Below are 104,759 nucleotides of genomic sequence, written 5' to 3'. Positions count from 1 at the left end.
TCTGTGCTGCCGTTCGACTTGCATGTGTTAGGCCTACCGCCAGCGTTCACTCTGAGCCAGGATCAAACTCTTCACTTAAAACTACATGATCCGAAGATCAAAATTTAAAGCTGCAGATGATTGATGCTGGCAACGTATCGCTTGCTTTAAAACAATTAATAGTTGCTTGATCAAACGTCTGCAAGATGGACAATCATCCTTCCTGCAGGCGCCTTCACAAGATACCTGCGCATACTTTCAAAGATCTTGGGAAGTGGCCTCAGCGCCATTCCCGTGTGCTGCGAAGCTTCCTTCGTAGCGAGCCGCCCATTATGCCAGACTTTTTCAGTCCGTCAACACCTTCGTTCGATCATCTCGTTCGGCGGTGGTGGGCGCCCTGTTGTCGCTGAAGCCCCTTGGTGGCGACCCCTGCGACGGGGGAGGAGAAGTATGTCCCCATCTGGATCATTTGTGAAGGGGGTGTGGCGATTTTTTTCAACGGATGTTGCATCCATTCATCCATCACGCCCGCGGACGCATGCCGCGAAGAGCAGAAGCAAAGGAAGGGCCGGCTGGCGCCGGCCCTTCCTTCCTGTCAGGCAGTGACCAGGCGCACGCGGGCGAAGGTGCGCTTGCCGACCTGCAGGAGGCCTTCAAAGCCCGGCAGCAGCACCTGCTGGCCGTCTTCCACCACGTCACCATCCACCTTGACCGCGCGCTCCTTGAGCTTGCGGTTGGCTTCGGAGTTACTCGGGGTCAGCCCGGCCGCCGTCAGCAGCGCGGCGATACGCAGGCCCTCGGCCGGGATCACCACGTCCTGCAGCGGCAGCTGAGTGATGTCGCCCTGCCCGGTCACCGCCGCTTCCCAGCCGGCAATGGCCTGCTCGGCGGCCGCAGCGTCGTGGAAGCGGGTCGCCAGTTCACGCGCCAGGCGCAGCTTGACCACGCGCGGATTCAGCCCGCCGGAGGCCACCTGCTCGCGCAGCTGCACGGCTTCGGCCTGGCTGATATCAAACGACAGCAGCTCGATCCAGCGCCACATCAGGGTGTCGTCCACCTTCATGGTCTTGGTGACGATGTCGATGGCCGGTTCGCTGATACCGATGTAGTTGCCCAGCGACTTGGACATCTTGTTGACGCCGTCCAGGCCTTCCAGCAGCGGCATGGTCAGCACCACCTGCGGCTTCTGGCCATGGTGCTCCTGCAGGCCGCGGCCCATCAGCAGGTTGAACTTCTGGTCGGTACCGCCCAGTTCGACGTCGGCCTCCAGGGCCACCGAGTCGTAGCCCTGCACCAGCGGGTACAGGAACTCGTGGATGGCGATGGACTGCTGGGCGGCGTAGCGCTTGGCGAAGTCGTCGCGCTCGAGCATGCGCGCCACAGTGTGCTGGCCGGCCAGGCGGATCATGTCGGCCGCGCCCATCTTGCCGAACCACTCCGAATTGAAGCGGACTTCGGTACGGCTGCGGTCGAGCACCTTGAACACCTGCTCCTCATAGGTGCGGGCGTTGGCCAGCACGTCCTCGCGGCTGAGCGGCTTGCGGGTCAGGCTCTTGCCCGACGGGTCGCCGATCATGCCGGTGAAGTCGCCGATCAGGAAGATGACCTGGTGACCGAGGTCCTGGAACTGGCGCATCTTGTTCAGCAGCACCGTATGGCCCAGGTGCAGGTCGGGCGCGGTGGGGTCGAAGCCAGCCTTGATCCGCAGCGGACGGCCTTCCTGCAGGCGCGCACGCAGATCCTCGAGCTTGAGGATCTCGTCGGCACCACGGCCGATCAGGGCAAGGGCTTCTTCAATCGAGGACACGTGACTACTCCCGGCAACGCCGATTCTTGTGTGGGGTGTTAAAGCAAAGTTAACCCGATTGGCTTCACAAAAGCCAATGGGCACAAGGGTTTGACGCGGTTTTCTCAGGTGTCTATGGTAACCGGCGTTTAGGCCCGCGCTCCCGGGCCGTCAGGAAAAATCGCCGATGCACAACTCCGAACAAGGGCGCGCACGCAAGCAGCGCTTCCAGGAACGCCTCCACGTCCTGCACGACAACGCCCTGCATCGGAAGCTCAGGCAACACCTCCCCGCCGCATTCAATGAACGCTGGACCCGGCGCCATTGGATGCATGCCAGCCTGTTTGCGACCATCGGCGCCCTGGTGGCGACGATCGTCCCCGGCTTCTCGCACACCATCGACGCGCCGTTCGCCGACAGCCACACCAGCCTGGCACTGCCGTTGCCGCCGCTGAGCATGGCCCGCCAGCAGCAGGTGCCGGGCGACAGCTGGCAGGTGCTGCGGGTGCAGCGCGGCCAGACCCTGAGCGACCTGTTCGACCAGGCCGGCATTCCGGCCAGCACCCTGCACCGCGTGCTGGACCATCCCGGCGCCCGCGAATCGCTGACCAAGCTGCGCCCCGGTACCGAAATCGCCTTCGACATGCCGCTCTCGGGCGACCTGCGCAGCATCCGCTTCGACCGTGATGGCGACAACCGGGTCGAGTTGAGCCTGGCCGGCGATGACATCAAGGAGAAGGTGACCAAGCGCGAGACCTCCACGCGCACGGTGGTCACCAGCGGCGAGATCACCAGCTCGCTGTATGCCGCCGCCCGCCGGGCCGGGCTGTCGCCGTCGGCGATCGCGACGATGACCGACGACATCTTCAAGTACGACATCGACTTCTCGAAGGACCTGCAGCCGGGCGACCGCTTCAGCGTGGTGATGGATGAAACCTGGCGCGAAGGCGAGAAGGTGGACACCAGCAAGATCCTGGCGGCGACCTTCACCACCGGTGGCAAGACCTATTCCGGCTTCCGCTTCGACCGCAACGGCAAGTCCGAGTACTACGACATCAACGGGCGTTCGCTGAAGAAGAGCTTCATCCGCATGCCGATCCCGTTCGCGCGGCTGAGCTCGACCTTCGGCGCGCGCAAGCACCCGGTGCTGGGCAAGATGCGCATGCACAAGGGCGTGGACTACGCCGCGCGCACCGGCACCCCGATCATGGCCGCCGGCGATGCCCGCGTGCAGTTCGCCGGCGTGCAGCGCGGCTACGGCAACGTGGTGATCCTCGACCACGGCCGCGGCCACACCACCCTGTACGGGCACATGTCGCGCTTTGCGAACATCAAGACCGGCCAGCGCGTGGCCCAGGGCACGGTGATCGGCTATGTCGGCTCGACCGGCCTGGCCACCGGCCCACACCTGCACTACGAATTCCGCGTCAACGGTGAGCACCGCAACCCGCTGACGGTGACCATGCCGCCGCCGGAACCGTTGAAGGGCGCCGAGCTGGTGGCCTTCCGTGCGCAGACCGCGCCAGCGATGGCACGCATCCAGGGCATGGAGAAGCTGATCTACGCCGACGCCAGCCCGGCCCCGACCAGCCGCGACGAGGCCGCACCCGAGGTGGCCAGCGCCAAGGACAAGAGCAGCGCCGGCCGCAAGCGCGGCTGAGCCCCTGCGTTGACGAAGAAGGACGCGGCAGCCCAAGCTTGCCGCGTCCTTTTTTTATGCCTGCCATGAACACCACTGCCGACGCTGACGCCCCCCTGTACCTTGGCCTGATGTCGGGCACCAGCGCCGATGGCATCGACGCTGCCCTGGTGCAGTTCCCCACCACTGGCGGCTGCCGCTTCGTGCACGGGCTGACCACCCGCTGGGAGCCGGTGCTGCGCGCACGACTGGTAGCACTGGGCGAAGGCGGTCCACTGGACTCGCTGGAGGAACTGGGCGAGCTGGATGCGCGGATCGCGATCAGCTTCGCCGACGCCGCCAACCAGCTGCTGGCCGAGGCGGGCGTGGACCCGGCGCAGGTGCGGGCGATCGGCTCGCATGGGCAGACCGTGCGCCATCGGCCGCTGGCCGACCCTGCGTTCACCGTGCAGCTGGGCGACGGCAACCGCATCGCTGAACTGACCGGGATCACCACGGTGTCCGACTTCCGCCGCCGCGACGTAGCGGCCGGAGGCCATGGCGCACCGCTGATGCCGGCCTTCCACCTGGGCATGCTCGGCACCGCCGATGAAGACCGCGCGGTACTCAACCTGGGCGGCATCGCCAACCTGACCCTGATCCCGCGCGAAGGCGCGGTGCGTGGCTTCGATACCGGCCCGGCCAATGCGCTGATGGACGCCTGGTGCCAGCGCCACACCGGCCGCACCTTCGATGCCGATGGAGCCTATGCCGCCAGTGGTGCGGTGGACGAAGGCCTGCTGGCCGGCTGGCGTTCGGAGCCCTGGTTTGACCTGCCGCCACCGAAGAGTACCGGCCGCGAACAGTTCCACCTGGCCTGGGCCGAGGCGCACATGGGCGAAGGCGAATACGCCGCCGCCGACGTGCAGGCGACCCTGTTGGAGCTGACCGTGGCGACGGTGGCCGATGCACTGCTGGCGCAGCAGCCGCAGACCCGGCGCCTGCTGGTCTGTGGCGGCGGCGTGCGCAACCGGCAGCTGATGAAGCGGCTGGCGGCACGGCTGCCAGAGGTGCAGGTGGAGTCCAGTGCGATGCACGGGCTGGACCCGGAGTACGTAGAGGCGATGGGGTTTGCGTGGCTGGCGCAGCGGACGATGGACGGGCTGGCCGGCAACCTGCCGAGCGTGACCGGGGCGAACGGGCCGCGGATTCTCGGGGCGATCCATCTGGCGTGAGCAGAAGCAGTCGAGCAAGGCTCGACGCTACAAAGGCGCTAATCAAACCCCTGCCCTGCGGGCAGGGCCTGCAGGGCGGCGATGGCGTCGGACAGGGCGTCCACTTCGGGGTCACCGAAGCCGGAACGGACCTCCAGTTCACTGCTGAACAGCCCCTGCTCCAGCAGGGCCGCGCAGGTCTGTTCGTGGGTCCAGCCGCGGGCAACCGCGACTCGACGGATACGGTCCAGCAGCAGCGGGTCCAGGTCCCGCAGCACAACGTCGGCCATGCTCACTTCCCCGTTCGCAAGGCACCGCCCCCTCGGCGCGTCGGGGCGATGATCCCGCAGACCGGACGTACAGGCAATCAGGCGACCGGCGGGGGCCCGCGATCCACGATCCGCGGCCACAACCAGGCCAGCAGCAGCAGGGTCGGCACCACGGTGACCGAGCTGAGGATGAAGAACGTGCTGTAGGAGGTGGCTTCAACGATATAGCCGGAAACGCCACCGACGAACTTGCCGGGCAGGTTGGCCAGCGAGACCAGCAGCGCGTACTGGGTGGCAGTGAAGTTGCGGTCGGTCAGCGACGACATGAAGGCCACCAGCACGGTGCCGGCAAAGCCCTGGAACAGGTTGTCGGCGCTGAGCGCGGCATAGAACGCCCACAGCTTGCCCGGGTTGTGCGCCATCAGCAGGAACGCAAGGTTGGACAGCGCCACGCCCAGCGCGGCCACCAGCAGCATGCGGCGGAAACCGAACGCGGCCACCGCGATGCCGCCCAGGAAGGCGCCACCGATGCCCATCCACACACCGAACAGCTTGGAGACGGTCGCGATGTCGGCCTTGTCGAACCCGGAGTCGAGGTAGAACGGCCCGGCCATCACGCCGATGACCTGGTCCGGGAACTTGAACAGCCCGACGAAGGCCAGCAGCACCAGCGCCAGCGCCACGCCGTTGCGGCTGAAGAAGCTGGTGATGGGCTGGACGAACGCCTCGGCGACATCGATGCGGCGCTGCACGGTCGTGGCCGGACGTTCCGGTTCGGCGCACAGCAGCGTGGTGACGATCGGCAGCAGCATCAGCGCCGCCATGGCCAGATAGGCCACGATCCAGCCTTCGAACTGGGCCAGGTACAGCGCGCCGGCACCGGCCAGGATCAGGCCGATCCGGTAACCCAGCGTATAGGTGGCCGCCAGCGCGGCCTGCGCCGCCTGCGGTGCGATCTCGATGCGGTAGGCGTCGACGGCCGAGTCCTGGGTGGCGCCGGCGAACGAGGCCACCAGCACCCAGGCCACCAGCGGCCAGACGCCCTGCTCGGGGCGCACGAAGGCCAGCGCGACCAGGCCGACCAGGACCAGCGCCTGCGACACCAGCAGCCACGAGCGGCGGCGGCCAAGCCCACCGAGCAGCGGGAAGGCATAGCGATCCAGCAGGGGCGCCCACAGGAACTTCAGCAGGTAGAAGAAGCTGGCCAGGCTGATCAGGCCGATGCTGCCCAGGTCCAGGCCGACGTCGCGCAGGCGCGTAGACAGGGTCTGCGAGGCGATCAGCAGGAACGGCAGGCCGCTGCCGAAGCCGAGCATGGCCATGGTCAGCGCCGACGGAGTGCCGAAGGCGCGCTTGATGCCTGCCCAGCCCTTGTAGCTGACCGGCGTGGCGGCCTCGGTCACAGGTCGTAGTCCACGATGAACGGCGCGTGGTCGGAGAAGCGCTCGTCGCGATAGATCGAGCAGCTGCGCAGGCGGTCACGCAGGCCCGGGGTGATGAACTGGTAGTCGATGCGCCAGCCGACGTTGTTGGCGCGGGCGGCGCCGCGGTTGCTCCACCAGGTGTAGTCCTCGCCGGTGGGGTTGAGCAGGCGGTAGGCATCGGCCCAGCCGCGGCCGGCGGCGACATCTGTGGCCTGGCCGTGGTCGGCGCACAGGGCGTTGAGCCAGTCGCGCTCTTCCGGCAGGCAGCCGGAGTTCTTCTGGTTGGACTTCCAGTTCTTGATGTCCAGCGCCGAACGCACGATGTTCCAGTCGCCGCACAGCACGTAGTCGCGGCCGCTGCGCGCCCATTCCTCGAGGATCGGCCGCAGCCATTCCATCACTTCGAACTTGAAACCCTGGCGCAGGTCGCCCGAGCTGCCGGACGGGATATAGAAGGAGACCACGCTGAGGTTGCCGTAGCGCGCCTCGATGTAGCGGCCTTCGTCGTCGAACGGGGCCCAGCCCAGCGAGGTGATGACCTGGTCCGGCTCGCGCTTGCTGTAGATCGCCACGCCGCTGTAGCCCTTCTTGGTGATGGCGTCGCGGTAGAAGCAGTGGTGGCCGTCCGGGCGGAACATCGGGTCGGTCAGCTGGTCTTCTTGGGCCTTGGTCTCCTGGATGCACAGGACGTCGGCGTCCTGGGCCCGGAACCAATCGAGGAAGCCCTTGGTTGCGGCGGAACGGATGCCATTGGCATTGAAACTGATGATGCGCATGCGGGGGACCTGCGGCGGGAAACCGGGCAAGCATACCGGTTGCCCGCAGGGCTGCGCAGTCCGCCAGAGGGGGGCGCAACGGCCCTCACCCAGGGCCGGACGAGCGCGAAACGCCCAGCTGGATTAGGATTTGTGCTCCAAATGAAGATGAATCGAGTTTTGATGAGCGACCACCGCCACCGTTTCCTGCAGCTGGCCCTGACCGCCGACGCCCTGCGCTTCGGCCAGTTCACCCTCAAGTCCGGCCGGCTGAGCCCCTATTTCTTCAACGCCGGTCGTTTCGACTCCGGTTCGCTGCTGTCGCAGCTCGGCGCCTGCTACGCCGATGCCATCGACGCCACCGGGATCAAGTACGACGTGGTGTTCGGCCCGGCCTACAAGGGCATTCCGCTGGCCACCGCGATGGCCTGCGAGCTGGCCCAGCGCGGCCGCGACCTGCCGCTGTCGTTCAACCGCAAGGAAGCCAAGGACCATGGTGAAGGCGGCCAGCTGATCGGCGCCGACATGAATGGCAAGCGCGTGCTGATCGTCGACGACGTGATCACCGCCGGTACCGCGATCCGCGAAGCACTGGGCATCATCCGCGCCGCCGGTGGCACGCCGGCCGGCATCGTGGTGGCGCTGGACCGCCAGGAGATCGCCTCGGAATCCGACCGCCGCTCCGCCGCGCAGTCGGTGGCCGAAGAGGCCGGCATTCCGGTGATCGCCGTGGCGTCGCTGGCTGACCTGCTTGATTTCGCCTCCGGCAACCCGGAACTTGTGGGTTACCGGCAGCCGCTGGAAGCCTACCGGGCCCAGTACGGCGTCCGTTCGACCCGCTGACCGACCCAGGGGAAAGGTCATGTCCCGAGTTCCTGCTGTGCTCTTTGCCGGCCTGCTGCTGGCCGTGCCGTTCTCCGTTCCGGCGCAACCGCGGGGCGGTGGCAAGGTGGAGAAGAAGCTGTACTGCTGGAACGAGGGCAAGGAGCGGATCTGCAGCGATTCGCTGCCGGCCGACGCGGTCAACCATGCCCGCGACGAGTTCAACGCAAAGAGTGGCCTGCGCAATGCGCAGGTCCAGCGCGCGTTGACCGACGAGGAACGCGCCGCCGCCAGCACGGAAGCGGCGCAGCGGCAGCTGGACCTGATGGCCGCACAGACCCGCCAGCGCACCGAGCAGGCGATGCTGACCACCTATGGCAGCGAGGACGACCTGCGCCGGGTGTTCGCCGAACGCCAGGAAGTGCTGGACAACAACCTCAAGACGGCCGAGTACAACGTCACCAGCCTGCGTGAATCGCTGGTGGCGCTGCTGGCGGCTGCCGGCGATCGCGAACTGGCCGGCGGCAAGGTGGCCGGCAAGCAGGCCGAAGCGATCCGCCAGCGGCACGTGCAGCTGCAGGCGCAGCAGCGGCTGCAGGCCGGGTTCGTGCAACAGCAGCAGGCCCTGAAGGCCGAGATCGACAGCAGCCTGCAGCGCTATCGCGAGCTGAAGGGGCTGGCGCCGGCGGCAACACCGGCCGGCTGACGAGGCTCCCACTACCGGGCGTGGCCCGGCGCTACCCGGGGCCTGGTTACGGGTTGGCCCAGCGAATTTATGCACTCTTTACGCGTCGGCCCGGTCCGGCGCGTAGTGCGTTTATGGGGGGCAGGACGACGATGGCGGCCTGAGGTGGAGGGGTTCCACCAGGACGCTATTGCAATGTCCCCCTGGCTGTCGTTGTTGTGTGGCGTGCTGGTGCTGGTCGCCGCCGCCTATCTTCTCTATGTCGTGCTTCGGCCCGAGTCGTTCTGACGGAGCCGGCCATGACTGAGATGCTTGTCATTATTGCTGCCAGCCTGCTGCTGGCGTGGCCGCTGGGCCTGTACCTGGCGCGCGTGATGCGCGGTGCGCCGATGAAGGTCGACGTGCTGTTCCACTGGATCGAAAAGCCGCTGTACAAGGTATTCGGCGTCGATCCGTCGCGTTCGATGTCCTGGCGCGGCTATGCGCTGGCCTTCGTGCTGAGCAACGTGGTGGTCGCGGTGCTGACCCAGGCGGTGTTCATGACCCAGGCCTGGTTGCCGTTGAACCCGGACCAGATCCCGAACATGCGCTGGGACACCGCGCTGCACACGATGATCTCGTTCCTGACCAACACCAACCAGCAGCACTACTCGGGCCAGGCGCAGCTGTCCTATCTCTCGCAGATGACCGGCATCACCGGCCTGCAGGTGGTGACGCCGATGATGGGGCTGGCGTTGGCCGTGGCGACGCTGCGCGCGTTGTTCTCGCGTGCGCCGCAGGCTGCGGCGGCGACCGGTACCGGCGATGACCGCCAGGTGGCGGTGGGCAACTACTATGTGGACGTGGTGCGCCTGTGCGTGCGCTTCCTGCTGCCGCTGTGCCTGGTCTGGACCCTGCTGCTGACCAGCCAGGGCGTACCGTCGACCCTGGCCGGCGGCCCGCAGGCCACGCCGATCGATGCCAGCGCCGGCATGGCCGGGCAGAAACTGCCGCTGGGCCCGGTCGCGGCGATGGTCGCGGCCAAGCAGCTGGGCGCCAACGGTGGCGGCTGGTATGGCCCGAACAGCAGCTTCCCGCTGGAGAACCCGACCCCGCTGTCGAACGCGCTGGAGGTCGTCGGCATCCTGCTGATACCGATGGCGGTGATCTTCATGATCGGTGCCTTCACCGGCCGCCGCCGCTTCGGCGCCCTGGTGTTCAGCTGCATGCTCGGCATGTCGCTGCTGTCGACCGGCGCGATGATGTGGAGCGAAGGCCATAGCGCCAGCGCCGCCACCCCGCTGCTGATGGAAGGCAAGGAGGTGCGCTTCGGCGCCGATGGCACCGCGCTGTGGGCGGCGGTGACCACCCAGGTCTCCAACGGCTCGGTGAACGGCATGCACGATTCGCTGGCGCCGCTGAGCGGTGGCATCGCGATGGTCAACATGCTGGTCAGCGCGATCTGGGGCGGCATCGGCTGCGGCCTGCAGCAGTTCATCGTCTACCTGCTGCTGGGCGTGTTCCTGGCCGGGTTGATGACCGGGCGTACGCCGGAACTGTTCGGCCGCAAGCTGGAGACACCGCAGGTGCGCCTGCTGGCCCTGCTGGTGCTGCTGCAGCCGATCACCCTGCTGGTGTTCACCGCGATCACCATGGCCGTGCCCGGCCTGGCCGGCACCTCCAACCCCGGCTTCCATGGCATCAGCCAGGTCTTCTACGAGTATGTCTCGGCCTATGCCAACAACGGTTCGGGCTTCGAAGGCCTGGGTGACGCCACGCTGTGGTGGAACCTGAGCTGCTCGCTGGTACTGCTGCTGGGCCGCTTCCCGCTGCTGATCATTCCGCTGGTGGTGGCCGCACAGCTGGCTGCCAAGCGCCAGGCGCCGGAATCTGCCGGCAGCCTGCAGATCGAAACCCCGACCTTCGCCCTGACCCTGGTCTCGGTGATCGTCATCCTGACCGTGCTGCAGTTCATGCCGGCGCTGGTACTCGGCCCGATCGCCGACCACCTGAGCCTGGGACTGCACTGAGGACACCCCCATGAGTAGTCATGCAAGTTCAACCCGTAGTACCCATGCATCGCGCCCTGCCCTGCTTGATGGCGCCGGCCTGCGCCGTGCACTGGTCGAAGCGGTGCGCAAGCTGTCGCCGATGCATCTGGTACGCAGCCCGGTGATGGCGGTGGTGATGGCCGGCACGATCGTCGCCGCCATCGTCACCCTGACCGGCAATGCGCCGCTGGGCTTCGGCCTGGCGGTGACCGCGATCCTGCTGGTGACCGTGCTGTTCGGCAATTTCGCCGAAGCCGTGGCCGAGGCACGTGGCCGCGGCCAGGCCGCCTCGCTGCGCCGGGCCCGCCAGGACCTGGTGGCGCGTCGGCTGGTGGCGCCGCAGCCGGGCGCCGCAGAAGCCCAGGTGCCGGCCGCCGAGCTGCGCCCGGGCGACCATGTGATCGTCAGTGCCGGTGAACTGGTGCCGGCCGATGGCGAGATCGTGCAGGGCCTGGCCACCATCAACGAAGCGGCGGTGACCGGCGAATCGGCACCGGTACTGCGCGAGGCCGGCACCGACCGTTCCGGCGTGATCGGCGGCACCAAGGTGCTGTCCGACCAGATCATCGTGCGGGTGACCGCCGAACCGGGCCACAGCTTCCTGGACCGGATGATCGCGCTGGTGGAAGGCGCCAACCGGCAGAAGACCCCGAACGAGGTTGCGCTGACCCTGCTGCTGGCGGCGATGACGCTCACCTTCCTGGTAGTGGTGGCGACGCTGCCGGCGATCGGTGCTGCGGTCGGCGTCAAGGTCGATCCGCTGCTGCTGATCGCGCTGCTGGTGTGCCTGATCCCGACCACCATCGGCGGCCTCCTGCCGGCCATTGGTATTGCCGGCATGAACCGTGCACTGGCCGCCAACGTGCTGGCCAAGTCGGGCAAGGCGGTGGAAGTGGCCGGCGACGTCGACGTGCTGCTGCTGGACAAGACCGGCACCATCACCTACGGCGACCGCCAGGCCAGCCACTTCCATCCGTTGGCCGGCATCGACGCCAGCCAGCTGCGTGAAGCGGCACTGCTGTCCTCGCTGGCCGACCCGACGCCGGAAGGCAAGTCGATCGTGCGCCTGGCCCGCGAGCAGGGTTGCGCCACCGCCGAGCCGGACCATGCCGACTATCTGGCCTTCAGTGCGCAGACCCGCATGTCCGGCGTGGACCTGGAACATGGCCGGCAGATCCGCAAGGGCGCACTGGATGCGATCCGCAACCATGTGCAGGCGCTGGGTGGCACGGTGCCGGCCGAGCTGGCCGGTCGTGTCGAACAGGTGGCGCGCAATGGTGCCACCCCGCTGGTGGTGGCCGAGGGCCGCCACGTACTGGGCGTGATCGAGCTGTCGGACGTGGTCAAGCACGGCATGCGCGAGAAGTTCGCGCAGCTGCGCGCGATGGGCATCCGCACGGTGATGATCACCGGCGACAACCCGCTGACCGCCGCCGCCATTGCTGCCGAGGCCGGCGTCGACGATTACATCGCCGAGGCACGCCCGGAAGACAAGCTGGCGCGCATCCGCCAGGAGCAGGCCGGCGGCCGCCTGGTGGCGATGGTGGGCGATGGCACCAATGACGCCCCCGCGCTGGCGCAGGCCGACATCGGCCTGGCGATGAACTCCGGCACGCAGGCGGCGAAGGAGGCCGGCAACATGGTCGACCTCGATTCGGACCCGGCCAAGCTGCTGGCGGTGGTGGAAGTGGGCAAGCAGCAGCTGATCACCCGCGGCGCGCTGACCACCTTCTCGCTGGCCAACGACGTCTCCAAGTACTTCGCGATCCTGCCGGCGCTGTTCGCCGCTGCGGTGCCGACCATGGCCGCCTTGAACGTGATGCAGCTGTCGAGCCCGCGCAACGCGGTGCTGGCGGCGCTGATCTTCAACGCGCTGGTGATTCCCGCACTGATCCCGCTCGCCCTGCGCGGCGTGCGCTTCCGCCCGGCCACGGCCACCGCGCTGCTGCGCCGGAACATGCTGGTGTACGGCCTCGGCGGCGTGCTGCTGCCGTTCGCGGCGATCAAGCTGATCGACCTCCTTCTTGTCCTGGTATTCGGCGCATGAACCGTTCTGCTTCCACCTCATCTTCCCTGTCCCGCGAAGCCAAGGCCGAGGCCCGCGTAGCCGGCTTGCAGGATGGCGCCAGCTGGCGCCCGGCCATCGGCCTGGGCCTGGCCACGCTGTTGCTGGCCGGCGCGGTCTACGCCGGCATCGCCACCGGTTTCGCCGGCCTGGCCTACCCGACCCAGGCCGAAGGCAGCCTGCTGCGTGATGGCAGCGGCCAGGTACGCGGCTCGGCATGGCTGTCGCAGCCGTTCACCGGCGACGGCTACTTCCAGGCCCGCCCGTCGGCCGCCAACTACGATCCGATGGCTGCAGCGGGCTCCAACATGGCGCGCAGCAACCCGGCGCTGGCCGAACGCGTAGCCGCCAGCACCGCGGCGGTGGCCGCACGCGAAGGCGTAGCGCCGGCGCAGGTACCGGCGGACCTGGTCACCCAGTCTGCAGGCGGCCTGGATCCGCAGCTGTCGCCAGAGGCGGCGCAGCTGCAGGTGGCGCGCGTGGCACGTGCCCGTGGCCTGCCGGTGGAACGCGTGCAGGCGCTGGTGCAAGCGCATACCGAAGGTCGCCAGTGGGGCCTGTTCGGCCAGCCACGGGTGAACGTGGTGACGCTGAACTTCGCGCTGGACCACGCCGCCAAGGCGCCGTGATGCCGGCCTGCACCCGCTGCGCGCACAATGGCGGCCATGACAGCGGCACCCATGACTGATGCACGTACCCGCCAGGCCGATGCCCTGGTCGAAGGCCTGCAACGCGAAGCCGGCGGCAAGCTGACGGTGTTCCTCGGCGCGGCGCCGGGCGTGGGCAAGACCTACACCATGCTGGCCCGCGCGCAGGAACAGCTGCGTCGCGGCGTCGACCTGGTGGTGGGCCTGGTGGAAACCCATGGCCGCGCCGATACCCAGGCGTTGCTGGAAGGCCTGCCGCAGCTGCCGCTGAAGGAAGTGGCCTACCACGGCCACACCCTGCAGGAGATGGACCTGGACGCCGTGCTGGCCCGGCATCCAGCACTGGTGCTGGTAGACGAACTGGCCCATCGCAACGCGCCGGGCAGCCGCCACGAGCGGCGCTGGCAGGATGTGATGGAACTGCTGGACGCCGGCATCGATGTCTGGACCACGGTCAACATCCAGCACCTGGAAAGCCTCAACGATGTGGTGATGCGCATCACCGGCGTGCGTGTGAGCGAGACCGTGCCGGACGGCGTGCTCGACCGCCTGCATGACATCGTGCTGGTCGACCTGCCGCCGCGCGAACTGATCGCGCGCCTGCAGCAGGGCAAGGTCTATGTGCCCGAGCAGGCCACGCAGGCGCTGCAGGCGTTCTTCTCGCCGGCCAACCTGACCGCCCTGCGCGAACTGGCAATGCAGGAAGCCGCCGACCGCGTCGACAGCAGCCTGCGCGAAACCCGCGCCGCACGTGGTGAAGGCAACCTGCCACTGCGCCGCGGCGTGCTGGTGGCCATCGATGGCGGTGGCCAGAGCGAGTACCTGGTGCGGGTGGCACGGCGCATCGCCGAGCGCCGCGATGCGCCGTGGACGGTGGTGACCGTGCAGGGACGCCGCCAGGATGACGCGACCCGCCGCGAGATCGATGCGGCCTTCGCACTGGCGCGGCGCCTGGGCGGTGATGCTGAACTGCTGCATGGATCGAGCATCGCCGATGCCCTGCTCGACCATGCCGCGCACAATGGCGTGTCGACCCTGGTGCTGGGCCGCACCCGCGAGCGACCGCTGGCGCGGATGTTCAACCGCACCCTGACCCAGCAGTTGATCCAGCGCGGCGCGCATTACGAGATCACCATCATCAGCACGCCGCAGGCACGTGCACGCTCGCGCCGCGAGGGGCTGATGGCACCGGTGCGTGGCTTCAGCCACGAGCCGGTGCAGGCACTGATCGCCACGGCGCTGGCCTGCGTGGTGGCCTGGCTGGCCGAGCGTTGGGTGGGCATGGCCGACCTGTCGATGGTGTTCATCGTCGCGGTGGTGCTGGTGGCCGCACGCACGCGTGCCAGCGTGGCGGTGATGGCGGCGATCCTGTGCTTCCTCGCCTACAACTTCCTGTTCATCGCGCCGCGCTTCACCTTTGCCATCGGTGCGCGCCAGGGTGTGATCACCGTCTTCCTGTTCCTGGCCGCCGCCCTGGTGGCCGGACGCCTGGCCTCGCGGCTGCGCATGCAGGTGATCGCGCTGCGCGCGGCCAACCGCCATGCGCGCGCGCGCCAGCAGCTGGGCCGGCAGCTGGCCAGCGCCGCCGGCAACGGCGAGGTGGCACAGGCCGGCCGGCATGCGCTGGAACAGGCCATGGATGTGCCGGCGTGGCTGCGGATCGGCACCGATACCGCGGCCGGGGGCCGCAGCCAGCCCGGCGACACCGATCTGGCCGCCGCCGACTGGGCGCTGCGCCACGGCCAGCCCAGTGGACGCTTCACCGACACCCTCGCAGGGGCGCAATGGTGGTTCCTGCCGCTGCTGGATGGCGAAGACCATGCGATCGGCGTGGCCGGCCTGTACCTGCCAGGCGCGCAGGCACGCCTGCTGCCCGAGCAGCGGCAGCTGGCCGAAGCGATGGTCGACGACATCGCCCAGGCCGCGCTGCGCACGCGATTGGTGGCAGAGCTGGAGCAGGCCCATGTGAGCAACGAGACCGAACGGTTGCGCTCGGCCCTGCTCTCTTCGGTGTCGCATGACCTGCGCTCGCCACTGGCGGCGATGATCGGTTCGGCCGACAGCCTGGCCAGCTATGGCGCGGCGATGGACACGACCGATCGCCGTGCCCTGCTCGATACCATCCTGGTCGAAGGCGAGCGCCTGGACCGCTACATCCAGAACCTGCTGGACATGACCCGGCTCGGCCACGAAGGGCTGAAGATCAACCGCGACTGGATCGGCGTGGATGAACTGATCGGCTCGGCGGCGCGGCGCCTGCAGCGCTACCAGCCCAAGGTGCGGCTGGAGCTGGACATTCCGTCCACGCTGGCACCGATCTGGGTGCACCCGGCGCTGGTGGAACAGGCCGTGTTCAACGTGATGGAGAACGCCGCCAAGTTCTCGCCGCCGGATGCCGCCGTGCAGGTGCAGGCGCGCGAGCTGGATGGCCAGCTGCGCATCGACGTGATCGATGCCGGCCCCGGCATTCCCGACGACGAGCGCGCGCGCATCTTCGACATGTTCTACAGCGTCGAGCGCGGCGACCGTGGCCGCCACGGCACCGGCCTGGGCCTGACCATCTGCCAGGGCATGATCGGCGCGCATGGCGGCAGCGTGCAGGCGCTGCCCGGACGCGACGGTCGCGGTACCCTGATCCGCATCACCCTGCCCCTGCTCAAGCCAGCCTCCCACGATGAGCCCGACCCCGATTGATGCCAGCGTGCCGGCCGCGCGCGTGCTGGTGATCGACGATGAAACCCAGATCCGCCGGTTCCTGGACATCAGCCTGCGCGCGCAGGGCTACCAGGTGCGGCAAGCGGCCACCGGCCAGGAAGGCCTGCAGCTGGCCGCCAGCGAGGACATGGACCTGGTGATCCTGGATATCGGCCTGCCGGACATGGAAGGCCACGAGGTGCTTGAACAGCTGCGGCAGTGGAGCCAGGTGCCGGTGATCATGCTGACCGTGCGCGCCGGCGAGGCCGAGAAGGTGCGGGCGCTGGATACCGGCGCCAATGACTATGTCACCAAGCCGTTCGGCACGCAGGAACTGATGGCGCGGGTACGGGCGCTGCTACGCACCCGCAGCGTGCCCAGTGATGGCACGCCACCGGTGTTCGATGACGGCCACCTGCACGTGGATCTGGTGCGCCGTGAAGTGGCGCTGGATGGCGAGCCGGTGGCGCTGACCCGCAAGGAATATGCACTGCTCTCGCTGCTGCTGCGCAATGCCGGGCGGGTGGTGACCCAGCCGCAGATCCTGCAGGAGATCTGGGGGCCGACTCACCAGCAGGACACCCATTACCTGCGCATCCTGGTCGGCAAGCTGCGGCACAAGCTGGGCGATTCGGCACTGGATTCGCGCTACCTGTTCACCGAACCGGGCGTGGGCCTGCGGTTCAAGGGGTAGTGCCGGCCGCTGGCCGGCAACCTCATGAACCCCTGATCCATCCTGTGGTTGCCGGCCAGCGGCCGGCACTACCCGATCGATCCAATCCCGATCAATCAGAACCCCAGCGGGGTATCGCCCAGCACCGGTTGCAGCTGACTGCGGAACAACGCCTGGATGCGTTCCAGTGCGGCCTCGTCGCTGCCCTCGAAACGCAGCACCAGCACCGGCGTGGTGTTGGAGGCACGCACCAGGCCCCAGCCATCGGGGAAGTCCACGCGCAGGCCGTCGATGGTCGACAGTCGGCCGCCCACATAGGGGTTGTCCGGCGATTGCGCCGCTGCCACCAGCATCGCCACCAGCGCGTGCGGCGTGCCCTCGGCCACCGGTACTTTCAGTTCGGGCGTGGCCACCAACTGCGGCAGCTCGCCCAGCACCTCGTCCGGCGATTCCTCGCGCTGGGCCAGGATTTCCAGCAGGCGCGCGGCGGCGTACAGACCATCGTCGAACCCGAACCAGCGCTCCTTGAAGAAGAAATGCCCGCTCATCTCGCCGGCCAGTTCGGCATCGGTCTCGCGCATCTTCGCCTTCATCAGCGAATGCCCGGTCTTCCACATCAGCGGGCTGCCGCCGTTGCGCAGCACGTGGTCGGACAGCTTGCCGGTGCACTTCACGTCGTAGATCACCATCGCGCCCGGGTTGCGCATCAGCACGTCGGCCGCGAACAGCATCAGCAGGTGATCGGCATAGATGATCCTGCCTTCGCCGGTGACCACGCCCAGCCGGTCGCCATCGCCATCGAATGCAACGCCGAGATCGGCACCAAAGCGCTTGACCGTCTGCACCAGGTCTTCCAGGTTGGCCGGTTCGCTGGGGTCGGGATGATGGTTGGGGAAGCTGCCGTCGACATCGCAGTACAGCGGAATCACTTCGGCGCCGATCGCTTCCAGCAGCTGCGGTGCGAGCGCGCCGGCGACGCCGTTGCCGGCGTCGGCCACCACCTTCAACGGGCGGTCCAGCTGCACGTCATCGGCGATGCGCTGGATGTAGTCGGCGCTGACATCGCGCTGCTGGTAATCGCCAGGTTCGGCGGCCTGCACCAGGCGGCCCTCGATGATGCGCTGGTAGAGATCGGTGATGGCCTCGCCGGACAGCGTCTCGCCGCCGATGACCACCTTGAACCCGTTGTACTCGGGCGGGTTGTGGCTGCCGGTGACCGCCACGCAGGTGCCGGTACGCAGATGGAAGGCGGCGTAGTACACCAGCGGGGTCGGTGCCAGGCCGATGTCGATCACCGCGCAGCCGGCACGGCGCAGGCCTTCGGCCAGGCCGGCGGCCAGCTCCGGCCCGGACAGGCGGCCGTCGCGACCGATCACCACCTCGCGCAGACCCTGCTCCAGTGCCGCGGTGCCGATGGCCTGGCCGATCAGCGCCGCGGTCTTCGGCGTCAGCTCGCTGCCGACCACGCCACGAATGTCGTAGGCGCGGAAGATGCCGGCCGCCAGTTCCTCGGCCGGTACCGGTGGCGGGGGTGGGGGCGCGCCTTCCTCGCTGGCGGCGGCGGTGGCCACCGGCGGCGGTGCCATCTGCAGGCTCTCGCTCAGCGTCGGACCATGATCGGCGTCCGCCGCCGCGGCGCGGCGCGGCAGCGGCAGTGCCTTCGGCAGGCGGCCACGACCGACCACCAGCAGCACCGCGATGAAGGCCAGCAGCAGCGCAACGATGGCACTGGCCAGCGCCCCCAGTCCCAGCGGACCCGGTTCGACATTGGGCACCGCAGCCACCAGCCGCAGCGGAGTGCCGGCCACCGGCCGCGCCAGCGCCTCGGCGCTCTCAGCCAGATGCGCATTGCCCTGGGTCACCAGATCGTGCGAGCCCTGGCGCAGGCCGAGGAAGCCGGCGGACGGCGCACTCACCTGGTCCAGCGGCGAGGTCAGGCGCAGCAACGGTTGGCGCACATAGAGCACGGCCGGGCCCAGGTTGCCCAGCTCGACCGGTGCCGCCAGGCCAAGGCGGTTGCCACCGCCGTCGCGGACCACGCGCAGGCGCGGCTTGCCGTCGGCCAGTGCGGCTTCCAGCAGTGCCAATCGGGCATAGCCGAAGGTGGCCGGGTCGGCGTAGGCGTTGGCCAGATCCGCGGCCAGCACGTCCACCTGCTCCACGCCGGTCCAGCTCTCGCGCACGGCCAGTGCTGCCGCGGCGGCATCGCCGGCCTGCAGGGCCTGCTGCACGCGTTCATTCTTCAACTGCTGCTGCAGCTGCTTCAGCTGGCCGGCGGCGGCCTCCTGCAGCCCCTGCACGGCCTGGTCACGCGCGTGTTCCAGCGCCTGGCCGTTGGCCTCCTGCCGCCATTGCTGCACCGCACTCCATCCGAACCAGCCGGCCAGCAGGACCAGCAGCACCCCCAGTAGTGGCGCGCTGCGTCCCAACGACCGTCCCCGCTGTCCTTCCCCGATGCCGCTCATCGATGTCCCCTGTCAACGCACCCCGGTATGGCCGAATCCACCCGTTCCCCGCACGCTGTCGGTGAAAGTATCCACCACCTGCAGGCTGACGCGGGCAATCGGCACCACCACCAGCTGAGCGATGCGATCGCCCGGCTCGATGGTGAAGGTCTCGCGGCCACGGTTCCAGACGCTGATCAGCAGCGGCCCCTGGTAGTCGGCGTCGATCAGGCCGGTACCGTTGCCGAGCACGATGCCGTGGCGGTGGCCCAGCCCCGAACGCGGCAGGATCACCGCGCACAGGTTCGGATCGGCGATGTGGATGGCCAGGCCGCTGGGGACCAGCGCGGTATCGCCGGGCTGCAGGGTCAGCGCGGTATCCAGCGCCGCGCGCAGGTCCATGCCGGCGCTGGCTTCGGTGGCATAGGCCGGCAGCGGCCAGCTGTCGCCGAAGCGCGGATCGAGCAGCTTGACCTGCAGCGGTTGGGAAGTGAAAGCCTGGTTCATGCCTGGAGTCTCCGCGCGATCAGCGCCAGCAGTTGTTCGGCCAGCTCGCGCTTGGAGGTGGCCGGGAATACCTGTTCACCGTCCTGCCAGAAGGCAGTGGCGGCATTGTTGTCGCTCTCGAAGCCGCCGCCGCTGATGCCGACCTGGTTGGCGATCACCAGGTCCAGGCGCTTGTCGACCAGCTTGCCGCGCGCGTATTTCTCCACGTCGTGGGTCTCGGCGGCAAAGCCGACCACCAGCTTCAGCGCCTGCGTCTGCGCGGCGACCTCGGCCAGGATGTCCGGCGTGCGCACCAGCTCGATCACCAGCGACTGGCTGTCGGCAGTCTTCTTCAGCTTCTGCGCGGCCACCTGGCGCGGCGTGTAATCGGACACCGCGGCGGCACCGATATAGATGTCGGCCGGCAGCGATTTCAGCACGGCATCGCGCATCTGCGCGGCCGAGCGCACATCGACACGCTGCACGCCGGGCGGCGTCGGCAGCTGCACCGGGCCGCTGACCAGCACCACCTGCGCACCCATCGCCGCCGCTGCGGCGGCCAGGGCGAAGCCCATCTTGCCGCTGCTGCGGTTGCCCACGTAGCGCACCGGATCGATGTCCTCATAGGTGGGGCCGGCACTGATCAGCAGGCGCAGGCCCTGCAGCGCGCGGGTCTCCGGCGGCGCCACGGGGGCCGCTGCGCCGCCGTTGGCGGCCAGCGCGGCGACGATGTCGCCCGGCTCGGCCAGCCGGCCGGGGCCGGATTCGCCTTCGGCCAGCGGACCGTCGACCGGGCCGATCACCTGCGCACCGCGCTGGCGCAGCAGGGCGATGTTGGCCTGGGTCGCCGGATGCAGCCACATGCGGTGATTCATGGCCGGGCAGATCGTCAGCGGCGCGGTGCTGGCCAGGCACAGGGTGCTGACCAGGTCATCGGCGTGGCCCTGGGCCAGCCGTGCCAGCAGATCGGCGGTACCGGGCGCGACCACGATGCGGTCGGCCCAGCGGGCCAGTTCGATGTGGCCCATGGCCTGTTCGGCGGCGCTGTCCCACAGCGTGGTGCGGGTCGGCTGCCCGGACAGCGCCTGGAAGCTGAGCGGCGTGACGAACTGCTGGGCACCGGCGGTCATTGCCACCTGCACCTGGGCCCCCGCGTCGCGCAGGCGCCGCACCAGTTCCAGGGCCTTGTAGGCTGCGATCCCGCCTCCCACGCACAACAGCAGTTTCTGACCTTCCAGCGCGCGGGCCGGCGCGGGGGAAGCGTTGGGGGAGTCAGCCACCTGGAATTCCTGTGCAAACGAGGGCATTAGCTTACCCGATGGCCGGTAATGTCCCGGTGCATGGCGCACATAGCGCACAGCTATGAGCAGATGGAGTCCTCCCGCATCGACCCGGGGTTCACCGGCAACGCTTTCGGACCTTTCCTATACCTCTGTGGCCCTGCCCTTTTGCAGAATCAGGCGTTGGCCGCTGCGCGCAGGGGTCTGTTCGATCTCCGAGGAGCCGCGTGCATCCGCGCATCATCATCGCCGACGACCATCCCGTGGTCCTGCACGGCATCCGCATCGTGCTGCAGGCCCACCTGATGCAGGTCGTCGGCAGTGCCTGCGACGGCGCCGGGCTGCTGCAGCTGCTGGCCCGCCACGACTGCGACGTGGTGCTGACCGACCTGTCGATGCCGGGGGACGGCCCGGATGGTCCGGAACTGATCGATGCGCTGCGCGCTCGCCATCCCGGCCTGCCGGTGGTGGTGCTGACCGGCGCACGCCATCCCGGGCTGCTCGACGGCCTGCTGCGCGAAGGCATCAGCGGCCTGGTCGACAAATGCGCCGATTTCACCGAACTGCCGCAGGCGCTGAACGCGGCACTGGCCGGGCAGGTGTTCGTCTCCCAGCAGCTGCGCCACCACCTGCAGGCCCGTGACCTGCTGTTCCCACGCGAGCCGGCGCCGCTGTCGGCACGCGAGCAGGAAGTGCTGGATCTGCTCGCGGCCGGCCTCAACGTGAACGCCGTCGCCGAGCGTTGCGGGCGCAGCCCGAAGACGATCAGCCGGCAGAAGGCCGAAGCCAAGCGCAAGCTGGGCCTGCAGAACAACCAGGAGCTGTTCGACTACCTGAAGACCCGGCGCGAGTGAGGCATCGGCCGACCCGGGTCCGCGGCGTGGCCTGATGGGAGCCGGCGGCTGGGCCCGCGATGATGCGCGCATGCCCATCCACGACTGGCCCGAACAGGAACGTCCCCGCGAGAAGCTGATCGCCCGCGGGCCTGCGGCACTTTCCGATGCCGAACTGCTGGCACTGTTCCTCGGCTCCGGATTCGGTGGCCGCGATGCCGTGCAGACCGCGCGCGACCTGCTGCAGGCCCATGGTCCGTTGCGGACGCTGCTCGCCCGCCCCGCCCGCGAGTTGGCCCGCCTGCCCGGGCTTGGGCCGGCGCGCAGCTGTACGCTGGCGGCCGGGCTGGAACTGGCCCACCGCTACCTTGCCGCCGAACTGGAGCACGGCGAGGCGGTCGGCAACAACCCCGCCGCGGTCGGCCGCTACCTGCAGCACCGCCTGCGCGGACAGGCACGCGAGATCTTCATGGCCCTGTTCCTGGACAATCGCCACCGCCTGATCGCCTGCGAGGAACTGTTCCACGGCACCATAAACGCCGCCCCGGTCTACCCGCGTGAAGTGGTGCGGCGTGCCCTGCTGCACAACGCGGCGGCGGTGATCCTGAGCCACAACCATCCCTCGGGCGATCCTGAGCCCTCCGGGGCCGACACCCGTATCACCGATGAGCTGCAGCAGGCGCTGGCGCTGGTGGACGTACGCCTGCTGGACCACTTCGTAGTGGGCGAGGGCCGCCCCGTTTCGTTTGCTGAACGAGGCCTGCTGTCCCCGCCCCAGCCCCGCTTGTTCGGCTGAGCGCACGCCCACCCGGGGCCACCGGCCGTCCCCGCAGGCATGTCCTGGTCAGCGTGGTCACTGGTATCTGCGCTAAAATGGGCGATTCCGCCGCTCATTCTCACAGCAGGCCTCGTGAAAAATCTCCTCCGCGCCCTGATCAGCCAAGGCATCGAAGCCTTGCGCGCCAATGGCACCCTGCCCGCCGACTCCCTGCCGCCGGACTTCGTGGTCGAGCGCCCGAAGACCCGCGACCACGGCGACTTCGCCACCAACGCCGCCATGCTGCTGGCCAAGGCCGCGCGCAGCAATCCGCGCGCACTGGCACAGGCGCTGGTCGAGGCGCTGCCGCGCAGCGAGGACGTGAGCAAGGTCGAGATCGCCGGCCCCGGCTTCATCAACTTCCACCTGGCCCCGGCCGCGTACCAGCGCGAAGCCGCGTCGGTGATCAAGGAAGGCCATGACTACGGCCGCAACCTGTCCGGCAATGGCCGCACGGTAGGCGTGGAATACGTGTCGGCCAACCCGACCGGCCCGCTGCATGTCGGCCATGGCCGCGCCGCAGCGATCGGCGACTGCGTGGCCCGCGTGCTCGATGCCAATGGCTGGAACGCCAAGCGCGAGTTCTACTACAACGATGCCGGCGTGCAGATCGAGAACCTGGCGCTGTCCACCCAGGCCCGGATCAAGGGCATCGCGCCGGACCAGGACGGCTGGCCGGAAGGTGGCTATCGCGGTGAATACATCGCCGACGTGGCCCGCGCCTACATGGCCGGCGCCAGCGTCGATCTGGAAGGCAGCACCGTGGTCGGTGCCAAGGACCCGGATGACATGCAGGCGATCCGCCGCTTCGCCGTGGCCTACCTGCGCAACGAGCAGAACCTGGACCTGGCCGCGTTCGGCGTCGACTTCGACATCTACTTCCTGGAAAGCTCGCTGTATGCCGACGGCAAGGTAGCCGAAGCGGTAGCCAAGCTGCAGGCCTCCGGCCACACCTATGAGGAAGGCGGCGCGCTGTGGCTGCGCAGCACCGACTTCGGTGACGACAAGGACCGCGTGATGCGCAAGTCCGACGGCACCTTCACCTACTTCGTGCCGGACGTGGCCTACCACCTGTCCAAGTGGCAGCGCGGCTACGAGCGTGCGATCACCGAACTGGGCGCCGACCACCACGGCTCGCTGGCGCGCGTGCGCGCTGGCCTGCAGGCGATGGAAGTGGGCATCCCGCAAGGCTGGCCGGAGTACGTGCTGCACCAGATGGTCACCGTGATGCGCGGCGGCGAGGAAGTGAAGCTGTCCAAGCGTGCGGGCAGCTACTTCACCCTGCGCGACCTGATCGAAGAAGCCGGCCGCGACGCGACCCGCTGGTTCCTGATTGCGCGCAAGCCCGATTCGCAGCTGACCTTCGACATCGACCTGGCCCGCCAGCAGAGCAACGACAACCCGGTGTTCTACGTGCAGTACGCGCATGCCCGCGTCTGCAGCCTGCTGCGCCAGGCACAGGAAAAGGGCCTGGTGTACGAGCAGGGCAACGGCCTGGCCAATCTCGGCCGCCTGGCCGACGATGCCTCGCTGCTGCTGATGAACGAAATCTCGCGGTATCCGGAAGTGGTGGAAGCGGCCGGCGTGGCGCTGGAACCGCATCTGGTAGCGCAATACCTGCGTGAATTGGCGCATGCGTTCCACACGTGGTATCACGGGACGCCGGTACTGGTGGATGACGCCGCCGATCGCAATGCCAAGCTGACCCTGGCCTGCGCGGCACGCCAGGTGCTGGCCAACGGCCTCGACCTCCTGGGCGTCAGCGCCCCGGAAAAAATGTAAGCATCAGGAGACGCAGTACTCATGGCAGCACGACGCGGCAAAAGCCAGGCACGACGCAACAGCGGCAGCCAGGGCACACCCGGATGGGTGTGGCTGGTCGCCGGTGTGGCCATTGCTGCGGTGGTGTTCCTGGCGGCGCCGAACCTGTTCAAGGGCGAAGGCGATGGTTTCCTTCGCGCCGGCCCACAGCCGAACCCGAACGCACAGCCGGCCCCGGTCGCCGATGCCGACAGCGATGTCGGTACCCAGCCGGCCGCGCAGCCCGCCACGCCGAAGCCGGCCGAAGCGGAAAAGCCGGCCGCCACCCAGTACGACTTCTACACCCTGCTGCCGGGCAAGGAAGTTGAAATGTCCGACGCCGAACTGGCCGCCAGCGCGCGCGCCGAGGACCAGCGCCGGGCCAAGGCCGAGGCGCAGCGCGCGCAGGCCGCACTGGAAGGCAAGCCGGTACCGCCGGCTGCGGCCACCACAGCTGCACCGGCAACGACCGCCAGCGTCGCCAGCACCGCGCAGGTGACCGCCACCAACCGTCCACTGTCGGCTCCGCTGAGCGAGCGTCCGGCTGCGGCAACGCCGCCGGCCAGCACGCCGCCGGCATCGACCAGCACCGCCGCTGCCACGCCGGCCGCGCGCGCGGAAACCGCACCGGCAGCAACCAGCACTCCGGCCGCTGCCGCACCGGCCGCCGTGGACAATGCCCGCTACATCCTGCAGGCCGGCGCGTTCGGTGCTTCCGGCGATGCCGAAGCCACCAAGGCCAAGCTGGCGATGATGGGCCTGGCCGCACGCGTGGAGTCGGCGCAGATCAACGGCAAGACCGTGTACCGCGTGCGCATGGGGCCGTATGGCAGCGCCGGCGAGCTGTCCGAGGCCAAGCAGAAGCTGGATGGCACCGGTCTGCAGGCGATGGCGATCAAGGCACAGTGACCCTTCTCGGCTGAACGGAAAAAGCCGGGCATTGCCCGGCTTTTTTTTGCTCCCGTAGAGTCGAGCCGTGCTCGACTGCCGTTCAAAAACAGAAGAGCAGTCGAGCAAGCTCGACTCTACAAGGGCTTCAGCCTTCGCGGGCCACCTGGAAGCCGGCGAACGACTGGCTGACCGGCATCAGTTCCAGGCGATTGATGTTCAGGTGCGGCGGCAGCGTGGCCACCCAGAAGATCTGTTCGGCGATGTCCTCGGCGGTCATCGGGTTGGCGCCGCTGTACAGCTTGTCCGACGCGTTCTGGTCGCCATGGGTACGCACCACGGTGAACTCGGTTTCGGCCATGCCCGGTTCGATCGTAGTCACCCGCACGCCGGTGCCGTGCAGGTCCGAACGCAGGCCCAGCGAGAACTGGCTGACGAAGGCCTTGGTACCGCCGTAGGCATTGCCACCGGGATACGGATAGACGCCGGCCACCGACGAGATGTTGATGATCGCGCCCTTGCGCTCCACCAGCTGCGGCAGCAGGCGATGGGTCAGGGTCACCAGTGCGGTGATGTTGGTGTCGATCATCGTGGTCCAGTCCGACAGCTTGGCGCCCTGCGCCGGCGCGGTGCCCTGCGCCAGGCCGGCGTTGTTGACCAGCAGATCGATCTCGCCGAACGCGGGCGGCAACGCCAGCAGGGCCGCTTCCATCGCCACCGGATCGCGGATGTCGAAGGCGGCGGCATGCACCACGTCCTTGCCATAGCGCTCGACCAGCGGCTGCAGGCGCTCGCTGCGACGGCCGGTGGCGATCACCTTCCAGCCAGCCTGCGCGAAGCGGTGGACGGCGGCGGCGCCGAAGCCGGAGGTGGCGCCGGTAATCAGGACGGTGCGGGTCATGCAGGCAACTCCGTGGGGAACCAGACCCCCATTCTGGCACCGTCGGCCGGGGCTTGCGTTGCCGGATCGGCCAGATCCGGCCCCACCTGTCGGGGTGACCGGTACAATTGCGCCATGATCAACAACGATGTCCTGCGCAGCGTGCGCTACTCCCTGGACCTGGGCGACCACCACGTGGTGACCCTGTGCCAGATGGCCGATCCGGCGTTCGCCGTGGATACCGAGCAGGTCAAGGCCTGGTTGCGCCGTGAGGACGAAGCCGGCTTCGAAGCAATGAGCGACAGCGCGCTGGCGCACTTCCTCGATGGCCTGATCGTGCACCTGCGCGGCCGCGACGAGAGCCAGCCGCAGCGTGCGGTGGAAACCCGCATCGACAACAACCTGGTGCTGAAGAAGCTGCGGGTGGCCTTCCAGCTGCGTGACGTGGACCTGATGGAGATCTTCGCCAGCGCCGGTTTCAAGGCATCCAAGTCGGAAGTCGGCGCACTGTTCCGCCAGCCCGGCCATGCCAACTACCGGCGCTGCCTGGACCAGATGCTGCGCAATTTCCTCAAGGGCCTGAGCCTGCGCCTGCGCGGCTGAGCACGGCCTCGACGAACGCGCGCGCCGCCGGCGTCGGCACCCGCTGCCAGACCAGGTGCACGCGGCGGGTCGGGGTGGGTTGCAGCGGAATCTGCACCACGCCCTCGAAACCGTCGGCGATCAACGCCGGCACGATGCCGACCGCCAACCCGTGGCGGACGAAACGCTCGACCAGTTCCATCAGGTTGACCTCGAAGCGCACCGTGTGCGGCAGTCCCGCAGCAGCGAACGCCTCATCGGTCTGACGGCGCGCGCCGGTACCGCGCGGGAAGTCGACCAGTGCCTCATCCTGCAGTTCGGCCAGGGGCAGCCGCTTGCGCCTGGCCAACCGGTGCGACGGCGCCAGCACCGCCACCAGATCCTCCTCCTGCAGCATGCGGTGGCAGACGCCGTCCAGCGCCGCCGACGGCGCCAACCCGACCAGTGCCACATCCAGCTCGCGCGACTGCACCTGCGCGATCAGCACTTCACTTTTCTCTACCCGCAGCTGGAACTCCACCTGCGGGTGCGCCTGCTGGAAGGCAGCCAGCATCGCCACCACGTCGATGTCGGTGAGCGACGAAATCTGACCGATCGCCAGCAGCCCGCGTACTTCACCACTGACGGCGGCCACGTCGGCGCGCAGGTGGCGCAGGCTGGCCAGCACCTGGCGCGCATGCACCAGCAGCGCCTCACCCGCGGCGGTCGGGCGTACCTGGCGCGGCAGGCGCTCGAACAGCGGCGTGCCCAGTTCCTGCTCCAGGTAGGCAATCTGGTGGCTGAGCGCGGACTGCACCACGTGGCAGCGCTCGGCGGCACGGGTGAAGTTGCCCTCCTCGGCCAGGGCCACGGCGAATTCGAGCTGCTTGAGATTCACGCAACCATCTCAATTCCAGATGACAGGGATGATGATGATTCATTTCCATCATGACTGCAGCAGGCGGACACTGTGCACCCCGCTTTCTGGAACATCGCGTGAGCCCCACTCTCCCCCCACTGCATCGCTGGCAGGTGCTGCTGATGTCGGTCGCCACCGGTGTCGCGGTGGCCAGCAACTACTACGCGCAGCCACTGCTGCACACCATCGCCGATGCCTTCGGCGTGCCGTTCGGCCAGGTCGGCATGGTGGTCACCGCTGCGCAGCTGAGTTATGCCGCCGGGCTGATCCTGCTGGTGCCGCTGGGAGACCTGTTCGAACGCCGCCGCCTGATCGTGGTGATGAGCCTGCTGTCGGCGGGCGGCCTGGTGATCAGCGCCTGCGCACCGTCGCTGACCTGGCTGCTGGTGGGCACCGCGATCACCGGCCTGTTCTCGGTGGTGGCGCAGGTGCTGGTGCCGTTCGCCGCCACGCTGGCCGCGCCGGAGCATCGGGGCAGGGTGGTCGGCACGCTGATGAGTGGCCTGCTGCTGGGCATCCTGCTGGCACGCACCGTGGCCGGCCTGCTTTCCAGCCTGGGCGACTGGCGCCTGGTGTATGCGATCGCCGCCGGCACGCTGGTGCTGACCGCGCTGGCGCTGCAGCGCGGGCTGCCGCGTTTCCATCACAGCGCCGGCCTGGGCTACTTCGCGCTGCTGCGCTCGATCGGCGTGCTGTTCGTACAGGAACCGGTGCTGCGCCAGCGCACCCTGCTCGGTGCCTGCAGCTTCGCCATGTTCGCGATCTTCTGGACCCCGCTCGCCTTCCTGCTGGCACAACCGCCGTATGAATACAGCGATGCCACCATCGGCCTGTTCGGACTGGTCGGTGCCGCCGGTACGCTGGCCGCGGGCCTGGCCGGGCGCATGTCCGATCGCGGGCAGACTGGCCGCGCCACCGCCATCGCACTGGTGCTGTTGCTGCTGTCATGGCTGCCGCTGGGGCTGTCTGCACATTCGCTGCTGGCGCTGCTGGTCGGCGTGGTGGTGCTGGACCTGGCCGCGCAGTTGCTGCACGTCAGCAACCAGAACCTGATCTATGCATTGCAGCCTGCCGCACGCAACCGGCTCAATGCCGGCTACATGACCGGCTACTTCATCGGCGGTTCGCTGGGCTCGCTGCTGTCGGCGCAGGTCTACCAGCGCTTCGGCTGGACCGGCGTGTGCGTGGCCGGTGCCGCGGTGGCGGTGCTGGCCCTGCTGCTGTGGCTGCCCGGCGCGCTGCGCGCGCGCCAGGCTGCGGCGTCGAACTAGAAGCTGCCCTGCAGCGCCAGCTCCCAGCGTCCACCGGCATTGCCCGGGAACAGGCGCTTGGCCGCACTGTCGGTGTCGTGCACGGTGGCGCGCAGTTCCCATGCCGGCGCCAGCGTGGCAACCGCACTGAGCTGGCCATGCAGGTAATCCGGCCCCTGCGCGGTGGCCAGCCAGTACTGGCCCACCGCCGCTTCCAGGCGGACCCGCTCGTGCAGCGGCACCCGTACGCCCAGCTGGGCATAGGTGCCGCGATGGCCGCCGGCCAGCGCGTCGTTGGAGTGTGCGAGCTGCAGCCAGGCGCGCTGCTTCCAGGTCAGCGTGGTGTTGAGTTCGGTCCAGTCCAGCGCGCGACCGGTGCCCGGGTACACATAGCGGGTCAGGTTGGCATCCAGCGCCCAGTCCGGCGCGAGCGTGCCGGACCAGCCCGCCACCAGGTCGAACTCGCTGCGCGCGCCATTGTCCGGCTTGAACGAAACGTTCGAGCCCCACACGCTGGCGTACCAGCCCGATGCGATGGCTGCTTTCGCACCGGCCTGCACCGCCGGGTCACCGTCGCTCTGCGAGCTGCCACGCCACACGTAGTCGCTGGTCAACGCCGCGCTGCCACTGACCTGTACCTGGGCCTGCGCACTGCCGATTGCGAGCAGCCCTGCCAGGGCGGCCACCATGGCCGCCATCGTCCCCTTGCTGTTCACTGCACTGTTTTCCTCGTCGAAGGCGGTCGTGCCGCCGGGACGGCAGTGTCGGGGGCCGGGCCGTAACGGATCGAGGGCGTTGCCCCGCCCGCAGCGCAAATTCGGCGTAAATCCCGTGGAGGAGCGGCGCATCGGCATGGGCGCGTTATCATGCTGGCCTGTTACCAGGAACCAACCACGTGGACGCCATCCTGACCCCGGTATCGATCGGCGAGCTGATCGACAAGATCACCATTCTCGAGATCAAGGTCGAGCGCATCGACGATGCCGCCAAGCTGGCCAACATCCATACCGAGCTGGATGGCCTGTTGCCGCTGCTGCAGCAGCTGCTGCAGGCGCAGCCGGAGCTGGCCGCGCTGAAGCAGCAGCTGAAGGTGATCAACGAGCGCATGTGGGACATCCAGGACCAGCTGCGCGACAAGGAAGCGGCCCAGGTGTTCGACGATGCGTTCATCCAGCTGGCGCGTGGCGTCTATGGCACCAACGGCGAACGCGTGCAGGTGAAGAACGAAATCAACCGCGTGGCCGGTTCGGTGCTGGTGGAAGAGAAGCAGTACCAGGGCGAATAAGCCCTCTCATCCGCAATCGAGCAGGTGGCGGAAGCGGAACAGGTCACCGTCGCCGCGGATGCCGAGCTTGCGGTAGGCCGAGGCTTTCTGCGAGCTGATCGTGCTGGCCGAACGTCCCGATTGCAGCGCCATCTCGCCGGTGCTGACCCCTTTGAGCACCAGGCCAAGCACTTCGCGCTCGCGACGGCTCAACGGCGCCAGCACCGGCGCCGGCGTGCTGCGCGCCCGCGATGCGTTCAGTTCCGCGCGCAGCTCCGGTGGCACGAAGCATCCTCCGCGGGCCACCACGTCGATCGCATGCAGCAACACATCCGGCGCGGTCGACTTGGACAGGAAGCCACGCGCGCCGGCACGCATGCTGCTGGTCACCGTGCTGGCGTTGCAGTGTGCCGACAACACCAGCACCGGCAGCGCCGGCCAGCGTTGCGACAAGCGGCGCAGCAGGGCCAATCCATCGCCCAGATCGCCCATCGGCAGCGCGTCGATCAGCAGCAGGTCCACACAGGTCGGGCTGCGCTCCAGCAGCTGCAGCAGATGGGCCTCGCTGGACAGGCTCACCCGGACCTGCACGCCACTCTGCTGTCGCAACAGCACTTCCACGCCCAATCGCAGTACCGGATGCGGGTCCAGCAATGCCAGGCGTTGGGGCCGGTCGGGAAGCAGGGGTGGAAGTGCGGGCGGCATGGGGGGCATGTCCAGCAACATGGGACCGCCACGGTAGAACGGAGCCCGCAGCGGCGGAATCCAATTCCTTGCAATGCCACGCCTGCGTGACCCATCAGTCAGATGGCATTCGGTTTTGCGCCTTCGCAAACGCAACAGGCCCGGCAGAAGCCGGGCCTGTTGAAGCTTTTCCAGCGCGCGATCGCGCCGGGGCAGCAATTACCAGCTGAAGCGCGGGCCGACGGTGTATTCCTTGTCGCCGTGACGGTTCATCTTCAGCTCGCCGTTCAGGCCCCAGTTCTGGTTCAGCTTGACCTGACCACCCAGGCGGCCGTACCACTGGCCATCCGGATTGACGCCGTGCTTCTTGGCGTAATCTTCGTAGCCGACCAGGCCGTAGACTTCGGCGTGGGCGCCGAAGGCAGTGCGGACACCGGCTTCAGCGCTGTAGCCGTTGAAGTCCAGACCGTGCTTCTGGTCGAGCTTCTGGTAGGCAACGCGGGCAACGAAGTCGGTCGACGGAGCGATTTCAACGTTGTAGCCGGCACCGATCTTCCACTGGTCCAGCTTGATGTTGGTGTGGTCGAACTCCTGGCGGCTGTACTCACCGAAGGCGTGGAAGTTCGGCAGGAAGCCGTAGGAACCCTTCACGCCCCAACCGTCGGACTTGAACGCATCGTTGTCGATCTTGGCGTAGTTGGCTTCGGCGTAGTTGTAGGACAGGTTCTCAGCGGCCGAAGCGGTGAACGGCAGGGCAGCGGCCAGGGCCAGAGCAATCAGCGAATTCTTCATGGGGGTACACCTTTACTTTCTTATGGTGTGCAGCAGCGCCAGGGCGCCATCGCATCGGGAATGTAAATTCTCCGTTATTCGCCACAACGCTCCCTGAAAACAGCGGTCTTCGCATTGCTGAATTTTTTGCCTTGATTCAGGCTCTCTCTGGCATACGCGCGCGCCGCGCGTGCATTTGTGATCCCTCGACGATTGCAACAGGAGGTTGCCTTGCACCTGCCCGACCCGCTTCAGAGGATGGTCCGCGCGACCTTCCTGGCCAGCGCTGCGCTGTTTTCTTCCACGCCTGCACATGCGCTGCAGGCCAGCGACTACCAACGCGCCGAACGCGTGCACGACAGTCATCTGCGCGGTGCACTGCGCAATGCGTCGGTACTGCCGAACTGGCTGCCCGACGGGCGCTTCTGGTACGAGCGCGAAGACGCACAGGGCCGGCGCCAGGCCGTGCTGGTCGATCCGGCAACGGCCCGTCGCCAGATCCTGTTCGAGCCCACCGCGCTGGACACAGCGGTGGCCCCCTTCGCTGCCAGCGGGCCACGCCTGCGCCTGGCCAGCGTGCAGGCGGTGGACGCTGGCCTGCGCCTGCGTTTCAACGGTGAGGTGCCGATCAATTGCCAGTGGCCACGCTGGCAATGCGCGCGCGCGCAGGATCCGTTGCCGCCGGCCGACGCACTGCCTTCACCCGTTGGCGATGCGTGGCTGCAGGTGCGCGGCCACGATCTATGGCTGCACTCGCCAGGAACCGTGGCACGCGCGCTGACAGCCGGCGGTGAACCCGGCCATGGTTATGGCGTGCTGCCGGACTTCGCCCTGCGTGGCATTCCGCGCCGGCAGGGCCGGATGCCGATGCGACCGTTCGCGGTCGCCTGGTCACCGGATGGCCGCTACGTGGCCGGCATCCGCTATGACGAGCGTGCCCTGCTGGACTATCCCTATCTGGAAAGCACGCCCGCCGACAGCGCGCGCCCACGCGTGCATGCGGTGAAACTGGGCGTGCTGGGTGATGCGCAGCAGGTACGCGACAGCCTGTACGTGGTGGATACCCGCAGCGGCCAACAGCACGACATCGCGCTGCCCGAGGGCTGGAACACGCTCAGCGAAGCCGGCGTGCTGGGCTGGGAGGGTGGCCGGTTGTATGCGGTGATCGCGCACTTCGGGACGCCACGGCGCCTGCGCCTGGTGGAGATCGAGGCCGGCAGCGGCGCAGTGCGCACTGTACTGGAGGAAGCCAGCGACACCCGCCTGCAGCTCAACGTGTACTCGTACAACCGACCGGCCGTGGCGATCCTGCCCGGGCAGGACACCGCCGTGTGGTTCTCGCAGCGCGACGGCCGCGGCCACCTGTACCGGGTGCGGCTGTCCGACGGCAAGGTGCTGGCCCAGCTGACCCGTGGCCCCTGGGTGGTACGCGACCTGCTGGGCGTGGACGGCGCAGGCGGTTGGGCCTACTTCAGTGCCGGCGGCGTGGACGGTGGCGACCCTTACGTGCGCGGCCTGTACCGGGTATCGCTGCAGGGCGGGCCGATCCACCGCCTGGCCGCCGACGGCAACGACCACCTGGCCGATGCCGGCACCGGCGCGCTGTTCGGCGGACGCGCGCCGCAGGCGCTGTCGCCTGGCGGTGGCTATCTGGTGGATACGGTTTCCCGTCTCGACCAGCCACCACGCACCGTGCTGCGGGCCAGCGATGACGGCCGTGAAGTGATGGTGCTGGAAACAGCCGATGACAGCGCGATCGTTGCGGCAGGCTGGCGACCACCACGGCGCGAACGGCTGCTCGCCGCCGACGGGCGCACGCCGGTCTTCGCCACCGTCTACCTGCCCCGTGACTATCGCGATGATGGCAGCTTCCCGGTGATCGACGCGATGTACGGCGGCGCCTTCATCAGCAATGCGCCGGTGACCTACGCCGAAGCGGTGTCCGCATTGAATCCGGTGTCACGGGCCAGCCTGGCCGAGCTTGGCTTCGTGGTGGTCAGCATCGATGCGCGCGGTACCGGCGGCCGCGACAAGGCATTCCATGACGCCAGCTTCCTGCGCGCCGCCGATGTGCAGCTGGATGACCATGTGGCGGCGCTGCGCCAGCTGGGCGAACGCTACCCGGGCATCGACCTGCAGCGGGTCGGCATCTATGGGCATTCGTTCGGTGGCTACAGCGCGGCGCGCGCCCTGCTGCGCTACCCGGCGTTCTACAAGGTGGGCGTGGCCTCGGCCGGCAGCCACAATTTCCAGGGCATGTATGGTGGCGCCCTGCACGGCATGGACCGGCTGTTCGGCGGCGTGCTGCCGGCTACGGCCATGGCCGATGGCGTGCCGGCGTCGTTTGCCGGACTCGACAATGCCGCGCTGGCCGGCAACCTGCGCGGGCATCTGCTGCTGGTCTATGGCGAACTGGACGAGAACGCGCCACCGGCGCTGACCCTGCAGCTGGCCGCCGCCCTGAACAAGGCCCAGCGCGAGTATGACCTGCTGTACCTGGCCCGCCAGGACCATGAGTTGTTCCGCAACGACGCTACCTACACGCACCGCATGTGGGACTACTTCGTGCGCCACCTGGCCGGCCGGCAACCGCCGGATACGATGCTGGCGCCGCTGCCCGGCGGCCCGGGCTGAACAGGCATCGCCAGGGTGTCGATCCACGCCGCCCTGGTTCGTCGGGTACTTGAAGGCCGTGCATGCGGCACGGTCCATCCGGAGGCAGGCAATGAGCTACATCGATGGTTTCGTCCTGGCGGTGCCTACCGCCAACAAGGAGAAGTTCCTCGCCCATGCGCGCGCGGGTGATCCCGTTTTCATCGAATACGGTGCCCTGCGCGTGGTCGAGTGCTGGGGCGATGATGTTCCGCACGGCAAGACCACCGACTTCTTCGGCGCAGTGAAGGCCACGGCGGAAGAGACGGTGGTGTTTTCCTGGATCGAATGGCCGGACAAGCCGACCCGGGACGCCGGCATGGCAAAGATGATGGAAGACCCGCGGATGGATCCGGCCAAGAACCCGATGCCGTTCGACGGCGCGCGGATGATTTACGGCGGCTTCGTGCCAATCTACGAACTGAAGCGCTGACCTCAGCACAGGGCTCGGCGGGCGCGCTCAGCGCGCGTCCGTTTCATCGCTGGCGGCAGCATGGCCGGCACCCAGTGCAGCACCGGCGCCAAGCCCACCCATGCCGGCACCCATTCCGCCACCGCCACCACCGCCACCCGCACGACCGCCCTTGGCATCTCCGTCGTTGCGGCCCTTGCCGCCGCCGCTGGCGCCGGGCCGGGTCGGCCCCTGCGGCGGAATCTGCAGGCCGGCCGGGATCGGCGCCAGGTCCAGCGCTTCGCGCACGAAGTCACGCAGCGAGACCACCAGGTCGTGGGTGTGCACCGGCCGACCCTGTGCCAGTTCGTTGGCGGCGCGCGCGGCCAGCCGCACCTGTTCGTCGGTGCCCAGCAGCAGGATGTCCGACAGTGCCGCCTCGACCGCATCGCGGATGCGGCGGGCGCGGTCCGAACGCGGTTCGGCGATGCCTTCGGCATCTTCGCGCTGGCGCAGGTCGCGGCGATGGCTGGGGTCCACCCCCAGTTCGCCGGTGAACGAACCGCCCAGGGTCTTGTAGGCGGCCATCAGCGTGCGCAGCCGCTCATTGATCTGCCGGTTCTCGCGCTCGCGACGCTGCTGCAGGGTCTGCATCACCAGCAGGCGGATGCCCACGCCGAGCAGGGTGATCAGGACCAGGCCGGCCAAGGTGGACAGCACGCCCTGCCAGGAACTGAAGTCGATACCGCGCATGCTCGGCACTCCGGCGGGAAGAGCCTGCATCTTGCCCCAGGCCATGTCCCATAAACGCGAAAGGCCCCACCACCCGGAGGGTGGCAGGGCCTTCGGTCACGGCGCGATTACTTGCGCTTGGCGACCTTGCGCACGGCCTTCTTGGCCGGAGCCTTCTTGGCGGCGACCTTCTTCAGCGGTGCAGCCTTCTTGGCGACCGTCTTGCGGGTGGCGGCAACCTTCTTGCCAACCGCCTTCTTGGCGACGGCGGTCTTCTTGCCGACGACCTTCTTGGCCGCAGCGGTCTTCTTGCCGACGGCCTTCTTGGCAACGGCCGCCTTCTTGCCGACAACCTTCTTGGCCGCAGCGGTCTTCTTGGTGGCGACCTTCTTGGTGGCGGCAACCTTCTTGCCGACAACCTTCTTCGCAGCCACGGCCTTCTTGCCGGCGACCTTCTTGGCGGCGACGGTCTTCTTGGCCACAGCCTTCTTGGCGGTGGCGACCTTCTTGCCGACCACCTTCTTGGCGGCCGCGGCCTTCTTGGCAACGGTCTTCTTGGCCACGGCAGCCTTCTTGGTGGCGGCCTTCTTCACGGTGGCGACCTTCTTGCCGGCAGCCTTGGTGGCGGCCTTGGTGGTCTTCTTGGCAGCGGCGGCCTTCTTGGTCACAGCCTTGCCCGCAGCGGCCTTCTTCTTGGCCACTTCCTTCTTCAGGGCAGCGGCTTCGGCCTTGGCGTTCTTCTTGGCGGCTTCCAGCTTCTGCTTGGCCTTGGCAACGGTCTTGCCGACCGACTTGGCAGCCTTCTCGGCCTTCTTGGCAACGGTCTTCTCGACCTTGGCCACGGCCTTCTTGGCCTTGGCAACGCGGGTACCGGCAGCCTTGGTGGCGCGCTTGACGGTCTTCTTGACCGACTTCACTGCGTCCTCGGCGGCGTGGGCGATGGTCTCGCCAACGTTGGTGGCGGCTTCTTTGACGTTCTCGACGGCGTCGGTCACGACCGACACACCATTACCATTACCGTTGCTCATGTTGCCCTCCTGGGGGCCTTTAGTATCAAAACGGGGCGATGCTATACCGACATTGACGATCGTGGAACGGGGCACACGCCGACAATCGCATCTGCTGCGACGGCAATGGTGTAGCCAGGCACGGTCGCCAGCACGACTGCTTTGCAGCAAACCCCTTTTTTTAAGGACTGCGCCACACGCGCCACACGCAGGATGGGCAGCACCGCAGTGGCCGGCACCGATGCGCTGATCCGCGCAGGTTGTGGCGCATTGCGGCACTCGGTTGCGCGGAACTGCGCAGGTATCCGTCTGTGTCCAGCTCGCGGTCGGCCACCTTCGGCAGTGCACGCATCGCTGCCATGACGGTCGCTTTGGCCTCGCCGCCGGCATTCGGATCCGCCTGCCGGGCACGCGGTTTTCATGGCGCATTTATCCAGATCGCGACACACTCATTCAGCTTGTTTTACCGTAGGGCCGAACCGCCCCCACCCACGCCTGCGAACCGACGCCCATGCGACCGCTCCCCACCCTGCTCACGCTCGCAATCGCCGCTGCCTTCGGTGGCTTCGTTGCCACCGGGCTCAATGCCCACCTGGACAACCGCGCCGATGCCGCACCGCTGCCGGCGGTGTTGCCGACCACCGCGGCATTGCCGGCCTCGGTCGCCGGACAGGCGGTGCCCTCGCTGGCGCCGATGCTGGAGAAGGCAATGCCGGCAGTAGTCAGCGTCAACACCAAGCAGGTGGTGCGCGTGCGCAACCCCTTCTTCAACGACCCGTTCTTCCGCCGCCTGTTCCCGGACATCCCGCAGGAACGCATCAATGAATCGCTGGGCTCGGGCGTGATCATCGACGCCAAGGAAGGCCTGGTGCTGACCAACCACCATGTCATCGACAATGCCGATGACGTGCAGGTGACGCTGGCCGACGGGCGCACGGTCAAGGCCGAATTCCTCGGTTCAGACCGCGATACCGACATCGCGCTGATCCGCATCCCGGCGCAGAACCTGACCGACATCAAGCTCGGCAACAGCGACCAGCTGCGGGTGGGCGACTTCGTGGTGGCCATCGGCAATCCGTTCGGCTTCAGCCAGACGGTCACCTCCGGCATCGTCTCGGCCGTGGGCCGCAGCGGCATCCGCGGCCTGGGCTACCAGAACTTCATCCAGACCGATGCGTCGATCAATCCGGGCAACTCCGGCGGCGCGCTGGTCGACCTGCAGGGCCAGCTGGTCGGCATCAATACCGCCAGCTTCAATCCGCAGGGCAGCATGGCCGGCAACATCGGCCTGGGCCTGGCGATTCCCTCCAACCTGGCGCGCAGCGTGGTCGACCAGCTGGTCAAGCATGGCGTGGTGGTGCGCGGCACGCTGGGCGTGGAGAGCCAGAACCTGACCGCGCAGATCGCGCAGGGCCTGGGCCTGGGCGAAAGCCGCGGCGCGCTGATCACCCGCGTGCTGGCCGGTTCGGCCGCCGCGACCGCTGGCCTGAAACCAGGCGACGTGGTGGTCTCAGCCAATGGCCAGCGCGTGGACAGCGCCGAGGCGCTGCACAACGTGGAAGGCCTGGCCGCGGTCGGCAGCCCGCTGACGCTGGACGTGCGCCGCGAAGGCAAGCCGTTGCAGATCAAGGCGACGCTGAAGGAGCAGGCACGTGCAGTGACCGGCGACAGCCTGGACCCACGCCTGGGCGGCGCCACCTTCGTCGACCTGCCCGAATCGCTGCGCCAGTCGGGCGTTGGCGGCGTACTGGTCAGCGAGGTCAAGCGCGGCAGTCGCGCGGCCAGCAACGGCCTGCAGCAGGGCGACATCATCACCGACGCCACGGTGGGTGAATTCGCCGACCTGGCCAGCTGGCGTGCCAACTTCCAGCAGCGCCCGCCGACCCTGGTACTGCGCGTGCTGCGCAACAACGGCCAGCAGCAGGGCCAGCTCGTGATGCGCTGATCGCCCCGCCGTAACACCCCCTATACCCCGGCAATGCTATTGCTGTCAGTCCAGGTCGGCACCGCCGACACCCGTTCCCCCATCGCAACAGGAGTGATTCGATGAGCCCCACCAATACCGAGAACCTGAAGGAACACCTGGGTGAAGCCGGTTCCCACCTGAAGCAGGCCGCCACGGCCGCCGGCGGTGCGATCAAGGGCGCAACCGGTGCTGCGACCGATGAACTGCGCATCGGCAAGGCCAACGTCAAGGCCGAACTGTCCGACAGCGCGCTGTCCGGCCTGGCCGCCGCCGAGTTCGGTGGTGCCGCCGCCAAGGAACAGGTCGATGCACTGATGGACAAGGGCAAGGATCTGATCGACAGCGCCGCTGAGCTGATCCGCGAACGTCCGCTGGCCTCGTTCGGCGTCGCCTTCGCCGCCGGCTGGATCATCGCCAAGCTGGCTCGCGGCAGCAGCGACAAGTAAGCCGCAGCGTGAGCGAAGACAACGCGCAAGCGCCTGATCCGGCGGCCACCCCGCCGCTGGATGAGAGCATCCGCCAGGTCGGTGCAGCCGGCCGTGCCGCTGCCGATTCGGCCAAGCATTCGCTGCGCTCGTTGCGCCGGTTGGCTTCGGCCGACTTCGCGCTGGCACGCAGTGCGTTCGGCCGTGCACTGGCCTGGGCCGGCGTGGCGATCGTGTTCGGTGCGTCGGCCTGGCTGCTGATGGCGGCCACCCTCATCGCCCTGCTGCAGAGCTGGGGCCTGAGCTGGCTGCAGGCCCTGCTGATCACCTCGCTGCTGAGCCTGGCCGTGACCGGCTATGCGATCTGGCGGGTGTCCTACTTCTTCCACCACACCGGCATGCACGCCACCCGGCGCCAGCTGTCACGCCTGGGCCTGTTCGACGAGCCCAGCGAAGATGACCCGGATGCCGATGTGCAGCTGCCGGAGGGCAAGCCATGAAGTTCGGTGCGCTGCAGCGGCGGGTGAAACGCTGCGAACAGGTGGTGACGGTGCGCCTGGTCGAGACCCAGGACCACTGGTCCACGCTCAGCCAGGTCTGGCGCCAGGGCTGGTCGCCGCTGCGCATCGTGGTGGTCGGCCTGGCCGGCGGCTTCATCGCCGGCAAGCTGGAAGTGCCGGGCAAGGTCAACGGTGCGCGGTGGCTGCAGATGGTGGGCTCGGTCTCGAACCTGTTCGCCAGCGCGCAGGCGGCGTTCGCTACGGCCATGGCGGCGCAGGCCGCAGCCACCGCCGACGATGCCGCCGAAGAAGCCGACGATGCCAGCGAGCAGGCACAGGCGGCCGCATCGGCATCCGCTGCACGCCCGGCACCGGCAGCACAGCCGGCGGCGGAACCGGAACTGCGCGAGCCGCGTCCGGCCGAAGCGGCCACTGAACTGTCCGAACGTTGATGGATGGAATCCGCCGCGCCGATCGCGGCCGGCGGATAATGCGCTTCCCTTCCCGGTTGATGCGTCGATGAGCGAGCCCCTCCTGTCCCCGTCAGCGGCCGGCCCCGAACTGCCCGAGGCGCCGCTGCCGCCACCTTCGCGCCCGCGCGGGCCGATGTCGCTGGTGGTGCTGGCCACGCTGGCGGTGGGCTACACCCTGTGGGCCGCACAGGACATCATCCTGCCGGTGCTGCTGGCGGTGTTCTTCGCGCTGGTCGGCAACCCGATCCTGCGCCTGCTGCAGAAGCTGTGGATTCCACGTGCGCTGGGCGCACTGCTGGTGCTCGGCGCCGGTCTCGGCGTGACCGGTGCGTTGGCGGTGCAGCTGATCGGCCCGGCGATGGAGTGGGCACAGGAGGCCCCGCAGCAGCTGCGCAAGGTCGCGCGCCAGGTGCAGGACCTGACCAAGCCGGTGCAGCAGGCCAACCAGGCCGCAGAGAACTTCGCGCGTGTCGCCGGCGGTGACAGCAACCGCAAGGTGCAGGTGATCCGCACCCAGCTCGACGACCCGTACCGCATGCTGACCCGTGCACCACGGCTGGCCGCCTCGGTGCTGGCGGTGGTGCTGCTGACCCTGTTCTTCATGATCTACGGGCAGAACCTGCAGCGCGCGGCGATCGCGCTGTTCCCGAACCGCCAGCAACAGCGCTTCACCAGCGACATCCTGCGTTCGATCGAGCGCGAGGTCTCGCGCTACGTGCTGACCATCAGCGTGATCAATACCCTGGTCGGGCTGGTGTTCGCCGGTGTCCTGATGCTGTTCGGCATCAGCCTGCAGGATGCACTGCTGTGGGGCACGGTGGCGGCGCTGCTGAATTTCGCGCCCTACGTGGGCCCGCTGATCGGCGTGGCCCTGATGCTGCTGATGGGTTTCGTGGAATTCAGCGACCCGCTGCAGGCGCTGCTGCCGGCGGCCGCCTACCTGGCCCTGCATACCGTGGAGGGCCAGGTGGTGACCCCGATCGTGCTGGGGCGGCGCATGAAGCTGTCGCCACTGGTGCTGATCCTGGCGCTGATGGTGTTCGGCTGGGCCTGGGGCATGATCGGGCTGCTGCTGGCAGTGCCGCTGCTGGTGTGCATCAAGCTGGTGCTGGCACGGCTGGACGGCATGCAGGGCTGGGCGCGCCTGCTGGAATGAAAGCCCGCGCGCGCAGGCGTAGAATGGCGGGGTGAATTTCCCCGTCCAAGCCATCACCCTCGACCTTGACGACACGCTGTGGCCGTTCGCTCCGATCGGCGCCCGCATCGACCTGGTCCTGCACGAGTGGATGCGTGAACACAGCCCCGCCACCGCCGCGATGTATCCGGTGGCGGCCATGCGCGAACTGCGCGAGCGCCTGTACCACGCCCATCCGCATCTCCATCACGACCTGAGCGCACTGCGCCGGCTGACCCTGCACGAAGCCCTGCACGGCAGCGGCGCCAGCCTCGACCTGCTGGAGCCGGCGTATGAAGTGTTCTACGCCGCGCGCAACCAGGTGGAGTGCTACCCCGATGCGATCGAGGCACTGGCGCGGATTGCCGCGCGGGTGCCGGTGGCGGCGCTGAGCAATGGCAACGCCGATCTGGAACGGATCGGCCTGGCCCATCATTTCGCCTTCCAGTTGGGCGCGCGCGAGCACGGCGCGGCCAAGCCCGAGGCAAGCATCTTCCACGCCGCCTGCAACCGCCTGGGTGTGGCGCCGGCACAGGTGCTGCATGTCGGCGACCATGCCGAGATGGACGTGGCCGGGGCAATCGCCGCAGGCCTGCGCGGATGCTGGATCAACCGTGAAGCCGCCACCTGGACCCATCCGCAGCTGCAGCCGGACCTGCAGTTCGACACCCTCACCGGCCTGGCCGACTGGTTGGATGCCAACCTCGACGCTGCCGCACCCCGGAGTATCTGACGCATGAGCGAGATCACTGGTTTCACCACCGACGCCACCGCAGCGCTGCCGCTGTACGTGCTGGACCGCGAGCAGTTCGCGGCCTGGAAGGACGGCCAGCCGGCCGCCACCCAGGCCTGGCTGGCATCGCAGGGCTTTACTGCCGGCGCCTTCAGCACCGCGCTGCTGCCCGGTGCCGACGGCCTGGCCGGTGCGGTGATCGGCGTCGGTGATCGCGCCGACGCCTACAGCTACTCGCACGCTCCGCACGCCCTGCCGGAAGGCAGCGTGTGGCAGCTGGCCAGCGAACTGCCGGCCGCCGAACAGGCGCTGATGCAGCTCGGCTGGGGCCTGGGCAGCTACCGCTTCGACCGCTACCGCAAGCGCCACCGTGCGCCGGCGCAGCTGGTGGCCACCCCCACCGGCGAAGCGGCCGACCTGATCACCGCCAGCCTGCGCGTGCGTGACTGGGTCAACACCCCGACCGAGGACATGGGTCCGCAGCAGCTGGAAGACGCCGCACGTGCGCTGGCCGACGCGCATGGCGCCGAGGTCGAGGCGATCACCGGCGATGCGCTGCTGAAGCAGAACTTCCCGGCCATCCACGCCGTGGGCCGCGCCTCGCACCGCGCTCCGCGCCTTGTCGTGCTGCGCTGGGGCAAGGACACCGATCCGGCACTGGTGCTGGTCGGCAAGGGCGTGTGCTTCGACACCGGTGGCCTGGACATCAAGCCGGCCGACGGCATGCGCAACATGAAGAAGGACATGGGCGGCGCCGCGCACGCGCTGGCCCTGGCCGGCCTGGTGATGGCCCGCGGGCTGCCGGTGCGGCTGACCCTGCTGGTGCCGGCGGTGGAAAACGCGATCGGCCCGGATGCCTTCCGCCCGGGCGAAGTCATCGCCACGCGCAAGGGCCTGAGCGTGGAGATCGACAACACCGACGCCGAAGGCCGCGTGATCCTGTGCGACGCGCTGACTTTCGCCAGCGAGCAGAAACCCGACCTGGTGCTGGACTTCGCCACCCTCACCGGTGCTGCACGCATCGCGCTGGGCCCGGACCTGCCGGCACTGTTCAGCAACGATGACAGCGTGGCCCAGCAGTGGCTGCAGGCCGGCGACGCGACCCGCGACCCGGTCTGGCGCATGCCGCTGTGGCGCCCCTACCTGCGTTATCTGACCAGTGGCATCGCCGACCTGGCCAATGCCGGTTCGCGCATGGCCGGCTCGGTCACTGCCGCGCTGTACCTGGAACGTTTCCTGGAAGACGGCCAGCGCTGGGCGCATCTGGACGTCTATGCCTGGAACGACGGCGAGCGACCGGGCCGTCCGGCCGGTGGCGAAGCGCTGGCGCTGCGTTCGGCCTGGGCGATGCTGAAGGCGCGCTACGCCTGATCCGGCAGGTGCCCACCGCGGGTGGGCACTTCTTCCCCGGCAAACTTGACGAAAATTTGAATACCGGGCCTGGAAGGGTTCTGCGAGGATGTGCGGGTCGACCACCCACACGCTCCGTGAAGGCAGGAACCCGACCATGTCGCTCTTCCGCTATACCCGCGCCGGCCAGGCGCCAGGCGCACCGCGCAGGCATTCGCCGCTGCTCTGGATCGCCCTGATCGCGCTCATCCTGGGTGCCGTCGCACTGACCTTCGCCTGGCTGGCCGGCTGGATCGGCAACCGCCTGACCGCGCAGCGCTTCACCGACACCATCGAAGCCACCGGCCCGGCGCATCCCGGCTTCCGCCGTGCGCACAGCAAGGGCATCTGCGTGAGCGGCTGGTTCGAACCCAGCGCGCAGGCGCCGACGCTGTCCAGCGCACGGGTGTTCTCGCAACCGCGCGTGCCGGTGATGGGGCGGCTGTCGATCGGCGGCGGCGATCCCTACGGCGCCGACAACACCGCACGCGTGCGCAGCCTGGCGGTGCAGATGATCAGCGATGACGGCCAGGAGTGGCGGATGGCGATGAACAGCTTCCCGTTCTTCGCCGTTCCCGATGCCGAGGCGTTCTTCGAGCAGACCCGCGCCTCCATTCCCGACCCGGCCACCGGCAAGCCCGACCCGCAGAAGATGGCGGCCGTGCTGGCGAAGTACCCCAGTGCACAGGCCTTCCAGCAATGGGCCAAGACCGCGCCGTGGACCAGCAGCTGGGCCGACACCACCTTCAACAGTGTCAACAGCTTCTGGTTCACCAACGCGCAGGGCCAGAAGCGCGCGGTGCGCTGGCGCTGGCAGCCGCAGGCGCCGGTGGTGGAAATGGACGCCGAAACGCGCAAGCAGGCCAGCGTCGATTTCCTCAGCCAGGAACTGCAGCAGCGCCTGGCCAGTGGTCCGGTGCGCTGGAACCTGGTCGTCAGCACCGCCGAGCCCGGCGACGCCATCGATGATCCGTCGGTAGCGTGGCCCGAGTCGCGTGAACAGGTGGTGGCCGGCGTGCTCAGCCTGGAGCGCATGCAGTCGCAGGAAGAAGGCGCCTGCGGACAGATCAACTTCGATCCGCTGATCCTGCCCAGCGGCGTGCGCGGCAGCGACGATCCGATCCTGGCCGCACGCTCGGCCGTGTACTCGCAGTCGTTCAACCGCCGCGAGCGCGAGCGCGCCAGCGGCAACGTGGAGCAACCGAAGGAGGCCGCACGATGAGCACCGGCAATGGCCACTTCAACCTGCTGGCGCGGGTACTGCACTGGTCCATGGCGCTGATGATCATCGCCATGCTGTTCATCGGCGTGACCATGGTCGCCTCGCTGCACCTGCGCCCCGTGCTGATCGACCTGCACCGTCCACTGGGCATCGCGATCCTGCTGCTGGTGCTGCTGCGCCTGTATAACCGGCTGCGCCATCGCCCGCCGCCGCTGCCGACCGATCTGCCGGTGTGGCAGGTGATGGCGGCCAAGGCGTCGCATTGGATGCTGTACGCGCTGATGCTGGCGATGCCGCTGATCGGCTGGGCGATGCTGTCGGCCGGCGGTTACCCGATCGTGCTGTGGGGTGGCCTGCACCTGCCGCCGATCGTGCCGCACACCCCGGCCCTGTATGCCGCGCTGCGCAACGCGCACAGCCTGCTGGCCTATGTATTGTTCGCCACCGTGCTGATGCACGTGGGGGCGGCGCTGTTCCACCTGTGGGTGCGGCGTGACGGGGTGTTCCAGGCGATGGCGCGCGGGAAGGATTGATCGGGTTCGCCGGGAGTTCCCGGCGGATCGTTTCCGCGCCTGCGGGGAGGTGTCACTTTCTTTGCGCGCAAAGAAAGTAACCAAAGAAACGCTCCGCCGGCCGCGAGCCGGCGTGCTTCGCACGCCGGTGCCCTGCGCTCCTCGGCCCGTCGAGGGACGGTGCGGGAACTCGCTGCGCTCAGACACCCGCACCTCTTCGCCCTCGCCGGACCTGCGGTGCTCGGCTCGCTTGAAGGCGGACTGGAAGGTCAAGATCAACGGCAACGGCATCCACGCATGGCGTGGATCTACTGGGTGCAGCTGTGGTCTTTGACGTTGGGTCCGCCTTCAAGCGAGCCGAGAATCGCAGGGGAATCAGGGGCGAAGAGGCGCCGGTGTCTGAGCGCAGCGAGTTCGGCGCCGTCCCCTGATTTCCCGAGAAGCGCAGGGCACCGGTGCGTAGCACCGGCTCGCGGCCCGGCGGCGTGTTTCTTTGGTTACTTTCTTTGCACGAGCAAAGAAAGTGACACCCCTCCGCGGTCGCGGAAATGATCCCCTACAACCACCCCTTCTGCCGCGCCAACCGGTACGCCTCGATGCGATTGGCCACGCCCAGCTTGCCGATGCACTCGGACAGGTAATTGCGCACCGTGCCGTGCGACAACCCCAGCTGCTCGGCGATCTCGCTGGCCGTGCGGCCCTCGCCCGCCAGCCGCAGCACCCGGCGCTCGCGGTCGGTCAGCGGATCGGCCTGCGACCACGCATCCAGCGCCAGCTGCGGGTCGATCGCGCGGATGCCCTGGTTCACCTTGCGCAGTGCGTCGGCCAGGTTCTCGGCCGGTGCGTCCTTCAACAGGTAGCCCAGCACGCCGGCTTCCAACGCGCGACGCAGGAACCCGGCACGGGCGAAGGTGGTCACGATCACCACCTTGATCGGCAGCTCATGGCGGGCGATGCGCTGCGCCAGTTCCAGCCCGGACAGGCCAGGCATCTCGATGTCGGTCACCAGGATGTCCGGCTTCAGCTGCTGCAGCATCCGCCATGCGGCTTCGCCGTCGGCGGCGCTGCCCAGTACCTCGATATCAGGCTCCAGGCCCAGCAGCGCCGACAACGCACCCCGTACCATCGCCTGGTCTTCGGCCAGCAGGATGCGGATCATGCCGCACCGCCCGGTGCCAATGACGCCGGCGGCAACGGCGTACTGGCGGCCACCAGCGGCACGCGCACGGTCAGCACCGTGCCTTCTCCGCGCGGAGACTGAAGCGTCAACTGGCCACCCAGCGCCGCCGCCCGTTCGCGCATGCCACACAGTCCATTGCCCTCGGCCTGCACACCACCACGCCCGTCATCGCGTATCTGCATCGCCAACTGTCGTTCCTCAAGCATGAAATCCACCTGCACCCGGGTCGCCTGCGCATGGCGCACGATATTGGTGGCCGCTTCGCGCAGCACCAGCGCGAGTCCACGTTCCACGTTCACCGGCATCGGTGGCGGCGTCGTGTACTGCAGGTGCACCTGCTGGCATTCCAGCAGCAGGCGTGCCGAGGCCAGCTCGCCGGCCAGGTCACTGGCACGGATGCCGGTCACCGCACTGCGGACCTGTGCCAGCGCCTCGCGGGCGATCGCTTCGGCCTCGCCGATCTCCTGCCGCGCGCGCGCGTCGCCACGGTCGTGCAGCTTGCGCGCCAGCTCCAGCTTCAACGTGATCAGCGACAGGGTGTGGCCGAGCAGGTCATGCAGGTCACGGCCGATGCGTTCGCGCTCGGCGGTGGTCGCCAGCCGCCGGACTTCGTCCTGCGACAGCTGCAGGGCAACGTCGCGCTGCTGGCTCAGGGCCTCCACGTTCACCACCAGCCCGACAATGAACGACACCGCTGGCATCCACACCATGGCCTGCCACGGATAGCCGAAGTACAGCGCGGTGCCACAGAACAGCAGGTTCAGCCCGGTCAGCTGCAGCAGGTACGCCCACCAGCTGCTGCGCCCGCTCATGCGGATCATCACGCAGCCGAACACGAAGTAGCTCAAGCCCGAGGGGTACCAGGGCAGCAGTACCAGCGCCAGCACGATCATGCCCAGCGCATAGCGCCACCCATGGTGCCGTGGCGCCAGCATCACCCTGGCGTAGAGCAGCAGGAACAGCGGATAGCTGACCAGGGTCAGCAGCAGCCAGCGCAGCGTGAAGCCATTGCCCAGCACCGGGGTGAGGAAGATCCATACCGACCACAGCAGGTGGATCGCGCCGCTCCAGGGCGACTTGCCACGTCGCAGCAGTTCGGCCACGGCCGAATCCGGCGCAGGGCGCAGCAGGGACGCAAGCCAGCTCGACGACACGGGAGGATCCAGGCGGGGACGAACGTTGCCGATCATGCCAGTTCAGCCGATCCGGCGCAGGCGGCGGCGTGCCAGCAGCAACGCCACCACGGTCACCGCCAGCAGCACCAGCAGATGGCCGCCGATGCTGCCCGCCGACGGCAGCCCGACCACCGGCAGCGCCAGCTGCGCCAGATGCCAGGTCGGCCACAGCGGTGCCATCGTCGAGAACAGCGCAGGCAGTGCCGACAGCGGCAGCCACAGCCCCGACAGCAGGGCCAGCGGCAGGTAGACCAGGTTGACCATCGCCGGCGCCGCACTGGCGCTGACATGGCTGCCGATCAGCAGGCCGATCGCCCCCAGAGGCAGTGCGGCCAGGCCGGCCACCGCCAGCAGCTGCAGCATCTGCGCGGGTTGCAGGTGCACGCCGCCCAGCACGCGCGCCACGCCGATCAGCAACGCGGCCACCAGCAGCGCGAACATCACCGCCATCGCCAGCCGTGCCAGCAGCGGTGCCGCTGCCGGCATCGGCAGCGCGCGCTTGAGGGTCAGCAGGCCGCCTTCGCGGTCCAGCGCGAGCTGCACGCCGAAGCCGAACAGGGCCGGCGCCATCGCGCCGAACACGCAGTAGGTGGCCAGCAGGTACAGCGGCGCATGGCCCCGCCCCAGCAGCACGCCGAACAGCAGGTAGAACAGCACCGGGAACAGCAGCGACGGCACCGCGAACGCGGGCGTGCGCCAGGCGCGGCGCAGCTCGGCCTGCAGTTCAGCGGCGTAGGGGCGCAGGGCGCGGCGCCATCCCGGGCGCGCGGCTGCAGGCGTACGGATCACGGTGTTCATGCGGCCTCCCGGGTCATGTCGAGGAACGCGTCGGCCAGCGCCGCGCCCTGTACTTCCAGCTCGCACAGCTGTGCGTCGGCGGCCAGCAGGCGCGCCACCACCGGCTCGGCCGGGCTGGCCAGCAGCTGCAGGTGCTCGCCCTCGCGCTGCACCTGCTGCACGCCGGGCCACTGCCGCAGCACATCGACGGCCAGCGCACTGCGGCACCGGATGCGCCGCGGCCGGTCGGCCAGGCGCAGTTCGGCCAGCGGCGCGTCGGCCAGCACGCGACCCTGCTCCAGCACCACCACCTGCTGCGCCAGCGCTTCGGCCTCCTCCAGGTAATGGGTGGTCAGCAGCACGCCGCAGCCCTCGGCCACGTGCTGCCGGATCGCCTGCCACATCCCCTGCCGCGCCTGGATGTCCAGGCCGGTGGTCGGCTCGTCCAGGAACAGCACGCGCGGGCGGCCGCAGATCGCGATGGCGAACTGCACGGCACGCTGCTGGCCGCCGGACAGCTGGCCGTAACGGCGCCGCGCCAGCGCCTGCAGGCCGGCGCGCTGCAGCACCTCCGGCAAGGGCATGGGGTCGGGATAGCAGGCGCTGGCCTGCGCCACCAACTCGTCCACCTGCAGCATCGGCGGCAGGCTGGTGCTCTGCAGCATCACCCCCAGGCCCAGGCGGCTGGCGCGCTGCTGCGGGTCGCCGCCGAGCAGCTCGACCTCGCCGGCATCGGCCCGCCGCAGGCCCAACAACACGCTGATCGCGGTACTCTTGCCAGCACCGTTGCGGCCCAGCAATGCCAGCACCTGGCCAGCGCGGACCTGCAGGTCGATGCCATGCAGGGCGGTATGGTCGCGATAGCGCACCTGCACCTGCTGCAGGCGGGCCAGCGACGGGGCGATCGGATCCATGGGCGGTACCGGTAGCGGGGACGTTGCCATCCTGTGCCGCCGTGGTCACGTTTCGCAGTTGCCGCCGTCAGTGTCATCGGATGACAGCTGTCACTGCCATCATCGCCGTACCTGCCTTCATGCTGTGCCGCACGCTCCCTCGCCGGAACCGCCGCCGTCCGCGCTTCCGGCCACACCCGCCCGAACGCCTGTGATGGAACGAATGAACGCTTCTGCCGAGCTGTTGAAGGAACTCCGTATCGACCGCAAATCGCCGCCAACTGCCTCCGGCGGCAGGGGCGGTGGCCGCCGCTGGCTGTGGATCGCGATCATCGTGGTGGTGCTGCTGATCGCCGCCGCCATCGCCTTCCTGTTCGGCCGCACGCCGGCCGTGGAAGTGGAAACCGCGCCTGCCGTGGCTATCCAGCAGGGCAGCGCCAGCAGTTCGGTGCTCGACGCCAGCGGCTACGTGGTGGCCCGGCGCATGGCCACGGTCTCGGCCAAGATCACCGGCAAGGTGCGCGAGGTGATGATCGAGGAAGGCATGCGCGTGGAGCAGGGCCAGATCATGGCCACGCTGGACCCGATCGATGCCGACGCGCAGCGCAGCCTGTATGCCTCGCAGCTGCAGGCCGCGCGCAGCCAGGTCGCCGGGCTGGAAGCGCAGCAGAAGCAGGCCGCCGCCGAAGCCAGCCGCCTGCAGGCGCTGGTCGGCCAGCAGCTGGTGTCGCGCTCGCAGTACGACCAGGCCGTGGCCCAGCGTGACAGCCTGCGTGCCCAGCTCGACACCGCCCAGCGCAACGTCAAGGTCGCCCACGACCAGTTGGCCATCGCCGACCTCGGCGTGGACAACAACGTGGTGCGTGCGCCGTTCTCCGGCGTGGTCACCGCCAAGGCGGCGCAACCGGGCGAAATCGTCTCGCCGCTGTCGGCCGGCGGTGGCTTCACCCGTACCGGCATCGGCACCATCGTCGACATGGATTCGCTGGAGATCGAGGTCGAGGTCGGCGAGGCCTTCATCGGCCGCGTGCAGCCGAAGATGCCGGTGGAAGCCACGCTCAACGCCTACCCGGAGTGGAAGATTCCGGGCGAGGTGATCGCCATCATTCCCACCGCCGACCGCGGCAAGGCCACGGTGAAGGTGCGCGTGGCACTGAAGGTGAAGGACCCGCGCATCGTGCCGGAGATGGGCGTGCGGGTCAGCTTCCTGGAACAGGCACAGCCGCAGGCCGCCAGCACGCCGCAGGGTGTGCGCGTGCCGGCCGGCGCGGTGGTGCAGCGTGAAAGCAGCACGGTCGCCTTCGTGCTGGGCGATGACAGCCGCGTGCAGCAGCGCACGGTCGAGGCCGGCCAGGCGATGGGCAAGGACCGCCAGATCCTCAAGGGCGTGAGCGCGGGCGAGTCGGTGGTGGTCAATCCACCGGAGACCCTGCGCGATGGCGCCAAGGTGCAACAGAAACAAGCGCAGTAACGGCCTGGCGCCCCCGCGCGCCGCCGGCAGCACCGCTCGACGCACGCCCGCGGCCACCGCGGGCGCAGTGCCCCGTTTCCCGCCTTCCGTGGAGAACCACCCATGTCGACCCTGGTTTCACTGCGCAACATCACCAAGACCTACCAGCGTGGCCCCGAAAAAGTGCAGGTGCTGCACGGCATCGACCTGGACATCGCGCGCGGCGACTTCGTCGCGCTGATGGGCCCATCCGGTTCGGGCAAGACCACCCTGCTCAACCTGATCGGCGGCCTGGACAACCCCAGTGGCGGCGAGATCAGCATCGAAGGCGAGCGCATCGACCAGATGAGCGGCGGCCAGCTGTCGACCTGGCGCAGCCACCACGTCGGCTTCGTGTTCCAGTTCTACAACCTGATGCCGATGCTGACCGCGCAGAAGAACGTCGAGCTGCCGCTGCTGCTGACCCACCTCAGCGCCGCGCAGCGCAAGCGCAATGCGGAGATCGCGCTGACCCTGGTCGGCCTGGCCGACCGCCGCAGCCACCGCCCGAATGAGCTGTCCGGCGGCCAGCAGCAGCGCGTGGCGATCGCCCGTGCGATCGTCTCCGACCCCACCTTCCTGATCTGCGACGAACCCACCGGCGATCTCGACCGCCAGTCCGCCGAAGAGATCCTGGGCCTGCTGCAGCAGCTCAACCGCGAGCACGGCAAGACCATCATCATGGTCACCCATGACCCGAAGGCGGCCGAGTACGCCACCCACACGGTGCACCTGGACAAGGGCGAGCTGGCCGACGCCCCGCTGGCCCACTGACGGAGGCCACCGCGATGAAATACTTTTCACTGGTGTGGGCGCAGCTGTTCCGCAGCCGCACACGTACCTTGCTGACCCTGCTCTCGGTGGTGGCTGCGTTCCTGCTGTTCGGCATGCTCGACTCGGTACGCGTGGCCTTCAATTCCGGCGGCAGCGTGGAAGGGGCCAACCGGCTGGTGGTGGCCTCGCGGCTGTCGATCACCCAGTCGCTGCCGATCCGCCTGGAGACCCAGATCCGCCAGGTCGCCGGCGTGCGTGATGTGGCCTATGGCATGTGGTTCGGCGGCATCTACCAGGACCCGAAGAACTTCTTCCCGAACTTCTCGGTGTCGCCCAACTACTTCGACGTGTACCGCGAACTGCAGATCGACCCGGCGCAGCTGGAAGACTGGAAGCAGACCCGCACCGGCGCCATCGTCGGCGAAACCCTGGCCAAGCAGTTCGGCTGGAAGATCGGTGACACCATCCCGCTGCAGGCCACGATCTTCCCGCGCGGCGGCAGCAACGACTGGCCGCTGGAACTGAAGGGCATCTACCGCTCCAAGGACCGTGCATTGGCCGCCAACGAAGAACGCCAGTTGATGATGAACTGGAAGTACTTCGATGAATCCAACGACTACATCAAGAACCAGGTGAGCTGGTACACGGTGACGCTGGACAATCCCGACCACTCCTCGCGCGTGGCGCAGGCCATCGATGCGATCTCGGCCAACTCCGACCACGAGACCAAGACCCAGACCGAGTCGGCGTTCCAGCAGGCCTTCGTCAAGCAGTTCGCCGACATCGGCATGATCGTCACCTCGATCATGGGCGCGGTGTTCTTCACCCTGCTGCTGCTGACCGGCAACACCATGGCGCAGGCGGTGCGCGAGCGCGTGCCGGAACTGGCCACGCTGAAGACGCTGGGCTTCAGGGACAGCACCGTGCTGACCCTGGTGATGGTGGAGTCGGTGCTGCTGATCGGCCTCGGCGGCCTGATCGGCATGGGCCTGGCCGCACTGGTGCTGCCCGCGATCAGCCCGAAGAGCATGGGCATGCTGCCGCCGCACGTGCCGACGCCGACCTGGCTGATGGGGCTGGGCCTGATCGTGGTGATCGGCATCATCGTCGGCTTGTTGCCGGCGCTGCGTGCCAAGCGCCTGAAGATCGTCGACGCACTGGCCGGCCGCTGAAGAGGACACCGACATGTTCAAGAGCAAACTCAAGAAATGGCTGGGCAACGCGCTGACCGTGCTGCTGCTGGTGATCGGCCTGGTGCTGTGGATCAGCCTGCCGTGGATCGGCGTACTGGCCGTGGCGGTACTGGTGACGCTGTGGCTGCTGCTGACCCGCGGCGGACGGCTGGCGCTGGCCGCCACCCGCATCGGTGTGGCCAGCCTGCCGCAGCGCTGGGGCGCCTCCTCGGTGATCGTGGTCGGCATTGCCGGCGTGGTCGGCGTGCTGGTGGCGATGCTGGCGATGGGCGAAGGCTTCCAGGCCACGCTCAACAACACCGGCGACGACACCACCGCCATCGTGCTGCGCGGCGGTTCGCAGGCCGAGACCAACTCGGTGATCACCCGTGAGCAGGTACCCACGCTCTCCACCCTGCCCGGCATCAGCCGTGATGCACAGGGCCGGCCACTGCTGTCGCCGGAGCTGTCGCAGGTGGTCAACCTGGTGTCGAAGGCCGATGGCACCGACGTCAACGCGCAGTTCCGTGGTGTCGGCCCACAGGCGTGGGCCGTGCATGACAAGGTCAAGATCATCGAAGGGCGCCGGTTCGCCGCCGGCCTGCGCGAGATCGTGGTCGGCCAGGGCGCGCGCGGCCAGTTCCGCGATATGGATGTCGGCAAGACGCTGACGCTGGGCAACCAGACCTGGACCGTGGTCGGCGTGTTCGCCACCGGCGATGCGCATGATTCGGAACTGTGGACCGATGCCGATACGCTGGCCACCACCTATCAGCGCAGTGCCTGGCAATCGATCAGCGTGCGTACCGATGGCAAGGCCGGCTTCGAGCAGTTCAAGGCCGCCGTTGCCGCCGACCCGCGGCTGAAGCTGGATGTGGAAACCACCCGCGTCTACTACAGCAAGCAGGGCGGTGGGCTGACCAAGCTGATCGACATCCTCGGCAAGGTGATCGGCACGATCATGGCGGTGGGCGCGGTGTTCGGCGCACTCAACACCATGTATGCCGCCGTGGCCACGCGTGCGCGCGAGATCGCCACGATGCGCGCGATCGGTTTCCGCGGCCTGCCGGTGGTGACCGCGGTGATGCTGGAGACGATGCTGCTGGCGCTGCTCGGCGGGCTGCTCGGTTGCGCGGTGGCGTGGCTGCTGTTCAACGGCTACAGCGTGTCCACCATCGGCAGCAATTTCAGCGCGGTGGTGTTCAAGTTCCATGTGTCGCCGGAACTGCTGTGGACGGGCCTGAAATGGGCATTGGGCATCGGCCTGGTCGGCGGCCTGTTCCCGGCGCTGCGCGCGGCGCGATTGCCGATCACCACCGCACTGCGCGAAACCTGAGCATCACGCAGCGATGGAATGCGCATCGCGCAGAGGGACGGAGCGAAGGCTCCGTCCCTTTTCTGTTTGCCGAACTCAGAAATCTGCCGCTGCGGCATCAGACGGCAGGGCGCGCGAGGCCAGATGCTGGCGAAGGGCGTCCTCCGGCGGATACGCCGTGCCCAGCGCGTGCTGCTCGCCCGTATGCCGGTCGACGAAGATCGGTCCATTGCCGGCCAACGCATCCGAGATTTCGCCGGATTGCAGGTAGCGCAGCGACTGGAAGCAGAACAGCCAGCCTTCGACCACTTCCTGCTCGTGCGTGATGGCAACCGGCTCTTCGTCGCTGACGAGTGCAGCCTGCACGCGACGGCGAGCTTCTTCGAGCTGGATCATTCCTTCATCTCCCACTTTCGACGACAACGCGAAGAGCATTTCATGCAGGCAGATGCATCGCAACGGATGTGCGCCTGCATGCAAGCACGCACAGTGACGTGTTGTCGCAACCCCTCAAGCGTGCCGGCTTCGTGCCGCTATCGATGCCTCTGCCCATTGCAAACGCAGCACGCGTGACGTTGCGCACAGTGCATCTGTGGATTGTTGGTTGCGATTCATTTTCGCACGCATGCAGCAGCACAGAGGCAAACAGTTACCGATGGAAACACTCTAGAATCCGGCCCCCCACGTTGGTTTGCAGCACCCCACGCGCCCACAGAACGGGCGCTTGTTTTTCCTGAAACACGAGATGTCACGGATGTCCCTGAAAACCACTCCGCTGCGCAACGCGATCGTGATCGCGCTGGCTGCCAGCTGCACCATCCCCGCCTTTGCGCAGAGCGCCGGCGATACCACCACCAACCTCGACCGCATCGAAATCACCGGCTCGCGCATCCGCCAGGCCAGTGTCGAAACCGCACAGCCGGTGATCGCGCTCAGCCGCGCCGAGATCGACAAGAAGGGCTACGTCAACGTCGCCGACATCCTGCAGGACATTCCTGCAGCAGGCGCGCCCAGCATGAGCCGCGCCTCGTCGCTGACCTCCTCGCGCGACTTCGGCGGCATGTACGTCAGCCTGCGCAACCTGGGCCCGGAACGCAGCCTGGTGCTGATCGACGGCCGCCGCATGGGCGTCAGTGCCGGCGGTTATTCCGACCTGGCCTCGATCCCGTCGGCGATTGTCGAGCGCGTTGAAGTGCTGACCGACGGTGCCTCCGCACTGTACGGCTCCGATGCCATTGCCGGCGTGGTCAACATCATCACCCGCAGGAACTTCGATGGCGGCCAGGCCAGTGCCTACGTCGGCCAGTACGGCGAAGGCGACGGCCAGAAGCGCTCCTACAGCACCACCTTCGGCAAGACCTTCGACCGCGGCTGGTTCAGCGTCGGCGCCGAGCGCACCAAGGAAGACGAGGTGCTGGGCAAGGACCGCGAGTTCAGCCGTTACCCGAACGGCCCGCGCCACCCCAATGATGGCCTGAACGGCAACACCCCGTGGGGCTACGTCACCGTGGGTGGCAAGAACCTGACCGTGGGCCCGGGCGGCGACCCCAGCAAGGCGGGCAACTTCCACGCGCCGGACCCGGCCGACGGTGCCAACACCAAGTCGAACATGAGCCTGCAGACCGGCCTGGAGCGCACCTCGGTGTTCGCCAACGGTGGCTTCTCCATCACCGACGACCTGCGCATCGTCGCCGACGCGCTGTACAGCAAGCGCGAGTCGATCAAGCACCTGGCCGGTTACCCGTACTCGGTGAGTGCCGCGCAGGCACGCAGCGGCAGCCGCGCCGCGCTGTCCAAGGACAGCGCATTCAACCTGTGGGGCCAGGACGTTCTGTTCGCGCACCGCACCGAGGAACTGCCGCGCGGCACCGAGAACAACCTGGAAACCAAGCGCGCCAGCATCGGCCTGGAAGGCAGCTTCGAAACCGGTTCGCGGTACTGGGACTGGAACGTCAGCTACATGTACAACCGCAATGAAGGCGAGCGCATCGGTACCGGCAGCATGTACCAGCCGCACGTCAACCTGGCCGTCGGCCCGTCCTTCATGGATGGCGACGTGGCCCGCTGCGGTACGCCGGGCGCGGTGATCGCCGGCTGCGTGCCGTGGAACCCGGCAGCGCCGATGGGCTACACCGGCCCGGGCTCGCTGAGCAACCAGGACGTGCAGGACTACCTGTTCACCCGCTTCGTCGACAAGATGCAGAGCACCACCAAGGTCGCCAGCGGCAACATCTCCGGCTCGCTGTTCACCCTGCCGGCCGGCGACATCCTGGCCGCGCTGGGCGTCGAACACCGCAGCGAAGAAGCCAGCTACACCCCGGATGCGAAGGTGCAGAAGGGCGAGATCGCCGGTACCAGTGGCCAGCCGACCCGTGGCAACTACTCGCTCAACGAGGTCTACCTGGAACTGCAGGTGCCGCTGCTGGCCGACCTGCCGTTCGCCCGCGAACTGTCGCTGGACGTGGCTGGTCGCTACTCGGATTACAACAACTTCGGTTCGACCACCAACAGCAAGTTCGGGCTGAAGTGGAAGCCGATCGACAGCCTGCTGGTGCGCGCCACCTACGGCACCGGCTTCCGTGCGCCGACCGTGGACGACCTGTACGGCGGTACCGTCAGCAGCCGTGACGCGTTCACCGATCCGTGCGATACCTCCTTCGGTACCGCCGCCACCAGCGCCGCCGTCGCCGCACGCTGCCAGGCGCTGAAGGTGCCGGCCAACTTCCGCCAGCTCAACAGCGATGGCAGCGTGGCCACCAAGCCCGGCCAGCAGGCCACCACCGATTTCAGCTCCGGTTCCAACCCGGAACTGAAGCCGGAAACCGCCAAGACCTGGACCGTCGGCCTGGTGTACAGCCCGGACTTCGTGCCAGGCCTGGACGTCAGCCTGGACTGGTGGAAGATCCGCATCAACAACGCCATCGTCGGCGAGTCGGCCACCAACCTGCTGGAACAGTGCTACGTGCAGGGTTCGGACGCTGCCTGTGGCCGCTTCACCCGCGGCAGCAACGGCCAGGTCAACAGCCTGGACCGCTCGCTGGTCAACGCCGGTTTCCGCGAGACCGCCGGCTATGACATCAACCTGCGCTACCGCCTGCCGGACACCACGTTCGGCAAGTTCGCCGTCAACTGGAACACCACCTACACCGACTACCTGGAGCAGCGCAACGACAACGCCGTCACCACTCCGGTGGAACAGCGTACCGGTTGGGGCGGCGACTTCCGCGTGCGCTCCACCTTCAACCTGGATTGGCAGTACGGCGACTTCGGCATCGGCTGGACCGCGCGCTACTACTCCAGCATGAAGGAGAAGTGCTCGTACATGGACGAGTGCAACCTGCCGGACTTCAACTCGCCGTACACCAGCACCTCGCCGACCAACAAGGTGGGCTCCAACACCTTCCACGACCTGCAGGTGCGTTACAGCCTGCCGTGGGATGGCACCGTGTCGCTGGGCGTGAACAACGTGTTCAACCACCAGGGTCCGACCATGTACAGCCAGCCGAACAGCAGCTTCACCTACTACGGTGGCTTCGACATCGGCCGCTTCATGTACATGAAGTACCAGCAGCGCTTCTAAGCCTGCACCCGCGTTCCCGCCACCGCCATCTCTCTCTCCTGGCGGTGGATGGAAGCAGAACGGCGCCCTTCGGGGCGCCGTTCTTTTTCCTGCATCGTGTTCGCCGGGCGTGGCCAGGCGCTATCGTTTCGCAGCCCGCATCGTGCGGATGTTGTCGCCGACAAACAGCACCAGGCCGGCCCAGATCGCCGCAAAACCGATCGCCTTGCCGGTATCGAATCCTTCGTGGAAAAAGAACACGCCCAGCAGCAGCTGCAGGCTCGGCGCGATGTACTGCAGGATGCCGACCAGCGACAGCGGGATGCGCTTCACGCCGTAGGCAAAGCCGATCAGCGGTACCGCAGTGACCGCACCGCCGAAGATCAGCAGCAGGTCGTTGCGCCAGCCCCAGCCATGGAAGAAGGCACCACCGTGGCCGTTCTCGGCCCAGATCGCGAACGCCAGCGCCGGCAGGAACAGGTACAGGCTCTCCACGCCCAGGCCAGCCACCGGATCAACCGAGACCAGCTTGCGCAGCAGCCCGTACAGGCCGAACGAACAGGCCAGGCCCAGCGCGATCCACGGCGGCGTGCCGGCATCGATGGTCAGCCAGGCCACGCCCACCGCCGCCATCGCCACCGCCACCCACTGCAGGCGGCGCAGGCGTTCCTTCAGCACCAGCACGCCCAGCAGCACGTTCACCAGCGGATTGATGAAGTAGCCCAGGCTGGTCTCGATCACATGCCCGGCATTGACCGCCCAGATGTACAGGCCCCAGTTGAAGGCAATGGTCAGGCTGGACACCAGCAGGATCGGCAGCGCGCGCGGCTGCGCCGCAATCTTCTTCCACCAGCCCAGGCGCGAGCTGATCAGCAGCCAGCCCAGCACCATCACCGTGCTCCAGATGATGCGGTGGGCAATGATCTGGAACGAAGGCACTTCGTTGAGCAGGTGCCAGTACACCGGCACCAGGCCCCAGATCACGAAGGTGGACGCGGTGACCAGCAGGCCCCGGCGTTGTTCTTTCTCGTCCATGCTCATTGCTTTCGCGTCCTTGCCATCGTCAACACCACCACACCCAGAAGAATCACCGCCATGGCGAGCAGGTCACGCCAGCCGAACCGTTCACCGTTGAGCAGCGCGCCCAGCAGCACCGCGATCACCGGATTGACGTAGGCATAGCTGCCGGCGAGCGCCGGGCGCACGTTCTGCAGCAGCCATACGTAGGCGGTGAACGCGACGATGGAACCGAACACGCACAGGTAGGCCATCGCCAGCAGGCCGCTGGTGTCGGGCAAGGTGGTCGGGCGCTCGCCCACCGCCAGGCCGATCAGCACCAGCAGCACGCCGCCGCAGATCATCTGCCCGGCCGCGGTCATGAACGGGCCCGGCAGGTCCAGGCCGCGCGCCCACACCGAACCGAATGCCCAGCCGACCGGTGCGATCAGCAGCAGTACCAGCCCGGTTGGCGATGCGGTCAGGCTGCTGCCGGCATTGAGCCAGACCACGCCCAGGAAGCCGATGGCAATACCCAGCCACTCGCCGCGGCTGGCGTGCTGGCCGCGCAGCGCCGAGAACAGCGCCATCCACAGCGGCACCGAGGCCACGGCCGTGGCGGCCAGGCCCGAGGACACCTCGCGCTCGGCCAGCACCACCATGCCATTGCCCAGCACCAGCATGGTCACGCCCATGATGACCAGATTGCGCCACTGCCGCAGGGTCGGGTTGGGCAGCTTCCAGAACAGGCGCAGCGCCAGGTACATCACCCCGCCGGCAATGATGAAGCGGCTGCCGGAGACCATCGTCAGCGGCAGCGCGCCGCCGTGCAGGGCCTTGGCGATGCCCAGGTAGGTCGAGCCCCAGACCACATAGACCAGCAGCAGTGCCAGCGCGACAAGGCCACCCCGGGGGGCAGCCGCAGACGGAGAGGGGGGAGCCGACATGACGCACCAGGGAGCCGGGGGAAGGCGGATTCTAGGACGTTTTGAGTATGGTCCGGGACCCCGGACGATGGCACGCTGTCATCCATCCATGCACCCTGCTCTGGTCTGCTACCCCGTGTTGACGGTCGATGCAGTACCAAGAGGCTGCCCGGCCGCGCCGCCCCAAGGCCGGGCGCCGTTTTCCCTGCGCACGGACGCGCCGCATCGAGGATTCCCACCCAGATGAGCACCACGTCCCAACCTGCTGTTCCCGCGAACGACCGCGCCGCCCTGCGGCGGTCGATCTCCAACACCCTCAAAGGCTCTGCCGGCAACCTGGTGGAGTGGTACGACGTCTACGTGTACTCGGTGTTCGCCGTGTACTTCGAATCGCAGTTCTTCTCGCCGGACGACAAGAACTCCACCATGTACGTCTGGGCGATCTTCGCCGCCACGTTCCTGATGCGCCCGATCGGCGCCTGGTTCTTCGGCCGCTTCGCCGACCGCCACGGCCGCCGCCTGGCGCTGACCGTGTCGGTCACCCTGATGGCCGTCTGTTCCTTCCTCATCGCGATCACGCCCACCGCGGCCAGCATCGGCATCTGGGCGGCGGTCATCCTGCTGTTCGCGCGCCTGCTGCAGGGCTTCGCTACCGGCGGTGAGTACGGTGCCAGTGCCACCTACATGTCCGAGGCCGCCATTCCCGGCCGTCGCGGTTTCCTGTCCTCGTTCCACTACGTCACCCTGGTCGGCGGCCATGTGCTGGCCCAGCTGACCCTGCTGCTGATGCTGACCTTCTGGGGCAAGCCGGAAATCTCCGAGTGGGGCTGGCGCATCGCCTTCGGCATCGGCGGCATCGCCGCGGTGGTGGTGTTCTGGCTGCGCCGGGGCATGGACGAGTCGCTGTCGGAGTCGTCCATCGAGGCCGCGCGCGAAGGCAAGGCACAGAAGTCCGGCTCGATGTACGAACTGTTCGTGCACCAGTGGCGGCCGCTGCTGCTGTGCTTCCTGATCACCGCCGGTGGCACCGTGGCCTTCTACACCTACTCGGTGAACGGCCCGAAGATGATCCAGAGCGCCTTCGCCGGCAACGACCCGATGACCGGCACCCTGATCAACCTGGGCGTGCTGACGTTCCTGATGGTGCTGCAGCCGGTCGGTGGCTGGCTGTCGGACATCATCGGCCGCAAGACCCTGCTGGTGTTCTTCGGCGTCGGCGGCGTGCTGTACAGCTGGTACCTGATCACCCAGCTGCCGCACCAGCATGACGCCACCCTGGCCTTCCTGACCCTGGCCATGGCGTTCGTCATTCTCACCGGCTACACCTCGATCAACGCGGTGGTGAAGGCCGAACTGTTCCCCACCCACGTGCGTGCACTGGGCGTGGGCCTGGGCTATGCACTGGCCAACTCGCTGTTCGGCGGCACCGCCCCGCTGCTGTACCAGGGTGCGCTGAAGACCGGCCACGTCGACTGGTTCGCCATCTATGTCACCGCGACGATCGCGGTATCGTTGGTGGTCTATGTGTTCTTCCTCACCAACAAGGGCCCGAACTGGCTCGACGGCACCCGCAAGTAAGGGCGCTGTAGTGATCGCGGCCACCGGTGCACTGCCGGTGGCCGCTGCGTCTCCCGCCACGCCTCTGATGTGGATCGCGGCGACGCTGGCCGCAGCCACGGCACTGGCCTGGCTGCTGCGCCGGCCCGGCGCGCAGGCATCGTGGCCGCGTATCGGCTTCGGGATCGCCCTGCTGGTGTTCTGTGCCGCGCTGGCGCTGCAGCTGGCGGTAGACCTGGGCAGCGGCCACAGCTCGCTGCAGCTGCGCCTGCATCGCGGCATCAACGCCGGGTCGCAGGTTGGCCTGCGCACGATGGTGGCGTGTTATCTGGCCGCGCTTGCGGCCGCCGGCTGGGGCGCTTACGCGCTGCTGCGCCGGCGACGGTAGTGCCGGCCGCTGGCCGGCAACCACGCCGTCTTTCCAAAGGTTCATGAGGTTGCCGGCCAGCGGCCGGCACTACCTCAGCGGCGAGCGGCTTCGCTCTTGTCGCGCGCGCCGCGGAACTCCGATTCCTTTTCCCAGGTCGGCCAACGGCGGCTGTTGGCCAGCTCCGCGCCCAGGTCGTAGACCAGCAGGGTATCGGCGGCGTGGCCGCTCGGGTCCCAGCTCGGGGTCCAGGCATCGCAGGCCTGGTGGTAGCAGTCGGCGAAGTACTTCTCGCGCAGCGCGCGGCCGGCTTCCACGCCACCGTCCAGCTTGTCCAGGCCCGGGCCGATGGTGATCGCCGGCACGCCCAGGCGGGCGAAGGCGAAGTGGTCGGCGCGGTAGAAGAAGCCCGCCTCCAGGTTCGGGTCCGGGCTGTAACTGCGGCCGCGGGCCTTGGCCACGCGCTCCAGGTCGCCTTCCAGCGACACCCGGCCCTTGCCCCACGAGGCGATGTCGCGGGTCGGGCCGTCCGGGCTGAACATCTCGATGTTCAGCACCGCGGCGGTCTTGTCCAGCGGCGCCAGCGGATGCGCGGCGTAGTAGCTGGCACCCAGCAGGCCCTTCTCTTCGGCGGTCAGCGCCACGAAGTACAGCGTGCGCTGCGGCTGCGGGCCGGCGGCAAACACGCGGCCCAGTTCCAGCACCGTGGCCACACCCGTGGCGTTGTCGATCGCACCGCGGCGGATGCGGTCGCCCTTGGCATCGGGCTGGCCGATGCCGAAGGCATCCCAATGCGCCGAGAAGATCACCGCCTCGTCGCCGTGCTCACCGCCGGGCAGCTTGGCCACCACGTTGCGGGTCACCACCTGCTCGCGCTTCAGCGCGAAATCCACGCTCAGCTTGGCGTTGTCCAGCGCCACCGGACGGAAGTCGGCGCGCATCGCCTTGCGCTTCTCGGCATCGAAGTCGAGACCGGCGTCGGCGAAGATCGCCTCTGCCAGCCCGCGCTGCATCCAGCCACGCAGCGGCGTGTGCTGGGCCATCGCCTCGGCCTGGCCGCGCTCGATGTCGAACAGCGGCGAGGTGCCCGAGCTCTTCACCGTGGCCCAGCCGTAGGCGGCCGGCGCGGTCTCGTGCACGATCAGCACGCCTTCGGCGCCACGGCGTGCGGCTTCCTCGAACTTGTAGGTCCAGCGGCCGTAGTAGGTCACCGCCTTGCCATCGAACGCGCCCGGCGCATCGGCCTCGAAATCGGCATCGTTGATCAGCACCACGGCGATCTTGCCGTGCAGGTCCACGTCCTTGTAGTCGTTCCAGTGGCGTTCCGGCGCGTCGATGCCGTAGCCGACGAACACCAGCGGCGCGTCCTTGATCTGCACGCGCTTGCGCGGCTGCAGGCTCTGCAGGGTCACGTCCTCGCCGTTCGCCAGTGCACGCGTGCCGCCCTTCAGCGACAGGCTGGCCTTGGCAGCGCCGTCCAGCTGCGCACGCACCAGCGGCACCGGCTGCACCCAGCTGCCGTCCACACCGCCCGGCTGCAGGCCGTAACTGCGGAACTGCTCGATCAGGTACTGCACCGTGCGCTCTTCGCCTTCGGTGGCCGGCGCGCGGCCCTCGAATTCATCCGATGCCAGCACCCGCACATGGCGCGACAGTGCCTGCGGATCGATGCCGCCGCCGGGCAGGTCATTGGCCGCCTGGGCCAGGCCACCCACGAACAGGCAGGACGACAGCAGCAACACGCGCATCGGATTCACGGCAATACCACGGCAGGCTTGGAAGTCACCAGAGTGTAACGTGGTCATGACGTCGCGGTGCAGCGTCGGCTCGCCTCATCCACGCGTGGCGTGGATCTAGCTGCGGACGCGGTCCAGCCAGCAGGCCAGGCCCTGTGCGTTGAGTTCGATGTCCATCGCCAGCACGGCCGTCACCGCGGCCTGGTCCAGAGCACAGCCATGCTGCTGCGCGCGCTCCAGGTACAGCGCCTGCAACGCGGCCAGCAGGCAGCGATGGCGATCGGGCCGGCCATCGCACTGGCGGCCGATGGTGGCCATCGCATCGATCTGTTCGAACAGATCGTCGGCCAGCTTCTGCACCTGCTCGACGCGACCATAGTGGGTCAGGTACATCGCCTGCGGCGCGTAGTCGAGCATACGCCGGATCGAGGCCTTCATCGCTTCCGGATCGAACTGCACCGGCGACGAGGTGGGGAAGATGAAAGCGCCCTGCGCGCTGTCCAGCTCGCGGTAGGAGATGCCGAACGTATCGCCGGTGAACCAGCTGCGGCTGCGCGCGTCCCACACGCAGTAGTGGTGCAGCGCATGGCCCGGCGTGTGCAACAGCAGCAGCTCGCGGCCGGCCAGATCGATGCGGTGCCCGTCTTCGGCCACCACAACGCGCGTCTCCGGAATCGCCTCGATGCGGCCGTAGCTGCGCGCGATTTCCTCGGCACCGTACACCGCCGTGGCACCGGCAATCAGCCGGGTCGGGTCGATCATGTGCGGCGCACCGCGCGGGTGCAGTACCGCCCTGGCGTTCGGCAGCTGCTGCATCAGCAGGCCGGCGCCCCCGGCGTGGTCAAGATGCACGTGGGTGAGCAGCAGCCAGTCCACCGCTTCCACGCCCAGGCCGGCGTCCGCCAGCGCCTGCAGCATCGCCGGCACCGACAGGCCGGTGCCGCAGTCGACGAACGCGGCGCGGCCGTTTTCAACGATCAGATAGGCCGCGTCGAAATCCGGACGCTGGAAGCCGGTATCGATGGTGTGGATGCTGGGGTCGGCGGTCATCGGCACGCACCTGGCAGGAACGGGAACAGAATCCCATGGTAGGCGCTCACGCGGCCCGGGTTCGATGCGGCTTTGGTCGGAGGCGCACGTTTGTAGAGTCGAGCCATGCTCGACTGGGGGGAAAGCAGTCGAGCATGGCTCGACTCTACAAAGGCAGGGTTATCGGACCAGCCAGCGCGGCCGCAGCAGCAACGCCATTACCAGCACCGCCAGGAACGCGCCGTAGGCGTACAGCACCGCCAGCACCTGCGGCCAGATCGGGCCGGCGCCGGGCTGTGCCATGCCAATGCGATAGCCCCACAGCATCGACAGGATGCTCAGCGCGAAGGCCAGCAGCAGGGTGATGCCATCGAACAGGCGCCGCCGCGGGGTGCGCGGCTGGCGCGGGAACAGCCAGTACAGGCTGCCCAGCAGCAGGAACCAGGGCAGGAACAGCAGCAGCGACAACCAGGCCATTGCAGACTCCATGTCATCGCGCCGGAGGCGCGCGGACATCATGCCATGGGCGCTGTGCCATGGTCGCGCCGGCCGCTGGCCGGCGTGTCCCATGCGGTTGCCGGCCAGCGGCCGGCACTACCCTTATTCTTCGCGCAGCGCCGCCAGGGCAGCCAGCACCGCGTCCACCTCGGCTTCCAGCTTGAACAGCTCGCTCTGCAGCTGGTCACCCTGCTCGGCCTGCTTGATCACTGCGATCAGCTGGCCGGCATCGCGCGGCGAATCGAAGCCTTCGCTCTGGATCAGCAGCGTGCCGTCACCGGCGGTCAGCTTGAAGTAGAAGCGGCCGTCCTTCTCGCGGTACTGCTTGAACAGCGGCGGCGCCGCGCGGGCCACGCCGGCATCTTCGCTGGCGATGTCGCCGGCGCTGGACAGGTCGCGCAGGCCCACCGCATGGCGCAGCTCATCCAGCAGCGGCGCTGCCAGCTGCTCGCGCAGCTGCTGGCCACGGCGCTTGAGCAGCGCTTCAATCTTTTCCGGCTCGGCCATCAGCGCGTTGTAGCGCTCGCGCAGCGGCGAAAGCTCGCTGTCGATGCGCTCGAACAGCTGCTGCTTGGCATCGCCCCAGCTGATGCCGGCGGCGAACGCCTTGGCGAATTCGGCGGTCTGCTCCGGGGTGGCGAACGCCTGGTACATCTGGAACAGCGCAGAGCCCTCGGTGTCCTTCGGCTCGCCCGGTGCGCGCGAGTCGGTCAGGATCGAGAACACCAGCTTCTTCAGCTCCTCGCGCGGCACGAACAGCGGAATGGTGTTGTGGTAGCTCTTGCTCATCTTGCGGCCGTCGAGGCCGGCCAGCGTTGCCACCTGCTCGTCGATCACCACGTCCGGCAGCGGGAAGTACTCCTTGCCGTACACGTGGTTGAAGCGCTGGGCGAAGTCGCGCGCCATTTCGATGTGCTGGATCTGGTCGCGGCCCACCGGCACCTGGTTGGCCTTGAAGATCAGGATGTCGGCGGCCATCAGCACCGGGTACATGAACAGGCCGGCGCTGACGCCCGCATCCTCGTCCACGCCTTCCTCGCGGTTCTTGTCCACCGCAGCCTTGTAGGCGTGCGCGCGGTTGAGGATGCCCTTGCTGGCGATGGCAGTCAGGAACCACATCAGCTCGGTGGTCTCGCGGATGTCGCTCTGGCGGTAGAACCACACGTGTTCCGGGTCCAGGCCGCAGGCCAGCCAGCTGGCCGCGATCTCCAGGGTCGCGCGCTGGGTGCGCTGCGGGTCCTGCGACTTGATCAGGCTGTGCAGGTCGGCCAGGAAGAAGAAGCTCTCGATCCCCGGGGCGCGGCTGGCGGCGATTGCCGGACGGATGGCGCCAACGTAGTTGCCCAGGTGGGGCGTGCCGGAGGGGGTGATGCCGGTAAGGACTCGGGTCGTCATGACTGCGTGGGGTAACCTTCGATGAACGGGGCCAGTTTACCTTGCACGCCACCAACCCCGTCAGGGCCCGCGGCGCGTTCATTCACGCAACCCCGCTGGAGACGCCCGATGAAACGCCTGCTGCCCCTGCTGCTGATCCTGCCCCTGGCCGGCTTCCGCCCGGCCCCGCCTCCGCCGCCGGCCTACCAGGGCGGCCCGGTGCGCATGGCCCTGGTTGACCGCGATCGCGGCACCGAACTGCGCAGCTACCCCGCCGAAGGCCAACGCTGGGTGGCCGGCGAGCGTGGCCATCGCTACGCCGTGCGCCTGTACAACGACAGTCCGCGCCGGGTGCTGGTGGTGCTGTCGGTGGACGGCATCAACGCCATTTCCGGCGAAGATGCCGATCCTTCGCAGACCGGCTACGTGCTCAACCCCGGCCAGCGCGCCGACATCACCGGCTGGCGCAAGAGCCAGGATGAAGTGGCGCAGTTCGTGTTCAGCAGCCCCAGCGGCAGTTATGCCAGCCGCACCGGCCGCCCGGACAACATCGGCGTGGTGGGCGTGGCCGTGTTCGAGGAAGCGCGTCGCTGGCGCGCCGAGCCGATCCTGCGTCGTGGCCTGCCTGCACCGGCCCCGGCGGCCGAAGCCGCCGCCGATGCCAGTGCCAGCCGCATCGAGGGCTACGCCAGCAAGTCGCAGGCGCCGGCGCTGGGCACCGGCCACGGTGCGCGCGAACAGTCCTCGGTGCGCGATACCGACTTCGAACGCGCCAGCCGCAGCCCGGCGCAGGTGCTGCAGCTGCGCTACGACAGCGCGCGCAACCTGCGTGCACGCGGCATCCTGGTGGACACGCCGTCGCGCCTGCCGCGTGAACCGCAGGCCTTCCCCAACCGCTACGTGCCGGACCCGCCAGTACGCTGATCGCCGCCTGCAGACAGCACAACGCCCGCAACCTCAGGGTGCGGGCGTTGTGCTGTGGGGGAAACCGTGGTGCTTACTTGTAGTCCGGATAGTCCTTGCTCACCGCATCCTGGAACTCACGGACTTCCTTCTCGGCACGGTCCTTGGCCCAGCCATAACGTTCCTGCAGGCGGCCCGCCAGGTATTCGGCATTGCCCTCGGCCACATCGAAATCGTCGTTGGTCAGATCGCCCCACTTGGCCTGGGCCTTGCCCTTCAGCTGCGACCACTTGCCGGAAATGATGTCTTTGTTCATTGCTGGGAGTCCTTGGTTGCAACGGCGTTCTTACCGTGGCTCCAGCTTCGCGCAGTGGCTGTTGAATGCCGGTCAACCCGCAATGAAATACATGCTCACCTGCTTGAATGGTTCACTCCGCTTGCACAGCCGTGCAGCAGAAAGCACGCACAAAAAAAGGCCGGGAAAACCCCGGCCTTTTTTCTCTTTCCGTTCCGCGCAGGGCTCAACGGCCCTTCGCGGTGTCCTCGACCTTCTCGCCCGCCTTCTGCACGTCCTTGCCGGCACCGGCAATGGTGTTGCAACCGGCCAGCAGGGCCACCGAGAACATCGACAACAGCATCAGGGCAACTACGCGCTTCATGGGCTTCTCCTTGGGTTTGCCGCTACACCGCTCAATTCGCGGATGGGATTCTTTCGCTCGGCGGAAGAAGGCCAATGCCCACCGCCGCCGCGTGAAGTGCAATCTGGCGGCAGACGCGTGGAGCGCGTGTGAACGGATCACAGATCCGTTCAGGCCAAAGGCTCAATCGCGCATCAGGGTGGACTTGCCGAACAGGCTTTCGACCAGGTCCACGGCCAGTTCGGCGGTGGCATTCTGCTTGTCCAACAACGGGTTAAGCTCGACGATGTCCAGCGAGCCCATGCGCCCGGTGTCGGCGATCATCTCCATCACCAACTGCGCCTCGCGGTAGTTCACCCCGCCCGGCACGGTGGTGCCCACGCCCGGCGCGATGCTGGGGTCGAGGAAGTCCACATCGAAGCTGACATGCAGGTGGGTGTTCTCGTCGATGCCGGCCAGCGCCGCTTCCACCGCACGCTTCATGCCGTTCTCGTCGATGTAGCGCATGTCATAGACATCGACCTTGTGCGTCTTGATCAGGCGCTTTTCTTCCGGGTCCACCGAGCGGATGCCGATCTGGTGCATCTGCGCCGGGGTGATCGCGGGGGACGTGCCGCCCAGCCGGGTCAGCGCATCCGGGCCAAGGCCGCACAGGCAGGCCACCGGCATGCCGTGGATGTTGCCCGACGGGGTCACATCGCTGGTGTTGAAGTCCGAATGCGCATCCAGCCACAGCACGCGCAGGGTCTTGCCCTGCTCGCGGCACCAGCGCGCCACGGCGGTAATTGAACCGATGCCCAGGCAATGGTCGCCGCCGAGCATGATCGGCATGCGGCCGGCCTGCAGTTCGGCATAGCTGGCTTCCATCAAGGCGTGGTTCCACGCCACCACTTCATCCAGGTGGCGGTAGCCTTCCACCGGCGCGGTCCACGGGTTGCGCGGGCCGTCCAGGTTGCCCAGGTCGCGCACGTCCACGCCGCGCGCCTCCAGCGCCTCCGGCAGGCCCGCCACGCGCAGCGCTTCCGGCCCCAGCCGGGCACCGCGATGGCCCGCACCCACGTCGGTGGGCACGCCGATGAGGGTTACGGAAATGGGATGGGCCATGGGTGCCTCCTGCGGGGGAAAAAGAAGCACAGTCTAGCCAGAGCTGTGTGACACCACTCGCGGCGGTGCAGCAGGCAGATCCCATCCTGCAGCCGTTTCAGCGCTCAGAGAATCGCCGACGACCACGCCTCGGTGCGGAACAGGCGCTTCTTCAGCACGTCGATCCGCCACTGCCCCGCCACGCGCTTGAGCACGAACAGGCGCTCGTAACGCAGCGCACGGGATTTCTGCGCATGATCGCGCACCAGCACGTCAGCCTTCGACGCGGTCGCCTGGCTGGTGGCGGCCAGCAGATCCTCCGGCACGTGCACTGGGGGATTACCCACCGCCATGCCGGTGGAATACACCCGCTTACGATCAGTGCACCAGGCCGCGAGGATATCCGCGCGCTCCTGTTGGAACGCCGCACTGCCCAGCAGGTTTCCACCGGCCTTGGCATCACGGTAGCCACGCGTTTCCCAGGCGTGGCAGGCCAGCATGTAGCCGCGCACCACTGCAGCCGGTTCACCGTCTGCCGCCGGTTCGGGCCAGGCCAGTGGCGGCGACTCTTCCAATGCCGGTGGCCTCTGCGCGCCCGCGGCCTGCAGACGCTGCACGACGGCCGCATGCCCGCGCGCTTCAGCCAGCGCCAGCGCAGTGCGACCTTCGAAATCCACGCGTGCAACATCGGCGCCGCTGTCCAGCAGCAGCTCGACCATCGGCAGATGACCGCCCTGCGCCGCCACCATCAGCGGCGTGCGCAGCAGTTCCGGTGAGGCGACGTCCAGCAAGGCGCCACGTGAGATCAGCAGGCGCCCGATGTCCGCATCGTTGCGCTCGGCCGCCCACCCCAGTGCGGTGAAGCCCAGCGCCGTGCAGGCGTGCTCGATGTTGGCACCGCGGTCCAGCAGCCGCGCCACCGACGCCGCCTTTCCGGCAATCACCGCCGACAGCAACGGCGTGCGGCCGGTGCCCTTGTGCCGCCACGCGATGTCCGCGCCGGCATCCAGCAGCGCGTCGATGCGGTCGAGATCCTGTTGTTCGGCCGCCTTGGCCAGCAGGTGGGACATGGGGTCTTCCATGGAAGTGCACAGGCCCGGCAGCTTAGTGCCATCGCCTGCAGCGGGCCACTTTTTGCGCCCTGGCCGCTTATGATGATGAATTAGAAGTTTCAGGCTGGAAGTTAAGCTGGCTTTACACGCCATTTCGCCCTGCACGCAGGCGCCAGCGAATCTGCGCGCCATTTCCAAGCGAATTCGCGCGGTGCGCGATCTGTCGTTTTTGACATGGAAATGCGCGAAACAGGCCAATCGCGATAATTCATTTTTCCTTTCAGATCACCCGATGCCATCGGAACAAACGACTGGTAGGCGGTGATTTGCCGTGTGCATGATGAATCGCCCCCTGCAAAGGTGGCCGGGACTTCCAAGCCCGTTTAATCGAAGCTGTATACGCTTGCCAGCCGGCGCCGTCCTCCCAAGAGCGGCGTCGGCTGGCAATCCGTTCGCCGATCGACGGCGGGCGGTGCGTGGGGGCCCCGTGCCCACCGGCTCGTCGATTACCGGTCTTGGAAGCCACGCATCGCCTGCCACCCTTTTCGGGTGGCACCTCTGTTCCTGCCGAGGATGCCCGCATGTCCAAAACCCTCTACCCGTATCTGACCGCCACGCTGGGCGACGCCGCCCTGCATCTGCCGCTTGAACTGGCACAGCCGCTGGAAGCCGCCTTCGCCGCTGCGAACGATGCGCCCACGCCCATCAACCTCCCGGTCTGCCTGCGGCAGATCCAGGCCGGCGATGCCGCCGACGGACAGCCGTGGCAGGGGCCGGCCAGCACGCCCGGCCAAGCGGTGGACGCCGCACGCAGGGATCGCGCCGCCGCCGGTCTGGTGTCGGTGCTGGAGCTGTACCACGCCGCCGAGCGCGTGCGCGTGGATGGGGAAGAGAAAGACGATATCGGCGATGGCGCGCGCGAAGGGTTGATGTTGGCCTGCCGCGGGCTGGCGGAATATGTGGCGTTGCAGGTGCGTAGCTGAGGCTGCGCCGTTGGCAGTGTCAGCGGCGTTGATCGAAGGATCTGCCCACGTCATGCATTGAGCTGACTCACCGGGCTGGGACGAGAAAACCGCCGAAAGGCGGTTTTTTCATGTTCATTCCACCGCCTTCGCCTCCGGCGCTGAGCTGACGTATCAAGATCAGCGCGTGTGCTTACGCTGCGCTGGCATGCAGGCGTACACCCAGGGCGCGGGTCACTTTGAGGATGGTCGCAAAATCAGGGCTGCGCTCGCCCGACAGTGCGCGATACAGACTCTCACGCGACAGGCCTGCCGCACGCGCAACCTTGCTCATGCCCTGGGCGCGCGCGATATCGCCAAGTGCCTTGGCAATGAACGCAGAATCGCCATCGCTTTCTTCGATGCAGGCATCGAGATAGGCCGCCATCTCCTCCGGTGTACGAAGGTGCTCGGCCACATCAAATGCTTTGAGTTCGACTTTCTTCTTGATGGCCATGATGGGACAGCTCCAGTACTTCGGTAGTGAGTCGTTTCACCTACAGCCCGTTCGACACTTACAGGGCACGCGCAATCTCTTTGGCCTTCTCGATATCGCGTTGCTGTGAACCTTTGTCGCCGCCAGCCAGCAGAATCACCCACTGCCTGCCGCGCTGGGTGTAGTACACGCGGTAGCCCGGTCCCACATCGATGCGCAGTTCGGAAACGCCATCGGCCAGATAGCGGTGATCGCCCAGATGGCCTTCGCTGAGCCGACCGATGCGGGCCAGGATGCGAGCGCGCCCGGTTACGTCCTTGAGAGCGTCAATCCATGTCGCGAACTGACGGGTACGCTGGATCTTCATGGAGGACTGTAGCCTACCGGCTACATATTCTCAACCCTGCGGAACGCGCTCTGGGAAATGCACAGCCATGGATCACGCGCCGAATGGCAGATCAGCAACGAAAGAAGGAAGAAGACGCGACAGGGAGCAATGCTCGACCGACGACCGTGCCGCGGCTGTGCGGGCACAACGACAGTTGCTTGATGGTGCCGCTTATCCGAATCGAACGGATGACCTACTGTTTACAAGACAGTTGCTCTACCAACTGAGCTAAAGCGGCATGGGTGGTGCACCGGCGGCAGCGCCGCGGTCCGGGGGATTCTAGCGCAACCGCGTGCATTCCAGCGACCGGCTCTGGGCCGCGCCGCTGCGCTGCTGGGCCTGGGCCGGCTGCATGCCTGCCGCCAGCTGGCCTTCCAGCCACCACTGGCCGGCGTCGCCGCTGGCCACCAGCCGCGGCTGGAAGCCGGCGGCCTGCACCGCCGCCACGCGGCGCTCGGCGCCCTCGCGGTTGCGGTACTGGCCCAGTGCCACGGCGTTGATGTCCTCGCCCTGGCTGATGATGTAGTAGTCGCTCAGGCCGGCGGCGACGATGCGCTTCACCGTGGCCTGCGCTTCTTCCCGGTTGGCGGCGGCCGGCAGCAGCACGCGGTAGCGGGCACTGCCGCTGGCGGCGGGCTGTTCGCGCAGGCGCACCTGGCTGATGGCATTGCCGGCCTTGCCCTGCGCGGCGGTCGCGGCGGCGCGGTCGGCAAATGGTCCCAATGCGACACAGCGCGGCGGCTCCGGGGCGGCTGGCGGCGTCGCGGGCTTTTCCGCAACTGGTGCGGGCGCAGGTTTGACGGCTGCCGCAACGGCCACTGGTGCCGGTGCAGGTACGGCCTCAGCCACCTGCGGCTTGGCCAGCTCCGGCTTGGCCGGCACCGCAGGCGCGGGCGTCGCTGCCACGGCGGTCTTCTCGGCCGGTTCGCGCTCCATCAGCGGTGCGGTCGGGGCGGCAGCGGTGGCTTCAGCAGCGGCATTCGCATCAGCCCCACCGGGCACCCAGCGCAGCTCGGCCTCGCCGGCCGGTTGCGGCGGCGGCGCGGGCGGTTGCGGTGCATCGCGCAGCAGCCACCAGCAGGCAACGCCAAGATTGAGGATGGCCAGTACGACGATCAGGGCACGGGTCAGCATGCGCGGATACTAGCCTGCGGGCTGGTGCACCGCCCAGCGGGCGAGGCCATCCAGCACCAGCGACGGGTGGTAGTCGGCGCCGGGCAGCAGCGGCATCAGCGCCGGTGCGCCACCCCCGTGCACCAGCAGCGACGGTGCCACGCCCAGCAGTGCGTGCGCCTGCTGTGCGCTGCGTTCGATCAGCGCCACGGCCGCGCCATCGCAGCCGGATGCCAGCGCGTCGGCGGTATCGTTGGCGAATTCGCTGTAGTCGCCACCAGTGGCCGGCAGCTGCACCGCACGCGCGTGCAGTGCTTCGCGCATGGTGGTGGGCGATGCGGAGATACGGCCGCCGTGGTGCTGGCCCTCGGCGTCGAGCAGATCAATGGTCAACGCAGTGCCCACGCCGACAACCAGCACCGGGCGCTGCGCCTTGGCGGCCGCCAGCAGGGCCAGGAAGCGATCAACACCGAACTTATCCGGCTTGGCATAGGCAATGCGCACGCCCGCGCATTCGGCGCTGGTGCGCACCACATGCACGTGTTCGAAGCGGCGCTGCAGCTGGTCCAGCATGGCGCTGGTCAGCGACGGTGCGGCCACGCTGGCGACGAACGCGGTGGTGCCGCTGGGCAGGCTGTGCGGCGGCTGCCCGGCCATGCCTTCGGCGCCATGCGCCCAGGCCTGCACATCGCCGGCACGGTCACCCTGCAACGGCGCGAACTTGAAGCGCGAGTTGCCGAGGTCGAACAACCAATCGCTCATGCCGCCCTCACGCTGACTTCGCCGGCGTGCAGCAGGCGTTCCTGGCCATCAATGCGCACGCGCAGCGCGCCGTCATCGGCCAGGCCCAGCGCGGTGCCGTGCTGCCACTGCCCTTCCAGCTCCACGCGCACTTCGCGCCCGGCCAGCATGTCGAACGCGGCATAGCGCGGCAGGAACGGGGCGAGGCCTTCGCGATCGAATTCCTCCAGCGCCGGCAGCAGGCGTGTCAGCACTGCGGCGACCACCACGTTGCGGTCCACCGGTTTGCCGGCAAGCGTGTCCAGGTCCACCCACGGCTGGGTGATCTGTTCGGCGAACGCGGGCGGCATGTGCGTGTTGATGCCGATGCCGATCACTGCGCGCGCCGGGCCGGCGTATTCGCCACCGCCTTCGGCCAGCAGGCCGACCAGCTTGCGCTTGCCATCGACAATCAGGTCGTTCGGCCACTTCAACTGCGCCTGGGTGAAACCGAGGTCATGCAGCGCTTCGGCCACGGCGATGCCGGCGACCAGGCTCAGCCCGGCCAGGCGGCCAAGGCCACCGGAGTACAGGCGCAGCACCGACAGGTAGACGTGCGCGGCCAGCGGCGAGGCCCAGGTACGGCCACGACGGCCGCGGCCACCGGTCTGGCGTTCGGCCAAAAGGACGCTCACCCCGCGCTGGGGCGCGCTGCAACGCAGCAATTCGGCGTTGGTGGAGTCCACCGTCCAGGCCACCTGCAGGTCGTGCAGCAGCGGCAGAACCGCGGCAGGCAGGCCGGCGCGGATCGCGTCCGGGTCCAGCAGGTCGACCGGGCGGGTCAGGCCATAGCCCTCGCCAGCACGGCCTTCCACGCCCACGCCGGCAGCCCTAAGTCCTTGAATACGCTTCCAAATGGCCGCCCGGGTCTGGCCCAGCTCACGGGCCAGGGCGTCGCCGGACAGGCGACCGGCAGCGAGTTTGGCCAGCAATTGGCGATCGTCCACGGCAGCTTCCACGAAGTCAGGAAGGAATTATGCGGGAAAGCCGCCAGCGACGCCCGCCACGCTGGGTTCTGCGGGGGCTTCCAACGGGGCGCCGGGTTCGGGCTAGAATCGGGAACTCACCTTCCCTTAACGTGGATGTCGTCAATGCGCCGTTATGCCCATTGCCTGATCCTGCTGATGATGCCCTTCGCGGCGTCTGCAACGGCAGCGCTGGACGACAGCCGTGGGGCCTGCGTGTCCTCCAACGGGGATGCCGCTTCGCAGCGTGCACCGGCCGCCAGCGCCGCGGCCGCCACGACCAAGCCGGCACCGGTACGCCCGGCAGCCAACACCAGCACCGGTGGTGGCGGCAGTGATGACGACGTGCTGCAGCGCATCCGCGCACCGAAGTGGCACAGCTACCTGCCGGGAATGTTCCGCTGATCAAGTCGTTGCTGCAGTGGCTGCGGCCTGCGCCGCGGCCGATTGACGATGCGCTTTGGGATAACGCCTGCCGCCGCGCGGCCTGGTTGCACGGCCTGGACGACGCGCGTCGCGCGCGCCTGCGCGTGCTGGCCACGCGCTTCCTGCACGAGAAGACCATCACCCCCATCGGCGAGCTGCAGCTGCAGCCCGGCGATGGCGTGCTGCTGGCCGCGCTGTGCTGCCTGCCGCTGCTGGAGTTCGGCGAGGTGGGGCTGGAAGGCTGGTCGCAGCTGATCGTCTACCCCGATGCGTTCCGCGTGCACCGCAGCCACATGGATGCGGCCGGCGTGCTGCACGAATGGGATGACGAGCTGATTGGCGAGTCGTGGGACAGCGGTCCGTTGATCCTGTCCTGGGCCGATGTGCAGGCCGACCTGGCCGCGCCGCACGAGGGTTACTGCGTGGCGGTGCACGAGATGGTGCACAAGCTGGATGCGCTGGATGGCGCAATGGATGGCACGCCGCCGCTGCCACGGCAATGGCAGCGCGAGTGGGCCGGCATTTTCCAGCGTGCCTACGACGCGTTCTGTGCGCAGGTGGATGCGGGTGAGGAAACGCTGATCGATCCGTATGCGGCCGAGGCGCCGGAAGAGTTCTTCGCGGTGGCCAGCGAGTACCACTTCTCGGCACCGGATCTGCTGCAGCAGGCGTTGCCGGAGGTGGCCGCGCAGCTGCGGCGGTTCTATGGCGAGCCGCCGGCGTTCGAACAACGGTAGTGCCGGCCGCTGGCCGGCAAGCTCATGATCTTCGGTGGCATTGCCAGGTTGCCAGCCAGCGGCCGGCACTACCGGAACACCACGTGTTGTTGCGCCAGGCGATGCCCGGCGGACGGGAACGCGCGGTTTACGGCCCCGGCGGCAGGCGCACTTCGAAGCGGGCGCCGCCGAGTTCGCTGGAACGGCCGACGGCCAGTTCGCCGCGGTAATCCTTGATCAGGTCCTGCACGATCGACAGGCCGATGCCATGGCCCTGCACGCGCTCGTCGCCACGCACGCCACGCTGCAGCACCTTGCCGATGTCGTCCGGGGCGATGCCCGGGCCATCGTCGTCCACCGCCAGCAGCAGGCCGGCGCGACGCGCGTTCGGTGCCGGCAGCGGCTGCGCGGTCAGCAGCACGCGGCGGTTGGCCCACTTGAAGGCGTTTTCCAGCAGGTTGCCGAGCAGTTCCTGCAGATCGCCCGGTTCGCCGTGGAAGCGCGCGGCCGGGTCGATGTCGAACTCGCACAGCACGCCCTTGGAGGCGTAGACCTTCTCCAGTCCACGCACGATTTCCTCGGCATTGGATTCGATCGGCAGCGGCGCGGAGAACAGCTTGTGGCCCGAAGACGCCGCGCGCGCCAACTGGTACGAGACCAGGTTGTTCATGCGCTGCAGCTGCACGTCCAGTTCCTCGCGCAGCGCGCCGTCACCGGCACCGCTGTCCATCTGCGTGCGCAGCACCGCGATCGGTGTCTTCAGGCTGTGCGCCAGGTCGGCCAGGGTGTTGCGCTGGCGTTCCAGGTTCTCGCGCTCACTCTCGATGAAGGCATTGATGCTGTCGGTCAGCGGCTCCAGCTCGCGCGGGTGGCGCTCGCTCATGCGCGCGGTCTCACCACGCTGCACCTTGGTCAGCTCGGTAATGACCCGCCGCAGCGGGCGCAGGCTCCACTGCAGGATGACGGTCTGCAGCAGCAGCAGGATCAGGCCGATGCCACCGAGGTAGAACCAGACCCGGCTGCGGAACACGCGCAGCTGCGCGCCCAGCGCGCGCGAGTCTTCCATCACGTAGATGGTGTACGGGAATTCGGTGGCGGGGTCAGCGTCGGCATCCCACACCAGGCCAAGGCCATAGCGGTACACCGAGCCCTGGCTGCCATCGATCTGGATCATCGGCAGCGGGCCTTCGAACACTTCCTGGCGCGGCGCCAGCAGGCCACCGCCCACGGTGGGCAGCATCGGGCCTTCGGCGGACATCGAATTGCCCTTGCCGTGCGGCATCACCACCTGCAGGTACAGGCCGCTGCCTGGAACGTCGAAGCGCGAATCCGGCGGCTGCTCGCGGATGTACAGCGAGCGATCGCGGGTGAAGTCGATGCCGGCCGCGTAGGCGGTGGCGTAGTTCTTCAGGCGCTCACGCAGGTTCGCCTTCGCCGTGTCGGCGAAGGCGGCGTCGAGCGCGTAACCGGCCAGCGCCAGGAACGCGACCAGGCCCACGGACGCGGCGAACATCTGGCGCGCCTGCAGTGAGCGCGGCCGCCAGCGTCGGAAGAACCACAGACGGCCGGACATCGTGTTATCGCCAGGGTGAGCCGGCTCAGCCCTCGTTGCGCGGGATCGCGAAACGGTAGCCGCGACCGCGCACGGTCTCGATCGGCTTCAGTTCGCCGTCCGGGTCCAGCTTCTTGCGCAGGCGGCCGATGAACACTTCCAGCACGTTCGAGTCGCGGTCGAAGTCCTGCTGGTAGATGTGCTCGGTGAGGTCGGCCTTGGAGACCAGTTCACCGGCATGCATCATCAGGTACTCCAGCACCTTGTACTCGTAGCTGGTCAGGTCGACATTGCTGCCGGCCACGCTGACGGTCTGGGCAGCCAGATCCAGGGCGACCGGGCCGCATTCCAGGGTCGGCTTGCTCCAGCCGGCGGCGCGGCGCAGCAGCGCGTTGACGCGGGCCAGCAGCTCTTCGACGTGGAACGGCTTGACCAGGTAATCGTCGGCGCCCTGCTTCAGGCCCTCGACCTTGTCCTGCCAGCTCGAACGCGCGGTCAGGATCAGCACCGGGAACTTCTTGCCTTCGTCACGCAGGGCCTTGATCAGCTCCATGCCCGACATCTTGGGCAGGCCGAGGTCGATGATGCCGACATCGAACGGGACTTCGCGCCCCATGTAGAGGCCTTCCTCGCCGTCCTGCGCAGCATCGACGGCAAAGCCTTCGCGCTTGAGCCGGGCTGCCAGGGTCTCACGCAGCGGGGCTTCGTCTTCGACCAGAAGGATACGCATGAACTCTCCCTAGTGTCCTGGGTGTGGCCCGGAGGCCTGTGGGGTACGGGTTGATAGCGACAACTATCCCTGTTCAGGGGTTATCGCCGCGTAGTGATGACATATCCGACCGCGGCGTGCGCGGCTGTGAACGCGACGGGGCGGGATCGTCCATGTAGCGGACCCGGCCCCGGTCGTCCATGTATTTCACCCGGTTGATGTCACGACCATCGAACGGCACACGCTCGGCGCCAAGGATGTGGCCACCGGTGGTGCGCTGCACGCGGCGCACGGCATCGGACAGCGAACGCTCGTCGCCACGGTTGCCGCGCTCGCCCCGCTCCATCATCTCCGCCCGCCCCTGGTCGCCGCGCGGCGGCTGTTGCGCCAGCGCCGAAGACAACGGCGCAGCCGCCAGCAGCACGCAGGTGGCCAGGGCAATGCGGCGGTGGAAGGGAGCGGAAGACATCGATGCGATCCTAGCCGAGCTCGGCGATTCGTTCAAAAGTCGTAAATCCGGGTGCCGGGTTCGGGACCCGGCGCTTTACAAATCCTTTGCAAATTCTTGGTTTGGGGCAGTGAATCCGGTCTGAACTTTTCCGGTCCCACCGCTGCGTTGTTCAGCTAAGTGAACATTCGGGACGAATCGCCGCCCCTTGTCAAGTCAGGAATGTGACTTCGGTCACGCTGCGACGCGATCCGCATCGCGTTCGGTGACCGCCAGCGCCTGCTCGACCAGGCTCCAGTCGGCGCCCGGGCGGTGTGCTCCCTCGCTCAGCACCTGGCGGAATGCGCGGCCACCGGGCTGGCCGTGGAACAGACCAAGCAGGTGGCGGGTGATGTGCTTCAACGCCAGGCCTTCGCCCAGGCGCGCTTCCACATAGGGGCGCAGCGCGCGCAGCAGGTCGCCACGGGCCTGCAGCGGGGCGCCGGTGTGCAGCGCCTCCAGCTGATGCAGCAGATAGGGGTCGTGGTAGGCCGCGCGGCCCAGCATCACGCCGTCGACGTGCGCGGCCTGCGCCTGCACCGCCTCGAGGCTGGCCAGGCCACCGTTGAGCACCACCGGCAGCGCCGGGCGCTCCTGCTTCAGGCGGTAGGCCCAGTCGTACTTCAGCGGCGGAACCTCGCGGTTCTCCTTCGGCGACAGGCCCTTCAGCCATGCGTTGCGGGCGTGCACCACCACCATCGCCGCACCGGCGGCGACCTGGCGGTCGACGAACGCGGCGAACACGTCGTAGTCGTTGTCTTCGTCCACGCCCAGGCGGCACTTCACCGTGACCGGGATATCCACCGCATCGACCATCGCCGCCACGCACTCGGCCACCAGTACCGGCTCGCGCATCAGGCAGGCGCCGAAGCGCCCGGCCTGCACGCGGTCGGACGGGCAGCCGCAGTTGAGGTTGACCTCGTCGTAGCCCCACTCGGCGGCAATGCGCGCGGCCTGCGCCAGCAGCGCCGGATCACTGCCGCCCAGCTGCAGCGCCAGCGGCTGTTCGCTGCGGTCGAAGCCGAGCAGGCGCTCGCGGTCGCCGTGGATGACCGCGTTGGCGTGCACCATCTCCGTGTACAGGCGCGCGCCCGGCGCCAGCACGCGATGGAACACGCGGCAATGGCGGTCGGTCCAGTCCATCATCGGGGCAACGGACAGGCGCAGGGAATCGGCGTAACGGGCGGTGGCGGACGTCATCGGGGCGTTGATCGTGGAGTCTGGCATTGCCAGTGAGATCAATAGTTTACACCGGGTGGCTGAATGGCGGCGGGGAGCGCTACGCAGACACGCCAGGCTTTGACGCAGTTGCCAATTGAACGATGTATCCCTGTGGATACGATTCATGGCGATCCTCCAGGCAAGAGAGACGTTCGCGCGCTGGCTGTGCGTTACGCACGAGGCGCCATTCCCAGGACTCTCCCCATGAGCAAGCTGAAGACGATTCCCTTCGACCCCGTCGACTACCTCGATGACGACATCGCAATAGCCAGCTATCTGAGCGAGGCGCTGGCAGCGGGTGACCCGGATCACTTCCAGGAGGCACTCGGAACAGTGGCGCGCGCTCGTGGCATGAGCGGTGTTGCCGAGGTCTCCGGCCTTGGACGCGAAAGCCTGTACAAGGCGCTGGGCCCCGGTGCACACCCACGCTTCGACACCGTGCAGCGGGTACTGTCAGCGCTCGGGGTGCATCTCATCGTGCAAGCCGACAAGCAACCCGCAGGCACCGCCTGATCGCTGCCGCTGGCCCGCCGGGCATGGCCCGGCGCTCCCCCCCTGACCGATCAATGCCCGCTACGCGCGCCACCCACCTGCTCGATCAACGTCTGGCTGGCCGCATTGAGCCCCACCACCGTTACCTCGGCGCCATGCGCGGCCAGTTTTTCCTGAGCGCGTTCCAGCGCGGCCACGGCGGTCAGGTCCCAGAGGTGGGCATCGCGCAGATCGATCTGCACCTTCGGCGCCACATGCTGATAGTCAAACGCCGCACCCAGCTGGCCGGCCGAAGCGAAGAACAGCTGGCCACGCACGCGGTAGACCTGCGTGTCACCGGCATCTTCGCGCTGCACGTCCAGCATGCGGCCAACCTTGCGGGCGAAGAACAGCGCCGACAGCAGCACGCCGCTGAGCACGCCCTTGGCCAGGTCGTGGGTGGCCACGGTGACCACCACGGTCAGCAGCATGACAGCGGAGGAACTGCGCGGATGCGTGCGCAGGTCGCGCAGCGAGCGCCAGCTGAAGGTGCCGATGCTGACCATGATCATCACCGCCACCAGCGCCGCCATTGGAATCTGCCGCACCAGTTCGCTGCCGTACACCACCAGCACCAGCAACACCACGCCAGCCACCAGGCAGGACAGGCGCCCGCGGCCGCCGGAGGTCACGTTGATGACCGACTGGCCGATCATCGCGCAGCCGGCCATGCCGCCAAGGAAGCCGGTGACCGTGTTGGCCACGCCCTGGCCGACGCATTCGCGGTTGCGCTCGCTGGGCGTTTCGGTGATGTCTTCGACGATCTGCAGGGTCATCATCGATTCGAGCAGGCCGACCACCGCCAGCGTGGCTGACACCGGCAGCAGGATGCGCAGCGTTTCCCAGGTAAGCGGAACATCCGGAAGCAGGAAGTGCGGCAGGCTGTCAGGCAGCTGGCCCATGTCGCCCACGCTGCGCACGTCCACGCCGAAGCCGATCACCACAGCGGTGAGCACCACGATGGCCACCAGCGGCGAGGGAACTGCACGGGTAATGCGCGGCAGCAGGTAGATGATCGCCAGTGCGGCGGCGCACAGCACGTATACGGTGGGGCCGCGGCCGATCAGCTCGGGCATCTGTGCCAGGAAAATCAGGATGGCCAGCGCGTTGACGAAGCCGGTGATGACCGAGCGCGAGACGAAGCGCATCAGCGAGCCGAGCTTGAACACGCCGGCCAGCACCTGCAGCAGGCCGGCCAGGATGCTGGCCGCGAACAGGTATTGCAGGCCGTGGTCCTTGACCAGGTCGACCATCACCAGTGCCATCGCGCCGGTGGCAGCGGAGATCATGCCCGGGCGGCCACCGGCGATGGCGGTGATCACCGCGATCGAGAACGCGGCGTACAGGCCGACCTTGGGGTCGACGCCGGCGATGAGCGAGAAGGCGATGGCCTCGGGAATCAGGGCCAGGGCGACGACGATGCCGGACAGCAGGTCGCCACGGATGTTGCCGAGCCATTGCTGGCGCAGGGGGTAGGACGTTTGCATGGGAAAACTCCGCGCACACGCGGGCATGGCCACGTGGCGCTGCAGTGGAAAGACACGGGTTCCTGAGCCGGGCGGGCCGGCTGCCGATGTGCGGCAAGGGTCAGGGTGGCGTGATCACTGCAGGGCGGGGTCGATGCGTGGGAGGGGCGCAGTCTACGCCACTGGGACCATCGGGGACAGCATCGTCGCCTTCGACGGCAGCGCAGCATGGCTCCGCTCTACAATCCAGGCATGGCCGCCGACCGACCGCATTTCTTCGACCCCGCCACCGAACAGGGCGTGCTGCGCCTGTCGATTGCCGGTGCACTGCTGCTGGCAATGGCCGCGGTGGTGTTCGGCCTGTTGGCCAATTCCTCGCTGATCATCTTCGACGGCATCTACGGCCTGATCGACGTGGTCATGACCTGGCTGTCGCTGCTGGTCGCGCGGCTGATCGCACTGTCCACCAATACCGATGCGCTGCAATCGCGGCTCAACCAGCGTTTCACCATGGGCTTCTGGCACCTGGAGCCGATCGTGCTGGGGGTCAGCGGCACGCTGATGATCGGCGCGGCGCTGTATGCGCTGGTCAATGCGGTGGATGCGCTGATGTCCGGTGGCCGCCATATCGCGCTGGGCCCGGCGATCATCTTTGCCGGCCTGTCACTGGTGGCCGAGAGCGCATTGGGCTGGTTCGTGCTGCGCGCCAATCGCCGCATCGGATCGGAGTTCATCGCGCTGGATGCAAAGAACTGGGTGGTGGCGGCGAGCATGTCGGCCTGCTACATGGTGGCCTTCCTCGGTGGCGTGCTGGTGCAGGGCACGACGTGGGCCTGGATCGGGCCTTACATCGACCCGGCCATCCTGGCCTTCGTCTGCGTGCTGGTGATGATCGCGCCGCTGGGCACCGTGCGCCGGGCGCTGGCCGGCATCCTGCTGGTCACCCCGCCGGAACTGCAGGCGCACGTGGATGCGGTGGCCCGCGCGATCGTGGCGAAGCATGGCTTCGTCGAGCACCGCAGCTACGTGGCACAGGTGGGCCGTGGCGAGCAGATCGAGCTGTTCTTCGTGGTGCCGGAAAACGACCCGCCACGGCCGCTGGTGGAATGGGACCAGCTGCGTGACGAGATCGGCGACGCGCTGGGCGAGGCCTCGCCGGACCGCTGGCTGACCATCATGTTCACCACCGACCGCGAGTGGACGCTCTAGGCCGGCAGGACGATCGATCAAATTTTGCGGACGAGCTGTCACCCAGCGTCCTTGGAAACCGGGCAAAGTAGGCTCCAACGCAACACCACCCACCGACCAGGAGCATCCCGATGTCCATCGAAAAGGTTCTGTACACCGCCCAGGCCACCTCCACCGGCGGCCGCGAAGGCCGTTCCGTCTCCTCCGACAACGTGCTGGACATCCAGCTGTCGACCCCGCGCGAGCTGGGCGGCGCCGGCGGCCCCGGCACCAACCCGGAGCAGCTGTTCGCGGCCGGCTATTCGGCCTGCTTCCTGGGCGCGCTGAAGTTCGTGGCCGGCCAGGCCAAGGTCGCGCTGCCGGCCGACACCACCGTCACCGGCAAGGTGGGCATCGGCCAGATCCCGACCGGTTTCGGCATCGAAGCCGAGCTGACCATCAACGTGCCGGGCGTGCCGCGCGAGCAGGTGGAAGAACTGGTGCAGAAGGCGCACATCGTCTGCCCGTACTCCAACGCCACCCGCGGCAACATCGACGTGACGCTGATCGTTGCCTGATGCGGTGATGCCGGCAAGCGGCCGGCACCAGCCACGCCAAGGAAAAAAAATGGGCGGATGCCGGTCGAAACCGGGCATCCGCCCATCCCACCTTCGTTGTCCCCTAGGGGGCATGAGGTTGCCGGCCAGCGGCCGGCACTATCAGGTCACTTCTCGCTCGTAATGAGCTGCACGACGCTGGAGAAATCCAGCTTGCCGCGGCCGGCCTGGTGATTCATCGAGTACAGGTTGCGGGCCACTTCGCCCAGCGGGATCGAGGCGCCGACGCTCATCGCCGCTTCCACCGCCAGGCCCATGTCCTTCAGCATCAGGTCGCTGCCGAAGCCGCCGCTGTAGCCACGCGAGGCCGGCGCATTTTCCAGCACGCCCGGCCACGGGTTGCACACTTCGGTGGCCCAGCTGCGGCCGGTGCTGACCGCCATCATCTGCGACAGCACCTTCGGGTCCAGCCCATGCGCCACGCCGAGGGCGATGGCTTCGCCGGTGACCGCCATGATCACGCCCAGCGCCATGTTGTTGCACAGCTTGGCGACCTGGCCGGCACCGCTGGCGCCAACGTGGAAGATGTTCTTCCCCATCGCCTGCAGCACCGGGCGCGCGCGTTCCAGCGCGTCCTCTTCGCCGCCGACGATGAAGGTCAGGGTGCCGGCCTGGGCACCGGCGGTACCGCCGGACACCGGCGCGTCGATCATCTGCAGGCCACGCGCGGCAGCGGCTTCAGACACCTTGCGGGCACTGGCCGGGGCAATGGTGCTGCAGTCGATGACCAGCGCACCGGCCGGGATGGCGGCGAGGATGCCGTCGTCGCCCAGGTACACGCCTTCGACGTGACGGCTGGCCGGCAGCATCGAGATCACCACCTCGGCATCGGCCAGGGTGTCACGCGCGGTGGACGCGGCGCTGGCGCCGGCATCGACAGCGGCCTGCACCGCGGCCGGGACCAGATCGAACACGCGCACGCTGTGGCCGTTCTTGACCAGATTGGCGGCCATCGGGCCACCCATGTTGCCCAACCCGATGAATGCAATGCGGCTCATGCAAGGCTCCTTTCAGCAAGGGGAGTACCCAGGTCGGCCAGCGGATGCGCGGCATCGGCCCAGGGGGAAGCGAAGAAAGTGTCGGCCCACGTGGTGGTGGCTTCGGCCAGCGCGGCCGGTTTCCACTGCGGGTTGCGGTCCTTGTCGATCAGCAGGGCGCGGATGCCTTCGGCAAAATCGCCGTGGGCGGCGCAATGCAGCGCGGTGATGTATTCCAGCCGGTAGACGCTGGCCAGGTCCTGGCCGGCGCTGCGCCGCTGCAGTTCGAACGCCAACCGCGCCGAACCGGGTGCACCGGCGGCGAGGGTCTTCTGTGCCGCCTGCAACCACGCATCGTCGGTCTGCAGGCTGCTGATCCGGTCAATGATGGCGGACAGGTCATCGCCTTCGCACAGCGCGTCGACCTGCGCCGCGTGGGCCAGCAGCGGGCCGGTAACGGCGTCGCTGGCATGCGATTGCAGCAGCTGGCTCAGGCGCTCGTGGTTGTGCGCGGCATCGCCCGACCAGGCCACCTGCAGCAGCGCATCGAACACCGCGCTGCGGCGTTCTTCGGCCACGTGCACGTCGGCCAGGCCGGCGTAGATGGCATCGCCCGGATTCAGCAGCGCGCCGGTCAGGGCCAGGAACAGGCCACCCTTGCCCGGTACGCGCGGCAGCAGCCAGCTGCCACCCACATCGGGGAACAGGCCCACGGTGATTTCCGGGAACGCCAGCTTGGAGCGCTCGCTGACCACGCGGTGGCTGGCGCCGGACATCAGGCCGATGCCGCCGCCCATCACGATGCCATGGCCCCAGCACAGGATCGGCTTGGCGTAGGTGTGGATGAGGTAGTCGACGCGGTACTCGACGTCGAAGAACTCGGCGGCGTAGTCGTTCTCGCGGATGTCGCGGCGGCCAGCGTCGCGGAAGGCGACCATGCTCTTGTACAGGCTGTGCAGGTCACCGCCGGCACAGAACGCCTTTTCGCCAGCGCCCTGCAGCACCACCACGGCGATGCCGTCGTCGTCGGCCCAGGCATTGAGCTGCTTCAGCAGCAGGTGCGCCATCGGCAGCGAGAAACCGTTGAGCGTACGCGGCGCATTGAGCGTGGCGATGCCGATGCGCGTGCCGTTGCCGGCCACGCGCTCTTCGAACAGCACCGGTGCTTCATCGGCAACGGTGTCGGTGCTCATGCGTTCTTCCACTGCGCGGCGCGCTTTTCCAGGAACGCGGTCACGCCCTCGACCTGGTCGGCGGTGTCGAACAGGTCGACGAAGGCTTCGCGCTCGGCCACCAGTGCCGAGGCATGGGTGCCGCTGCGGGTGGACTGCACCAGGGTCTTGCAGGCGGCGATGCTGGTCGGGCTCTGCTTGCCGGCCTTGTTCGCCCACTCCAGCGCCAGCGCCTTGGCCTCGCCCTTGCCGACCCTTTCTTCGGCCAGGCCAATGCGCAGTGCGGTCTCGGCGTTGATGCGCTCGCCCAGCAGGATCATGCGCTTGGCCCAGCCCTCGCCGACCAGGCGCGGCAGGTTCTGGGTGCCACCGGCGCATGGCAGCAGGCCGACGGTGGCCTCCGGCAGCGCGACCTGGGCGTGCTCTTCGATGATGCGCAGGTCGCAGGCCAGCGCGCATTCCAGGCCGCCACCCATGGCGTAGCCGTTGATCGCGGCGATCGACACGCCACGGAACCCGGACAGCGCTTCGAAGGCTTCACCGAAACGGCGTGCGGCTTCGCGAGCGGCGGCCTTGTCGCCCGAGGCGAACTGGTTGAGGTCGGCGCCGGCGGAGAAGAACTTCTCGCCGTCACCGGTGATCACCAGCGCGTAGATCTCGCGGTCCGCGTTGAGCGCGCCCACCAGGTCGCGCAGCGCCGACAGGCTGTGTACGGTCCAGGTATGCGCGGGCGGGTTGTGCAGGGTGACCACGGCGGTGTGGCCATCCACCTCGACCTTCAGGCCCACGTGCTCCTGGGTACGCCAATCCTTCATCGCAGTTCCTCTTCGGTGTTGAGCAGGTGACGGGCAACGATCACCCGCATGATCTCGTTGGTGCCTTCCAGGATCTGGTGCACGCGGCAGTCACGCAGCAGGCGCTCGATCGGGTATTCGCGGATGTAGCCGTAGCCACCGTGGATCTGCAGCGCTTCGTTGCAGACGTTGAAACCGGCATCGGTGGCGAAACGCTTGGCCATCGCGCACCACACGTTGGCATCGCCGGCACCGGCATCGAGCTTGCGCGCGGCGGTGTGCACCATCTGCCGTGCGGCGACCAGTTCGATGGCCATGTCGGCCAGCTTGAACTGCAGCGCCTGGAACTCGGCCAGCGCCTTGCCGAACTGGCGGCGCTCGCCCATGTAGCGGCGTGCGGCATCCAGCGCGCCCTGCGCAGCGCCCAGCGAGCAGGCGGCGATGTTGATGCGGCCGCCGTCCAGCCCCTTCATCGCCAGCTTGAAGCCGCCGCCTTCCTCTCCCAGAAGGTGGCTGACCGGCACGCGGACGTTTTCGAAGGTGATGCCACGGGTGGGCTGGCTGTTCCAGCCCATCTTCTCTTCCTTGCGGCCGAAGCTGACGCCCGGCAGGTCGGCCGGCACCGCAATCGCACTGACACCACCGGCACCGGCACCGCCGGTACGCGCCATCACCACCAGCAGCTCGGTGGCACCGGCGCCGGAGATGAAGGCCTTGGAGCCGTTCAGCACGAAGTGGTCGCCATCGCGCACGGCGGTGGTCTTCAGCGAGGCCGCATCGGAACCGGCACCCGGTTCGGTCAGGCAGTAGGAGGCCAGCTTGAGGCCGGCGGCCAGATCCGGGCCCCACGCATCGCGCAGTGCCGGCTGGCCCCACTTGGACACCATCCACGAGGCCATGTTGTGGATGCTGATGTACGCCGCGGTCGACGGATCGACGTTGGCGAGCTCCTCGATGACGACGGCGGCGTCCAGGCGGCTCAGGCCGCTGCCGCCCACTTCCGGGTCCATGTACAGACCGCAGAAGCCCAGTTCACCGGCCTTGGCGATCGCCTCGCGCGGAAAGATGCCCTCCGCATCCCATCGCGCGGCGTGCGGCGCCAGTTCGGCCTGTGCGAAGTCGCGCGCCGCCTCGCGGTACGCCTGCTGCGCTTCTTCCAGTTCCGTCGTCATCGAGTGGCTCATGGCTGCTCCTGCGGTTACTTCAGGCTGATCGTGGTGTTGACGCCATGGCTCAGCGTTTCGTCATCGAACCAGCGCGCGGTGACCGTCTTGGTCTGGGTGTAGAACAGCACCACCTGCTTGCCGTACGGGCCCAGGTCGCCCAGCTTGGAGGCGCGCGAACCAGTGAACGAGAACAGCGGCACCGGCACCGGGATCGGCACGTTGATGCCGACCTGGCCGACGTCGATGTCTTCCTGGAACCTGCGCGCGGCGGCGCCGGACTGGGTGAACAGGGCGGTGCCGTTGCCGTTCGGGTTGCTGTTGACCATGGCGATGGCCTCTTCCAGCGTTTCCGCTTCGAGGATGACCAGCACCGGCCCGAAGATTTCTTCCTGGTAGATGCGCATGTCGGTGGTGACACCGGCAAAGATGGTCGGGCCGACGAAGTTGCCCTTCTCGAAGCCATCCACCTGCGGGTTGCGGCCGTCGAGCACCAGCTTGGCGCCCTGCTCCACGCCCGAGGCGATCAGGCCTTCCACGCGCTCGCGGGCGCTGCAGGAAATGACCGGGCCGACATCGGTGCCGGACACGGTGCCGCCGCTGACCTTCAGGGTCTGGGCCTTGGTGACCAGATCCTGCACCCAGCCGCGGGCCTCACCGACCAGCACCAGGGTGGAGGCGGCCATGCAACGCTGGCCGGCGGCACCGAAGGCGGCGCCGACCATCGCATTGAGGGTCTGTTCCTTGTTGGCGTCCGGCAGCACCACGGCGTGGTTCTTGGCGCCCATCATGCACTGCACGCGCTTGCCGGCCAGCGAGGCGCGGTTGTAGACGTGGGTGCCGACGCGGGTGGAACCGACGAACGACACGGCCTTGATGTCCGGGTGGTCGCAGATCGCGTTGACCACTTCCTCGCCGCCGTGGACGACGTTCAGCACGCCCTTCGGAATGCCCGCTTCCAGCGCAAGCTCGACCAGGCGCATGGTCACCATCGGGTCCTGCTCGGACGGCTTGAGGATGAAGGTGTTGCCCGTTGCAATCGCCATCGGGAACATCCACAGCGGGATCATCGCCGGGAAGTTGAACGGGGTGATGCCGGCGCACACGCCCAGCGGCTGCATGATCGTGTAGGTGTCCACGCCATTGGCCACGTTGTTGGCCAGTTCGCCCAGCTGCAGGTTGCCGATGGCAGCGGCATGCTCGACCACTTCCAGGCCACGGAACACATCGCCTTCGGCGTCGGGCAGGGTCTTGCCCTGTTCGGCGGTGAGGATGTGGGCCAGCTCGCTCATGTTCTCGCGGATCAGCTGCTGGTACTTCAGGAAGATGCGCGCGCGGGTGCCGATCGGGGTCTTGCGCCAGGTCTTGAAGGCTTCCTTGGCGGCGGCCACGGCCGCGTCCACTTCACCGGTGGTGGCGAACGGCACCTGGGCCAGCACGTCCTGGGTGGCCGGATTGATCACGTCCTGCCAGTGGGAGGTGGCCGATTCAACGAACTGGCCATCGATCAGCATGCGGATACGGGGCGCTGCAACAGTCATGACGACAATCCCACGGGGTGCGAAAGATGCTTGGCATTATTCACAGCACCCACCTCGATTTCCGGGCTGAATCCGCTTAATCTGGCCAACACGCCAGACGATTCATGTTAATTCTGTGAATTATTCAGCCCCTCAGCGACAACTCGGCCTGCGCCTGCTGCGCCTGCGTGAACAGCGCGGCTACAGCCAGGTAGACCTGGCACGGGCGCTGGGGCTGTCGGCCAGCTACCTGAACCAGATCGAGCGCAACAAGCGCCCGCTGACCCCGGCCGTACAGAAAAAGCTGGGCGAGGTACTGGGCGACGTTTCCGCGCTGTTCGACGACGATGAGCCCGCCGCGCTGCAGGAAGCGCTGGGCGAAACCCTGCGCGACCTGGGCCTGGCCGAGGTGAGCGCGACCGAGCTGCGGGCCCTGGCCGGCAACCTGCCGCAGGTCAGCCGCGCGCTGCTGGACCTGCACCGCCGCCACCTGGCCCTGCGCGAGCATGCCGCCGCGCTGGAGTTCCAGCTGGGCGAGCCCGAGGCCGGCAGCACCCTGCCCGCCGGCGACCAGGTGCGCGAGTTCTTCAACCGCATGCACAACCACATCCCCGAGCTGGACGAACTGGCCGAGCGGCTGTTCGCCGAGTGGGGGCTGTCACCCGGGCACGTGGCGCCGCGCCTGCGCCAGCTGCTGGCCGATCGCCACGGCGTGCTGGTGGAAGTGGCCGCGTTGCAGGCCGGGCGCGAGAAGCGCCAGTTCGATGCCGGGGCGCGCCGGTTGTGGCTGCCGGATTACCTGGAGCCGGGGCAGCAGGCGTTCCAGATGGCCGCCGAGCTGGCACTGCACGGTTACCTGCCGCAGATCGATGCGGTGATCGCGCGCGCGGGCTTCCACGACGAAGCGCGCATCGCGCAGGCGCGGATTGGTTTGTCGAATTACTTCGCCGGTGCGCTGGTGATGCCGTACATGCGCTTCCTGCGTGCGGCCGAGGCCAGCAGCTACGACATCGAACTGCTGGCGCACCAGTTCGGCGTAGGCTTCGAGGCGGTGTGCCATCGCTTGAGCACGCTGGCGCGGCGCAGTGCGCCCGGCTTGCCGTTCTTCTTCATCCGGGTGGACCGTGCGGGCAATGTGTCCAAGCGGCATTCGGCTACCGATTTCCATTTCTCTCAGGTGGGCGGTTCCTGCCCGCTGTGGATCGTCTACGAGGCGTTCAACCAGCCGGGGCGCATCCTCACCCAGACCGCGCGCATGCCCGATGGCCGGCGCCATTTCTGGCTGGCACGCCAGGTCAGCAGCGGGCCGGTGGGCCATGGCCAGCCGCGCAAGACGTTCGCGGTGGCGCTGGGCTGCGACCTGCAGCATGCCGAGCGGCTGGTGTATTCGCTGGGGCTGGATGTGCAGAGCCCGGGCAACTCGGTGTCGATCGGCCCGGGGTGCCGGGTGTGCCCGCGCGAGGACTGCATGCAGCGCGCGTTCGCGCAGTTGCCGGGAAGGTAGGGTTATTCGGCAGGGCTGCGCCCTGCACCTGCCGAGGCCGAGGCCGAAGCAACTGCAACGGCAAAAGCTTGCATTCCGTGGGATGGCGGGGTGGGTCCGGTGGCGGGGGACGCCGTAAACCCGTCCTTGGGGGCTTGGCCGCGGCATCCATGCCGCGGACACCCCCGCCACCGGACCCACCCCGCCTTCGACAGTTCTCTGCGATCTGTCTGGATGGCATGACCTGCTCCTGGTGGGTGTCGACCTTGGTCGACACGGTAGATCCACGCATGGCGTGGATCTACTAAACCATTCGTGCGTAGGCTGCATCCCAATCGGGATGCCCATCCCTGGAGATGACCATGCCCCTGTTGCGTTCCTGTGTGGCTCTGCTGCTCGCTGCCTTTGCTGCGCCGGCATGGGCGACCTTTTCCATCGTGGCCTGCAACGAGGCCGGTGACTGCGGCGTGGCGGTGGCTACGCACAATCTGGCAGTCGGTGGCGTGGGCGTGCCGTGGGCGCAGGCCAGGGTGGGGGCCGTTGCCAGCCAGTTCGAGACCAATCCAACCTACGGCTCAAAGGGCCTGACGCTGCTCGGCAAGGGCCGCACGCCTGCGCAGGTGCTCAAGCAGCTGCTGAATGAAGACGGCGATTTCGATGGCACCACGCTTGCCGAGCGCCAGGTGGGACTGGTCAGCGCGCGTGGTGGCAATGCCCAGTACACGGGCGCCACCGCGCAGCAGGCAGCGTGGGCTGGCGCGCAGGGTGAGGGCATGCTGAGTGTTCAGGGCAATGGCTTGGCCGGGCCCGAGGTGCTGGCGGCCATGCAACGCAGCTTCGAAGAATCACGCGGTGCGTTGGCAGCGCGCCTGCTGGCGGCGCTGGAAGCCGGTCAGGCCGCGGGCGGTCAGCGCAGCGGGCAGTGGTCGGCGGCGCTGCTGGTACGCACGCCCGGCGGTGACTGGCAGGACACCGATCTGCGCGTGGATGCCGATCCGCGCGCCGTGGCAAGGCTCCGCGAGCTGTACGACATGCGACTGTCCAACGACGCCATCATCCGTGCCGAGCAACGCTGGGAAAAGGGCGATGTGGCCGCTGCACGTGCGGCGCTGGCCACCGCGTTGTCACTGGCGCACGGCTGGGACCGCACCTGGGCGCGTGCCGCACGGCTGGCCATGCGCCAGGGCGACACCGCGCTCGCCCGCGAATACCTGGCTGGCCTGCGTACGCTCAATCCGGGATGGGTGAAGCAGGAACTGGCGCTGCCGTTGTATGCGCCGTTGCAGGGTGATGCGGTGGTGGAGGCGTGGCGTTGAGGCACCGCAGGGGCCAGATCGTGCCGACCAAGGTCGGCACCCACCAGAACCGTTCAATCGGCTGCGGCGGAGATCAATAGATCGGCGTCACCTTCATCTGTGGCAGCGGGCGCGGTGCGCCGTCGGTAAGGTCGGGGCCGAGGTCGTCCCAGCTGCGGCCCTGTTCCACCATCAAGCCCCACAGCTGCTGCGAAGCCTGCCGCTTGTCTTCCGAGCCCAGCTTGTACGACGGCGGTGCCGGCTGGCCACTGGCGACCATCGAATAGGCCGCGCGGTAGGCCACCACCTGCTGCGCCGGGTCATCGGTGCGCGCCACTTCCAGCGTGTAGCGCTGGTAGGCCGAGGCTAGGTTGCGCCAGCGGATCCAGTAGTGGTTGTCGAACGAGAACGAACAGAAGCGTGCACCGGCCAGGCTGCCCTTGTCGGCGATGCGGGTGAGCACCTCCTGCGGCATGTCCAGGTTCATGCCACCCTCGTCGCCCTGCAGGCTGACGTGCACGATGCGATCGCGGTAGCCCGGTGCGCGCGCCTGCAGCAGGTCGCGCCAGTTCTGCATGGTTGCCACCACCGCGAACAGGAAGCGGCCCAGTTCGGCCGCCGCCAGCGGCGTGGCGATCGACTGGTAGGTGCGCTGCCAGCCGTGGCGGTTCTCGGTGGGCAGGAACACCGCATGCTCCAGCGCCTGGCGGCCGCTGCTGCCATGGCTCACATCCTCGGCATGCTGCGGATAGACCAGGTTGATGGCGAAGGTCGGCCAGCGTGGCAACGCCGCATCGAACAGGTGGATCGGGAAGTTGCTGCTGATGCCGCCATCGGAGAACCAGCAGATGCGGAAGGCGGTGATGACCGGACCGCAGGTCTGCCCGGCGCTGGTGAGCCCTTCCATGCTGTCGGCCACGTTGTGCTCCGCATCGGCCGCCGGTGCGGTCGGTTCGCAGCGGCGTTCGCGGCGCGAGGGCTCATGCAGCGGTACCGCGCTGATCAGCAGCGGGAAACTCAGGCTCATCCGCGTGGCCACCAGCACCGGCAGCTGCGGGCCCTGCGGCAGGTGGTAGTACTGGCGCCCCTCCACCTCCAGCGGCGGGCCGGCCTGCTGTACCAGCCACTGCACCACGCTGGCCGGGAACAGCTGCTCGAACTCCTCGCGCAGGAACCAGAACTGCGCGCCGCCCAGCGGCAGCGTGCGTGGCTCGTTGTGCGACACGCAGGTGGTGATCATCTGCAGGCTGATCGCATGCGGGCTGGCCGGCTCGCCGGGGTAGCGCGGCGCGTCGTGCAGATCGGCGAAGGTCAACGGAGCATCCAGCGGCTTGCCCGACAGCTGCTGCAGGCACGCGTGCAGCCACTCGGTGAGGGCGGGCTTGCGCGCATCGCGGCCGAGTCCGCTGCACAGGCCCAGCAGGTTGCGCCGTGCCACCCGCGCCACCCGCAGCGCGGCACCGGCCACGCCGGCCCCGTAGGCACACAGCAGCGACGGCAGCAGGGTGGCCGCCACCCCGCTCCAGCCGCCGCCCCACCAGCCCAGGCCGAGCAGCAGCGCCAGCGACACCAGCACCTCCAGCGGCGCGATCTCGAATACGGCCACCGCCAGGCACAGCAGCTTGTGCGGCAGGCGGGCGCTGCCGGTCAGCACCACCAGCAGCCGGTAGGCCGCGCGTGCCCCCCGCGCCGGCTGGAACAGGCTGTAGATGAAGCCGCGCCGCGACAGCTGGGCCGACACTGCCGACAGCCCGCCATAACCGGCGTCGCCGGGCAGGTGTTCGCCCGCCTGCTGGCGGCGGTCGCCACACGCCGCCGCGGCCGCCACCGCGGCGGCGATGGCGCCGGCCGAGGTGCCGCCAATGCTCTTGAACCGATACTCGCGGGCCAGCGCCAGTACCGCATTGGGGTACACGATGCCGCTGGTGATACCGCCCTTCATGACCAGATCGCAGTACTTGTCCGCCACGAACCACCTCCCGTCTGCCGGTGTCCAGTATGGCAAGAGGCGCTCTCACAGCCTGAGAAGTGGGCCACAGCACTGCACGGCCCTGGGCCCTTGACCATCGCGGCCAACGGGTCCACCGTGCACACGCCGAAGGTATCCCTGCCGTGGCCTGTATGGCGGCAGGGATTTAAACGGGAATCCGGTGAAGGCGCCTGGCGCGCCCATTCCGGAGCTGCCCCGCAGCGGTGAATGGAAACGAATCCTGCCAACAGCACTGGGCTCGCGCCTGGGAAGCGGCGGGTAGTAGGTGGGCTGCGGCCCGTGTCCATCAGCCCGAATACCGGCCCCGGCCGGGGGACACGACCGTCCCCTGACTCGACCTGGACTCTCCGCGGGGAGGGTGCCGGGGCCGTCGTTGTCCTGCGCGTGCAGGCGGCGCGGCCGCGCGCGTCCTTTCCCCGGTAGCTGCCCAGATCCGCTTCCCACGCGCTGATGCATGGGCCACCGCCGTTGCCGGCGGTCCATGCGGTACCTGACGATGACCGAGCTCCAACGCCCCACCCTGACCCTGCCGGCCGACGGCAAGCGCCTGCTGCTGCACTCGTGCTGCGCGCCCTGCTCCGGCGAAGTGATGGAGGCGATCACCGCCTCCGGGATCGACTACGCGATCTTCTTCTACAACCCCAACATCCATCCGGTGAAGGAATACGAGCTGCGCAAGCAGGAGAACATCCGCTTCGCCGAGCAGCACGACATCCCCTTCATCGACTGCGACTACGACACCGACAACTGGTTCAGCCGCGCGCGCGGCATGGAGAACGAGCCCGAGCGCGGCATCCGCTGCACGATGTGCTTCGACATGCGTTTCGAGCGCACCGCGCTGTACGCGCATGAACATGGCTACGACACCATCAGTTCGTCGCTGGGCATCTCGCGCTGGAAGAACATGGCGCAGATCAACGACTGCGGCATCCGCGCCGCCTCGCGCTATGAAGGCCTGCAGTACTGGGATTACAACTGGCGCAAGGGCGGCGGTGCCAGCCGCATGATCGAGATCAGCAAGCGCGAGCAGTTCTACCAGCAGGAATACTGCGGCTGCGTGTACTCGCTGCGCGATGCCAACCGCCACCGCCGCGAGAACGGCCGCGAGCGGATCAAGATCGGCCTGCTGTACTACGGGCAGGACGCTGAGACGCCGCAGGGCGATTGACGTGTGGGCAAGGGGCGGCCACGCTGGTCGCCCCTTCCGTTGTGCCGGACCTGCCATGACCGCCCTGCCCACCGATGTCGCCCTGCTGGTGATCGACCTGCAGCCGGACTTCATGCCGGGTGGCGCGCTGGCCTGCGAGCAGGGCGATGCGCTGGTGGCACCGATTGCCGCGCTGCTGGCGCAGCGCCACTACCGCACGGTGGTGGCCACCCAGGACTGGCACCCGGCCGACCACGCCTCGTTCGCCAGCCAGCATCCCGGCAAGCGCCCGTTCGAGACCATCCTGCTGCACGCACAGCCGCAGACCCTGTGGCCTGACCACTGCGTGCAGGGCAGCGCCGGTGCCGCCCTGCACCCGGGTGTGGACTGGTCGGTAGCTGACCTGATCCTGCGCAAGGGCACGCGGCAACAGGTGGATTCGTACAGCGCCTTCCGCGAGAACCACGGCCCTGACGGCGAACGACCGCCAACCGGCCTGGCCGGCTGGCTGCACGAGCGCCGCATCCGCGAAGTGCACGTGTGCGGCCTGGCCCGCGACTACTGCGTGCTGTGGAGCGCGCAGGATGCGGTGAAGTCCGGCTTCAAGGTGAAGTTCCTGTGGGAGTTGACCAAGCCGGTGACCGAGGCCAACGACGCGATGGTGCGCGAGGCGCTGGGCAAGGCCGGGATCGCGGTCGCCTGACCGACAACGGTAGTGCCGGCCGCTGGCCGGCAATCCCGGAATCCCTGCAGTTGCCGGCCAGCGGCCGGCACTACCGGATAGCACCCGAGGTAGCGCCGGGCCATGCCCGGTGGACGCGGGATGGTTGGTTACCGGAACACCACCGTGCGATGCCCGTTGAGCAGGATGCGGTGCTCGACATGCCGGCGCACGGCACGCGCCAATACCAGCGATTCGGTATCACTGCCCAGCCGCACCAGCTCGCGCGGTGCCATGGCATGGTCCACGCGCGCGACGTCCTGTTCGATGATCGGGCCTTCGTCCAGATCCTCGGTGACGTAGTGCGCGGTGGCGCCGATGATCTTGACCCCGCGCGCGTGCGCCTGGTGATACGGCTGCGCACCCTTGAAGCTGGGCAGGAAGCTGTGGTGGATGTTGATCGCGCGGCCAGCCAGGGCGCGGCACAGCGTGGGCGAGAGAATCTGCATGTAGCGCGCCAGCACCACCAGGTCGATGCGTTCGCGCTCGACCAGATCGATGATCTGCTGTTCCTGCACTGCACGCGTGTCCGCGTTCACCGGCAGGTGGTGGAACGGTACCTGGTAGGACGCGGCCAGCGGCGCGAAGTCGGCGTGGTTGGACGCCACCGCGGCGATATCCACTTTCAACTGCCCGCTGTGGGCGCGGAACAGCAGATCGTTGAGGCAGTGCCCCTGCTTGCTGACCAGCACCAGCAGGCGCGCGCGGCGACGGCCATCGTGCAGCTGCCAGTCCATGCCGTAGTCGGCGGCCAACGCGGCCATCGCGGCATGCACGGTGTCCAGCGGCAGGCTGGCGTCGCGGTCGAAGTGCACGCGCAGGAAGAAGCGGCCGCTTTCCTCATCGCCGAACTGCTGGGCGTCGAGGATGTTGCAGCCGTGGTCGAACAACAGGCCGGACACGCGGTAGACGATGCCGGTACGGTCGGGGCAGGACAGAGTGAGGATGGAATCGGGGCGCATCGCCCGAGTGTAGGGCAGCGCCCGGCCCGACGGATCGATGGTCACCGTTGCAACCGAACGGCTTGGTTCAGTCCCAAGCGATACTTGGGCTTCCGCATGGCAAGCTGGTCGGTCATGAACCTGTTGCAACTGATCCGCAGCTTCACCCGCACCGCAGAGACCGGCAGCATTGCCGCTGCGGCCCGCACGCTTGGCATCAGCGCCACCGCCGTCGGCCAGAACATCAACCGGCTGGAGGCGCATCTGGGCGTACGGCTGCTGAACCGAAGCACGCGCCAGCTGGCGCTCAGCGAGGCCGGCGCGCTGTACCTGGCGCAGGTACGCCATATCGAAGCCGACCTGGCGCGCGCGCAGGCGATGGTCACCGCCGGTGACATCGAACCGGCCGGGCCCCTGCGCATCGCCAGCAGCAGCGCGTTCGGCCGCCACGTACTTGCGCCGTTGCTGCCCTCGCTGCAGCAACGCTACCCGCAACTGCAGCTGGAACTGCGCCTGAGTGACCGCGCCGTGCAGCATGGGCCGGAAGCGGTGGATGCCAGCATCCGCATCGGTGCGCAGCTGGAAGATGGCGTGGTCGCGCGGCAGCTGGCGCGCGTGCCGTTCGTGTTCTGCGCCGCGCCGGCCTACCTGAAGGCACACGGCACGCCGCAGCAACCCTCGGAACTGGGCAGCCATCGCGGGCTGCTGCATCGCTTCCCCACCGACGGCCGGCCGCTGCGCTGGGGCCTGCTGAAAGACGGCCAGCGCGTGGACGCGGCGTTGCCGCCGAGCATGGTCTGCGATGACATCGATGCGCTGGCCGAGCTGGCTGCCGCGGGTGCAGGCATCACCCGGCTGGCGGCGTTCGTGGCCGAGCCGTACCTGCGCGACGGCCGCCTGCAGGCCGTGTTCGGCGCCGACAGCGCGTGGCGGCCGGAACCGATGGAGGTCTATTTCTGCGTCAGCGACCGCCGCGACTTCACCGCCAAGATCCGCGCGCTGTTCGAGCACCTGCAGGCCGGCATGGCGCCGGCCTGGCGGGTGTGAACCTCAGCGTGCCTTGAATACGCCGCGCGCATCACGCGGCTCGCAGCGCAGGTACTGCGGTGCCGGTTCCACGCTGTCGCGCAGCGCGGCGGCGGCATGCCACGGCCAACGCGGGTCGTACAGGATGCCGCGCGCCAGTGCCACCGCATCGGCGTGGCGATGGCGCAGGATCGATTCGGCCTGCTCGGGCTCGGTGATCATGCCTACCGCGATGACCGGCATGCGCACCTTGGCCTTGATAGCGGCTGCGAACGGCACCTGGTAACCCGGGCCGACGGTGATCTTCTGGCGTTCGTCGAGGCCGCCGCTGGAGACGTGCAGGAAGTTGCAGCCACGCGCGTCCATCACCTGCGCCAGCGCCTCGCTCTGCACCAGGTCCCAGCCGCCGTCGACCCAGTCGCTGGCGGAGATGCGCACGCCTACGGCGACCTTGTCGGAGACCGCCGCACGCACCGCGTCGAATACTTCCACCAGCAGCCGCAGGCGGTTCGGCAGCGAGCCGCCGTAGCCATCGGTGCGGCGGTTGCTCAGCGGCGACAGGAACTGGTGCAGCAGGTAGCCGTGTGCGGCGTGCAGTTCGATCAGCTCGAAACCGAGGCGCTCGGCGCGCACCGCGCTGGCAGCAAAGGCGGCGATGACCTCGGCGATGCCGGCCTCGTCCAGTTCCTGCGGTGCCGGATCGGCGGCGTGGAACGGCAGCGGCGACGGCGCCACCGTGGCCCAGCCACGTGCATCGTCGGCCGGCAGCTGACCACCGCCGTCCCACGGTCGCCTCACCGAGGCCTTGCGGCCGGCATGGCCCAGCTGGATGCCCAGCGGCATCGGCGACCAGCGGCGGACGCTGGTCAGCACCTGCGCCAGCGCCGCCTCGGTGCCGTCATCCCACAGGCCCAGGTCGGCCCAGCTGATGCGACCGCGCGGCTCGACCGCGGTGGCTTCCAGGATCAGCAGGCCGGCGCCGGACTGCGCCAGGTTGCCCAGGTGCATGGCGTGCCAGTCGCTGGCGCGGCCATCTTCGGCGGAGTACTGGCACATCGGCGCGATCACGATGCGGTTGGACAGGGTCAGGGGGCCGAACGAGATCGGCGAAAACAGCTGGGTCACGGGGGTGCGGGGGGACAGGCGGATGGGGGGGGACGTATTGCACCGCCGCACGGCCTGCGAATCAACCGTCTGGATGGATCGCTGTTTCGCGGTGGCGGAGGTCGGTAGAGTCGACTGTCAGTCGACTGCCTTTCCAATCGCCATCGAAAGGCCCGCGCTGCGCGCGACAGTCGACTCTACCCAGGCGGTAGTTCGATAACGGCCGCCAGCGCCTCGGCGCAATCGCGCTCGTCCTTGAACTGCAGCAGGTCGTCGGCGCGGGTGCGGCCACGGTTCAGCGCCGCCACCGGCAACCCCGCCCTGGCCGCAGCCTGCACGAAGCGGAAGCCGGAATAGACCATCAGCGACGAGCCCACCACCAGCACCGCATCGGCCTGCTGCAGGTGCTCGTGCACGGCAGCCACGCGCTCGCGCGGCACGTTTTCGCCGAAGAACACCACGTCCGGCTTCAGCAGGCCGCCACAGTGCGGGCACTCCGGCACCACGAACGCGGAGAAATCCGTTTCCAGGTCGGCGTCGCCATCGGGTGCGATGCCGGCCTCCAGCGCATCCCAGCCGGGGTTGGCCTCGCGCAGGCGCTGCTGGAACTCCTCGCGGGCGCTGCGGCGCTCGCAGCCCATGCAGCGCACCAGATCCAGCCGTCCGTGCAGGTCGATCACGTTCTGGCTGCCGGCGCGCTGGTGCAGGCCATCCACGTTCTGGGTCAGCAGCACCTGCAGCTTGCCGCGGCTTTCCAGCGCGGCCAGTGCCTGGTGGGTGCCATTGGGCCGGGCCAGGCCGAAGCGCGGCCAGCCCAGCAGGCTGCGTGCCCAGTAGCGCTGGCGGGTGGCCGCCTCGTCCATGAAGGCCTGGTAGGTCACCGGCGGCGTGCGCTTCCACTGGCCGTCGCTATCGCGGTAATCGGGAATGCCCGAGGCGGTGCTGCAACCGGCGCCGGTCAGCACGAACAGGCGCTGGGCGCGGTCGATGAAGTCGGTCAGCGGCGGGGTCATGGCTGCTAGATGGGGGCGCGCACGCGCCCCCGCAAGCGCCGGTTCAGCCGGCAGGCTCAGGCCACCGGCAGCGGCGGCACCGCGATCGGGTGGCCTTCCTCGTCCAGCGCGATCATCACGAAGTGGCCGCGCGTGCACAGCTTGCGCTCGCCGCTGTGCAGGTCTTCGGCCACCAGTTCGACCTCGACCTTCATCGAGCTGCGGCCGACTTCGACGATGCGGCCGATGGTCTCCACCATCTGGCCGATGCGGATCGGCAGCTTGAAATCGACCTGGTCGCTGCGCGCGGTCACCACGGTGCGGCGCGAGTAGCGGGCGGCGGCCAGGAAGGCGGCCTTGTCCATCCACGCCAGCGCCTGGCCACCGAACAGGGTGCCCAGATGGTTGGTGTGGTTGGGGAAGACGATTTCGGCCATGCGCACTTCGGTGGGCGGCACGGTCTCGGGGATCGGGGTCATGGCGGTGCTTCGCTGTGGGGTGCCGCGATTTTAAGCCAGGCCCCGTGCAGGCGGCGCTACACTGCGCCACGCCCCCTGCCAGGACCGCCCATGCCTGCGACCTCCGATCTGCTGGCCTTCGCCCTCATCTCGCTGGGCATGGTGCTCACGCCCGGCCCGAACATGATCTACCTGGTCTCGCGCTCGATCTGCCAGGGTCGACGCGCCGGCCTGATCTCGCTGGGCGGGGTGGCGCTGGGTTTCGTGTTCTACATGCTGTGCGCAGCGCTGGGCATCACCGCCCTGCTGATGACCGTGCCGCTGGCCTATGACGCGCTGCGCATCGGGGGCGCGCTGTACCTGCTGTACCTGGCCTGGCAGGCGCTCAAGCCGGGCGGCCGCTCGCCATTCGCGGTGCGCGACCTGCCGCCGGACGGCCCACGCAGGCTGTTCGCGATGGGCTTTCTGACCAACCTGCTGAACCCGAAGATCGCGGTGATGTACCTGTCCCTGCTGCCGCAGTTCCTGCACCCGGAAGGGCATGGCAGCGTGCTGGTGCAGTCACTGGTGCTGGGCTTCACCCAGATCGCGGTCAGCGTCAGCGTCAACGCGGTGATCGCGGTGATGGCCGGCAGCATCGCCGGCTTCCTGGCCGCGCGCCCGACCTGGCAGGCGGTGCAGCGCTGGCTGATGGGCACGGTGCTGGCGGGGCTGGCGGTGCGTATGGCGGTGGAAGGGCGGCGCTGAATGTAGAGTCGAGCTTGCTCGACTGATCCTAGCGAACAGCAGTCGAGCAAGCTCGACTCTACGAAGAGCGGCGAGCGTAACGACCACAAAAAACCCCGGCGTTGGCCGGGGCTTTTGGTTGCGACAGGCCTGACCGGTTCGATCAGAAGTTCATGTCGAAGGCGACTTCGCCCTGCACGCCGACCTGGTAGGCCGAGACGCGGCGTTCGAAGAAGTTGGTCAGCTCCTGCACGTCCTGCAGTTCCATGAACGGCAGCGGGTTGCGCACGTTGTACTTCTTTTCCATGCCCAGCTTGGCGAAGTGCTGGTCGGCGCAGTGCTGCAGGTACTGGCGCATGTCGCGGGTCGAAATGCCGGCCACGCCGCCGGACAGCACGTCCTCGGCGAACTGCACTTCGCACTCGATGGCTTCGGCCAGCATGTCATAGACCTGCTGCTTCATTTCATCGTCGAACAGGTCCGGCTCTTCCTCGCGCACCACGCGCACCGACTCGAACGCGAATTCCATGTGCGCGCTCTCGTCGCGGAACACCCAGTTGGTGCCCGAGGCCAGGCCCGGCAGCAGGCCGCGCGAACGGAAGTAGTACACGTAGGCGAAGGCGGCGAAGAAGAACAGGCCTTCGATGCACGCAGCGAAGCAGATCTGGTTGAGCAGGAACTGGCGGCGCTCGGCGCGGGTCTCGATGCGCTTCAGGTCCTGGATCGAATCGATCCACTTGAAGCAGAAATCGGCCTTCTTCTTGATCGAGTCGATGTTCTCCACCGCGGCGAAGGCTTTGACGCGCTCTTCCGGGTCCGGCAGGTAGTTGTCGAGCAGGGTCAGGTAGAACTGCACGTGCAGCGCTTCTTCATACAGCTGGCGCGACAGGTACATGCGCGCTTCCGGCGCATTGAGGTGCTGGTACAGGTTCAGCACCAGGTTGTTGGACACGATCGAATCGCCGGTGGCGAAGAACGCGACCAGGCGGTGGATCAGGTGGCGCTCACCCGGCGACATCTTGCTGTGCAGGTCGGTGATGTCGATCTGGAAGTTGATCTCTTCCACCGTCCAGGTGTTCTTGATCGCGTTCCGGTACATGTCATAGAACTGCGGGTAGCGCATCGGGCGCAGGGTCAGTTCAAAACCGGGATCGAGCAGCATCTGCTTGGGCTTGTCGGCCATGGGTGTTTCCTTGTCTTCTCGGGTCAAAACGCCGGGCATGGCCCGGCGCTACCTTGGTGTTTTCTGCAGTCGAGCATGGCTCGACTCTACAAAGGGGTGTGCCGGCCAAAGGCCGGCACGGCCGCTTTTATTGGCAGGCCTCGCAGGCTTCCGGGTTTTCCAGCGAGCAGGCGATGGCTTCGTCCGGGCTGAACACCTTGGCCGGGGCCGCGCTGCTCACCGTGGTCTTGGCGATCTTGGTGGCCGGGCGCGAACGCAGGTAGTAGGTGGTCTTGATGCCCTGCTTCCAGGCGTACATGTACATGGAGGACATCGCGCCGATGTTCGGGCTTTCCATGAACAGGTTGAGCGAGGCCGACTGGTCGATGAAGGCGCCACGCTCGGCGGCCATGTCGATCAGCGAACGCATCGGCAGTTCCCACGCAGTGCGGTAGACCTCGCGCAGCGTTTCCGGAATCTGCGCCACGCCGGCGATGGAGCCTTCGGCCAGCTTAATGGCATCGCGCATGTCGGCGGTCCACAGGCCCAGCTTCTTCAGCTCGTTCACCAGGTAGCGGTTGACCTGCAGGAAGTCACCGGACAGGGTTTCGCGCTTGAACAGGTTGGACACCTGCGGCTCGACGCACTCGTAGCAGCCGGCGATCGAGGCAATGGTCGCGGTCGGCGCGATCGCGATCATCAGCGAGTTGCGCAGGCCGTGTTCCTTGATGCGCTCACGCAGGGCATCCCAGCGTGCGGTGTCTTCCGGCACCACGTTCCAGGCGTCGAACTGCAGTTCGCCGCTGGCGGCACGGGTGTCGTTGAACGACGGGTGCTTGCCACGTTCCTGGGCCAGCTCGCAGGAGGTTTCCAGCGCGTGGAAGTAGATCGCTTCGGCGATCTTCTTAGACAGGGCGCGGGCTTCGGCGCTGTCGAACGGCAGGCGCTTGCGGAAGAACACGTCCTGCAGGCCCATGCAGCCCAGGCCGACCGGACGCCAGCGCAGGTTGGCGCGGCGGGCGGTTTCGATCGGGTAGAAGTTCAGGTCGATGACGCGGTCGAGCTGGCGCACGGCCAGGCGCACGGTCTCGGCCAGCTTCTCGAAGTCGAACTCGTTGTGCTCGTCGAAGTGGTTGCCCAGGTTGATCGAACCCAGGTTGCACACGGCGGTCTCATCGTTGGAAGTGACTTCCAGGATTTCGGTGCACAGGTTGGACAGGTGGATCACGTTGCCCGGACGCAGGGTCTGGTTGCTGGCGCGGTTGCACTTGTCCTTGAAGGTCATCCAGCCGTTGCCGGTCTCGGCCAGCGTACGCATCATGCGGGCGTACAGCTTGCGCGCGGAGATGGTGCGGTTGGCCTTGCCCTGCGCTTCGGCCTGCAGGTAGGCCGCTTCGAAGGCTTCGCCGAACAGGTCGGTGAACTCCGGCACCACGCGCGGATCGAACAGCGACCATTCCTGGTCGGCCTCGACGCGCTTCATGAACAGGTCCGGCACCCAGTTGGCCAGGTTCAGGTTGTGCGCACGGCGGGCTTCGTCACCGGTGTTGTCACGCAGCTCGAGGAAGTCCTCGACGTCGGCGTGCCAGGTTTCCAGGTACACGCAGGCCGCGCCCTTGCGCTTGCCGCCCTGGTTCACCGCGGCCACCGACGAATCCATGGTCTTCAGCCACGGCACGATGCCGTTGGAGTGGCCGTTGGTCGACTTGATCAGCGAACCACGCGAACGCACGCGGGTGTAGCTGACGCCGATGCCACCGGAGAACTTCGACAGCTGGGCGATGTCGCCGTACTTGGAATAGATCGACTCCAGCGAGTCCTGCGGCGAGTCCAGCAGGAAGCACGAGGACAGCTGCTCGTGGGTGGTGCCGGAGTTGAACAGGGTCGGGCTGGACGGCAGGTAGTCCAGGTTGCCCATGCGCTTGTACAGCGCCAGGGTCTCGGACACGTCCTCGCTCAGCGCACTGGCGATGCGCAGGAAGAACTGCTGCGGGGTCTCGATCACCTTGCGGGTGTGCGGGTGACGCAGCAGGTAGCGGTCGTACAGGGTACGCAGGCCGAAGTAATCGAAGTTCAGGTCCAGCGCGCCGTCGATGGCGTCGTTGAGCTTGCGTGCGTTGGTCTGCACGAAGTTCAGCAGGCGGTCGTTGATCAGGCCGACTTCATGGCCACGGCTGACCGACTGCGAGAAGGCGTAGATTTCCTGGCCCGAGACTTCCTTGGCGATGTAGTTGGCCAGCAGGCGCGCGGCCAGGCGGCCGTACTCGGGCTCTTCACCGATCAGCAGGGCGGCGGTGCGGATGGACAGTTCGTCCAGCTCGCGGGTGGTGGCGCCGTTGTACAGGCCGGAAATGGTGCGGGTGGCCACGCGCATCGGATCGACGGCGTGCAGGCCTTCGGAGGAACGCTGCACCGCGCGCACGATCTTGTTCAGATCCACCAGTTCGGTGGTCCCGTTGCGCTTGGTCACACTCATCGCGTTGGCCGTCGGCGGCGACGTCAACAGGAATTCGCTTTCCTTCTCGATGGTGGCGCTGGATTCGGTGCTCACGGCGTGTGTCCTCTTGGCGTGATTGGGGGTGCTCGATGCATCGGGTGACGCAGCCCGGGACATGACAGCCCAGGATGGCAGGACGGCGTCGCAGGGAATGAGACCCTGCGCCTGCCACTGCCGTTGACGATCGCGGATGGGTGCTGCTGCCACCCCCTGGAATTGGGGTTGCTGCGACCGACGGCCACAAGATAGTGGGGGTAATGGGGGCCGTCAACGCCAAATGTAGTGAAATTCGGCAATCCCTTGCGCCGCAAGGATCGTGCCATCAGCGCCTCATCGGGACGCTTCAGACCTGCCGGAACGGGCTGCGCAGTCAAGCCCGAAAGGCGTCATCGCGGTGGTACAACGCACCGCGAAAACGGAACAATGACAGCTTCACATGACAGTGATGAAACTGGCTAGGGACAAACCTGTGGATAGCTGGTGGGCAGCCGGTGGGAAAGCCGGTATGGCCGGTTGGATGACCATCGGGCAGTGACTTCCGGCCGGTGACAGTGCCGTGCGGGCGCGGGATGCTGGGGCCCTGCACTGACCGGAAAGGATTCCACCATGCGCCTGCCCCTGCCCGCCCTGGCCCTGCTGGCCTGCCTGGCCAGCGCCCCGGTGCTGGCCGGCGACGCCCCGAAGCTGCGCTCGGACCAGTGCGGCATGCGCACCGACTACGACGTGCTGGTGGACAGCGGTGGCATCTGGCTGCGGCATGGCCCGCAGGCGCCGCACGAGGTGGTGTTCCACGATGGCGTGCTGAGCCT

At 67.8% G+C, this 104,759-nt stretch carries 100 protein-coding genes, 1 tRNA gene, 1 rRNA gene and 1 riboswitch (2 of these 103 running past the window's edge); of the genes, 49 read left to right on the top strand and 53 right to left on the bottom strand.

The genetic code is table 11. The features are described from left to right. Both K5L94_RS01545 and tyrS read right to left on the bottom strand, forming a co-directional pair. Nucleotides 1–78, bottom strand: a 16S ribosomal RNA gene (locus K5L94_RS01545) (it extends 1,469 nt beyond the left edge of the window). Between the two features lie 496 nt (nucleotides 79–574). Further along, nucleotides 575–1,786, bottom strand: a complete 1,212-nt coding sequence (gene tyrS / locus K5L94_RS01540; RefSeq protein ID WP_053448572.1) for a tyrosine--tRNA ligase — start codon at nucleotides 1,784–1,786, stop codon at nucleotides 575–577. 166 nt (nucleotides 1,787–1,952) lie between these two features. On the opposite strand from tyrS, the gene K5L94_RS01535 reads away from it, so the two are divergent. Both K5L94_RS01535 and K5L94_RS01530 read left to right on the top strand, forming a co-directional pair. Next, nucleotides 1,953–3,425: a M23 family metallopeptidase gene (locus K5L94_RS01535; protein WP_053448571.1), complete on the top strand. Its 1,473-nt coding sequence runs from the start codon at nucleotides 1,953–1,955 to the stop codon at nucleotides 3,423–3,425. Nucleotides 3,426–3,490: 65 nt separating this feature from the next. After that, on the top strand, nucleotides 3,491–4,618 hold the full coding sequence (locus K5L94_RS01530) for an anhydro-N-acetylmuramic acid kinase (protein WP_080374991.1): 1,128 nt from the start codon (nucleotides 3,491–3,493) through the stop codon (nucleotides 4,616–4,618). Nucleotides 4,619–4,656: 38 nt separating this feature from the next. Here K5L94_RS01530 and K5L94_RS01525 read toward each other — a convergent pair whose 3' ends face one another. The 3 genes from K5L94_RS01525 to K5L94_RS01515 all read right to left on the bottom strand — a co-directional run bounded on the left by K5L94_RS01525 (nucleotide 4,657) and on the right by K5L94_RS01515 (nucleotide 7,066). After that, the gene (locus K5L94_RS01525) at nucleotides 4,657–4,887 is read right to left on the bottom strand and encodes a hypothetical protein (protein ID WP_049457368.1); all 231 of its coding nucleotides are present in this window, start codon (nucleotides 4,885–4,887) and stop codon (nucleotides 4,657–4,659) included. A 77-nt stretch (nucleotides 4,888–4,964) separates the two neighbouring features. Further along, nucleotides 4,965–6,269: an AmpG family muropeptide MFS transporter gene (locus K5L94_RS01520; RefSeq protein WP_008268384.1), complete on the bottom strand. Its 1,305-nt coding sequence runs from the start codon at nucleotides 6,267–6,269 to the stop codon at nucleotides 4,965–4,967. Continuing rightward, entirely contained in the window at nucleotides 6,266–7,066 is an 801-nt protein-coding gene (locus K5L94_RS01515; protein ID WP_014035707.1) for an exodeoxyribonuclease III, read from the bottom strand. Before K5L94_RS01515 ends, K5L94_RS01520 begins: the two co-directional genes overlap by 4 nt. Before the next feature lie 162 nt (nucleotides 7,067–7,228). On the opposite strand from K5L94_RS01515, the gene pyrE reads away from it, so the two are divergent. The 8 genes from pyrE (at nucleotide 7,229) to K5L94_RS01475 (ending at nucleotide 16,682) form a co-directional block, all read left to right on the top strand. After that, on the top strand, nucleotides 7,229–7,888 hold the full coding sequence (gene pyrE, locus K5L94_RS01510) for an orotate phosphoribosyltransferase (protein WP_053448569.1): 660 nt from the start codon (nucleotides 7,229–7,231) through the stop codon (nucleotides 7,886–7,888). Nucleotides 7,889–7,907: 19 nt separating this feature from the next. Beyond that, nucleotides 7,908–8,573: a hypothetical protein gene (locus K5L94_RS01505; RefSeq protein WP_053448568.1), complete on the top strand. Its 666-nt coding sequence runs from the start codon at nucleotides 7,908–7,910 to the stop codon at nucleotides 8,571–8,573. A gap of 174 nt (nucleotides 8,574–8,747) precedes the next feature. After that, on the top strand, nucleotides 8,748–8,840 hold the full coding sequence (locus K5L94_RS01500; RefSeq protein WP_005407770.1) for a potassium-transporting ATPase subunit F: 93 nt from the start codon (nucleotides 8,748–8,750) through the stop codon (nucleotides 8,838–8,840). A gap of 11 nt (nucleotides 8,841–8,851) precedes the next feature. Further along, on the top strand, nucleotides 8,852–10,561 hold the full coding sequence (gene kdpA, locus K5L94_RS01495; protein WP_053448567.1) for a potassium-transporting ATPase subunit KdpA: 1,710 nt from the start codon (nucleotides 8,852–8,854) through the stop codon (nucleotides 10,559–10,561). 10 nt (nucleotides 10,562–10,571) lie between these two features. Continuing rightward, complete coding sequence (gene kdpB, locus K5L94_RS01490; protein ID WP_053448566.1) at nucleotides 10,572–12,629, top strand: potassium-transporting ATPase subunit KdpB; 2,058 nt, start codon at nucleotides 10,572–10,574, stop codon at nucleotides 12,627–12,629. Further along, nucleotides 12,626–13,276, top strand: a complete 651-nt coding sequence (kdpC, locus tag K5L94_RS01485) for a potassium-transporting ATPase subunit KdpC (protein WP_053448565.1) — start codon at nucleotides 12,626–12,628, stop codon at nucleotides 13,274–13,276. Before kdpB ends, kdpC begins: the two co-directional genes overlap by 4 nt. A 51-nt stretch (nucleotides 13,277–13,327) precedes the next feature. Continuing rightward, complete coding sequence (locus K5L94_RS01480; protein WP_053448564.1) at nucleotides 13,328–15,988, top strand: sensor histidine kinase; 2,661 nt, start codon at nucleotides 13,328–13,330, stop codon at nucleotides 15,986–15,988. Further along, entirely contained in the window at nucleotides 15,969–16,682 is a 714-nt protein-coding gene (locus K5L94_RS01475) for a response regulator transcription factor (protein ID WP_053448563.1), read from the top strand. The genes K5L94_RS01480 and K5L94_RS01475 overlap by 20 nt, the downstream gene beginning before the upstream one ends. Before the next feature lie 95 nt (nucleotides 16,683–16,777). Here the strand turns inward: K5L94_RS01475 and K5L94_RS01470 are convergent, their stop codons facing one another. Genes K5L94_RS01470 through coaBC form a run of 3 tightly spaced genes read right to left on the bottom strand, consistent with a single transcriptional unit; the run spans nucleotide 16,778 to nucleotide 20,898 of the window. Continuing rightward, nucleotides 16,778–19,126 carry a phosphomannomutase/phosphoglucomutase gene (locus tag K5L94_RS01470; RefSeq protein WP_274511847.1) on the bottom strand — a complete coding sequence of 783 codons (2,349 nt, stop codon included), beginning with the start codon at nucleotides 19,124–19,126 and terminating at the stop codon, nucleotides 16,778–16,780. A gap of 12 nt (nucleotides 19,127–19,138) precedes the next feature. Then, the gene (gene dut / locus K5L94_RS01465) at nucleotides 19,139–19,612 is read right to left on the bottom strand and encodes a dUTP diphosphatase (RefSeq protein ID WP_274511844.1); all 474 of its coding nucleotides are present in this window, start codon (nucleotides 19,610–19,612) and stop codon (nucleotides 19,139–19,141) included. Further along, a complete protein-coding gene (gene coaBC / locus K5L94_RS01460) occupies nucleotides 19,609–20,898 on the bottom strand; it encodes a bifunctional phosphopantothenoylcysteine decarboxylase/phosphopantothenate--cysteine ligase CoaBC (RefSeq protein WP_008265288.1) in 1,290 nt (429 codons plus the stop codon). Before coaBC ends, dut begins: the two co-directional genes overlap by 4 nt. 200 nt (nucleotides 20,899–21,098) lie before the next feature. On the opposite strand from coaBC, the gene K5L94_RS01455 reads away from it, so the two are divergent. The 4 genes from K5L94_RS01455 to K5L94_RS01440 all read left to right on the top strand — a co-directional run bounded on the left by K5L94_RS01455 (nucleotide 21,099) and on the right by K5L94_RS01440 (nucleotide 25,230). Beyond that, nucleotides 21,099–21,725 carry a response regulator gene (locus K5L94_RS01455; RefSeq protein ID WP_053448560.1) on the top strand — a complete coding sequence of 209 codons (627 nt, stop codon included), beginning with the start codon at nucleotides 21,099–21,101 and terminating at the stop codon, nucleotides 21,723–21,725. 70 nt (nucleotides 21,726–21,795) lie between these two features. Then, the gene (radC, locus tag K5L94_RS01450; protein WP_080374990.1) at nucleotides 21,796–22,500 is read left to right on the top strand and encodes a RadC family protein; all 705 of its coding nucleotides are present in this window, start codon (nucleotides 21,796–21,798) and stop codon (nucleotides 22,498–22,500) included. 114 nt (nucleotides 22,501–22,614) lie between these two features. Continuing rightward, nucleotides 22,615–24,303, top strand: coding sequence for an arginine--tRNA ligase (gene argS / locus K5L94_RS01445; protein ID WP_053509554.1), 1,689 nt, complete (start codon nucleotides 22,615–22,617; stop codon nucleotides 24,301–24,303). Nucleotides 24,304–24,324: 21 nt separating this feature from the next. Then, nucleotides 24,325–25,230, top strand: a complete 906-nt coding sequence (locus K5L94_RS01440) for an SPOR domain-containing protein (protein ID WP_274511838.1) — start codon at nucleotides 24,325–24,327, stop codon at nucleotides 25,228–25,230. Nucleotides 25,231–25,357: 127 nt separating this feature from the next. Here the strand turns inward: K5L94_RS01440 and K5L94_RS01435 are convergent, their stop codons facing one another. Then, complete coding sequence (locus tag K5L94_RS01435; RefSeq protein ID WP_008265780.1) at nucleotides 25,358–26,110, bottom strand: SDR family NAD(P)-dependent oxidoreductase; 753 nt, start codon at nucleotides 26,108–26,110, stop codon at nucleotides 25,358–25,360. Between the two features lie 114 nt (nucleotides 26,111–26,224). Here K5L94_RS01435 and K5L94_RS01430 point away from each other — a divergent pair, with 114 nt between their 5' ends. Then, a complete protein-coding gene (locus K5L94_RS01430) occupies nucleotides 26,225–26,692 on the top strand; it encodes a YehS family protein (protein ID WP_008265228.1) in 468 nt (155 codons plus the stop codon). Here K5L94_RS01430 and K5L94_RS01425 read toward each other — a convergent pair. Next, nucleotides 26,661–27,548 carry a LysR family transcriptional regulator gene (locus K5L94_RS01425; protein ID WP_053448555.1) on the bottom strand — a complete coding sequence of 296 codons (888 nt, stop codon included), beginning with the start codon at nucleotides 27,546–27,548 and terminating at the stop codon, nucleotides 26,661–26,663. The genes K5L94_RS01430 and K5L94_RS01425 overlap by 32 nt on opposite strands. Before the next feature lie 143 nt (nucleotides 27,549–27,691). Between K5L94_RS01425 and K5L94_RS01420 the strand changes: the two genes are divergently transcribed. Then, entirely contained in the window at nucleotides 27,692–28,840 is a 1,149-nt protein-coding gene (locus tag K5L94_RS01420) for an MFS transporter (RefSeq protein ID WP_337999991.1), read from the top strand. On the opposite strand, the gene K5L94_RS01415 is transcribed toward K5L94_RS01420, so the two are convergent. Continuing rightward, entirely contained in the window at nucleotides 28,837–29,535 is a 699-nt protein-coding gene (locus tag K5L94_RS01415) for a TorF family putative porin (RefSeq protein WP_053448553.1), read from the bottom strand. The two genes, K5L94_RS01420 and K5L94_RS01415, sit on opposite strands and share 4 nt — an antisense overlap. 179 nt (nucleotides 29,536–29,714) lie before the next feature. Between K5L94_RS01415 and K5L94_RS01410 the strand changes: the two genes are divergently transcribed. Then, nucleotides 29,715–30,104, top strand: coding sequence for a DUF6165 family protein (locus K5L94_RS01410; protein ID WP_053448552.1), 390 nt, complete (start codon nucleotides 29,715–29,717; stop codon nucleotides 30,102–30,104). A 6-nt stretch (nucleotides 30,105–30,110) separates the two neighbouring features. Here K5L94_RS01410 and K5L94_RS01405 read toward each other — a convergent pair whose 3' ends face one another. Together K5L94_RS01405 and K5L94_RS01400 are read right to left on the bottom strand one after the other, a co-directional pair. After that, the gene (locus K5L94_RS01405; RefSeq protein ID WP_274511828.1) at nucleotides 30,111–30,788 is read right to left on the bottom strand and encodes a response regulator transcription factor; all 678 of its coding nucleotides are present in this window, start codon (nucleotides 30,786–30,788) and stop codon (nucleotides 30,111–30,113) included. Nucleotides 30,789–30,986: 198 nt separating this feature from the next. Next, on the bottom strand, nucleotides 30,987–31,559 hold the full coding sequence (locus K5L94_RS01400; protein ID WP_164086507.1) for an OmpO family porin: 573 nt from the start codon (nucleotides 31,557–31,559) through the stop codon (nucleotides 30,987–30,989). A gap of 210 nt (nucleotides 31,560–31,769) precedes the next feature. Here K5L94_RS01400 and K5L94_RS01395 point away from each other — a divergent pair, with 210 nt between their 5' ends. Beyond that, on the top strand, nucleotides 31,770–34,172 hold the full coding sequence (locus tag K5L94_RS01395; protein ID WP_425507576.1) for a S9 family peptidase: 2,403 nt from the start codon (nucleotides 31,770–31,772) through the stop codon (nucleotides 34,170–34,172). Between the two features lie 91 nt (nucleotides 34,173–34,263). Beyond that, a complete protein-coding gene (locus K5L94_RS01390; RefSeq protein ID WP_274511822.1) occupies nucleotides 34,264–34,623 on the top strand; it encodes a DUF1428 domain-containing protein in 360 nt (119 codons plus the stop codon). 27 nt (nucleotides 34,624–34,650) lie between these two features. On the opposite strand, the gene K5L94_RS01385 is transcribed toward K5L94_RS01390, so the two are convergent. Together K5L94_RS01385 and K5L94_RS01380 are read right to left on the bottom strand one after the other, a co-directional pair. Next, nucleotides 34,651–35,334: a hypothetical protein gene (locus tag K5L94_RS01385; RefSeq protein ID WP_274511819.1), complete on the bottom strand. Its 684-nt coding sequence runs from the start codon at nucleotides 35,332–35,334 to the stop codon at nucleotides 34,651–34,653. Between the two features lie 107 nt (nucleotides 35,335–35,441). Next, the gene (locus K5L94_RS01380) at nucleotides 35,442–36,341 is read right to left on the bottom strand and encodes a hypothetical protein (RefSeq protein WP_053448548.1); all 900 of its coding nucleotides are present in this window, start codon (nucleotides 36,339–36,341) and stop codon (nucleotides 35,442–35,444) included. A gap of 490 nt (nucleotides 36,342–36,831) precedes the next feature. Here K5L94_RS01380 and K5L94_RS01375 point away from each other — a divergent pair, with 490 nt between their 5' ends. The 9 genes from K5L94_RS01375 to K5L94_RS01335 all read left to right on the top strand — a co-directional run bounded on the left by K5L94_RS01375 (nucleotide 36,832) and on the right by K5L94_RS01335 (nucleotide 44,735). Beyond that, on the top strand, nucleotides 36,832–38,265 hold the full coding sequence (locus K5L94_RS01375; protein ID WP_053448547.1) for a Do family serine endopeptidase: 1,434 nt from the start codon (nucleotides 36,832–36,834) through the stop codon (nucleotides 38,263–38,265). A gap of 101 nt (nucleotides 38,266–38,366) precedes the next feature. Continuing rightward, nucleotides 38,367–38,732: a hypothetical protein gene (locus K5L94_RS01370; protein WP_004153835.1), complete on the top strand. Its 366-nt coding sequence runs from the start codon at nucleotides 38,367–38,369 to the stop codon at nucleotides 38,730–38,732. An 8-nt stretch (nucleotides 38,733–38,740) separates the two neighbouring features. Next, on the top strand, nucleotides 38,741–39,211 hold the full coding sequence (locus tag K5L94_RS01365; protein ID WP_004153834.1) for a phage holin family protein: 471 nt from the start codon (nucleotides 38,741–38,743) through the stop codon (nucleotides 39,209–39,211). Further along, nucleotides 39,208–39,663, top strand: coding sequence for a hypothetical protein (locus K5L94_RS01360; protein WP_008267243.1), 456 nt, complete (start codon nucleotides 39,208–39,210; stop codon nucleotides 39,661–39,663). The genes K5L94_RS01365 and K5L94_RS01360 overlap by 4 nt, the downstream gene beginning before the upstream one ends. A 67-nt stretch (nucleotides 39,664–39,730) precedes the next feature. Beyond that, the gene (locus tag K5L94_RS01355) at nucleotides 39,731–40,840 is read left to right on the top strand and encodes an AI-2E family transporter (protein ID WP_164086504.1); all 1,110 of its coding nucleotides are present in this window, start codon (nucleotides 39,731–39,733) and stop codon (nucleotides 40,838–40,840) included. A 31-nt stretch (nucleotides 40,841–40,871) separates the two neighbouring features. Then, on the top strand, nucleotides 40,872–41,591 hold the full coding sequence (locus K5L94_RS01350) for an HAD family hydrolase (RefSeq protein WP_049457342.1): 720 nt from the start codon (nucleotides 40,872–40,874) through the stop codon (nucleotides 41,589–41,591). A gap of 3 nt (nucleotides 41,592–41,594) precedes the next feature. After that, nucleotides 41,595–42,962 (top strand): leucyl aminopeptidase family protein, encoded by a 1,368-nt coding sequence (locus K5L94_RS01345; RefSeq protein WP_164086502.1) that lies wholly within the window; start codon nucleotides 41,595–41,597, stop codon nucleotides 42,960–42,962. Nucleotides 42,963–43,098: 136 nt separating this feature from the next. Next, on the top strand, nucleotides 43,099–44,202 hold the full coding sequence (locus tag K5L94_RS01340) for a catalase family peroxidase (RefSeq protein WP_274511807.1): 1,104 nt from the start codon (nucleotides 43,099–43,101) through the stop codon (nucleotides 44,200–44,202). Further along, the gene (locus tag K5L94_RS01335) at nucleotides 44,199–44,735 is read left to right on the top strand and encodes a cytochrome b (RefSeq protein ID WP_274511805.1); all 537 of its coding nucleotides are present in this window, start codon (nucleotides 44,199–44,201) and stop codon (nucleotides 44,733–44,735) included. The genes K5L94_RS01340 and K5L94_RS01335 overlap by 4 nt, the downstream gene beginning before the upstream one ends. Before the next feature lie 535 nt (nucleotides 44,736–45,270). On the opposite strand, the gene K5L94_RS01330 is transcribed toward K5L94_RS01335, so the two are convergent. Genes K5L94_RS01330 through K5L94_RS01315 form a run of 4 tightly spaced genes read right to left on the bottom strand, consistent with a single transcriptional unit; the run spans nucleotide 45,271 to nucleotide 48,760 of the window. Next, complete coding sequence (locus K5L94_RS01330) at nucleotides 45,271–45,873, bottom strand: response regulator transcription factor (RefSeq protein ID WP_008268231.1); 603 nt, start codon at nucleotides 45,871–45,873, stop codon at nucleotides 45,271–45,273. After that, nucleotides 45,870–47,084 (bottom strand): sensor histidine kinase, encoded by a 1,215-nt coding sequence (locus tag K5L94_RS01325; protein ID WP_274511802.1) that lies wholly within the window; start codon nucleotides 47,082–47,084, stop codon nucleotides 45,870–45,872. The genes K5L94_RS01330 and K5L94_RS01325 overlap by 4 nt, the downstream gene beginning before the upstream one ends. Nucleotides 47,085–47,090: 6 nt before the next feature. Further along, nucleotides 47,091–47,867, bottom strand: coding sequence for an ABC transporter permease (locus K5L94_RS01320; protein ID WP_053448541.1), 777 nt, complete (start codon nucleotides 47,865–47,867; stop codon nucleotides 47,091–47,093). Beyond that, nucleotides 47,864–48,760 carry an ABC transporter ATP-binding protein gene (locus K5L94_RS01315; RefSeq protein ID WP_274511798.1) on the bottom strand — a complete coding sequence of 299 codons (897 nt, stop codon included), beginning with the start codon at nucleotides 48,758–48,760 and terminating at the stop codon, nucleotides 47,864–47,866. The genes K5L94_RS01320 and K5L94_RS01315 overlap by 4 nt, the downstream gene beginning before the upstream one ends. Nucleotides 48,761–48,962: 202 nt before the next feature. Between K5L94_RS01315 and K5L94_RS01310 the strand changes: the two genes are divergently transcribed. From K5L94_RS01310 to K5L94_RS01295, 4 genes are all read left to right on the top strand, one after another. Then, nucleotides 48,963–50,210, top strand: a complete 1,248-nt coding sequence (locus K5L94_RS01310) for an efflux RND transporter periplasmic adaptor subunit (protein WP_274511796.1) — start codon at nucleotides 48,963–48,965, stop codon at nucleotides 50,208–50,210. 102 nt (nucleotides 50,211–50,312) lie between these two features. Next, nucleotides 50,313–51,002 (top strand): ABC transporter ATP-binding protein, encoded by a 690-nt coding sequence (locus tag K5L94_RS01305; protein ID WP_004153799.1) that lies wholly within the window; start codon nucleotides 50,313–50,315, stop codon nucleotides 51,000–51,002. Nucleotides 51,003–51,016: 14 nt separating this feature from the next. Further along, nucleotides 51,017–52,174, top strand: a complete 1,158-nt coding sequence (locus tag K5L94_RS01300) for an ABC transporter permease (RefSeq protein WP_004153798.1) — start codon at nucleotides 51,017–51,019, stop codon at nucleotides 52,172–52,174. A 13-nt stretch (nucleotides 52,175–52,187) separates the two neighbouring features. After that, nucleotides 52,188–53,510, top strand: coding sequence for an ABC transporter permease (locus K5L94_RS01295; protein ID WP_274511791.1), 1,323 nt, complete (start codon nucleotides 52,188–52,190; stop codon nucleotides 53,508–53,510). Nucleotides 53,511–53,585: 75 nt separating this feature from the next. Here K5L94_RS01295 and K5L94_RS01290 read toward each other — a convergent pair whose 3' ends face one another. Beyond that, on the bottom strand, nucleotides 53,586–53,924 hold the full coding sequence (locus K5L94_RS01290) for a YrhB domain-containing protein (RefSeq protein WP_274511788.1): 339 nt from the start codon (nucleotides 53,922–53,924) through the stop codon (nucleotides 53,586–53,588). Between the two features lie 319 nt (nucleotides 53,925–54,243). Here K5L94_RS01290 and K5L94_RS01285 point away from each other — a divergent pair, with 319 nt between their 5' ends. Then, complete coding sequence (locus tag K5L94_RS01285; protein ID WP_274511785.1) at nucleotides 54,244–57,069, top strand: TonB-dependent receptor; 2,826 nt, start codon at nucleotides 54,244–54,246, stop codon at nucleotides 57,067–57,069. Nucleotides 57,070–57,189: 120 nt separating this feature from the next. Here K5L94_RS01285 and rarD read toward each other — a convergent pair whose 3' ends face one another. Continuing rightward, nucleotides 57,190–58,089 carry an EamA family transporter RarD gene (rarD, locus tag K5L94_RS01280; protein WP_004153791.1) on the bottom strand — a complete coding sequence of 300 codons (900 nt, stop codon included), beginning with the start codon at nucleotides 58,087–58,089 and terminating at the stop codon, nucleotides 57,190–57,192. Then, on the bottom strand, nucleotides 58,086–58,991 hold the full coding sequence (gene yedA / locus K5L94_RS01275; protein ID WP_040006616.1) for a drug/metabolite exporter YedA: 906 nt from the start codon (nucleotides 58,989–58,991) through the stop codon (nucleotides 58,086–58,088). Before yedA ends, rarD begins: the two co-directional genes overlap by 4 nt. Nucleotides 58,992–59,213: 222 nt before the next feature. Here yedA and K5L94_RS01270 point away from each other — a divergent pair, with 222 nt between their 5' ends. Both K5L94_RS01270 and K5L94_RS01265 read left to right on the top strand, forming a co-directional pair. Next, entirely contained in the window at nucleotides 59,214–60,548 is a 1,335-nt protein-coding gene (locus tag K5L94_RS01270) for an MFS transporter (RefSeq protein WP_008265793.1), read from the top strand. 67 nt (nucleotides 60,549–60,615) lie between these two features. Beyond that, nucleotides 60,616–60,915 (top strand): hypothetical protein, encoded by a 300-nt coding sequence (locus tag K5L94_RS01265; protein WP_274512616.1) that lies wholly within the window; start codon nucleotides 60,616–60,618, stop codon nucleotides 60,913–60,915. 74 nt (nucleotides 60,916–60,989) lie between these two features. Here K5L94_RS01265 and K5L94_RS01260 read toward each other — a convergent pair whose 3' ends face one another. The 4 genes from K5L94_RS01260 to K5L94_RS01245 all read right to left on the bottom strand — a co-directional run bounded on the left by K5L94_RS01260 (nucleotide 60,990) and on the right by K5L94_RS01245 (nucleotide 65,552). Beyond that, nucleotides 60,990–62,642: a M28 family metallopeptidase gene (locus K5L94_RS01260; RefSeq protein WP_274512615.1), complete on the bottom strand. Its 1,653-nt coding sequence runs from the start codon at nucleotides 62,640–62,642 to the stop codon at nucleotides 60,990–60,992. A gap of 105 nt (nucleotides 62,643–62,747) precedes the next feature. Next, the gene (locus K5L94_RS01255) at nucleotides 62,748–63,680 is read right to left on the bottom strand and encodes an MBL fold metallo-hydrolase (RefSeq protein ID WP_274511780.1); all 933 of its coding nucleotides are present in this window, start codon (nucleotides 63,678–63,680) and stop codon (nucleotides 62,748–62,750) included. Nucleotides 63,681–63,839: 159 nt separating this feature from the next. Further along, the gene (locus K5L94_RS01250; protein WP_053448534.1) at nucleotides 63,840–64,136 is read right to left on the bottom strand and encodes a hypothetical protein; all 297 of its coding nucleotides are present in this window, start codon (nucleotides 64,134–64,136) and stop codon (nucleotides 63,840–63,842) included. 123 nt (nucleotides 64,137–64,259) lie between these two features. After that, on the bottom strand, nucleotides 64,260–65,552 hold the full coding sequence (locus K5L94_RS01245) for a tryptophan--tRNA ligase (protein ID WP_053448533.1): 1,293 nt from the start codon (nucleotides 65,550–65,552) through the stop codon (nucleotides 64,260–64,262). 108 nt (nucleotides 65,553–65,660) lie between these two features. Between K5L94_RS01245 and K5L94_RS01240 the strand changes: the two genes are divergently transcribed. Then, nucleotides 65,661–66,455 carry a hypothetical protein gene (locus tag K5L94_RS01240; RefSeq protein ID WP_274511776.1) on the top strand — a complete coding sequence of 265 codons (795 nt, stop codon included), beginning with the start codon at nucleotides 65,661–65,663 and terminating at the stop codon, nucleotides 66,453–66,455. A gap of 73 nt (nucleotides 66,456–66,528) precedes the next feature. On the opposite strand, the gene K5L94_RS01235 is transcribed toward K5L94_RS01240, so the two are convergent. The 4 genes from K5L94_RS01235 to K5L94_RS01220 all read right to left on the bottom strand — a co-directional run bounded on the left by K5L94_RS01235 (nucleotide 66,529) and on the right by K5L94_RS01220 (nucleotide 69,225). Then, nucleotides 66,529–66,750, bottom strand: a complete 222-nt coding sequence (locus K5L94_RS01235; RefSeq protein WP_004153772.1) for a CsbD family protein — start codon at nucleotides 66,748–66,750, stop codon at nucleotides 66,529–66,531. A 205-nt stretch (nucleotides 66,751–66,955) separates the two neighbouring features. Beyond that, nucleotides 66,956–67,093 (bottom strand): entericidin A/B family lipoprotein, encoded by a 138-nt coding sequence (locus tag K5L94_RS01230; protein ID WP_008266021.1) that lies wholly within the window; start codon nucleotides 67,091–67,093, stop codon nucleotides 66,956–66,958. 162 nt (nucleotides 67,094–67,255) lie between these two features. Continuing rightward, nucleotides 67,256–68,176 (bottom strand): arginase, encoded by a 921-nt coding sequence (rocF, locus tag K5L94_RS01225; protein ID WP_274511771.1) that lies wholly within the window; start codon nucleotides 68,174–68,176, stop codon nucleotides 67,256–67,258. A 104-nt stretch (nucleotides 68,177–68,280) separates the two neighbouring features. Further along, a complete protein-coding gene (locus K5L94_RS01220; protein WP_274511768.1) occupies nucleotides 68,281–69,225 on the bottom strand; it encodes an ankyrin repeat domain-containing protein in 945 nt (314 codons plus the stop codon). 563 nt (nucleotides 69,226–69,788) lie between these two features. On the opposite strand from K5L94_RS01220, the gene K5L94_RS01215 reads away from it, so the two are divergent. Next, a complete protein-coding gene (locus K5L94_RS01215; protein WP_208043275.1) occupies nucleotides 69,789–70,190 on the top strand; it encodes a hypothetical protein in 402 nt (133 codons plus the stop codon). 172 nt (nucleotides 70,191–70,362) lie between these two features. Here the strand turns inward: K5L94_RS01215 and K5L94_RS01210 are convergent, their stop codons facing one another. The 6 genes from K5L94_RS01210 to birA all read right to left on the bottom strand — a co-directional run bounded on the left by K5L94_RS01210 (nucleotide 70,363) and on the right by birA (nucleotide 73,872). Beyond that, nucleotides 70,363–70,665, bottom strand: coding sequence for an addiction module antidote protein (locus tag K5L94_RS01210; protein ID WP_004136950.1), 303 nt, complete (start codon nucleotides 70,663–70,665; stop codon nucleotides 70,363–70,365). Between the two features lie 58 nt (nucleotides 70,666–70,723). Then, the gene (locus K5L94_RS01205) at nucleotides 70,724–71,011 is read right to left on the bottom strand and encodes a type II toxin-antitoxin system RelE/ParE family toxin (protein ID WP_004136948.1); all 288 of its coding nucleotides are present in this window, start codon (nucleotides 71,009–71,011) and stop codon (nucleotides 70,724–70,726) included. Between the two features lie 183 nt (nucleotides 71,012–71,194). Further along, nucleotides 71,195–71,270, bottom strand: a tRNA-Thr gene (locus K5L94_RS01200). 41 nt (nucleotides 71,271–71,311) lie between these two features. Next, nucleotides 71,312–72,166, bottom strand: a complete 855-nt coding sequence (locus K5L94_RS01195; RefSeq protein ID WP_274511764.1) for an SPOR domain-containing protein — start codon at nucleotides 72,164–72,166, stop codon at nucleotides 71,312–71,314. Nucleotides 72,167–72,175: 9 nt separating this feature from the next. Then, on the bottom strand, nucleotides 72,176–72,907 hold the full coding sequence (locus K5L94_RS01190; RefSeq protein ID WP_274511761.1) for a type III pantothenate kinase: 732 nt from the start codon (nucleotides 72,905–72,907) through the stop codon (nucleotides 72,176–72,178). Then, entirely contained in the window at nucleotides 72,904–73,872 is a 969-nt protein-coding gene (birA, locus tag K5L94_RS01185; RefSeq protein ID WP_180878681.1) for a bifunctional biotin--[acetyl-CoA-carboxylase] ligase/biotin operon repressor BirA, read from the bottom strand. The genes K5L94_RS01190 and birA overlap by 4 nt, the downstream gene beginning before the upstream one ends. Before the next feature lie 144 nt (nucleotides 73,873–74,016). On the opposite strand from birA, the gene K5L94_RS01180 reads away from it, so the two are divergent. Continuing rightward, nucleotides 74,017–74,295 (top strand): hypothetical protein, encoded by a 279-nt coding sequence (locus tag K5L94_RS01180; RefSeq protein ID WP_008264959.1) that lies wholly within the window; start codon nucleotides 74,017–74,019, stop codon nucleotides 74,293–74,295. Then, entirely contained in the window at nucleotides 74,262–75,053 is a 792-nt protein-coding gene (locus tag K5L94_RS01175) for a M90 family metallopeptidase (RefSeq protein WP_180878682.1), read from the top strand. Before K5L94_RS01180 ends, K5L94_RS01175 begins: the two co-directional genes overlap by 34 nt. Before the next feature lie 127 nt (nucleotides 75,054–75,180). Here K5L94_RS01175 and K5L94_RS01170 read toward each other — a convergent pair whose 3' ends face one another. From K5L94_RS01170 to dusA, 4 genes are all read right to left on the bottom strand, one after another. Further along, on the bottom strand, nucleotides 75,181–76,605 hold the full coding sequence (locus K5L94_RS01170; protein WP_008268038.1) for an ATP-binding protein: 1,425 nt from the start codon (nucleotides 76,603–76,605) through the stop codon (nucleotides 75,181–75,183). A gap of 25 nt (nucleotides 76,606–76,630) precedes the next feature. Then, nucleotides 76,631–77,314 carry a response regulator transcription factor gene (locus K5L94_RS01165; protein ID WP_004136763.1) on the bottom strand — a complete coding sequence of 228 codons (684 nt, stop codon included), beginning with the start codon at nucleotides 77,312–77,314 and terminating at the stop codon, nucleotides 76,631–76,633. 73 nt (nucleotides 77,315–77,387) lie between these two features. Then, nucleotides 77,388–77,762 (bottom strand): hypothetical protein, encoded by a 375-nt coding sequence (locus tag K5L94_RS01160; RefSeq protein ID WP_053448522.1) that lies wholly within the window; start codon nucleotides 77,760–77,762, stop codon nucleotides 77,388–77,390. Nucleotides 77,763–77,975: 213 nt separating this feature from the next. Next, the gene (dusA, locus tag K5L94_RS01155) at nucleotides 77,976–79,007 is read right to left on the bottom strand and encodes a tRNA dihydrouridine(20/20a) synthase DusA (RefSeq protein WP_274511733.1); all 1,032 of its coding nucleotides are present in this window, start codon (nucleotides 79,005–79,007) and stop codon (nucleotides 77,976–77,978) included. Nucleotides 79,008–79,205: 198 nt separating this feature from the next. On the opposite strand from dusA, the gene K5L94_RS01150 reads away from it, so the two are divergent. Then, nucleotides 79,206–79,514 (top strand): addiction module antidote protein, encoded by a 309-nt coding sequence (locus K5L94_RS01150; protein ID WP_274511730.1) that lies wholly within the window; start codon nucleotides 79,206–79,208, stop codon nucleotides 79,512–79,514. 50 nt (nucleotides 79,515–79,564) lie between these two features. Here K5L94_RS01150 and K5L94_RS01145 read toward each other — a convergent pair whose 3' ends face one another. Further along, a complete protein-coding gene (locus K5L94_RS01145; protein WP_274511728.1) occupies nucleotides 79,565–81,019 on the bottom strand; it encodes a SulP family inorganic anion transporter in 1,455 nt (484 codons plus the stop codon). Between the two features lie 207 nt (nucleotides 81,020–81,226). On the opposite strand from K5L94_RS01145, the gene K5L94_RS01140 reads away from it, so the two are divergent. Then, complete coding sequence (locus K5L94_RS01140) at nucleotides 81,227–82,207, top strand: cation diffusion facilitator family transporter (RefSeq protein WP_274511727.1); 981 nt, start codon at nucleotides 81,227–81,229, stop codon at nucleotides 82,205–82,207. Nucleotides 82,208–82,317: 110 nt separating this feature from the next. Then, nucleotides 82,318–82,743, top strand: coding sequence for an organic hydroperoxide resistance protein (locus tag K5L94_RS01135; RefSeq protein WP_004153735.1), 426 nt, complete (start codon nucleotides 82,318–82,320; stop codon nucleotides 82,741–82,743). 146 nt (nucleotides 82,744–82,889) lie between these two features. Here K5L94_RS01135 and mmsB read toward each other — a convergent pair whose 3' ends face one another. Genes mmsB through K5L94_RS01110 form a run of 5 tightly spaced genes read right to left on the bottom strand, consistent with a single transcriptional unit; the run spans nucleotide 82,890 to nucleotide 88,429 of the window. Continuing rightward, nucleotides 82,890–83,780, bottom strand: a complete 891-nt coding sequence (gene mmsB / locus K5L94_RS01130; RefSeq protein WP_004153728.1) for a 3-hydroxyisobutyrate dehydrogenase — start codon at nucleotides 83,778–83,780, stop codon at nucleotides 82,890–82,892. Beyond that, nucleotides 83,777–84,952: an enoyl-CoA hydratase/isomerase family protein gene (locus K5L94_RS01125; RefSeq protein WP_274511721.1), complete on the bottom strand. Its 1,176-nt coding sequence runs from the start codon at nucleotides 84,950–84,952 to the stop codon at nucleotides 83,777–83,779. Before K5L94_RS01125 ends, mmsB begins: the two co-directional genes overlap by 4 nt. Then, nucleotides 84,949–85,746 carry an enoyl-CoA hydratase gene (locus K5L94_RS01120; protein WP_274511719.1) on the bottom strand — a complete coding sequence of 266 codons (798 nt, stop codon included), beginning with the start codon at nucleotides 85,744–85,746 and terminating at the stop codon, nucleotides 84,949–84,951. The genes K5L94_RS01125 and K5L94_RS01120 overlap by 4 nt, the downstream gene beginning before the upstream one ends. Continuing rightward, the gene (locus K5L94_RS01115) at nucleotides 85,743–86,897 is read right to left on the bottom strand and encodes an acyl-CoA dehydrogenase family protein (RefSeq protein WP_462364147.1); all 1,155 of its coding nucleotides are present in this window, start codon (nucleotides 86,895–86,897) and stop codon (nucleotides 85,743–85,745) included. Before K5L94_RS01115 ends, K5L94_RS01120 begins: the two co-directional genes overlap by 4 nt. Before the next feature lie 26 nt (nucleotides 86,898–86,923). Then, complete coding sequence (locus K5L94_RS01110) at nucleotides 86,924–88,429, bottom strand: CoA-acylating methylmalonate-semialdehyde dehydrogenase (RefSeq protein WP_164086474.1); 1,506 nt, start codon at nucleotides 88,427–88,429, stop codon at nucleotides 86,924–86,926. A 115-nt stretch (nucleotides 88,430–88,544) separates the two neighbouring features. Here K5L94_RS01110 and K5L94_RS01105 point away from each other — a divergent pair, with 115 nt between their 5' ends. Together K5L94_RS01105 and K5L94_RS01100 are read left to right on the top strand one after the other, a co-directional pair. Next, nucleotides 88,545–89,912 (top strand): helix-turn-helix domain-containing protein, encoded by a 1,368-nt coding sequence (locus K5L94_RS01105; RefSeq protein WP_053448515.1) that lies wholly within the window; start codon nucleotides 88,545–88,547, stop codon nucleotides 89,910–89,912. A 341-nt stretch (nucleotides 89,913–90,253) separates the two neighbouring features. After that, entirely contained in the window at nucleotides 90,254–91,207 is a 954-nt protein-coding gene (locus tag K5L94_RS01100; protein ID WP_164240633.1) for a DUF1028 domain-containing protein, read from the top strand. Between the two features lie 73 nt (nucleotides 91,208–91,280). On the opposite strand, the gene K5L94_RS01095 is transcribed toward K5L94_RS01100, so the two are convergent. Continuing rightward, nucleotides 91,281–93,155, bottom strand: coding sequence for a patatin-like phospholipase family protein (locus K5L94_RS01095; RefSeq protein ID WP_274511714.1), 1,875 nt, complete (start codon nucleotides 93,153–93,155; stop codon nucleotides 91,281–91,283). A gap of 127 nt (nucleotides 93,156–93,282) precedes the next feature. Beyond that, nucleotides 93,283–93,497: riboswitch (cobalamin riboswitch) on the top strand. A gap of 160 nt (nucleotides 93,498–93,657) precedes the next feature. Here K5L94_RS01095 and K5L94_RS01090 point away from each other — a divergent pair. Together K5L94_RS01090 and pncA are read left to right on the top strand one after the other, a co-directional pair. Beyond that, the gene (locus K5L94_RS01090; protein WP_080357239.1) at nucleotides 93,658–94,344 is read left to right on the top strand and encodes an epoxyqueuosine reductase QueH; all 687 of its coding nucleotides are present in this window, start codon (nucleotides 93,658–93,660) and stop codon (nucleotides 94,342–94,344) included. Between the two features lie 55 nt (nucleotides 94,345–94,399). Beyond that, a complete protein-coding gene (pncA, locus tag K5L94_RS01085) occupies nucleotides 94,400–95,026 on the top strand; it encodes a bifunctional nicotinamidase/pyrazinamidase (protein WP_180878690.1) in 627 nt (208 codons plus the stop codon). 128 nt (nucleotides 95,027–95,154) lie between these two features. Here the strand turns inward: pncA and purU are convergent, their stop codons facing one another. After that, nucleotides 95,155–96,006: a formyltetrahydrofolate deformylase gene (gene purU, locus K5L94_RS01080; RefSeq protein WP_008265630.1), complete on the bottom strand. Its 852-nt coding sequence runs from the start codon at nucleotides 96,004–96,006 to the stop codon at nucleotides 95,155–95,157. A gap of 114 nt (nucleotides 96,007–96,120) precedes the next feature. Between purU and K5L94_RS01075 the strand changes: the two genes are divergently transcribed. Beyond that, nucleotides 96,121–97,032, top strand: coding sequence for a LysR family transcriptional regulator (locus tag K5L94_RS01075; RefSeq protein ID WP_274511709.1), 912 nt, complete (start codon nucleotides 96,121–96,123; stop codon nucleotides 97,030–97,032). Nucleotides 97,033–97,035: 3 nt separating this feature from the next. Here the strand turns inward: K5L94_RS01075 and K5L94_RS01070 are convergent, their stop codons facing one another. The 3 genes from K5L94_RS01070 to K5L94_RS01060 all read right to left on the bottom strand — a co-directional run bounded on the left by K5L94_RS01070 (nucleotide 97,036) and on the right by K5L94_RS01060 (nucleotide 99,586). Next, a complete protein-coding gene (locus K5L94_RS01070; protein ID WP_080374856.1) occupies nucleotides 97,036–98,136 on the bottom strand; it encodes an NADH:flavin oxidoreductase/NADH oxidase in 1,101 nt (366 codons plus the stop codon). Nucleotides 98,137–98,312: 176 nt separating this feature from the next. After that, a complete protein-coding gene (locus tag K5L94_RS01065) occupies nucleotides 98,313–99,128 on the bottom strand; it encodes an NAD-dependent protein deacetylase (RefSeq protein ID WP_274511705.1) in 816 nt (271 codons plus the stop codon). A gap of 56 nt (nucleotides 99,129–99,184) precedes the next feature. Continuing rightward, nucleotides 99,185–99,586, bottom strand: a complete 402-nt coding sequence (locus K5L94_RS01060; RefSeq protein WP_049435481.1) for an acyl-CoA thioesterase — start codon at nucleotides 99,584–99,586, stop codon at nucleotides 99,185–99,187. Nucleotides 99,587–99,676: 90 nt separating this feature from the next. On the opposite strand from K5L94_RS01060, the gene K5L94_RS01055 reads away from it, so the two are divergent. Then, nucleotides 99,677–100,312, top strand: a complete 636-nt coding sequence (locus K5L94_RS01055; protein WP_053448509.1) for a LysE family translocator — start codon at nucleotides 99,677–99,679, stop codon at nucleotides 100,310–100,312. A gap of 142 nt (nucleotides 100,313–100,454) precedes the next feature. Here the strand turns inward: K5L94_RS01055 and K5L94_RS01050 are convergent, their stop codons facing one another. Further along, a complete protein-coding gene (locus K5L94_RS01050; RefSeq protein ID WP_008264781.1) occupies nucleotides 100,455–101,474 on the bottom strand; it encodes a ribonucleotide-diphosphate reductase subunit beta in 1,020 nt (339 codons plus the stop codon). A gap of 127 nt (nucleotides 101,475–101,601) precedes the next feature. Further along, a complete protein-coding gene (locus K5L94_RS01045; protein WP_004153680.1) occupies nucleotides 101,602–104,004 on the bottom strand; it encodes a ribonucleoside-diphosphate reductase subunit alpha in 2,403 nt (800 codons plus the stop codon). Between the two features lie 552 nt (nucleotides 104,005–104,556). Here K5L94_RS01045 and K5L94_RS01040 point away from each other — a divergent pair. Next, nucleotides 104,557–104,759, top strand: partial view of a DUF2884 family protein gene (locus K5L94_RS01040; RefSeq protein ID WP_274511699.1) — the beginning only. Its footprint extends 604 nt past the window's final position; only the first 203 of its 807 coding nucleotides appear in the window; the start codon lies at nucleotides 104,557–104,559; its stop codon lies off the right edge, out of view.

This window comes from Stenotrophomonas forensis (assembly GCF_028752115.1).
Taxonomy (GTDB): Bacteria; Pseudomonadota; Gammaproteobacteria; order Xanthomonadales; family Xanthomonadaceae; genus Stenotrophomonas; species Stenotrophomonas forensis.
The sequence above is the reverse complement of the archived record's forward strand: the minus strand, read 5'-3'. Positions and strand labels throughout refer to the sequence as shown.

Bases quoted from the DNA above. Each gene is read 5' to 3' on its own strand.
- K5L94_RS01535 (WP_053448571.1), top strand. From the start codon at position 1,953: ATGCACAACTCCGAACAAGGGCGCGCACGCAAGCAGCGCTTCCAGGAA.
- K5L94_RS01530 (WP_080374991.1), top strand. From the start codon at position 3,491: ATGAACACCACTGCCGACGCTGACGCCCCCCTGTACCTTGGCCTGATG.
- K5L94_RS01525 (WP_049457368.1), bottom strand. From the start codon at position 4,887: ATGGCCGACGTTGTGCTGCGGGACCTGGACCCGCTGCTGCTGGACCGT.
- K5L94_RS01515 (WP_014035707.1), bottom strand. From the start codon at position 7,066: ATGCGCATCATCAGTTTCAATGCCAATGGCATCCGTTCCGCCGCAACC.
- pyrE (WP_053448569.1), top strand. From the start codon at position 7,229: ATGAGCGACCACCGCCACCGTTTCCTGCAGCTGGCCCTGACCGCCGAC.
- K5L94_RS01505 (WP_053448568.1), top strand. From the start codon at position 7,908: ATGTCCCGAGTTCCTGCTGTGCTCTTTGCCGGCCTGCTGCTGGCCGTG.
- K5L94_RS01500 (WP_005407770.1), top strand. From the start codon at position 8,748: ATGTCCCCCTGGCTGTCGTTGTTGTGTGGCGTGCTGGTGCTGGTCGCC.
- kdpA (WP_053448567.1), top strand. From the start codon at position 8,852: ATGACTGAGATGCTTGTCATTATTGCTGCCAGCCTGCTGCTGGCGTGG.
- kdpB (WP_053448566.1), top strand. From the start codon at position 10,572: ATGAGTAGTCATGCAAGTTCAACCCGTAGTACCCATGCATCGCGCCCT.
- kdpC (WP_053448565.1), top strand. From the start codon at position 12,626: ATGAACCGTTCTGCTTCCACCTCATCTTCCCTGTCCCGCGAAGCCAAG.
- K5L94_RS01480 (WP_053448564.1), top strand. From the start codon at position 13,328: ATGACTGATGCACGTACCCGCCAGGCCGATGCCCTGGTCGAAGGCCTG.
- K5L94_RS01475 (WP_053448563.1), top strand. From the start codon at position 15,969: ATGAGCCCGACCCCGATTGATGCCAGCGTGCCGGCCGCGCGCGTGCTG.
- K5L94_RS01470 (WP_274511847.1), bottom strand. From the start codon at position 19,126: ATGAGCGGCATCGGGGAAGGACAGCGGGGACGGTCGTTGGGACGCAGC.
- dut (WP_274511844.1), bottom strand. From the start codon at position 19,612: ATGAACCAGGCTTTCACTTCCCAACCGCTGCAGGTCAAGCTGCTCGAT.
- coaBC (WP_008265288.1), bottom strand. From the start codon at position 20,898: ATGCCCTCGTTTGCACAGGAATTCCAGGTGGCTGACTCCCCCAACGCT.
- radC (WP_080374990.1), top strand. From the start codon at position 21,796: ATGCCCATCCACGACTGGCCCGAACAGGAACGTCCCCGCGAGAAGCTG.
- K5L94_RS01440 (WP_274511838.1), top strand. From the start codon at position 24,325: ATGGCAGCACGACGCGGCAAAAGCCAGGCACGACGCAACAGCGGCAGC.
- K5L94_RS01435 (WP_008265780.1), bottom strand. From the start codon at position 26,110: ATGACCCGCACCGTCCTGATTACCGGCGCCACCTCCGGCTTCGGCGCC.
- K5L94_RS01430 (WP_008265228.1), top strand. From the start codon at position 26,225: ATGATCAACAACGATGTCCTGCGCAGCGTGCGCTACTCCCTGGACCTG.
- K5L94_RS01420 (WP_337999991.1), top strand. From the start codon at position 27,692: ATGTCGGTCGCCACCGGTGTCGCGGTGGCCAGCAACTACTACGCGCAG.
- K5L94_RS01405 (WP_274511828.1), bottom strand. From the start codon at position 30,788: ATGCCGCCCGCACTTCCACCCCTGCTTCCCGACCGGCCCCAACGCCTG.
- K5L94_RS01400 (WP_164086507.1), bottom strand. From the start codon at position 31,559: ATGAAGAATTCGCTGATTGCTCTGGCCCTGGCCGCTGCCCTGCCGTTC.
- K5L94_RS01390 (WP_274511822.1), top strand. From the start codon at position 34,264: ATGAGCTACATCGATGGTTTCGTCCTGGCGGTGCCTACCGCCAACAAG.
- K5L94_RS01385 (WP_274511819.1), bottom strand. From the start codon at position 35,334: ATGCGCGGTATCGACTTCAGTTCCTGGCAGGGCGTGCTGTCCACCTTG.
- K5L94_RS01380 (WP_053448548.1), bottom strand. From the start codon at position 36,341: ATGAGCAACGGTAATGGTAATGGTGTGTCGGTCGTGACCGACGCCGTC.
- K5L94_RS01375 (WP_053448547.1), top strand. From the start codon at position 36,832: ATGCGACCGCTCCCCACCCTGCTCACGCTCGCAATCGCCGCTGCCTTC.
- K5L94_RS01370 (WP_004153835.1), top strand. From the start codon at position 38,367: ATGAGCCCCACCAATACCGAGAACCTGAAGGAACACCTGGGTGAAGCC.
- K5L94_RS01360 (WP_008267243.1), top strand. From the start codon at position 39,208: ATGAAGTTCGGTGCGCTGCAGCGGCGGGTGAAACGCTGCGAACAGGTG.
- K5L94_RS01355 (WP_164086504.1), top strand. From the start codon at position 39,731: ATGAGCGAGCCCCTCCTGTCCCCGTCAGCGGCCGGCCCCGAACTGCCC.
- K5L94_RS01345 (WP_164086502.1), top strand. From the start codon at position 41,595: ATGAGCGAGATCACTGGTTTCACCACCGACGCCACCGCAGCGCTGCCG.
- K5L94_RS01340 (WP_274511807.1), top strand. From the start codon at position 43,099: ATGTCGCTCTTCCGCTATACCCGCGCCGGCCAGGCGCCAGGCGCACCG.
- K5L94_RS01335 (WP_274511805.1), top strand. From the start codon at position 44,199: ATGAGCACCGGCAATGGCCACTTCAACCTGCTGGCGCGGGTACTGCAC.
- K5L94_RS01330 (WP_008268231.1), bottom strand. From the start codon at position 45,873: ATGATCCGCATCCTGCTGGCCGAAGACCAGGCGATGGTACGGGGTGCG.
- K5L94_RS01325 (WP_274511802.1), bottom strand. From the start codon at position 47,084: ATGATCGGCAACGTTCGTCCCCGCCTGGATCCTCCCGTGTCGTCGAGC.
- K5L94_RS01320 (WP_053448541.1), bottom strand. From the start codon at position 47,867: ATGAACACCGTGATCCGTACGCCTGCAGCCGCGCGCCCGGGATGGCGC.
- K5L94_RS01315 (WP_274511798.1), bottom strand. From the start codon at position 48,760: ATGGATCCGATCGCCCCGTCGCTGGCCCGCCTGCAGCAGGTGCAGGTG.
- K5L94_RS01310 (WP_274511796.1), top strand. From the start codon at position 48,963: ATGAACGCTTCTGCCGAGCTGTTGAAGGAACTCCGTATCGACCGCAAA.
- K5L94_RS01305 (WP_004153799.1), top strand. From the start codon at position 50,313: ATGTCGACCCTGGTTTCACTGCGCAACATCACCAAGACCTACCAGCGT.
- K5L94_RS01300 (WP_004153798.1), top strand. From the start codon at position 51,017: ATGAAATACTTTTCACTGGTGTGGGCGCAGCTGTTCCGCAGCCGCACA.
- K5L94_RS01295 (WP_274511791.1), top strand. From the start codon at position 52,188: ATGTTCAAGAGCAAACTCAAGAAATGGCTGGGCAACGCGCTGACCGTG.
- K5L94_RS01290 (WP_274511788.1), bottom strand. From the start codon at position 53,924: ATGCTCTTCGCGTTGTCGTCGAAAGTGGGAGATGAAGGAATGATCCAG.
- K5L94_RS01285 (WP_274511785.1), top strand. From the start codon at position 54,244: ATGTCCCTGAAAACCACTCCGCTGCGCAACGCGATCGTGATCGCGCTG.
- rarD (WP_004153791.1), bottom strand. From the start codon at position 58,089: ATGAGCATGGACGAGAAAGAACAACGCCGGGGCCTGCTGGTCACCGCG.
- yedA (WP_040006616.1), bottom strand. From the start codon at position 58,991: ATGTCGGCTCCCCCCTCTCCGTCTGCGGCTGCCCCCCGGGGTGGCCTT.
- K5L94_RS01270 (WP_008265793.1), top strand. From the start codon at position 59,214: ATGAGCACCACGTCCCAACCTGCTGTTCCCGCGAACGACCGCGCCGCC.
- K5L94_RS01265 (WP_274512616.1), top strand. From the start codon at position 60,616: ATGTGGATCGCGGCGACGCTGGCCGCAGCCACGGCACTGGCCTGGCTG.
- K5L94_RS01260 (WP_274512615.1), bottom strand. From the start codon at position 62,642: ATGCGCGTGTTGCTGCTGTCGTCCTGCCTGTTCGTGGGTGGCCTGGCC.
- K5L94_RS01255 (WP_274511780.1), bottom strand. From the start codon at position 63,680: ATGACCGCCGACCCCAGCATCCACACCATCGATACCGGCTTCCAGCGT.
- K5L94_RS01250 (WP_053448534.1), bottom strand. From the start codon at position 64,136: ATGGCCTGGTTGTCGCTGCTGCTGTTCCTGCCCTGGTTCCTGCTGCTG.
- K5L94_RS01245 (WP_053448533.1), bottom strand. From the start codon at position 65,552: ATGACGACCCGAGTCCTTACCGGCATCACCCCCTCCGGCACGCCCCAC.
- K5L94_RS01240 (WP_274511776.1), top strand. From the start codon at position 65,661: ATGAAACGCCTGCTGCCCCTGCTGCTGATCCTGCCCCTGGCCGGCTTC.
- K5L94_RS01235 (WP_004153772.1), bottom strand. From the start codon at position 66,750: ATGAACAAAGACATCATTTCCGGCAAGTGGTCGCAGCTGAAGGGCAAG.
- K5L94_RS01230 (WP_008266021.1), bottom strand. From the start codon at position 67,093: ATGAAGCGCGTAGTTGCCCTGATGCTGTTGTCGATGTTCTCGGTGGCC.
- rocF (WP_274511771.1), bottom strand. From the start codon at position 68,176: ATGGCCCATCCCATTTCCGTAACCCTCATCGGCGTGCCCACCGACGTG.
- K5L94_RS01220 (WP_274511768.1), bottom strand. From the start codon at position 69,225: ATGTCCCACCTGCTGGCCAAGGCGGCCGAACAACAGGATCTCGACCGC.
- K5L94_RS01215 (WP_208043275.1), top strand. From the start codon at position 69,789: ATGTCCAAAACCCTCTACCCGTATCTGACCGCCACGCTGGGCGACGCC.
- K5L94_RS01210 (WP_004136950.1), bottom strand. From the start codon at position 70,665: ATGGCCATCAAGAAGAAAGTCGAACTCAAAGCATTTGATGTGGCCGAG.
- K5L94_RS01205 (WP_004136948.1), bottom strand. From the start codon at position 71,011: ATGAAGATCCAGCGTACCCGTCAGTTCGCGACATGGATTGACGCTCTC.
- K5L94_RS01195 (WP_274511764.1), bottom strand. From the start codon at position 72,166: ATGCTGACCCGTGCCCTGATCGTCGTACTGGCCATCCTCAATCTTGGC.
- K5L94_RS01190 (WP_274511761.1), bottom strand. From the start codon at position 72,907: ATGAGCGATTGGTTGTTCGACCTCGGCAACTCGCGCTTCAAGTTCGCG.
- K5L94_RS01180 (WP_008264959.1), top strand. From the start codon at position 74,017: ATGCGCCGTTATGCCCATTGCCTGATCCTGCTGATGATGCCCTTCGCG.
- K5L94_RS01170 (WP_008268038.1), bottom strand. From the start codon at position 76,605: ATGTCCGGCCGTCTGTGGTTCTTCCGACGCTGGCGGCCGCGCTCACTG.
- K5L94_RS01165 (WP_004136763.1), bottom strand. From the start codon at position 77,314: ATGCGTATCCTTCTGGTCGAAGACGAAGCCCCGCTGCGTGAGACCCTG.
- K5L94_RS01160 (WP_053448522.1), bottom strand. From the start codon at position 77,762: ATGTCTTCCGCTCCCTTCCACCGCCGCATTGCCCTGGCCACCTGCGTG.
- dusA (WP_274511733.1), bottom strand. From the start codon at position 79,007: ATGCCAGACTCCACGATCAACGCCCCGATGACGTCCGCCACCGCCCGT.
- K5L94_RS01150 (WP_274511730.1), top strand. From the start codon at position 79,206: ATGAGCAAGCTGAAGACGATTCCCTTCGACCCCGTCGACTACCTCGAT.
- K5L94_RS01145 (WP_274511728.1), bottom strand. From the start codon at position 81,019: ATGCAAACGTCCTACCCCCTGCGCCAGCAATGGCTCGGCAACATCCGT.
- K5L94_RS01140 (WP_274511727.1), top strand. From the start codon at position 81,227: ATGGCTCCGCTCTACAATCCAGGCATGGCCGCCGACCGACCGCATTTC.
- K5L94_RS01135 (WP_004153735.1), top strand. From the start codon at position 82,318: ATGTCCATCGAAAAGGTTCTGTACACCGCCCAGGCCACCTCCACCGGC.
- mmsB (WP_004153728.1), bottom strand. From the start codon at position 83,780: ATGAGCCGCATTGCATTCATCGGGTTGGGCAACATGGGTGGCCCGATG.
- K5L94_RS01125 (WP_274511721.1), bottom strand. From the start codon at position 84,952: ATGAGCACCGACACCGTTGCCGATGAAGCACCGGTGCTGTTCGAAGAG.
- K5L94_RS01120 (WP_274511719.1), bottom strand. From the start codon at position 85,746: ATGAAGGATTGGCGTACCCAGGAGCACGTGGGCCTGAAGGTCGAGGTG.
- K5L94_RS01115 (WP_462364147.1), bottom strand. From the start codon at position 86,897: ATGACGACGGAACTGGAAGAAGCGCAGCAGGCGTACCGCGAGGCGGCG.
- K5L94_RS01110 (WP_164086474.1), bottom strand. From the start codon at position 88,429: ATGACTGTTGCAGCGCCCCGTATCCGCATGCTGATCGATGGCCAGTTC.
- K5L94_RS01100 (WP_164240633.1), top strand. From the start codon at position 90,254: ATGCCCCTGTTGCGTTCCTGTGTGGCTCTGCTGCTCGCTGCCTTTGCT.
- K5L94_RS01090 (WP_080357239.1), top strand. From the start codon at position 93,658: ATGCGGTACCTGACGATGACCGAGCTCCAACGCCCCACCCTGACCCTG.
- pncA (WP_180878690.1), top strand. From the start codon at position 94,400: ATGACCGCCCTGCCCACCGATGTCGCCCTGCTGGTGATCGACCTGCAG.
- purU (WP_008265630.1), bottom strand. From the start codon at position 96,006: ATGCGCCCCGATTCCATCCTCACTCTGTCCTGCCCCGACCGTACCGGC.
- K5L94_RS01075 (WP_274511709.1), top strand. From the start codon at position 96,121: ATGAACCTGTTGCAACTGATCCGCAGCTTCACCCGCACCGCAGAGACC.
- K5L94_RS01065 (WP_274511705.1), bottom strand. From the start codon at position 99,128: ATGACCCCGCCGCTGACCGACTTCATCGACCGCGCCCAGCGCCTGTTC.
- K5L94_RS01060 (WP_049435481.1), bottom strand. From the start codon at position 99,586: ATGACCCCGATCCCCGAGACCGTGCCGCCCACCGAAGTGCGCATGGCC.
- K5L94_RS01055 (WP_053448509.1), top strand. From the start codon at position 99,677: ATGCCTGCGACCTCCGATCTGCTGGCCTTCGCCCTCATCTCGCTGGGC.
- K5L94_RS01050 (WP_008264781.1), bottom strand. From the start codon at position 101,474: ATGGCCGACAAGCCCAAGCAGATGCTGCTCGATCCCGGTTTTGAACTG.